The sequence below is a fragment of the Methylorubrum subtropicum genome (assembly GCF_038442325.1).
In the GTDB taxonomy this organism is placed as follows: Bacteria; Pseudomonadota; Alphaproteobacteria; order Rhizobiales; family Beijerinckiaceae; genus Methylobacterium; species Methylobacterium subtropicum.
In genome coordinates this window covers 1-113,480 of sequence record NZ_JBBXMW010000016.1, presented here as the reverse complement: position 1 = coordinate 113,480, position 113,480 = coordinate 1, and the positions used below count along the sequence as shown (strand labels likewise).

Genomic DNA, 113,480 nt, shown 5'->3' with positions numbered 1-113,480 from the left:
GCGCCGCGCTCACCGGCGCGGGCCGGAACGGCGTCGTGGCGTGGTTGCCGGTCCAGTGCAGGCCCGGCCGCACCTTCAGAAGCGCGACCTTGCGCAGTTCGGGCGGGAGCGCCCGGCCCCAGGGCAGGCGCGACAGGCCGAGCCGCTCGCCCAGCGGATGCAGGCGCGCCATCCGCCACGCGCGGCGCGCCAGGAGCCCCGCCCGGCCGACCTCGCGCAGCTCGGGGTAGAACACCCGCAGCCGCGGGCCGCCGACATACTCGACCGGCGCGGTGCGCGAGCCGAGACGGCGGCCTCGCGCGTAGACGCGGTCGAAATGCGGGCAGACGGGGAGGAAGGGCAGGCCGGCCGCGTAATGCGCCCGGTGGACCGGCCCGCGGCTGTACATATCGAGCATCAAGGTCTCGACGCCCTCGCTCCCCGTGGCATCGAGGAAGGCGCAGAACCGGGACAGCCGCAGGGTCTCGCAGAACGGGTAGACCAGGAGTTCGTCGGCATCGACGAACAGGCACCAGCTTCCCACCGTCAGGAACGCCAGGAGCGCGTTGATCCAGGCCATGCCGCAGCCGGCCTCGCGGAAGCTGTCGCCGGTGGCGAAGACGTGGCAATCGGGCTGGGCGAGGAGCCAGTCGCGGCTGCCGTCGGTGGAGCCGTTGTCGACGACGAAGAAGCGGTCGATCCCGAGGCCGCGGTGATGGTCGAACACGTGCGGCAGCCGGATCGCCTCGTTGCGCACGACCATCAGGGCGGAGACGGCCGAGCGGGCCGGCGAGATCGGTTTCCGGTCGAGGCGCGTGAGCGGCATGGCACTCCTCCGGGCGGCGCTAAGTTACTGTTTTGACGCGCATTCTTTCGACGAACCGGTGTCCACTTCGTCGGAATGCGCTCTAGAATTCGAGGAAGCGGCGGGCGCGGGCGAAGAGCCGGCGCCCGTTCATCGCCGCGCCCGCGAGGCCGGCGGCGAGCAGGCTGCCGAGGGCGTAGAGCGGCAGGCTCGGGAAGGCGGGCTCCCGCGGCGTTTCGGGGTGCGCCACCACCTCGACGTCGGTGCGCTGCGCGCCGCCGCTGGCGGTCTGTCCCTTCATCCGCGTGAGCGCATCGGCCAAGGCGGTGCGGTCGCTGGCGGCCTCCTGCTGCAGGCGCTCCAGCACCATCGTGGCCCGCTGCCGCTCGGTCAGGGTGGCGCGGATCGCCCGGATCTGGCCCTGGAGCGCGGCCTCGCGCCGGCTCCAGTTCTCGGCCTCGGCCGACGCGCTTCGGACGATGCGGTTCGATTCCGCCGCGATCTGCTCGGTGATGGCGCGCTGCTCGGGCGACATCACCACGGTGCGGCCCAGCGCATTGCTGAGGCTCTGCTTGAGCGCCTGGATCGTGGTGGAGGCCAGCACCTCCGGGGCGCCGTCGAGGCCGTTCGCGGCCTGCAGCGCGGCGAGCGTGCCGGCCCGCGTCGTCAGCTCGATGGCGCGCGCACGAGCGAGCGCCGCCTCCTGGCTCAGCGTGACGAGCTGCGCGTCGAGCGAGATCTGGTCGCCGCGGTCCACAAGGCCGGAGCGGGCCATGTAGTCCTCGACCGCCTGCGCGCTCGCCTGCTGCCTCGCGCGGATCAGCCCGACGCGCAGCTCCAGCCACTGGAACAGGGCGTCGGCCGCCCGGCGCTTGCGGTCGACCTGATCGGACAGGTAGGTCGAGACCAGGGTCTGCGCGATCGCCTCGGCCTTGGCCGGGTCGGCGGACCAGAACCCGACCCGCACCGTGTAGGAGCGCCGGTCGCGGGCGACGATGAGGTGGCGCCGCACGGCCTCGCGCAGCTGGCCTTGCGTGGGTGCCCCGGGATCGGGCGCCCAGCCGAGCCGCGCGAGCAGCGGGGGACGCGCGAATTCCGGGTCGTCCGCGATGGCGTGGCGGGCGATGACCGCATCGAGCACCGAGGTCGCCGAGACGAGGTCCATCTCCGATTGCACGGCGTTGTCGTCGAGCGGCTGGCGCAGGCTGAGTGCCGAGTCGGACTGCCCCTCCCGGTCGGTCGGGCGCAGGACGACGCTGCCGGCCGCCTCGTAGCGCCGCGGCAGGAACGGCCACGCGACCGCCGCCACGCACAGGACGAGGAAGAAGCCGGCGAGGAAGCGCCGGACGACGTCGCTCGTCGACGCCTCGCGCCGGGGCAGGTCGCCCGGCAGGAAGCGGACGGTCTGCCCGAACGGCGGCGGGATGCGGCGCGAAGTCAGGTCGTCCACGGGAAGGGCCCTTCGGGTCGGAGGGGAGGCGGCCGGGTCAGGTGCGCGCCAAGTTCACGTGCGCGCCAGGGCGTAGAGGCGGGCGCGCAGGCCCCCCGAGATCAGCCGGAACACCGTGTAGAGCGCGGTGATCACGAGGAACTGGCGGGTGTCGAGGAAGCCGGCGCGCAGGCAGTCGCGCCGGAACCGCAGCTCGTTGAGGGCGTAGCGCAGCCCGCCGCGGCGGCGGCGCTGGTCGAGGCTGGCGCGGATATGCACCAGCACCTTCGGGATCACCCGGAAGCGCGCGCCGTAGAGGGCGAGGCGCACGAACAGGTCGTAATCCTCCAACAGGCCGTACTTGGCCCGGTAGCCGCCGACCGCGCGAAGGGTGTTGGTGCGCACGAAGATGGTCGAGTGCTGGATGACGTTGCGCCAGCGAAGCGCCGCGATCAGCGCCTCATGCGTCACCGGCGCGACCTTGAGACGGACGGGGCCGCCGGCATCGAAGAACTCGTCGTTCCACGAGCAGATGAAGTCGCGGTCGGGCGTCTGCATCGCGCACAGGCATTGCAGCTCGATCCGGTCCGGCAGGCAGAGGTCGTCGCTGTCCATCCGGGCGGTGAAGTCGCCGGTGCAGCGGTCGAGCCCGGCGTTCAGCGCGCAGGCGAGGCCGACATTCTCGGGCAGGCGGATCACGTCGAGCCGGGCGCCGTGCGGGCCGACCGCGTGGCGGGCGATCACCGCCTCCTGTTCGTCGCCGACCGGCCCGTCGAGGACGAGCACCACCTGATCGGGCAGCACGGTCTGCGCCCACAGGCTGGCGAGCGAGGCCTCGAGGTTGGCCGCGGTCTCGCGGGCATAGGTGGACATCAGCACGCTGACGCTGGGGCGCTCGGAGCGGAGGGAGGCCGAGATGGGGGACGACATGGGCGCGCCCTCACTTGGCGCCGCAGCGGCGCAGCACCGCCCGCGGGGTGGCGAGCAGGATTTTCAGATCGAGGCGCAGGCTCCAGCCCTCGATATAGGTGCGGTCGAGGGCGACGCGGCTGTCGTAGCCGAGGTTGCTCCGCCCGCTCACCTGCCACAGGCCGGTCATGCCCGGCACAACGGCGGTGTAGAGGCTGGCGACCGGCCCGTAATGGGTCATCTCCGGGCGCGTCACGGGGCGGGGCCCGACGAGGCTCATCTGCCCGCGCAGTACGTTCACGAGCTGCGGCAGCTCGTCGAGGCTCCACTGGCGCAGGACGGCGCCGACCGGCGTCACGCGGGGGTCGCGGTCGAGCTTCTGGCTGCGGCGCCACTCGTCGTCGTCCTGCGGGTGATACGAGAGGTATTCGGTCAGGCATTCCGCGGCGCCGGGGATCATGGTGCGGAACTTCAGGCAGTCGAAGCTCCGCCCGCCCTGGCCGATGCGGCGATGGCCGTAGAACACGCTGCCGCCGTCGAGCGAGACCAGGGCGGCGACGACGAGGAAGAGCGGGGACAGCAGGAGGAGCAGAAGCGCCGCCCCGCCGACATCGAGCGCCCGCTTCGCGCCTTGCGCGAGCTGATGCGCGGTGGGACGGACCGGCGGCGCGATCAGGCCGGCCGCCGCGGGAGTCCCAAAAGTATTGCCGAGAATGTCTCCCCCGGACACCGGGTCGAGATCGATCTTCGTGCGTGCCGAACCCTCGTCCATCCCAAATCCTCCCGGTTCACGGAGAGGTCAGGGCACGCGACCGCCGATCGAAGGCGGACGCCCGGTCGGACGCCACGAGCAAGATGCCGCCGTCACGTCCGGCGCACATCGTCCCTGCTCGACACTCTGGAGAACAGTCCTGCGCCCGATCGAAGATCGCGCCGGATCGTCTGAAGAGACGCCCTGTATCCCGGTCCCTGACCTACGCCAATGCAGGCAAGCAGGACCGGTCTGGCGGCGATTCACAATCTATGCTGAAGCGGTAACTCTGGTGTGCCGATGGATTCGAGTGATCGCGTCGGCGGCAAACGCGCTCTCCTCCCCCTTGCGGGGAGGACGTAGGAGGTGGGGGTGGTTCAGAAGGCACCGCAGAGATTCCTCCTGAACCACCCCCACCCCGAACCCCTCCCCACCCAGATCGGGCTTGCCCGATCTGGGCAGGTTAGAGAGCAGATCTCGGGCAAGCCCGAGATCTGTGGGGAGGGGACACGCGCTCAGTCCTGCACGCTCAGGCGAACATCCAATCCCCGTGGTGCAGCTGCGCGGGCTGGACGTGGTCGATCGTGGTCAGCGGGGTCGGGCCGCTGCCCCAGGCGTCGAAGGCGACGTCGGTGCCGCCCGCCGCGTTCTGCGTCAGCGACAGGTGACCGTCGGCGAGCGGGTCGCCGCCGGTGTAGCCCGTGACCTTGAGCAGGTTGCGCAGGTCGATGACGTCGGTGCCGGACTGGAAGTCGGTGACGTGGCCGGCCTGCCAGGGCAGTTCGTCGAAGCGGAAGCTGTCGGCCCCCGCGCCGCCGGTCATCGTCGCCGGGCCGTGCTTGGCCACCAGCGCGTCGTCGCCCGCCCCGCCGGACAGGTGCGCCTCGTTCCAGGCCGAGGCCAGGAGGTAGTTGTCGCCCGCGTTCCCCGTGGCGGTCTGCGGGCCGCTGCCGTTGAGCTGAAGGTTCTCGACGTTGTCCGGCAGGGTGTAGTTCGAAAGCGTGGTGCGCACGAGATCGACCCCGCCGCCCGTAGCCTCGCTCACGTGGGTCGCGGCGCTCGTCACAGTGTAGGTGTCGTCGCCGGCCGCCCCCGTCAGCGTGGCGGCCCGGCCTTGATCGCCGAGCGCGTCGTTGCCGGCCCCGCCCCAGGCCGCTCCCGCCGAAGTCGTGACGGTGTGGGTGGGGTCGGCCGTCCAGGGCAGGTCCGCATACGCCGCGGGCGCGGCCGGCTCGGTGACGGGCGCCGCCGTCGTCGGCGCGGTCGCGGGCTGGGTCACCGGCTCGGTCGACGGGGCCGCCGTGACCGGCTGCGCCGTGTCGCTTCCGGAGTCGCTCGGCGGAGGCGTGCCGCCGCCAGGCATCTCGGAATAGGCGCGGATGTAGTCGATCAGCATGTGGTTGGTGCTGCCGTCCGGCTGCCCGGCCCATTGGCCGCCCGCGGCGAGGTTGGCCAGCATGTACATCGGCTGGTGCATGTCGGCGGGCGTGGCCGCCTCGTAGACCTGCTTGCCGTCGAGGTACCACGTGATCGTGTCGGGCTGCCAATCGACGCCGTAGGTGTGCATGCCGCCGCTCGACAGGCCCGGCACCTCGGTGGCCTTGTTCACAAACTGGTGCCCGTTCTGATCCCAGTGCACGGTGGTGACGAGGGAATCCGGCGACGAGCCGACGACCTCCATCACGTCGAGTTCGGGCGGCCACGCGCCGCCGCCCTGCAGCAGCCAGAAGGCCGGCCACATCCCCTGACCGTCGGGGATGTCGGCGCGCATCTCGAAGTAGCCGTAGGTCTGGCTGAACGACTTCTCCGAGTTCACCATCCCGGAGGTGTACTGGTAGCCGTTGACCAGCGCCTGCGTCGCCGCGTCGGCGGGCGCCTCCTTGATGTCGAGCACGCCGTTGGCGACCGTGTAGGTCCCGAGATGGGCGGTCGGGGCATAGTCGGCGTTGATGTACCACTCCGCCTCGCCCTGCGAGGTGTTGGTGCTGCCGTTGGCAGCCCCCCAGGGGTAGCCGGTCCCCCATTTGGCGGTGTCGAGCGTCTGACCGTTGAACTCGTCCGAGAAGGTCAGCGAGGCGGTGCCGGCGAGGTTGTTGGGGTCGATAGCCATGAATCTCCTCATGCGGCCTCGTTCCCGGCGGGACGCCGAGGCCGGATCGTTCGTGTGGGGAAGGTCTTTCGGGGTGCCGGACGCGAGAAGCGCGAGGGGCCGGAGGTCGGCCGCGTCCGATCGGGCGCATCGGGTCGGATGCACGCCGGGGCGGAAGCCCGAAAGGATCAGGAGGGAAGCCGCGCGATCCGGGGCGGACCGGCGGGACGGGTATCGCGATCTAGATAAGCCGCATGGGCACCTCCTTCGGTGGTGGCAGGGGGCCGCGCACGCGGGCGGCGTCCTCCGACGAGGGCGCGGCACCGGGCGCGGAAGGGGGGACGGTCACTTCTCCCGGAAGGCCCGGGCGACCTGATCGGCGAACGGCTTGGTGACGTAGGAGAGGACCGTGCGGGGTTGCGTCTGCACGAAGACCTCCACCGGCATGCCGGGTTGGACCTTCACGTCCCCGAGCCGGGCGAGCTGCTCCTCCGGCACCGCGACGCGGGTGGTGTAGTAGGGCTGCCCGGTCTTCGGGTCGGTGGTGACGTCGGCCGAGATCATCGCCACGCGGCCCTCGATCTCCGGCGTCGTGCGCTGGTTGAGCGCCGAGAACCGCAGGATCGCCCGCTGGCCCGGATGGGTCTGGTCGCGCTCCTGCGGCGGCAGCCGCGCCTCGACGGTGAGGCGGTCCTGCGCCGGCACGATCCGCATCAGCGTCTCGCCCGCCGCGATGACGCCGCCCACGGTGTGGACGGACAGCCCATCGACCACGCCGTCCTGCGGCGCGCGGATCTCGACCCGGTCGAGCCCGTCCTGCGCCGAGACCTTGCGCTCCACGAGTTCCGCGACGCGGTTCCACGTGTCGCTCAGCTCCTGGCCGACCTTGGTGCGCAGATCCTGATCGAGCTGGATCAGCTGCAGCCGCGTCTCGCTGATGCGCCCGCGGGTCTGCGCCACCTCGGAGGTGAGCGCGCCGCGCTCGCCGCGGATGCGCACGAGGTCGCGCTCCAAAGCCGTCACCCGCTGGATCGGGATCAGCTTCTTCTCCCACAGCTCGCGCACGCCCTTGATCTCGCTCTCGATCAGCTCGACCTCGCGGCCCTTGGCCTCGATCTGCTCGGACAGGCCTTTGACCTGCTCCTGCCCTTGCGCGATCCGTTCGGTGAGCTGCGCCTTCTGGCCGTCGAGGGCGGCGCGCCGGATCGCGATCAGCTCCTCCTCCGCCCGCATGACCCGGACGGCCTCCGCCTCGTCCTTTCGGGCCAGGAGTTCGTCCGGGAAGGTGATCTTTTCAGCCCCCGCCTGCTCGGCCTGGAGCCGGGCGCGGCGGGCCAAGGCCTCGTCGAGCGCCTTCGAGACGATGGCGAAGTTCGCCCGCAGCAGGGTCGCGTCGAGGCGCACCAGCACGTCGCCGGCATGGACCGTGCTGCCGTCGCGCACCCGCAGCGCGCCGACGACGCCGCCGGAGGGGTGCTGGACCTTCTTGACCTGCGACTCGACGACGAGGAGCCCGGAGGTGACGACTGCGCCGGAGAACTCGACCCGCGTCGCCCACAGGCCGAGGCCGAAGACGAGCGCGGCGAGCCCCGCCGAGGCGGCCAGGACGTGCGAGCGCAGCCGCCGCGCGGTGGCCGGGCTGAGCCCGTCCGATGCGGGCGAGGAGAAGGGCAAGGGCAAGGGGAACGTGCCGAGACCGATCACGAGGCGGCTCCCACGGCTTGCGGCTGGGGTGCGGGCGGCGTGGGCGGGACCGCTTTGAGGGTGTGGGCGAAGATCGCCTCCTTCGGCCCGACGGTGAGCATGCGTCCCTCGCCCATCACCAGCACGCGATCGACGGCGGCAAGCGCGCTCGGGCGGTGGGCGACGACGACGACGATCCCGCCGCGGCGGCGCACCGCCATCAGGGCGTCGGTGAGCGCCTGCTCGCCCTCGCCGTCGAGGTTCGAGTTCGGCTCGTCCAGCACCACGAGGAACGGGTCGTCGAACAGGGCGCGGGCAAGGGCGATGCGCTGACGCTGCCCGGCCGAGAGGTCGGTGCCGCGCGCGCCGATCCGGGTCTGGTAGCCGGACGGCAGCGCCTGGATCATCGCGTGGACGTTGGCGGCTTGGGCTGCCGCGATGATCGCCTCGGCGCTCGCATCCGTGCGGAAGCGGGCGATGTTGGCCGCGACCGTGCCGGGCAGAAGCTCGGATTCCTGGGGCATGTAGCCGACGTGGCGGCCGAGCTGATCCGGGTCCCAATCACCCAGCGCCGAGCCGTCGAGGCGCACCGCGCCGCGGACCGGCGCCCACAGGCCGACGAGCAGGCGGGCGAGGCTCGACTTGCCCGAGGCGCTGGGGCCGACGATGCCGAGGCCCTGTCCGGCTTCCAGCGTGAAGCGGATGTCGGCCGCCGTCAGCCGCGCCGCGCCGGGCGGGGCGACGCCGGCGTTCTCGACCGTGAGCGCGGACCGCGGCGCCGGCAGCGCCATCCGCGGCGGCGCCTCGGGGTGGGCGAGCAGGGCCGACAGGCGCCGGGCGCTCTGGCGGGCCATGGCAAAGCCCTTCCAGTGGCCGATGGCCCCATCGACCGGGGCGAGCGCCCGGGTGGCCAGGATCGAACTCGCCACGATCACGCCGCCGGTGGCGTCGCCGCGCAGCACGAGGCAGGCGCCGAGGCCGAGGACGAGAGACTGGATCAGCATCCGCAGGACGCGGGAGAGAGCGCCGAGGCCGGCGGTCGTGGCGGCGGCGCGCTCCTGATACAGGCGGTGGGGCCGGTTGGCCCGGTCCCAGACGCGGGTCAGCTCCGGCAGCATCCCCATCGCCCGGACGGCCTCGGCGTTGCGGTTGAGGCAGGCGACGACGTGGAGCCGCACGCTGCCCGCCGCCGCCGCCTCCCGCGTGGCCCCGCGCACCGCGAGTTCGGCCGCGAGCGTCAGCCCGATCATCAGGAAGGCGCCGACGAGCACCGCCGCCCCGATCCAGACATGGAACAGGAAGCACAGAGCCAGATAGACCGGCAGCCACGGCAGGTCGAAGAACACGGCCGGCCCGCCGCCGGTGAGGAAGCCGCGGACCTGATCGAGGTCGCGCACGAGCTGCGCCCCGTCGCTGCCGACGGAGGCCTCAGCCGGCCGCAGCACGGTGGCGCGGACGATGCGCTCGCTCAGCGCCTCGTCCACATGGGTGCCGACGGCGAGCAGCAGCCGGCCGCGGATGAGGTCGAACAGGCCGTGGAAGGCGTAGAGCAGGACGATCAGGACGGTGAGCCCCATCAGCGTCGGCAGGCTGTGGCTCGGCAGAACCCGGTCGTAGACCTCCAGCATGTAGAACGAGCCGCCGAGGGCCAAGAGGTTCAGCACGCCGCTCAACAGGCCGACGACGAGGAGCGCGCCGCGGCAGGGGCGGATCGTCTCGATCAGGGCATGGCCGCGGACGCGGTGGAACCCGTGCCCGACCCGGTCGAAGGCCCTGGCGACGCGATCGGATATCCCGTCGCCCATCGGATATGGCGCCCTGATCTGCATGAGCCCTCGTCTGTCGGGATTGGTATTCCCACTATTACGGCGAGAAATACTGAAGTTTTGCTTGGGGATTAACCAAGATCAGCCCCGTGAACTTCGGTTCGGAACATGGCGAGGCTTGGGCTCGGCCGTGGGCGAGGATCGGGATTTCTCGCCAAAATCCCGGCAAAGGCGGCCAAGCCGGCCGTCGCGGGGGCGATAGCCCGAAGGGCTTACACAGCCTTGGCGATTGCGTCGGTGCGGGCCGGACATCGATCATGCCGCCCCGAAATCGGCAGTGCGCCGACGCCGCCTCGGCCGGCGCGAGGACGGCGCTGCCCGTCCGCGCCGGCGGGAAGACGCCATGGTCGAGACCCCGTTCGGCCCGTCGCCGCTCACCGATTCCACGCTCGCCCGCCTCGCCTGCGAGCACCTGCTGAAGGCGGGGTGCCCGGCCCGCACGCTGCTGCGCGCGTCAGGCCTGCCGCTCTCGGTCATGGAGCGGCCGGAAATCGTCGGCGCGGTGCAGCAGGCGAGCTTCCTCGAACGCGCCGCGCGCGAACTCGACGACGACCTGCTCGGCTTCCACCTCGCCGAGGATCTCGACGGCCGGGTGTTCGGGCCGTTCTTCCATCTCCTGGCCTCCTGCGCCGACCTCGGCGAAGCACTCACGAAGCAGGCGCGCTACCTCACCACCGTGAACCGGGCGCTGCGCTGCCACGTGAGCGAGGGCGCCGCGCCGTTCGTCCTCAGCCTCGCCCTGGAGGGCGTGGACCGGGCGCTGGCCGAACAGGAGATGGCGTTCTGGGTCACCTTCGTGGTGCAGATGGCCCGCACCCTGACGACGCTGAACCTCGCGCCGGCGGGCGTGTCCTTCGCGCAAGGGCCCCCGGTCGGCGGCTTCGCCATGGACGATTACTTCCGCTGCGAACCGGTCTTCGGCGCGCCCGCCGACGGCGTGGCCTTCGAGCGGCACCTGCTCGCCCTGCCGCTGATGCGCAGCGACCCCTACCTCAACGCCTTCCTCACCGAGTTCCACGAGGAGCGGCTGGCGCGCGACGTCTCGGCCGCGCCCGCGCTGACGGCCCGCGTCAGCGACGTGCTCACCTCGCTGCTGGCGCAGGGCCAAGCCCGGCTGATGACGGTGGCGGGTGAGTTCGGCATGAGCGCGCGCACCCTCGGGCGGCGGCTGGCGGAGGAGGGCGTGACCTTCCGGGCGATCCTCGACCGCCTGCGCGCCGACCTCGCGACCCGCTACGTGCGGGACACCTCGATGCCGCTGTCCCAGATCGCGTGGCGGCTCGGCTACAAGGACCCGAGCGCCTTCATCGTCGCCTTCAAGCGCTGGACCGGCAAGACCCCCTCGGCCCTGCGGCGGGAATACCGCCCCTGATCATCGCCGGAGGGGCTACCCCTTGCGGGGGAATTGCGAGCCGCACGAACCCCTTGCCACTCTCACGACCGTCGAAGCGGGGCGGCACTCGGCCGATCCGCCGGAACGACGGCTTCAGGAGGCGGCCCCGATGTGCGGAGTGGTCGGCTACGTGGGCGATCCCGGCCCGGAGGAGGGCCTCGCGCTCCTCACCGGCATGGCCGGGGCGCTCCGCCATCGCGGGCCGGACGACGACGGCGCCGTGGTCCTCGACGGCGCCGGCCTGGGCCACACGCGGCTCTCCATCGTCGATCTCGCGGGCGGGCATCAGCCGATGGCGTCGCAGGACGGACAGGTCGTCCTCAGCTTCAACGGCGAGGTGTTCAACTACGTCGAGCTGCGCCGCGAGCTGGAGGCCAGGGGCCGGCGCTTCCGCACGTCCTCCGACACGGAAGTCCTGCTGCGGCTCTACGAGGAATTCGGCCCGGACTGCGTCGAAAAACTTAACGGCGACTTCGCCTTCGCGATCTGGGACGCGCGCCGCCGCCGGATGATGCTGGCCCGCGACCGGGTCGGCGTCCGGCCGCTGTTCCTGACGCGGCAGAACGGCCTCGTCCTGTTCGCCTCGGAGATCAAGGCGCTGCTCACCGTGCCGGGCGTCGCGGCGGAGATCGATCCGGTCGCCCTCGACCAGACCTTCACGCTGTGGGCGCCGATCCCGCCGCGCACCGCCTTCAAGGGCATCGAGGAGCTGCCGCCCGCGCATTGGCTCATCCTCGAGGACGGGCGGGCCAGCCTTCGCCGATACTGGGACCTCGCCTTCCCCCACCGGGACGAGGTGCGGCCGGTCCGTTCGGAGACCGAAATCCGCGCGGAGGTCCGCGTCCTGCTGGAGGACGCGACCGCGATCCGGATGCGCTCGGACGTGCCGGTCGGCGCCTACCTCTCGGGCGGGCTCGATTCCGCGGCGGTGGCGGCGCTCGCCGCGCGCCGGGCGCCCGCGGGGCTGAACACCTTCTCGGTCACCTTCGACTCGCCCGAGCACGACGAGAGCGCGTTCCAGGCCGTGATGGCGACGAGCCTCGGCACCCGCCACCGCGCGGTCGCCTGCGCGGGCGGCGCGATCGCCGACGCCTTTCCCGCCGTCGTCGCCCATGCCGAGCGGCCGATCCTGCGCACCGCCCCCGCGCCGCTGTTCCTGCTGTCGCGGCTCGTGCGCGAGAGCGGCATGAAGGTGGTGCTGACCGGCGAAGGCGCGGACGAGGTGTTCGCCGGCTACGACCTGTTCAAGGAGGCCAAGCTGCGCCGCTTCTGCGCCCGCCAGCCGGCCTCGCCGCGGCGCCCGCTATTGCTGCGCCGGCTCTACCCCTACCTGCCCGGCCTCCAGCAGCAGACGCCGGAATCGCTCGCCGCCTTCTTCGGCCCAGGGCAAGATTCCCTCGACGACCCGCTCCATTCCCACCGCCCGCGCCTGCGCGGGACGGCCGCCGCCAAGCTGTTCTTCGGGGCCGACCTGCGGGCGAGCCTCGGGGGCTACGACGCGGCCGACGAGATGGCCGCCCGCCTGCCCGACGCCTTCCGCCACTGGCACCCGCTGCATCAGGCGCAGTATCTCGAAACCCGCTTCCTGCTGCCGGGCTACATCCTGTCGAGCCAGGGCGACCGGATGGCGATGGCCCACGGCGTCGAGGGCCGCTTCCCCTTCCTCGACCACCGCCTGATCGAGCTGGCCGCGACGATCCCCCCGGAGATGAAGCTCCGGGGCTTGCGCGAAAAGCACATCCTGCGCGAGGCCGTGCGCGACTGCGTGCCGGCCGTGATCCTGGAGCGGCCCAAGCAGCCCTACCGCGCGCCCGACAGCGCCGCCTTCTTCGCCCCCGGCGCGCCCGACACGGTGGGCGGCCTGATGGAGCCGGAGGCCGTGCGCCGCACCGGCCTGTTCAACCCGGCCGCGGTCGCGCGGCTGACCGACAAGTGCCGCGCGGGCCGGAGCGGCGGCTTCCGGGACAACGCCGCCTTCGTCGGCATCCTCTCGACCCAGCTCTGGCACCGCGCCTTCGTCGAGCGCCGGGCGAGCGCGGCGCCCGCGTCGGCCTGCGCGAGCGCCCACTGACCGTTCCGTTCACCCGCACGATTTCGAGGAGGGGAACCCATGCCGGCCGATATCCAAGATCAGGTCCGCGTCTTCGTCGTCGAGACCTTCCTGTTCGGCGACGCCTCGACCGAACTGCCCGAGCATGGCTCGTTCATCGAGCAGGGCATCATCGACTCGACCGGCATCCTCGAACTCGTGGCCTTCGTGGAGGACACGTTCGGCATCGTGGTCGCGGATGCCGAGATCCTGCCGGCCAACTTCGATTCCATCGCCCGCGTCGCCGACTTCGTCGCCCGCAAGCGGACGACGGCGCAGGCCGCGTGAGGAGGGGGCGATGCGCATCGAGACTTATCTCCACGACAGCGCCCGCCGGCTCGGCGGCAAGGTCGCGCTCGTCACCCCTGAGCGGCGGCTGACCTACACGGAACTCGACGCTCTCTCCGACGCGCTGGCGGCGGCGCTCCAGGCCCGCGGCGTCGCGCGCGACGACCGCGTCGTCGTCCAGATGGCCAACGGCTGGCAGGCGGTGGTGGCGCTGTTCGCCGTGCTGAAGGCCGGCGCGGTGTTCAGCCTCGTCAACCCGACGGTCAAGCCGGACAAGCTCGGTTACATCCTGGACAATTGCGAGGCCCGCGCGCTGGTGATCCAGGGATCGCTCGCCACGGCCGCCGCCGACCGGATCGCCGCCGTCCCGAGCCTCGCCGTGACCATCGCGGAGGGCGAGGCCCCCGGCTTCTCCGAGGCCGTGCCCTTCGCCGCCTGCCTGGCGCCGGCCCGACCCCGCCCGCATGGCGGCATCGATTCCGATCTGGCGATGCTGGTCTACACCTCCGGCTCCACCGGCCGGCCCAAGGGCGTGATGATGACCCACCGCAACGTCGATGCGGCGGCGGGCTCGATCACCGCCTACCTGCGCAGCGCCGAGGACGACGTGGTCCTCTCGGTGCTGCCGCTCGCCTTCGATTACGGCCTGTATCAGGTGCTGATGGCGGTCCGCGTCGGGGCCCGGCTCGTGCTGGAGCCGTCGTTTACCTACCCGCAGGCGATCCTGGCGCGGATGCGGGAGGAGGGGGTGACGGCCCTGCCGCTCGTGCCGACCATGGCCGCCCTGCTGCTGCGGCTGCGCTCGATTGAGCCCGGCAGCGTGCCGACCTTGCGCACCCTCACCAACACCGCCGCCGCGCTGCCCGTGCCGCATATCGAGCGGCTGCGGCAGCTGTTTCCCGGGGCGGCGCTCTACTCGATGTACGGCCTGACCGAGTGCAAGCGCTGCACCTACCTGCCGCCCGGGCATCTCGACGGCCGGGCCGGCTCGGTCGGCATCGCGATTCCGAATACGGAAGCCCGGATCGTCGACGAGGACGGGCAACCCGTCCCGCCGCACGTCGTCGGCGAACTGGTGATCCGCGGCCCCCACGTGATGCAGGGCTACTGGCGCGACGAGGCCGCGACCCGCGCCGCACTCCGCCCCGGCTGGAACCCGTGGGAGCGGGTGCTGCACACCGGCGATCTGTTCTTCTCCGACGTCGACGGGTTCCTCTACTTCGTCGGCCGCAAGGACGACATCATCAAGACCCGCGGCGAGAAGGTCGCCCCGAAGGAGGTCGAGGCCGTCCTGCACGCGCTTCCGGGTGTCGCCGAGGCCGTCGTCGTCGGCCTGTCCGATCCCGTGCTCGGGCAATCGATCCTGGCGCTCGTTGTCGCCTCCGACCCGGGCCTGACCGGGGCGGACGTGCTGCGCCACTGCCGCGCGCATCTCGAAGACTTCATGGTCCCGCACGCGGTCGAGTTCCGCTCCGAACTGCCGAAGACCGACACCGGCAAGATCAGCCGCCGGCTCGCCGCCGAAATACTAGAGCCGATGACCTGATTGCATCAGTTCAGCGACTCTAGATTCTTGTTTGCCGCGCATTCTTTCGACGAACCGGTGTCCACTTCGTCGGAATGCGCTTTGAAGGAGGCCTGAGACCATGCATCCGGCCCTGGCCCTGACCGAACCGCCCCCCTTCACGGCGGACGCGCTCCGGCTCGACGCCGAGGCTGCCGTCGCGCAGATCGGCGACAGCCTGCGCCGACAGGTGCGCGGGCGGTTGCGCAAGCGCGGCGTCGTGCTCGGCCTGTCGGGGGGCGTCGATTCGAGCCTGTGCGCGGCGCTCGCCGCCCACGCCTTCGGGCCGGGCCGGGTGCTCGGCCTGATGATGCCCGAGCACGAATCCGACGACGACAGCCTGACGCTCGCCCGACAGGTCGCCGACACGTTCCGCATCCCCTGGCTGATCGAGGCGATCGGCCCGGCGCTCGACGCCATGGGCTGCTACGCGCGGCGCGACGAAGCCATCCGCAGCGTCGTGCCCGAATACGGCGCGGGCTGGACCTCGAAGGTCGTGATCGCCGATCCGCTGGCGGGTGCCGAATACGGCATCTCGTCCCTCGTGGTGCGCGCGCCGGACGGGGAGACGCGCCGGCTGCGGCTGCGGGCGGAGGCGTATCAGGCGCTGATCGCGGCAACCAACATGAAGCAGCGCACCCGAAAGCTGATCGAGTACACCCATGCCGACCGGATGAACTACGCGGTGATCGGCACGCCGAACCGGCTCGAATACGACCAGGGCTTCTTCGTCCGCAACGGCGACGGGGCCGCCGACGTCAAGCCGATCGCCCACCTCTACAAGACGCAGGTCTACCAGCTCGCCCGCCATCTCGGCGTGCCGGACGCGGTGCTGCAGCGACCGCCGACGACGGACACGTGGTCGCTGCCGCAGACGCAGGAGGAATTCTACTTCGCCCTGCCCTGGCCGACGATGGACCTGTGCCTCGCCGGGCTCGCCGCAGGGGCGCCGCCCCCCGAGATCGCCGCCTGCACCGGGCTCACCGAGGCGCAGGTGGCGCGCGTCGCGCAGGACATCGCGGCCAAGCGCCGGGCCACCGCCCCCCTCCACCTGCCGCCGCTCCTCGTCGGGGATTGAGGCACGCACCGCTAGGGGAGGGCCCGTGATGGAACCGGAGAGCCTAGAGTCGGAGCGGGAGCGCGAGCGGACCCGCGCCCGCCGCCTGGAAAAACTGCGCTTCTGGCGCACGGCCTGCGCCGACGGGATGCCGGTGGCGACGCGCCACAACGACGAATCCGAGGCGCCGCCGCTGTTCTTCTTCCACGGCGACTGGGACAACGGCGGCCTCTACATGGCCCGGCTCGCCGCCGAGCTGCCCTGCCCGGTGATCGGGCTCGCCCCCCATCTCGACCCGGTGCCGCCGACGGTATGCGCCATGGCGCAGGACCGGCTGCCCGCGATCCTGGCCGCGCAGCCGGAGGGCCCCTACCGGATCGGCGGCTTCTGCAACGGCGCGCTCGTCGCCTACGAGGCCGCGCGCCTGCTGCTCGCGCAGGGCCGGGCGGTCGAGGTCGTGCTGCTCGTGGCCCCGCCCTCCCTCAATGCGCTGCGGCGCTATCGCGGCCTCCTCGCTTGGGCCGAACGCTGGCTCGGGGCGGGACCGGAGGCGCCGCCCGCACGGCGGCACCGCCTCGTCGTCCTCATGGGGCAGTTGATCAAGCTGTGGCGCCTGAGCGGCTACGCGCTCACCGACATCGAGACCGTCATGGCCCGCAAGCGGCGGCTGCGCGCCTCGGCCCGCGCCCGCCTCGATCCGCGGCAGGTGGGCAAGCAGAACGAGATCGCCGCGGAGGCCGCGATCCTCCATCGCCGCCGGGCGCTGCTCGCAGCCTACGAGGCGGCGGTCTACCCCTACGCGCCCGCGCCGATCCCGGCCCGCCTCGTCGTGTTCGGGACCGGCCTAAACGCGGCGGGCCGCCCGGCCCCCGGCTACGACGCCGCCTACGACGGGCGCGCCTGGGCCGAGCTGTGCCCGCAGGCCGTCTGCGTCCCGGTCGCGGGCGACCACTACACCTGCATCGCCGACCACGTGTCCGATCTCACCCGCGCCATGAGCCTCGCGCTGTGCGCCGGACCGGACCCGGCACGCCGCGGCGCGTGGCACGGGCCGGTGCTGGCGCCCGTGCCGGAACGGGCGCGGTTCTCGGGCTGAGGGCCGAGCGCCGCCACCATGCGAGGGCCGACACGGCCGACATCCGGGGAAGGTTTGCGAAGGTGAGGGGAGCGAAACGATGATCGGCACCGTCGCCGACGAGGCCTATGGGCGCGTGATCCGCCTGCTGCGGGCGGGCGGCCCGCCCTTCGCCGAGGCGCCCCTGAAGCCCGCCGCCGCGCCCGCCCGCGCCGGGCCGGACGACGCGAGGCCGCCGGAGCGCCTCACCGTCGTGCCGAGCACGGCCTCGGCGCCGGAATGGGACGCCTTCGCGCAAGGCTGCGACGCCTCGTTCTGGAGCAGCTGGGGCGGCGCGTGGATGTGGCAGCTCAAGCTGCATGCCGTCTTCCGGCTGCGGCGCTTCGATCTGATCCTGACGATGCCGACGGGGGAGCGCCGCAAGATCGGCCAATGCGCCGTCGGCGTCGGGCGGCGCCTGCGCGTGGTCTCGGACGGGCTCGTCTTGCGCCCGGAACACGCCGACCTCTGGCCCGCCGCGATGGAGGCCCTGCTGCGGCATCTCGGCCCCGGCCGCACCGTCTACGGATCGTTCTGGAGCCTGGAGCCACCGCGCCACGCGGCGATCACGGCGCTGCCGGATATCCGGGTCGTCGCCGTGCGGCGCCTCGTCGTCGAGGCGGTCGATCTGCGGCCGGCCGAGCCCTGGCCCGACTTCCTGCGCCGGATCAGCCGCAACGTCGTGCGCAACGCCAAGAGCTTCGGTCAGGCCCATGCCGGGCGGCGGTTCATCGAGCGGCACGGGGCGCGCTGCCTCACGCTGCTGCCGGCGATGATCGGGCTGCGGGCCCGGATGTACGACCGCAAGCAGGTCGGCTTCAGCCGGACGCGGGCGGTGGTCAACTACGCGCTGCGCGGCCTGCTGCTGCGGCCCTACGTGGCGATGCGGGTGTCGGTGGTGGGGCGCCGTCCCCTCGCCGCCGCCGGCACGGTCGCGTTCGGACCCTCCGTCGCCTTCCTCGACGGCGCCTCGGCCTCGCACCCGGCGGGCGCCGGATGGGACGTCCTGCTCCGCGTCATGGAGGATTCCCACCGCGCCGGCCGCGCCCGCTTCCTCCTCGGCTACACCGACGTGCCGGAGGATTACGCCGGGCCGGCCTGGGAGAGCCCGGTCCGCTACCGCCGGGACTGCCGGGCGCGCGGCATCGAGACCAGCCTGTTCGCCTTCGACTACGCCGTCGCGGGCGGCGGCGACCGCACCCTTCCCCCGATCCTGTTCGAGCGCACCGACCCCTGCTGGACGGGCGAGGCGCGGACCTGACGCGGCGGCCGACGGAGACAGCGACGATGGAACACCTTCATCCCGGGCAAGCCGTCGCCGCGGCCCCGCCCGCTTCCGACACCCCGCCGGCCCGCGGCGAGACACCCCTCTTCGTCGCACGAAAGATCTGCCCGGTCTGCGACTCGGAGCGTCTCGCGACCCTCTACGCGTCGACCTACGACAGCCCCGCGATCCGGGGGCATGTCGAGAGCCATTACCGGCGCCAGGGCCGGGTCGATCACGCCCTGCTGCGGGGCGTCGCGTTCACGATCCTCGAATGCCGGGACTGCGCGCTGATCTTCCAGAAGATGGTCCCGACGCCCGCGATGATGCACCATCTCTACGACCGCTTCATCGATCCGGAGAAGCTCAAAGCCTACGAGCGGTCCCGCCTGACGCTCGACAACCACCACGACGTCGCCGCCCGGCTCGGCCGGCTGCTGCTGCGCATCGGCAAGGAGCCGCGGGACGCGACCCTGCTCGATTTCGGCTTCGGCTACGGCCGCTGGGCGCGGGTCGCGGTGGGGATGGGCATGGACGTGTTCGCCACCGAGATCTCGCCCGAAAAGATCGCCTTCGCCCGCTCCATCGGCGTCACCATCCTCGACGAGGCCGAGCTGGCGCGGCGGCGCTTCGACATCGTCCACACCGAACAGGTGTTCGAGCACCTGACCGAGCCGGCGGCGGTGTTCGCGATGCTGGCGCGCTGCCTCGCCCCCGGCGGCGTGTTGAAGCTGGCGATGCCGCGCCAGGGCCGCATCCGGCAGCTCATCGCCCGCCACGGCTTCATCGATTGGTCGCCCTACGAGCGGGATTTCCGGTGCGGGGCGTTCAACGACTACAACGCGATGTTGCCGCTCGAACACCTGAACGCGTTCTGCCGACGCTCGGTCGAGCTGCTGGCGGATCGCCACGGCCTCGTCGTCGAGACCGGAAGCTACGGCGGCAGCGCCGTCCTCCTCGACGCGGCGGACCGGAACCGCCTCCTCGCCTCCGCCCGGCACTCCGCCCGGCGCCTCCTCAAGGATGTCTACGTCCGGTTCGGGCCGGGGCGCGCCGACACCGGCTGCTACGTGCTCACCCGCAAGCCCTGATCGGCTTTCGATCCGACCGTCCGCGGCGACGGCCGAACCTGACTTGCGCAACCGAAAGTAGATATTCGCGAGCGCGAACACCTATTCTTTCGAGTTATGCATAAAATCCGCCAGATTGATCTGAATCAAATTCCGACAAGAAAAATAACATCAACTGCGCATATTGACACATGAGGCAATCGATACCGTCCAATCCATCATTTGATACTGGGTCATACGATCGATCACTCGAATGATCGCTCCGGCCTAGCCCAATACGCAGTTTAGAACTTGAACAACGTCCGTATCCGACCTCGTACCGCCTGCCGACAAGAAGTCTCCCCTCGACGATTGCAGCACAGGAGGCGAACGTCATGAGCGACAAACCCAGGGCGCCCGCGCCGGCGCGGCGCGGGATCGGGCCGCGGCGACGCGAGCGGGATCCGATCCGCCGGGACGGATGCGGCGTGCTGCTGGCCACGCGCAACGCGATCCTGCGCGAAGGACTGCGCAGCATGATCGCGCAATGCGGCTTCCGCGTCTTCGAGTGTCCGGTCACCGAGCGCGGGCTCACCCTCGACGAGGCGAGCGTGCGGCGATGCCGGATCTTCGTCATCGACGGTTCGGAGGATAGCGATTTCGGCCGCACCCGGGCGTTCGTGGCGCAGATCCGCGAGCGGAACCCGCGCGGGCACATCGTCATCCTGATCCCGCCGCATCCGGCCCATGCCCCCGATCCCGCCCTCGTCGCCGAGGCGAGCGCGATCGTGACCACCGATGTCACCGGCCTCGTGCTCGGCAACCTGCTGCAGCTCGTGTCCGAGAACTACGTGATCCGCTCCGCCGCCATTGCCGTCGCGCCCGATCCGGGCCAAATGCCGATCAACCAAACGCCGATCAACCAAGCGCCGGTCATGCAGGCGCCGATCATCCAGGCGGCGCTCCCGCCGGTCCTGCCGCCGGTCGAGGGGCGGGCGGTCGCGGGCCTGTCGAGCCGCGAGAGCGAGATCCTGCTCCACGTGATCCGCGGCTCCTCGAACAAGGTCATCGCCCGCGCGCTCGGGATCGCCGAGGCCACCGTCAAGATCCACGTCAAGGGCATCTTCCGGAAGATCGGCGTCGCCAACCGGACGCAGGCGGCCTTCCACGTGTTCAACCAGAGCCGGCCCGGCGGCGAGGCGGCGGGCCGGCCGGACGCCGTGAACCACGGCGCCCCGCCCACGAACTGCTTCCCGACCGGGCTGGACATCATCGTGCCGCGCAGCGTGATGCGGTGACGGCACCCAGCGCATGTTCGACTTCGCGCCGTGCCGCGCGCGACTGGACTTGATTCGGGCCGGAGAGTTTTCGACCCGATGCGGCCTGCAACAAATTGATACATGTAAAAATTCGAGCGTCCCGCGCCGTGCCGGGACTTGAATTGAACCGACCGGACACGGAATTCGCGGGGCAAATCCCGAAAAGCTCCACACGACGGCATTGCGCAGGCCAAGAATGGAATTATGATTTCACGATGTCGTGATTTGACGAGCAGGCATTCATTCCGTGCCGGACATCGCGAGGATTGAACGATTCGGCGGGAGGGCCCTGGCGGGCCGCGACCCGCGCCATCGCCGGGGCGACGGGCGGTGACGACGGCCGGGGATCGGGCCGGCGCGGGCCACGGCGAGGCGCCGACGGCGGACGATCTCCGGCGGACACTGGACGAGGCCGGCATCGGCCTCTGGTCGCTCGACATCCCGACCGGCGCGATCACCGTCTCCCCGCGCTGCGCGGCCCTGTTCGGCGCGTCGGTCGAGGGGCTGACCACCTTCGCGCAGGCCCAGGCGCGGGTGCACCCGCAGGACCGGGAGGCGCACGCCGCGGCCATCGCGCGGGCGCTGAGCGAGGGCGGTCGCTACGCGGTCGATGTCCGCGTCCGGCACCCGGACGGGGAGGTCCGCTGGCTGCGCTCGCGCGGGCAGGTGCAGCGCGATGCGGGCGGACGGCCCGCCCGCCACCGCGGCGTCGTCCTCGGCATCGACGCCGAGCGGCGGGTCGAGGCCGACCTGCGCGCCCGCGAGGCGCATCTGCGATCGATCCTCGACACCGTGCCGGACGCCATGGTCGTCATCGACGGGGCCGGCACCGTCCACGCGTTCGGCACGGCGGCCGAGCGCCTGTTCGGCTACCCCGCGGCGCAGGTCATCGGGCGCAACGTCCGCCTGCTGATGCCGGAGCCGATGCGGGCCGAGCACGACGCCCATCTTGCGCGCTACCGCCGGACCGGGGAGCGCCGGATCATCGGCAGCCACCGCGTCGTGGCCGGACGCCGACAGGACGGCACCACCTTCCCGGTGGAGCTGAGCATCGGCGAGATGCGCTCGGGCGACCAGGTGTTCTTCACCGGCTTCATCCGCGACCTGAGCGAGCGCGAGCGGACGCTGGCGCGGCTGCAGGAACTCCAGGCCGAACTGGTCCACGTCTCGCGGCTCAGCGCCATGGGGGCGATGGCCGCGACCCTGGCGCACGAACTGAACCAGCCGCTCGGCGCCATCACCAATTACGCCCGAGGCTGCCGCCGCCTGCTGGCCGAACCGGGCCCGGCCGAGGCCTTGCCCGGCACCGTGGCGCGGGCGCTGGAGGCCCTCGACCGGACCGCCGAGCAGGCATTGCGGGCCGGCGAGATCATCCGGCGCCTGCGCGCCTTCGTGACCCGCGGCGAAACGGAGAAGCGCATCGAGCCGGTCGCCCAACTGATCGAGGATGCGGGCGCGCTGGCGCTCGTCGGCGCGGGCGAGCCCGAGATCGTGACCCGCCTCCGGCTCGATCCGCTGGCCCGATACGTCCTGGCCGACCGGGTGCAGGTGCAGCAGGTGCTGGTCAACCTGATGCGCAACGCCCGCGAGGCGATGCGGCAAAGCCCGCGGCGCGAACTCGCCGTCGCGGTGCGGCGGATGCCGCCGGGCATGGTCGAGATCGCGGTCTCGGATACGGGGCCCGGCCTCCCGCCCGCCTTGGCCGAGCGGCTGTTCCAGCCCTTCGTCACGACGAAGCCGGACGGGATGGGGATCGGGCTCTCGATCTGCAGGACGATCGTCGAGGCCCATGGCGGCCGGATGAGCGGCGAGCGCAACGCGGCGGGCGGGGCCACCTTCCGGCTGACCCTCCAGGCCGCGCCCGCGGGGGAGGGGCCATGAGAGCTGAACTCAAGGCCGCCTTCGTGACGGCCGACCTCGTGCACGTGGTCGACGACGACCCGGCAATGCGGGACTCGCTCGCCTTCCTCATCGGCCTCGGCGGCTTCGAGACGCGGCTCTACGCGAGCGGCGCCGATCTGCTGGCGCGGCTGCCGAAGCCGGCCATGGGCTGCGTGCTCGCCGACCTCCGCATGCCCGGCATCGACGGCCTGGAACTGCTGCGCCGCCTGCGCGCGGCCGGCCAGACCCTCGCCGTCGTGATGATGACCGGCCACGGCGAAGTGCCGCTGGCGGTCGAGGCGATGAAGCTCGGCGCCCGCGACTTCATCGAGAAGCCGTTCGAGGACGCCGCGCTCCTGCACACCCTGCGCGCGGCTCTGGAGCATCGTCCCGAAAGGTGGTTTCCGGCTTTCGGGAAAAAGACGATGCGGCACAAGAGCCTAGACGGTCGTCCTGGATCCGAGATCCAGGACGACCGTCTAGAGCGCGGCGGGGCCGACCTGCGCGACCCGGCCCTGCGGGACTTCCTGCGCCGGGTCGGCACGCTGAGCGAGCGCGAACGGCAGGTGCTCGATCACCTGATCGCGGGCGCCACCAGCAAGACGATCGGCCGCGCCCTCGCGATCAGCCCGCGCACCGTCGAGATCTACCGCGCCAAGCTCATGGCCAAGACCCGCGCCGGCAGCCTTCAGGAACTCGTGCGCTGGGCCGTGCTCGTCGGGCTCGTATGAGGCGACTTGAGCCAGATCAAACCGGGCCGCACGGCCCTCGGCCAGGATGCCGAGCGCGCGCGGGCCCGGTTACGTAACCTCCCTTAAGGACACCCGCTTACGCAACCGACCGGATTTCGCCGACGACGAAGCCCGGTCACGTTCGCACCCACGGTCACGCCCTGTCGGCCAAACCCGGAGCGAACGCATGGCCTCGTCGTCGCTGTCGCGGCTCGCGACGCCGGAACGGATCGGACCGGTGCCGGGCCCGTCCGAGCCCCCGCCGTTCGCCGGCTGCCCGGACCTGATCGGGACGCACTTCTCCTACCTGCGCGAGGAGGAGATCTACGGCGAGGCCGAGGAGGCGGAGTTCGTCTACACGGTGCTCGACGGGGCGGTGCGCACCCACCGCATCCTCAGCGACGGGCGGCGGCAGATCACCGGCTTCCACCTGCCCGGCGAGATGCTCGGGTTCGAGCCCCAGGACCGGCATCGCCACACCGCCGAGGCGCTCACCGACACGCGGATGCTGATCTTTCGGCGGCGGCAGATCGAGCGCGCGGCGGCGGGCGACGCCGCCCTGGCCTGCCGGCTCTGGAGCCTCGCCGCCCGCCGCCTGCACGACGCGCAGGACCACATGCTCCTGCTCGGCCGCGGCTCGGCGCTGGAGCGCCTCGTCGCCTTCCTGCTCGACCTCGACGCGCGGATGGGATCGACCGGGACCTTCGTCCTGCCGATGTCGCGGCGCGACATCGCCGACTATCTCGGGCTCACCATCGAGACGGTCTCCCGCCTCGTCACCCAGCTCGAGGACGACGGCGCGCTGATGCGGGCCGGCGGACGGCAGATCAGCCTCCATCGGGCGCGGCTCGACCGCCTGATCGCCTTCTGATGCGCGAACGACCGGAGGGACGACCGATGTCAGGTGCTCGGGACGAGATCGCGCAGGCGACGGGCCGTTTCATGGGGCTCGACCTCGCGTTCCCCGCCGACGTCCTCGCGCCCCGCGCCGAGACCGAGCTTCTGGGCCGCACGGCGGTGGCGCTCCTGCGCGAGCGCCCCGGCCGCCCGCGGGTCGTGGATATGTGCTGCGGCTGCGGAAACCTCGCCTGCGCCGTCGCGACGGCGATCGAATCCGCCGCGGTCTGGGCCTGCGACCTGACGCCGGCTTGCGTGACGGCCGCACGCCGCAACGTCGATCGCCTCGGGCTCTCGGATCGGGTGGAGGTGCGCCGGGGCGACCTCTTCGCCCCCCTCCCGGTCGAGGAATTCGGCGCGAGCCTCGATCTCGTGCTGTGCAATCCCCCCTACATCCCGAGCTTCCGCCTCGACGGCGACAAGGCCCACCTCCTCGAAGCCGAGCCGCGCGAGGCGTTCGACGGCGGGCTCTACGGCTTCGCGATCCACCAGCGGGTGATCGCGGCGGCCCTGCTCTACCTCCGGCCCGGCGGCTGGATCGCGCTGGAATTCGGCGAGCGGCAGGAGAAGCAGATCGCGGCCCTGTTCCGCCGCGCGGGCGGCTATCGCGACCTCGACTACCGCCACGACGAGCGCGGCGTGCCCCGCGTCGCCGTCGCGCGGCGGAGCGGTTGATAGCCGGAGCGCGCGGGCTTCCGTCGAACGAGTCTCGGTCCGGCCGGCCGCCGGAGGATGGATCGGCGGACCGCGCACGTCCGATGCGACTCCGAGCGGACCTGTAGAGACGTCGCTGTCGTAAGCCCTTGGGGGTCGGAAGCAGTCCCTCGCAGGGTCGAGCCGATCCGGCTCTGCTCCCGAGCCGTGCCCGACCTCTTCGGGCCGGACCACGCCTCCGGCCGCTCGGTTCGACGTACCGTCTTTCACCGAACCGGTGCCTGCTTCGCCGGAAAGCACGCTATGTGGAGCGCGCGGAAACGTCCGCGCGACCCGAGGCGGCCTATCGTGTTCAGGCATCGATCCCCGTCGATCCGGTCGAGCCTGCAGGCGCGGCTCGTCGCCCTGTGGATCGCACTGCTCGCCTCCGCAGCGGCGACCGCCTACCTGCTGTTCGGCCTCTACACCCAATCGACCGCGGTGCAGATCTCGCAGGCCGAGATCGCCGTGGGGCGGGCCTGCCGCGAGATCATCGACCGCTACACCGTGCTGCTGCGCAAGGGCGACGAGCCCGCGGGCGAGGCGCTGACCGGAGTGGTCTCGGGCGCGCTGGCGCATTGGCCCGGCATCGAGGGCGGGGTCTGGAGCGCAGGTCAAGGCTCGCTCGCCTACGCCTTCCCGAGCTACGAGGGCTCCGGCCCCAAGACCGATCTGCCGCAGGCCGAGCGCGAGATGATCGCTGCGGTCAACGCGGAATCGCGCAGCCTCGGCCGCTCGGTGGTGATCCACCGGGTCAGCCGGACACAGGCGCTCCTCGTGCAGGCCTGCCCGCTGCCCGGCCGCGAACCGGGCCTGACCGGCTGGACGATGACGCGGGCGCACGTCAACGACGGGCCGGCCTATACCCGCTTCCTCGCGGCGCTGGGCTTCCTCGCGGTGGCGGTCGTCGGCGCCGCGGGGTTCCTGGGGCATTTCCTCTATGGCTATTCCCGCCGCATCGCCCGGCTGGAGGCGGCGCTGGCCGCGCCCGAACGCGAGGGCGCCGACCTCGCCCATCTCGACCGCACCGGCGAGCGCGAGTTGGACCGTCTGGTGGACGCGCTCAACGCCGCGGGCGGGCGCCTGCGCGAGGCCCGCGAGCAGGCTCTCGCCGCCGAGCGCTTCGCCGCGCTCGGGCGCCTCAGCGCCGACATCGCCCACGAGATCCGCAACCCCATCGCGGCGATGCGGCTGAAGGCCGAGAACGCGCTCGCCACCGGCGAGCCGGAGCGGGCGGCGACCGCGCTTCGCACCATCCTCGGCCAGATCGGCCGGGTCGAGACGCTGGTGCGCGACCTCCTCCACCTCACCCAGCCGCGCCCGCTCCACCGCGAGCCGACCGACCTGCGTCGCCTCCTCTCCGACAGCGCGCAATGGCACGAGGATGCGGCCCGCGCCCGCGCGGTCCGCATCCGCGTCGCGGCCGACACGCTGCCCGCGGCCGAGCATCCGCACATCGACCGCGCCCAGGTGCAGCGGGCGCTCGACAACCTGCTGCTCAACGCCCTGCGCCACGCGCCGCCGGGCAGCGCGGTGACGCTCGACGCCCGCCGCGTGCTCCGCGAGGGCGCGGCCCGGCTGGAACTGCGCGTCGCCGACGAGGGCCCCGGCGTCGATCCGGCGCTCCGCCCCCACCTGTTCGAGCCCTTCGTCACCGGCCGCTCGGACGGCACCGGGCTGGGGCTCGCCATCGTCAGCAAGATCGCGCAGGCGCATCGCGGGCAGGCCCGGCTGCTCGAAGTAGGCCCCGCCACCACCTTCCTCCTGGATCTGCCATGGCAACCGTCCTGATCGTCGACGACGACGACGCCCTGCGCGAGGGCCTCGCCGAGACCGTGTCCGACCTCGGCCACACCCCCGTCCCGGCCCGCTCCGGCCGCGAGGCGATGGCGCTGCTGGCGGGCTCGGTCGTGGCCGCCGTGTTCCTCGACCTGCGCATGCCGGGCGACCTCGACGGCATCGCGACGCTGGCGCAGATTCGCGCGCTGCCCGATCCGCCCCCCGTCACGGTGCTGACGGCCTTCGCCAGCCCCGCAAACACCATCGAGGCGATGCGGCTCGGCGCGCACGACCACCTGACCAAGCCCATCGGCCGGGCCGACCTCGCCGCCGCGCTCGACGCGATGCTCGTCTCCGTCCGCCACGAGGCGGGCACGGGTGGCGCCCCGGAGACGGCGGGCGGGCTGATCGGCTCCAGCGAGGCGATGCGGCGGGTGCAGAAGGCGATCGGGCTCGTGGCCGACTCCGCCGCCACCATCCTGATCCAGGGCGAGACCGGCACCGGCAAGGAGGAGGTCGCCCGCGCCCTCCACGCCTTTTCCGCGCGCCGGACTCGCCCGTTCGTGCCGGTCAACTGCGCCGCCACGCCCGCCGAGCTTCTGGAGAGCGAGCTGTTCGGCCATGTCCGCGGCGCGCTGAATGGGGCGACGGCGGATCGCGCCGGCGCCTTCCACCTTGCGGAAGGCGGCACGCTGTTCCTCGACGAGATCGGCGACATGTCGCCGGTGATGCAGGCCAAGATCCTGCGGGTGATCCAGGACCGGATGGTGACGCCGGTCGGCGGACGGCCCGGCCGCGTCGACGTCCGGCTGGTCGCCGCCACCCACCGCGACCTCCAGGCGATGGTGGGCGAGGGGGCCTTTCGCGCCGACCTCTATTACCGCCTCAACGTCGTGCCGATCGCGCTGCCCCCGTTGCGCGAGCGGCAGGCCGACATCGTGCCGCTGGCCGAGCACTTCCTGGCGTCTTCCGGCAAGCGCCTCGGCGCCTCGGCGACCGCGCGTCTGCTGGCGCATCGCTGGCCCGGCAACGTGCGCGAGTTGCGCAACGCCGTCGAGCGCGCCGCCGTGATGGGGCGGGGCCGGCTGATCGAGGCCGCCGACCTCGACCTCCCCGCCGCCCCGGCCGAGACCCCGGAGAGCGACGGCGATCTCCCCGGCGCCGTCGCCCGGCTGGAGCGCGCCATGATCGCCGCCGCGTTGCGAGCGGAGGGCGGCAACCGCACGCGGGCGGCGCGCCGCCTCGGCATCCAGCGCCAGCTCCTCTACGCCAAGATCGAGCGCTACGGCCTCGGGGCGCCGGACGCCGATCTGTCGGCGGATGCGACGGCCGATGTCGGGAAAGACGACGATTCCCCCGGCGCGGACGCCGTTTAATCCGGGGCATCGATAAAACATTCGTGTGCGCTGCCGCACGGGCCGGCTCGGCCGGAACCGTGCCCCGCCTCACGCGTCGAGCCGGTCGAAACGGCCCGGCTCGCGGGCCCGATGAGGCGCGTCCTTGCCGTGAATCTTGCCATGAACGGAACCGACGGCGCGAAGGGTGCCCACGCCCCCTTCGTCTTCGCCCATATCGGCGACCTGCATCTGGAAGAGCCGCACGACCCCAACGCCGCCGACCTGCGCACTTGTCTAAGGGAAGTCGCCGACCTGCACGCGAGCGGCCTCATCGACTTCGCCTACCTGCCGGGCGACCTCGCCGAGAACGGCCGGGCGGCCCAGTACGACATCCTGGAGCAGGTGCTCGCCGCGCATCCGAACCTGCCGGTGCGGCTGATCGCGGGCGACCACGACCGCCAGCACGGCACGATGCGCGACTTCGACCGGTTCTTCGCCACGGTGGCGGGCAGCCGACGCGGCGGCGGGCACGCGGCACGGCACAGCCGCCTGCCGCGCCCGGTGAACGTCGAGAAGATCGCGCAATACTACTACGCCGAGACGATCAGAGGCGTGCGCTGCCTGTTCCTCGACATGGTCAGCGCCGGCTACGGCCAGGAAGGCTTCGGGCTCGATTTCCGGCTCGGCCCCGACCAGCGCGACTGGCTCACCCGCAAGCTCGCCAAGGCGGTCCGGAAGGGCCGGCCGGTGGCGGTGTTCACCCACACCTACCCGGCCGACCTCAGCGACCCGGCGGAGCGGTCCGAACTCGCCGGCCTGATCCGCGGCTCTGGCGTGCGCCTCGTCGAGATGGGCCACACCCATTACAACGAGCTGGCGCATGACGGGCGCACCCTCTACGCCGCCGCCCGCTCGGTCGGGCAGAACGAGGACGGCTCGGTCGGCTACGCGGTCGCGGCCATCGACGGCGAGGTCGTGAGCTGGCGCTTCAAGCCCCTCGACCGCGCTCTGCCCTTCGTCATGATCACGAGCCCGGCCGACCGGCGGCTGGCCGCCGCGCCGCTGCCGGACGGCAAGGTCGCGGTCCGCGCCCTCGTGCTGTCGAACGCGCCGCAAAGTGCGTGGCGCTGCCACGTGCGGATCGACGGCGGCCCGCCGCTGCCGATGGAGCCGGACGGCCCGCGCACGGTCACGGCCCGGATCGACTGGCCCGCGGGCGCGCGCCGCCTCTCCGTCACGGTGACGGACGGCACAAAGAATCCGCGCAAGAACGGCGCGCCCCACACCGACACCGACATCATCGAGCCGGTCGGCCGGACCTTCGTGCCGGCGCCCGTGTCGGAGCGCCCCGGCAGCGACGCCTGCCGCCTGCCGCTCTGGCCGGAAAAGGGCCTGCGCGGCGACCAACTCGGGCCCAACCGCGTCGGCCGGCACTGGTAGACCGCCCTCCCATCCCACCAAGGACGAAGACACAAGAAAATGGGCGCGCTCACCCTCACACCCAATCTCGCGACCTGGGGCATCGCCGCACTCGCGACGCTCGGCGTCATCCTGCGGCCGTTCGCTTGGCCCGAGGCGATCTGGGCCGTGCTCGGCGCGCTCGCCCTCGTGGCGCTCGGCCTGCTCGCCCCCGGCACCGCGTGGGAGGGCGTGCTCAAGGGAACGGACGTCTACCTGTTTCTGGTGGGCATGATGCTGCTCTCCGAGATCGCCCGGAAGGAAGGCCTGTTCGATTGGCTCGCCTCGCACGCCGTGCGTGCGGCCAAGGGCTCGGCGACCCGGCTGTTCCTGCTGATCTACGTCGTCGGCACGGTGGTGACGGTGTTCCTCTCGAACGACGCCTGCGCCGTGGTGCTGACGCCCGCCGTCTTCGCCGCCACCAAGGCGGCCGGGGTGAAGCAGCCGCTGCCCTACCTGTTCATCTGCGCCTTCATCGCCAATGCGGCGAGCTTCGTGCTGCCGATCTCGAACCCGGCCAACCTCGTCGTCTTCGCCGAGCACATGCCGCCGCTCGGCCGGTGGCTCGCCGTCTTCACGCTGCCGTCCGTGCTCGCCATCGTGACGACCTACGCGGTGCTGCGCATCACCCAGAACGCCAGCCTGAAGGCCGAGACGGTCGCGACCGATGTCGAGACGCCGACCTTGAGCTTCGGCGGCAAGGTCGCGGGCTTCGGCATCGTCGCCACGGGTGCGGCGCTGATCGCGGCTTCCGCCGCCGGCATCGAACTCGGCCTGCCGACCTTCGTCGCGGGTGTCGCCACCGCGCTCGTCGTCATCCTGATCAACCGCGGCGGCGCGGTCGAGGTGGCGAAGGACGTGTCGTGGAGCGTGCTGCCGCTGGTGGCGGGCCTGTTCGTGCTGGTCGAGGCGCTGGAGAAGACCGGCGTCCTCCAGATGCTCGCCGACCTGCTCAAGCGCACCGCCGCGGGCGATCCGGCGCTGGCCGCCTGGGCCGGCGGCGTTGTCGTCGCGCTCAGTTCCAACCTCGTGAACAACCTGCCCGCGGGCCTCTTGGCGGGGGCGGCGGTGCAGGCCGCCCACGTGCCGGAGAAGGTCGCGGGCGCGATCCTGATCGGCGTCGATCTCGGGCCGAACCTCTCGGTCACCGGGTCGCTCGCCACCATCCTGTGGCTCACCGCGATCCGCCGCGAGGGCCAGGACGTGTCGGCCTTCGCCTTCCTCAAGCTCGGCCTGCTGGTGATGCCGCCGGCCCTGATCCTGGCGCTCGGCGCCCTTCTGCTGATCTGATCGGACAACGCCGTGAACGCCGCCCTGCTCTATCCCTTCATCATCGTCGCCGGGTCGCTCCAGGCGCTCGGCAATTCCATGAACGCGCAGCTGCGCGGGCACCTCGTCAACCCGTTCCTGGCGGCCTCGGTCTCGTTCCTGCCGATCGTCTTCGTCTTCGCGACCCTGTTCCTCGTGATGCCGACGCCGCTCCCGAGCGCGGAGAATCTTTCCGCCATGCCGTGGTACGCGCCGCTCGGCGGCGTCGCCGGGGCGGTCGCGGTGTTCGGCGGCCTCGCCTTCGTGGACAAGGTCGGCGCCGGCCCGTTCAACGGGCTGACGCTGACGGCCAACATCCTGACCTCGCTCGCGCTCGACGCCTTCGGCCTGTTCGGCCTGCAAGGCGGCGGCTTCAAGCTCATGCCCTGGCTCGGCGGTCTGTTGATGGTGGTCGGCGTCACCTTCATCGCCCGCGTCACCCCCGACAAAGGGGGTTCTTCGGGCGACAGCAAGGATTCCGGCCACGGCCTCAACCCGCGCCTGCTCTATCCCTTCATCGTCGTGGCGGGCGCGCTGCAAGCCATCGGCGTGGTGTGGAACGCGCAGCTGCGCGGGGCCCTGATCAATCCGTGGCTCGCGGCGCTCGTCTCGTTCATCCCCGTCGTGTTCGTGTTCGTGCTGGTGTTCCTGCTGCGCCCCAAGCCCCTGCCGCAGCGGGCCGACATCGAGGGCGTGCGCTGGTGGATGCCGCTCGCGGGCCTCACCGGCGCGGTCGCGGTCTTTGCGGGCCTCCTGTTCGTGGACAAGGTGGGGGCCGGCGCCTTCAACGGCCTGCTGATCACGGCCAACCTCCTGACCTCGGTCGCCCTCGACCATTTCGGCTGGCTCGGCATGAAGCAGGTGCGGGCCGGCGCCTCGCGCCTCGGCGGCGCCGCCCTGATGGTCGCCGGCATCGTCCTGATCTCGGTGTTCTGAGGTCCGATGCCGGCCGACCTGTCCTGGCTCCTGCGCAAGGAGGCGCTGATCGGCGCCGCCGTCGTGGTGCTGGCGGCGAGCGGCGGCGCCGCGTGGTATCTCTTGCAGGCCAGCGTGCTCACCATCGCGGTCGCGCCCCGCGACGGCACCGAGCCGGAGCTGATCCGGGCCTATGCCGACGCCCTCGATGCGGCGGGCGAGACCGTGCGCCTGCGCATCCTCTCCTTCGAGGACGTGCGCGAGAGCGCCGCCGCGCTTCAGGACGGCCGCGCCGACCTCGCCGTGGTCCGCCCCGACGTGCTGCTGCCGACGAACGGCCTGACGCTGGCGATCCTGCGCGATCAGGCGATGATCATCGCCTCGCCCGACCACGCACCGATCGAGGCGTTTCCCAAACTCGCCGGCAAGCGCCTCGGCATCGCCGCCCACCGTGACGCGGATTTCGCCCTGCTGAAGAGCCTGCTCGGCTATTACGGCCTGACGCCGGAGATGGATGCGGGCGGCCCGAGCCGGGATCGCACCGTGCATCTCGTCCCCGTCGATCAGGAGGCCGTCGCGGCGGCCTTCCGCGACAAGCGCATCGACGCCTTCGTCAGCATCATCGCGCCCTCCGCCCCCAAGGCCCTGGCGCTGATCGGCGCGGTCCGCTCGGTCGCCCATCACGGACGTGTCGCCTTCGTCGCGGTCGAGGACGACGGCGCGGTGATCGAGCGCTTTCCCCGCCTCCAATCCGTCACGGTGCCGGGCGGCCTGTTCGGCGGCGACCCCAAGCTCCCGGCGGACGACGTGAAGACGGTCGGCGCCTCCTACCGGCTGATGGCCCGCGCCACGCTGAGCCGTGCGGTCGCGGCCGACATCACGCAACAATTCTTCGAGAAGCGCACGGCCGCGGCGGCGAAGACGGATGCGGCAGAGTACATCCAGGCGCCGGCCTACGACACCACCGCGGCGGCGACGAGCGCGCGCATCCCGATCCATCCCGGCGCGATCGACTATTTCGAGCGCGAGCAGCACGGCTTCGTCGAGCGCTACGGCGACACGCTCTATCTGCTGGGCGCCATCGCGGGCGGCCTCGTCTCGGTGCTGGCCTGGATCCGCCAGCGCCTCGCGGCGCTCCGCCGCGAGCGCATCGACGAGATCGTGGACCGCCTGCTCGCCCTGATCGGGCTCGCCCGCGCCGCGCAAAGCGCCCGCGAACTCGACGCGCTGACGACGGAAGTCGACGACCTCGCGACCGACGCCGTCCGCTACGCCCACGCGCGCGACCCCGACCCGCGCACGATGTCGGCGCTGTCGATCGCCCTGGAGACCGCCCGCGCGACGCTCGCCGACGGCCGCCGACGGATCGGTTTACCCCCTTTCGAGCGTTTCTCGACCCAGCCCCCGCCCGAGGCCCCGGCCCTGGGACGCATTCCGCGAGAGGCTCCGCACCGATGAGTACCGAGTTGACGACGCAACTCCCGCCCTGCCTCGACGGCCTGCGCGCCGACCCGTGGAGCGGCCTGCTCCCGGCCCAGATCGCCGGACTCCTGGCGCCCACGGCTCAGGCCGGCTGCGCGACCGCCGACATCCCGGCGCATCTGAGCGCGCCGTTGCAGAACCATTTCGGCCCGGTGGACCGCGACCCGCTGCCCGCCGCCCTCGTCGAGCTGCTGCGGCTGTTCGAGGCGCAGGCCACGGTAGAAGCCAGGATACCGATCAAGACGCGGGTCAAGCCGGGGACCAGGGCGGCCAAGAGAGGGCCGGTCGATCCGGGGCTGCGCGACGCCCTCGTCGATTGCGTGCCGGCCCTGCGGGTCTTCGCCCTGTCGCTGTGCGGCAACCCGGCCCGCGCCGAGGATCTGGTGCAGGAAGCGCTGGTGCGGGCCTGGGCCAACCGGGAGCGCTTCGAGCCCGGCACCAACTTCTCCGCCTGGATTTTCACGATCCTGCGCAACCACTTCTACAGCGAGTGCCGCCGCTTCCGCCGCGAGGTCGAGGACGCGGAGGGCCACCACGCCGCCGCCCTGACCACGCCCGCCGAGCAGGAGCACGCGGTGGTGCTGGGCTCGGTGATGGACCTGATCCACACCCTGCCGGCGCCCCAGCGCCAAGCCCTGCTGCTGGTCGGCGCCGACGGCCTCACCTACGAGGAAGCCGCCGCCCGCCTCGACTGCCAGGTCGGCACGGTGAAGAGCCGGGTAAGCCGCGCCCGCCGCTTCCTGGCCGAGAGCCTGGGGCAACGCGAGGCGGCGGCCGCCGAGGACTGAATGGCCGCGCGATTCCCCCAAAAGAACCCGCCGGGCGACGCCCTGCCGCCGGTCCAGGCGCTGGCGCTGGCCCGCACCCTGCTGACCGACCACGGTTTTCGCGAGGTCGCCCGCAACGAGCGCGGCGACAGCTTCTATCTCGCCCGCGGCGACGATCCGGGGCGCCTGCGCCTCTCCAACCACGCCCGCACCCCGAAGCAGCGGCGCGGCCATCCGGAGGTGCTGGCGAGCCTCGTCGTCCGCCAGCCGCGCACCCCGGCCCAGGTCGCCGCGATGGTCGAGGCGGCGCTCCGCGACGTCGCCGGGGGCCAGCGCCGCCGGGATCAGGCCGCCAGCGGCTCGGGCTCCGACAGGACCGCGAACGCCGCGTCCGGCTCGTCCTGAAGCCGGGCGACCAGGGCCGCCAGTTCGTCGGGCAGGTCGGGATCGGCCTCGAGCCCGAAGGCCCGGTCGAGGGCCGGCATCACGCTGCGCAGGAAGGCCGGCAGCGAGACCGGAGGGCGCGCGTCGGAGGAAGCAGTCGAGGAGGCGGGCATGTCGTCCGAGGCACCGGTCGCGCGATACGGCCACGCTGCGCTGCGGCAGTTGAACGGCGGCTGAAAGCGCGGCCGTTCAGGCACCCCGGGCCGCGTCGCGGGCGAGTTCCTCGGGGATAAGCGTCGCCGCGTCCTGGCGCGCGATGATCGCCGCCAAACCCACCGGGGAATCGTCCCAGGCGTCGATTCCGACGTCTGACGATCGGGTGGTATCGGGTAGCGTCGCATGAGTGTGCCCGAACAGATGGCGGGTTCCGCGCCACAATCCGGGCCAGGCGCGGTGGGCGTAATGCGCCAGGAACAGCCGCCACGACTGCCCGTCCTCCCGCACGGTGATGCGGAGGCTCTCCACCGGCGGATCGGCCCAAGGGAGGCGCAGCACCCGGTTGCTGTCGTGATTGCCCCGCACCAACCGCTTGATGCCGTTAAGTTTTTCGAAAACCGCGGCACAATGCGCCGGATCGGCATGCGCGGCGAAATCCCCGAGATGCCACACCTCGTCGCCCTCGCAGACCACCGCATTCCAGCGCGCGATCAACGCCGCATCATGCGCCTCGACGCTCGGATAACGCCCCCCGCGCTGCCGCAAGATATGCGAATCGCCGAAATGCGTATCGGCAGTGAAAAAAACGGCCATCGACGGCTCCCCCGGCCCGCCGAGGTGGCGCTCTCAAGAGCGCCGGACAAGGCGGCGCGCCGCCGCAACGCGCTCTCAGAACCGCGTCGTCAGGGCGTTCAGCCAGTCGGGCGAGGCCTCGACCAGGGCGGTCTCCAAGGTCTTGTCGAGGCCCGTCAGCACCGACAGCCCGACGAGCACGAGGATCAGCCCGAGCCCCGCCTTCAGCCCCTGTCCGAGCCGAATCAAGCCGCCCCGCGCCCGCAGGATCAGCCCGCGCGACAGCGTGCCGAGCACGAGCAGCGGCAGGCCCGCGCCGATCCCGAACGCCGCCATGGTGGTGGCCACCGAGGCGAGGTCGCGCCCCTGCGCGGCGAGCAGCGAGGCCGCCCCGAGGGTCGGCCCGACGCAGGGGCTCCAGATCGCCCCGAGCAGCAGGCCGAGGCCGAACTGCCCCGGCAGCCCCGCACCCGCCCGCCCGCCGAAGCGGCGGTCGATGGCATCGACCAGGGGGCCCGCGGCTGCGGCGAGCCGCACTTGCGCCGCCGGCACCAGCAGGACGAGCCCGACCGCGACGAGCAGCGCGGCGGCGACGCGCCGGACCACATCACCGTCGAGACCGATGGCGAAGCCCACCGTCGCCACGAACAGGCCGATCGCCGTGAACGACAGCGCCAGCCCCGCCGCCAGCGCCGCCGGCCCGAGCCGATGCTCGGCGGCCGCCGCCCCCAGCACCAGCGGCAGCAACGGCAGCACGCAGGGCGACAGCACCGACAGCAGCCCGGCAAGCCCGGCGAGCCCGAGCGTCGCGATCACCGCCGCACCTCCGCCGCGAACGAGAGCCGCCTTTTCGGCGACGGGTCGGCGACAAGGCCGGGGAGGGGGGAGCGCGCGAGCATGGCCGGCATCCTATCCCGGACGCCGCGCCTTCGACATCCGCATCGGCCAAGCGTGTCCGCGTCGCAGTGCCCTCCCGCCCGAAACCACATCGCCCGCGGGATTCTCATTGACGCCGCGCTCAAGCCAGCCTATCTGAGCGCCCAACGCCGAACACGCGGGTCGTTGACCGCCCCGCCCGACGCACCGGAGCCTAAGGCTCCTCGCGCGACGACGTTCCGGTGGGGGATAGTTTAACGGTAGAACCGCGGACTCTGACTCCGCTAGTCCTGGTTCGAATCCAGGTCCCCCAGCCAATCACCTTCCATGACCGGCCGCCATCGGCGCCGGACTCGCCCGCTTCTTCACCATCCTGTCGGCCGGCGACCGGAGCCTGCCTGCGGTCCTCGTTCGCCCCGATCTGGGCGGCTCGGATCCTTCCGGGCGCGTTCCGAACCCTGGCGCCGGTGCAGATCGCGCCGGTGGTCACGGCCCGCAGGCGGTTCCGGGCCTATCCGCCCGATCGCCGGGGCGCCGATCCTGCGCGAGGGCGCGATCCTGGGGCTGCTCGGCGTCGCGACGCTCGGCTTCTGAACAGCGCGCGCTGTACCCCGTCTTCGACCGCGCCGGCGTGGAAGTCGCGACCGTCGTCGGGAGCAAAGCCGCCGGATGAACACGGCCGCGTGAACGTGCCGTGCGCCCGGAACAAACCCCGCGTCCGGTCGGATCATACCGCAAGGCTTCACCGGGTGCCGCCGCCGTCAGGTGGCGCAGTCGGACTCAATCGTTTCATAGATCGAGCATGACGCCGCGGACAGTTTCGAAAACAGATCCGCGTGTTTGAGCGCTTGTGAATTTGCGGGATCCGGTACGATGCCAGTGTCGCAGCGCCCGCTTCTCACCGGAGATCCTTCCCTCGATGAGCGAATGGCGTCATCGCATCGGCGCTCATCTGTCCGAGTCCCCGGCGGCATGACGCGCGCGCTCCTTCGTGCCGGGGCGCTCGCACTCGTGGCCTGCGGTCTGTCGGGCTGCCAGAGCTACAACCTGTTCGACGCCAAGGGTCCGGTCGGCGCGGCGGAAGCCAACATCCTGATCATCGCCAGCGTGATCATGCTGGCGATCATCGTGCCGACGATGATCGCGACCCTCGTCTTCGCGTGGTGGTACCGCGAGGGCAACACCCGCGCCCGGTACCGGCCGAACTGGGCCTTCTCCGGCCGGATCGAGCTGGTGGTGTGGTCGGTGCCGCTGCTGACCATCATTTTCCTCGGCGGCATCGCCTGGATCGGCGCCCACCGGCTCGATCCCGCGACGCCGCTCGATTCCGAGAAGAAGCCGATCGAGGTTCAGGTCGTCTCGCTCGATTGGAAATGGCTGTTCATCTACCCCGAGCAGGGGGTGGCGAGCGTCAACCGGCTGGTCATGCCGGCGGCGACCCCGGTCCACTTCCGGCTGACCTCGTCGAGCGTGTGGAACTCGTTCTTCGTGCCGCGGCTCGGCAGCATGATCTACACCATGCGCGGCATGACCACCCGGCTCAACCTGATGGCCGACCGGGAGGGCGAGCTCTACGGCCTCTCGACCCATTTCAGCGGCGACGGCTTCGCCGACATGAACTTTCCGGTCCAAGTCGCCTCCGACGAGGGTTTTTCGGAATGGGTCCGGCAGGCGAAGGAATCGAGCCTGCGGCTCGACGCCGCCGCCTACGGCGAACTCGCCAAGCAGAGCATCGGCGACAAGCTGCGCACCTACGGGACGGTCGACCCGAACCTGTTCGACGGGATCGTCGCCCAGACCGTGCCGCCCGGCCCCGGCCCCGCGGCCGCGGGCGGCGTCGAGGGCGTGCGGCCCAAAGGGGGAACCTGAATGCTCGGCAAGCTCACCCTCGACGCGATCCCGCTCAGCCAGCCGATCCCGCTGGTCGCAGCGGGCGTCGTCGGCCTGGTGTTGCTGGGCGTGATCGCCTGGACGGTGATCGCCGGCCACTTCCCCTATCTGTGGCGCGAGTGGATCACGAGCGTCGATCACAAGCGCATCGGCGTGATGTACTGCATCCTCGCCCTGGTGATGCTGATCCGCGGCTTCACCGACGCGATCCTGATGCGCTCGCACATGCTCTTCGCCTACAAGGCGCCGGGCTACCTGCCGCCGGAGCATTACGACCAGATCTTCTCCGCCCACGGCGTGATCATGGTCTTCTTCGGCGCGATGCCGTTCATGATCGGGCTGATGAATTTCGCCGTGCCGCTGCAACTCGGCGTGCGCGACGTCGCCTTCCCGACGCTCAATTCCGTCAGCTTCTGGCTCACCGCCGCGGGGGCGCTGCTCGTCAACGTCAGCCTCGTCGTCGGCGAGTTCGCCCGCACCGGCTGGTGGCCGGCGCCGCCGCTCTCCGAGGCGACCTACTCGCCGGGCGTCGGCGTCGATTACTACATCTGGGCGATCCAGATCTCCGGCGTCGGAACGCTGCTCTCAGGGGTGAACCTCGTCACGACCATCCTGAAGGTGCGGGCGCCCGGCATGGGCTACCTGCGCATGCCGATGTTCTGCTGGACCGCGCTCGCCTCGAACCTGCTCATCGTCGCGGCCTTCCCGATCCTGACGGCGACGCTCGCGATGCTGGCGCTCGACCGCTACCTCGGCTTCCACTTCTTCACCGATTCCCAGGGCGGGAACTCGATGATGTTCATGAACCTGTTCTGGGCCTGGGGGCATCCGGAGGTCTACATCCTGGCGCTGCCCGCCTACGGCGTGTTCTCGGAAGTCATCTCGACGTTTTCTGGCAAGCCGCTCTTCGCCTACCGCTCGATGGTGATGGCGACGATGGCGATCTTCATCCTCTCCTTCATGGTGTGGCTGCACCACTTCTTCACCATGGGGCCGGGCGGCGACGTCAACGGCGTCTTCGCCATCACCTCGATGATCATCGCCGTACCCACGGGGGTGAAAATCTTCGACTGGCTGTTCACGATCTACGGGGGGCGCGTGCGCTTCCACTCGTCCATGCTGTGGTCGCTCGGCTTCATGCTGACCTTCGTGGTCGGCGGCGCCACCGGCGTGCTGCTCGCGATCCCGCCCGCCGACTTCGTGCTGCACAACAGCATGTTTCTGGTGGCCCACTTCCACAACGTGATGGTCAGCGCGGTGCTGTTCGGGGCGTTCGCGGGCTACGCCTACTGGTTTCCCAAGGCGTTCGGCTTCCGGCTCGACGAGTGGTGGGGCAAGGTCGCGTTCTGGTTCGGCATCTCCGGCTTCGTCGTCGTGTTCGGCACGTTCTACGTGCTCGGGCTGCTCGGCATGACGCGGCGGATGCAGCATTACGACGTCGCCGACTGGCGGCCCTGGATCCTGATCGCGGGCTTCGGCGTCGTGCTGATGCTCGTCGGCGTGATCGCCCAGATCGTCCAGCTCGTCGTCTCGATCCGCCGCCGCGACTCCCTGCGGGACGTGACCGGCGACCCGTGGGACGGCCGCTCGCTCGAATGGGCCACCGCCTCGCCGCCGCCGGTCTTCAACTTCGTCGCGATGCCCCAGGTGCACGGCGAGGAGGCCTACTGGACGATCAAGGCCAGCGCCCGCGAGCAGCTGAGCCTGCACGACGAGCCCGATTACGAGCCGATCGAGATGCCGATCAACACCCCCACCGGCGTGATCTGCGCCTTCTTCGCCACGCTGATCGGCTTCGCCATGATCTGGCACATCTGGTGGCTGGCCGGCTTAAGCTTCCTCGGCGCCTTCGCGACCTTCGTGGTGTTCGCGTGGCGCGACAAGTCCGAATACGAGATCCCGGCGGACGAGGTGCAGCGGGTCAACCGGGCGAACCGCGCGACGCGCCTCGAGGCGCTCCATGGCATCGACCGGCGGAAGGCCGCATGAGCGCGACACTCGCACCGGGCCACGACCCCTACCATCTCGGCGGGCGCCGGGACGGCAAGGGTGAATCCGCCGCCACCGGCCGCGGGACCGGGGGGCCGAGCCCGAAGCGCATCGTCGTCGCCTACGGTTTCTGGATCTTCATCCTCAGCGACATCGTCATGTTCGCCGCCTTCTTCGCCGCCTACGCGGTGCTGGTGGGCGGCACCGCCGACGGCCCGAAGCCCCACGAGCTGTTCGACCTCACCGACGTCGCGATCGAGACCGGCCTGCTGCTCGCATCGAGCTTCACCTGCGGCGTGGCCACCCTGGCGCTCGCGGCCCGCCGCATGGCGCTGTTCCAGGCCATGATGGCGGTGACCTTCGGGCTCGGCGCCGGCTTCCTGGCGCTCGAACTGATGGAGTTCGTCGACCTGATCGCGCGGGGTGCCGGCCCCTCGCGCAGCGCCTTCCTGTCCGCGTTCTTCACCCTCGTCGGCTGCCACGGCCTGCATGTCGGCATCGGCCTGCTGTGGCTGCTCACCATGATGGCGCAGGTGCTGGCCAAGGGCTTCCGCGACGACATCCTGCGCCGCACCGCCTGCTTCGCCCTGTTCTGGCACGCCCTCGACATCGTCTGGGTCGGGGTGTTCAGCGTCGTCTACCTGCTCGGAGTGATCGCATGAGCGTCGATCAACCCGCCGAACTTTCGAAGCGGCATAAGGCCGACGTCGCGCCGGGCGAGGCCTACCCCGAGGAGGACATCGCCAAGGGCATCCGCGGCTACCTGATCGGCCTCGGGCTCGCCGTGCTGCTCACCGCCTGCTCGTTCGCGGTGGTGCGGATGAACTTCATCTGGGCGCCCGCCATCCCCGTGGCGGTGATCGTCTTCGCCATCGCCCAGATGGGCGTGCATCTGGTGTTCTTCCTCCACATCACCACGGGGCCGGACAACACCAACAACGTCATGGCCTTGGCATTCGGCGTGCTGATCGTGTTTCTGCTGATCGGCGGCTCGGTGTGGATCATGAGCAACATGAACCACAACATGATGCACAGGCCGGCTGCAGAGCAGTCCCAGCCGCAATCCCACGGGCACCACTGAGGCAAACCCAGGCTGGCCCTCGGATCGTCGCCCACGATAGGGTCGCGCGATGCGCCGCCTGATCGATCCCGCCGTCGTCACCCTGATCCTGTCCCTCGTCGCGGGCAGCCTGTGGCTCGGCACGCACGAGGACGACAGCGATTTCGGCGCCGGCTTCTTCCTCGGACTGATCGCGGGCGGCTCGCTCGCCTTCCTCGCCCTCGGTCGAAGCCGCCGCGGCGAGGGCTGACGCGGTGCGGCGTCGCGGGCCGGAACCCTCCGGCCCGATTCCGGTCTTCCCCGGCAGATCATCGACGGATCATTCGGGAAAGCGATCACATGCGAGTCGGACATTGGGTGGCGGGCACGGCGTGCCTCGTGCTGTCGGCCACCGGGGCGTTGGCGGAGGGCAAGCCCCTGCCGCCGCCGGCCTCTTCGGGTCAGCCGGTGATGGAGCTGACCATCGACAAGCGGGACGGCAAGATCGCCTGCGCCCCGGCGGAGCTGCGCCTGCCCGCCGACACCAACGCGGAACTGCGCGTCGTCAACCGCGCCGACCAGCCGGTGACGCTGACCATCGACGGCCAGTTCGAGAACGGCCTCGTGCAGCACGTCGACGGCGACCAGGGCCATTCGGCGAGCGAGAAGGGCTACACGATCAAGCTGAACGGCAAGGCGACGCTGAAGTTCAGGACCATGGCGGCGGGCGAGCGCTCCTACGGCTGCACCGGCGTCAACAGCCAGAGCGAGCCGTTCGTCGGCAAGTACGTGCTCGTCCCGCCGGCGGGGTAAGGCCCTCTTCCCACCCACCCCCTCATCCTGAGGTGCGCAGCGCCGCGAAGCCTCGAAGGAGGGCTCCAGAACTCCGTGCGAGAACTGGAGCCCTCGATCAAAGCCGCTGCGCGGCACCTCAGGATGAGGGCGGTTGGTGGGAGAGGCGACCGCCTCACACCACCAGAATGTCGGAGGCGTGCAGCGGGGCCTTGTTGTCGAGCACGCCGAGCAGGATCGCGGCCTGCTTGCCCGAGCCGTCCCAGTCGTAGAACAGCTCGCCGGTGGATTGCTTGTAGAGCACCCGGTCGTCGGCATCGACCTTGCCCGTGTCGAGGTTCTTGAACTGCGTGTCGGCGAGCTTGCCCATCGACAGGTTCCAGAACTCGCTGCGGGCGAGCCCGATCGTGTCGTCGGGCTGCGAGAAGTCGGTGATGCGGTCGACGTTGCCGGGGCCGATCCGGGTCGAGAACACGAAGGTGTCGGCGCCCGCGCCGCCGGTCATGATGTCGTTGCCGGCGCCGCCGTCGATGATGTTGTCGTTCTTGTTGCCGATCAGCGTCTGGTTGAACTCGTTGCCGGTGACGAGCTGGCCCGACTTCATCGAGTCGGCGAAGCGGATCAGCTCGATTTCCTGGCCCGCGGCGAGGCGGTAGTTCGCGCTCGCGATCAGGGTGTCGTAGCCGCCGCCCTTGGCCTCGAACACCTGATCGTTGATGTGATCGACGTAGTAGGTGTCGTTGCCGGCAAAGCCGTAGAGCTTGTCGGCGCCGGCACTCCCGTCGAGGACGTTGTTGCCGGCGTTGCCCTCCAGCGTCTGGTCGAAGCTGTTGCCTTCGAGGTTGATCGCCGCCTTCCCCGCCGCGTTGTCGGTGGTGAGCTTCTCGACCTCCTGATAGTAGCCGAGCACGTAGCTCACGCTCGTCACGACGGTGTCGTAGCCGCCCTTGACGCCCTCGTTCACCTTATCGCCCGCGTGGTTGACGTAGTAGGTGTCGTCGCCGCCCCGGCCGTTGAAGATGTCCGCGCCGTTCGTGCCGCGGAAAACGTCGTTGCCCGCCGAGCCGGTATAACCGTCGATCTTGAGGACGCCGTCGGGGTTGCCGACCGCGCCGGTGAAGACCGCGTTGTTGCCGGCGGCGTCGCGCACCACCGCGCCGTTGAGGTTGACCCCGGTGACGGCGATGTCGTTCGCCACCTGGTCGGCCAGCACCTTGTGGCGGAAGACGAGGTGGGTGGCGTCCGAGGCGGCCGCGTCGAACAGGGCCGTGCCGCCGTCGTTGAGGCCGAGGCTGAACTTCGAGGCGCTCGCGACCGTCACGGCCTCCGAGAGCGTCAGCGTCAGCGTCACGGTCTCGCCGACGACCGCGGTGCCGATGCCGTTGGCGGCGTTGGGGGCGGAGGCCGCGATCTCGGTGACGCTCGGGGCGAGGTCCGGCTTGGCCGGCGCCGCCGGGGTGTCGATGACGGAGCCGAACAGGTCCTTGAAGATGTCCCCGACGGTCGGCTTGCTGCCGTCGTGCAGCGTGCCGGTGAAGTTGGCGTAGTCGCTCTCCCAGTAGTTCTGGAACAGCATGCCGTACTTGTTCATCCACGCCAGGGCGGCCTTCACGAAGGCGCCGGAATCGTCGGTCTTGACGCCCCATTCGGAGACCGAGGTCTGCTTGCCGTGCTGGGCCGCGAAGTCCTGCTGCCACTTGAGCCCGTAGCTCATGTTGACCTTGTCGAGGAAGGCCTTGGCGGGGTCGGCGTTGTCCCATTCCTTGTTGTAGTAGAAGTCCATGCCGACGACATCGACATAGGCATCGCCGGGATAGGCCTTCTCCGGGTTCATCTCGCCGCCGGCATTGACGTCCCAGACGAACTTGAACTTGTCCGACACCTCGCGGAACGTATCGACCAGCTCGCGGTAGGCGCCGATGAAGGCGGCCTCGTTGCCCTTGGCGGCCCAGGGCATCCACGAGCCGTTGAACTCCCAGCCGACCCGGACGTAGATGAACCCGTCCTCGCTCGGCTTGCTCTGCGCCAGCGCCTGCGCGGCCTTGAGGAAGTGGTCGTTGTAGTCGCCGGTGGCGACCTGGGCGAGCGAGGTGCCGGTCACGGTCAGCGGCACCGACCACAGCACCGGGCGGTCCATCGGCTTCCACAGGCTGGTCGCCCAGCCGATCGAGTTGTCGAAGTCCTTCCAGCTCCAGTCGTTGAGATAGAACAGGACGTTGTCGACCTCGCGCCCCAGCCATTCCTCGTAGGCCGGGAGGGCGGAGGGGTCGTTGCCGAAGTAAGCACCCAGAGCGGTCATCGTCGCGGTTCCCTGGCCGGCCGCCCCGATGGTTCGAGCGGCGGCATCACATGACCGTGAGGCTGGCTCCCATGTCTTAATTTCGCATTTGCGAGATACGCTCAAGTTGGCGCCACCTTTCCATTCGGAGCCGATGCTATTGGCCGAATGGAAATATGGCTTCCCGGAGCTTAGGAAATTTCGCTCAAATTCGACGCAATCGACCCTGCGAATTTTTACAGACTGGTAGCGGGTTCGGTGCTATCCAAGCCTTCCAACGGGGGCGTTCGGGCGTCTTGAGGGGGGAGCGATGACCGGCACGAGCGAGAGCGCGGCGCGCGGCGTCGGCGCGCGATGACGGCCTTCGTGCTCATCCTGGCGTTGTGCGGGGCAGTGGCGGCGGGGTTCCTCCGCTGGATCTTCGTCGCCCTGGTCGGCGTGGTGCTCGTCCCGGTTTACGTGCTGACGATGGTGGGGCTCGGCGCCCCGGTGCTCCCGTCGCTCGGCCAAGCCCTCCTCGGCTACGTCGTGCTCCAAGTCAGCTTCGCCCTGTCCGGCTGGGGCATCGAGGTCGTGCGCGGCGCGGCCGCGCGCCGCTACGAGGACCGGCCCGACCGCAGGAAGATCTAACGACCTCAGGGCTTCAGGGGGAACGGCGCGGCCCGGCGGCAGACCGGGGAAGCGCCGACAGGGACGAAAGAGATGACGCATCCACGCCTGCGTTTCGCGCGGCCCGCAGCGGGCCTGCCCGCCTCGGCGGGCTGGCCGCTCTTCGGCGGCTGGCTGCCGATGGTCGGCTTCGCCGACCCGCGCTGCCACGCCGACGGCAGCCCGTGGGACGGCGTCAACGATCCGGGCTACGTCACGACGATCCTGGTCGCGGGCTGGCTCAACCGCGCGGTCTCGGTCCGGGTCGGGGGCGTGCGCCGCCGCAGGCTAAAGCCCGACGCCCGCAGCCTCGACCGGGCAGTGAGCGAGATGGACGAGCGCATCCGCGCCGCCCGGCAACGCTCGGAGAGCGGCGAGCGCTGAGCACGGCTCTCTCGAAGAATCATCGGCGGCGCAGCTTTCGCAGGGCAAGCCGCGCGACCGCGCGCCAGCAGGCCGGTTGCAGCGCGTGGCGGAGCACCGCCCCGACATCCCGCCGCGACATCCCTTCGCGCAGGCCGATATAGGCCCGCATCTCGGCGAGCGAGCCGCGATAGGCGGCGTCCGCCCTGACCGCGGCGGGCTCGGACGGCGTGAGGCCGAGGGCGTCGTAGGTGGTGCGCATCGTGTCGAGATCGGCGGCCTTGAGCTTGCGCGAGAGCGAGGTCGAGACCATCCGGTAGCGGTAGCCGGCCCGGCCTGAGACCGCCATGTCGGTCCCGGCCATCAGGCAGCGCAGGCAGATCAGGAAATCCTCGCCGATGCGCACGCTCTCGTCGTAGCGGATGCCGTGACGGGCGAGGAAGGCGCGGGAAAAGATCGGCTTGAGGAAGCCGAGATTCGAGCGCCCGCCCATCATCCGGTTGCGGTTCAGGTACTCGGCGAGCCCGACGCGCAGCTCGGCGTCTTCCGCCAGATCGGGGACGAGGGGCCAGGAGCGCTCGGGCTCGGCATCGGGGAAGCAGGCGACGTTGTCGGCGGCGACCGCGCAGCCGGTGCGTTCGGCGAGCGCGATGAGATGTCGGGCGCGCTCCGGCGCGACGGCGTCGTCGGCGTCGAGGATGGCGATCCACGCGCCGCGGGCGCGCTCGATGGCGAGGTTGCGCGCCGCCGACGGGCCGCCGCCGCGCGCGCGCCGGATCAGGACCACCCGCGGATCGCGGGCGGCGAGCGCGGCGACGCGGGACGCGGTGTCGTCGGTCGAGGCGTCGTCGACGACGACGATCTCGACGCCGACGCCGCGCTGGTCGAGGGCGGAGGCGAGCGCCGCCTCGATCCACGGAGCGGCGTTGTAGGCGGCCATGACGAAGCTGAGATCGGGCGCGTCCGTTCGCGCGGGCGCCATCGGCGCGGTGTCGGTCAGGGCACGCACGCTGTGAGGCTCCTACCGGCCGGCCCGCGCGCCGTACATCAGGGCCGCGGCCTCGGGCTTGGCGATGCGGCGCAGGGTGCGGAAGGGGCCGGGGAAGTGCCAGCGCAGCCAAGTCTTGGCCTGGAGCAGGCGGTCACTGAGCGTCCTTGGCCGCGCGGGCGCCATGCCGAGCCCGGCCCGGCGCGCCACCGAGAAGAAGGCGCGGCTGTAATGCACCCGGAAACCCGCGTTCCACGGCTTGTGGGAGGTGGTGTAGTGGACGATGCTCGGGTTGGCCCGCAGGGCGGCGTATTCCGCCTCCGAGAGCCCAAGGAACCCGGCCGGCACGTCGGCGCAGCGCGGCTGGAAGTTCCAACGCGGCGAGAGGAAGTGGACTTGGCCCCGGAGCGCGAGGTTGAGCGCGTCCTGATCCATCCAGGGCAGGCGGTGGGCCTCCCGCACCAGCACGTCGAGGACGCGGGCCTCGCAATCGAGGGCGCGCCAGCGCTCCATGTCGATCAGCAGCACGCCGGAATTGAAGTAGGGCTCGTCCGGAGCGAAGCCGATGGCGTCGAGATCGAGCCGGAACGGGTCGCGCACCGCGCCGAGGACGGCGCCGTTGAGATCCGCGTTCCAGAGCGGCGTCAGGTCGGCGGAGACGACGGTGTCGGCGTCGAGATAGAGGACGCGCTCGTGCGAGCGGTCGATGAAGCGGTCGAGCAGGATGCGGGTGTAGATGCTGCTGCTGAACTGGCGCGTCACCGGCAGATCGGGCAGCGCCGCCGGGTCCATCTCCCGGAAATGCAGGCGCAGGGCCGGATGGCGGGCGCCGAGCGGGGCGAACACCGAATCGACCTGCGCAGGGGTGAGGCCGCTGCCGACGAGGGTGACGTCGATGGGCTTGCCCGGATTGCTCTCGAGGATCGAGGCCAGGGTGATGCCGGCCTGCCGCAGATAGGCGGCGTCGATGCAGAGCAAGAGGCAGATCGGTCGATCGGTCACGAACGGCTCCGGGGTCGTTTCAGAGCACGATGCGGAAAAGTGGAATCCGGTTTTCCGAAATCATCGTGCGGCAACAGAGAGATAGAGCATGCACCGGAGCGAACTCACGGGGCGAGCGGCCGGGAGAGGCCGAAGGCCGGCTCGGCGCCGCCGCCTCGCCGCGGGAACAGGCCGACGAGGGGCAGCGTGTCGCGCAGGGCTTCGGCGTAGGTGCGGGCCGGGACCCGCCCCTGCAGCGTGAAGACGAGGCCGACGAGGACCTTACGCAGGTACTCGCGCATCAGCGCGGGCCGGCGCCGGGCGTAGCGGGCGAGCACCATGGCCGCGCCGTAATAGTAGCGCGCCGCCGCGCTCCGGTCCGCGGGCGGATGGCCGACGAGGGGACGGTCGACGAAGCCCGTGGCGTTGCCGGCGAGCAGCGCGCGCACGGCGTAGTCCGTGTCCTCGCCGCCGCGGGCGGGGGTGCCGAGGCCCAGCGTCGGATCGAACGCGCCGAGCGTCGCCGCGAGCGAGCCGCGCAGGAACATGCTGTTCGACATGGTCAGGCGGACGATCTGCGCGGCGCTGGCGGGTGCGATGTCGCGCAGGCCGTCGGGCCCGTCCTCGGGCTCGTTGGCGACGCGGCAGAGCAGGAGATCGAGGCCGGGCCGCGCGGCGAAGGCCGCCTCCAGCCGCGCCAGGAAGCCGTCGGCGTAGAAGCAGTCGTCGTCGGGGAAGGCGACCACGTCGTCGGCGCCGAACGGCGTCTCGGCGAGCGCCGCGCCGATGAGCTGGTTGCGGGCCGCCGAGATCGAGGCGCGCCCCGGGATCGCCGTGACGTGGGTCTGCGCCGGCAGGCCCACGCGCTCGGCGGCGAGCGTCTCGGGCGGGCAGTTCTGGAGCAGGAGATGGTGGTGGACGCTCACGCCCGCGGCCCGGCTGCGCTCGACCGAGTCGAGCAGGCGCAGGAGGTCGGCCCGGCGGGGCCCACGCCAATCCGTGGTCGTGAACAGGTGGATCGCCATCTCGGCTCCTCAGGGGCGTATGGTCAGGTCGTGAACAGCATCCGCAGCCCGATGCGGCAGCGCAGGACGATCAGGCCGTAGGCGGTGGCCGAGAGGCCGAGCGCCACCGCGCAGGCGACGCACCACGCCTGGAAGCTCATCTGCGGCTTCAGCCCGGTCAGCAGCGCCAGCGAGGCCAGCAGCGCCAGCGGCACGGCGATCACCAGCCACGTCGTCGTGCGGGTAAAAGCCTGCTCGCGGATGGCGCGGCGGGAATAGACCAGCAGGCCGACGAATTCCGACACGGCGAGGCCGAGGAGGAAGGCGTTCACGTCCCGCTGCCACAGCAGCAGCACCGCGCCGGGGATGACGGCGAGCGCCGAGAGGATCGAGCCGAAGGCGACGAGGCCCGTGTTGCCCGAGGCGTAGGCCTGCGGCGCGGGCAGCAGCATCAGGAACTTCACGCAGATACTGATGCCGGCCAGACACATGAACAGGCGCGAGGGCTGGAAGGCCGGGCCGAACACGAAGGCGAGCACCTGATCGCCGACGAGGCTGAGCGCCAGCCCGTAGGCGAAGGCGATGCAGGACAGGATCCACGCCCAGGTGTCGAACAGCTCGGGGCCGCGCTTGCGCTCGTGGTTCGCGACGAAGAGCGGCAGGAAGATGCTGGTGAGGAACTTCGCCGCCACCGTGCGCGGCAGCGTCGCGGTGCCGTAGGCGACGTTGTAGAGGGCGAGCTGCGCCGGCCCGAGCACGCTGCCGACGAGGAGCCGGTCGCCGAGCGTGCAGGACACCGCGAGGCCGTTGACGAGGAGCGGGCGCCCGAACCGGGCCACCTCCTGCGCGGCGTCCGTGTTCCAGGCCAGCCGGAACGGCGTCGGCGACAGCAGGTGCGAGAGCGCCACCGTGACGAGCGCGGTCGCCAGCATCCCGTGCAGCATGCAGGCGAAGCCGTAGCCCATCCAGGCGGAGACGACGGTGACGAGGGCGCCCATACCTTGCGCGCTCGCCAACACGGTCGCCTCGCGCCAAAACACGTAGTGGCGCATCATCTCCTTGACGCCGAGATTCTCGAAGCCGCGGACCACCACGACGATGCCGAGCAGCGCGTAGACCGTGAAATCGCCGTGCGCCTCGAACAGGCCGGCGATCCAGGGCGAGGCCGCCACCAGCACCAGCCCGATCAGCGCGGCGCGGATCAGGGCGAGGCTCTGGAGCGTGCCCATCATCACGGCGGGCGGGGTGTCCGAGGTCTTGCGCACGGCAAAGACCGGCAGGCCGAAATCGGTCAGCACCTCGACGATGCCGATCACCACCGAGAGCGAGATCGCGAGGCCGAAATCGGTCGGGGAGATGAGATGGGCGAGCGCGATGTTGCGCAGGAACGGCAGCGCGGCCTCGAGCATGTTGGCCACGAAGAGCGGCCCGCTCGATCCGATGCCGCCGCTGCCCAGCTTCCGGCTCAGCCACGCCTTCATGATGCACCGATCCCGAGCGCCCGCAGCGTGTCCGGCGCCATGACGCGGGCGCCCGAGGGCGGCAGCAGGCCGAAGGAGGGGGAGTAGTCCCACATCGCCCAGCCGAAGCCGCGGGCCTCGCAGGCCTCGCGCACGGCTCTGAGCCACGCGAGCCGGGCGTCCGCCGGCGCCTTGGGTTCGTAGACCCCGAACTCGCCGACATAGATCGCGGGCTCGCCTTGCGCCTTCTGCCACGCGGCGAGCCGGTCGAACTGCGCCGCCATCGCCGCCGGGGTGAACGCGCCCGCCGCGATCTGCGCGCGGACATGGCCGCGGGCCTCGTCGTCGCGGGTGGCTTCCGCCGCGGCGCGCTCGGCCTCGTCCTTCGGGATCGGCCAGCCGAGGCCGTCGACCCGGCGGGCGACGTCCCAGCTCCAGGTCGTGGCCTGATGCGTGAACAGCAGCGGCGCGTAGCAATGCACGGTGTAGACGACCGCGCGGTCGTCGTAGGCCTTGTGCGCGACGAGGTCGTCGATGCCGGACCAGCCGCCGCCGTTGGCGACGACGCGCCCGCTCCAGCCGGCCCGCCGGATCGCCGCCAGCGCCTCCTGTTGAAGCGCCCACCACGCCTCGCCCTGCAGGGGCTCCGGCTCGTTGAGGATTTCCAGCACGAGACCGGGCGATTGCGAGGGGCTCAGCGCTTTGGCGAGCGTCGTCCAGCCGGTGACGAAGGCGCGCGCGCCCTCCGGCGTCGTGAGCGGCGCCTTGCCGGCGCCGACGGGGTGGAGATCGAGCACCGTCGTCAGGCCCAAGGCGGCGATCCGCGCGAGCGCGGCGCGCACGGCCTCGAACACCGGCCCGTTCAGCTCGGTGCCGCCCTGCGTCAGCAGAATGCCGGGATCGACCGGCAGGCGGACATGGTCGAAGCCCACGCGCGCGATCCGCTCCAGATCGGACGGGGCGATGTAGCCGGCGAGGTGATCGCGCCCGTAGCCGCGAAAGCTCTGAGCGAACCAGTGCGACAGGTTCACGCCGCGACGTAAGGGGGCCGGCTGCCCAGTCGCCCCCGCGAAGGAGGGCCCGGCCAGCGCGAGGCCGACGGCCCCGCCGATCACGGCCCGGCGATGCGGCCGGAACGGCATCCCGTCCATCGGGGCCGTCACTGCGACAGCTCCGGCACCTCCGTGTGCAGGGCGACCTCCACGGTGTCGCCGGGACGCACGGGCGAATCCTCGCTGGCCGTCTCGCTGCCGCCGCCGTCGAGGCCGGAGCGCACGATGCGGATCGAGGGCTTGGCGCCGCCGCCGCGCACGAGCTGCGAGCGGATCATGCCGGTATAGGTGATCTTCTCGCTGACCGCCTGGAGCTTCGATTGCAGGCCGCCGAGTTCGACATTGGCCTCGTCGAGTTCCTTGAGCAGGTCGGAGCGGGTCTGTTCCTCCAGGCGGACGACCTTGCGGGCGGCGTCGTCGCGCTCGCGGATGGTGTTGGTGAGCTGCACCCCGGTCTGGAGCGACTGGGTCGCCGAGAACAGGAACAGGCGCCGCGCCTCCGACAGGCGGGTCATCGGCAGGTTGCCGCGCTCGGAGAATTCCTTGAGCTTGTTGTAGTCGATGGTATCGGCCTGGGCGTTCTCGTCGTCGCGCACCTGGCGCGAGCGCAGCAGCGCGATCTGGTCGTCGGCGACCGAGACCGTGCGTTGGAGGAAGGCGCGCTCCGCCCCGTAGCGGGTGCGCTCCAGTTCGAGCTGCTGGCGGACGTTCTCGCGGGCGCGGTCGAGCAGTTCCTTCGGCAGCGGCGCCTGGGTCAGCCGCTCCAGCGCCTTGGTGTCGGCGGTCGGGTCGTCGGCGGCGGCCTTGCCCTTGGCGGGCTGTGCGCCGGGCGGCAACGCGGGCGCCTGGGGACCTCCGGGGGCCGCGAGCTGCGCCTTGATGCGCCACACCTTCCCCTGCAGCTTCACGTACTGCATCCACAGGGTCTGGTAGTCGTTGCGCAGGTCGGCCGATTCGAGGAACGGGTTGGTCATGCGGAAGCGCATGATCTCGTAGCCGCCCGCCAGCGACACCGCCTGCCGCACCGTCATGCCGGGCCGGTAGGCCTGCTCGCCGGGCTTCGACACGTCGCCGTTGAGGTAGACCGGGCGGTACTCGGCGATGCTGACCGTGACGGCGTCGGGGCTGATCGCCGTGATGCTCTCCGCGCCCGCGGGGGTGCGCTGCTGGTAGAGCTTCTTCGACATCTCCTCCTTGATCGCGCCTTGAGCCGCCGTGAGGCCGAGGCCGCCGACCGGGACCGGCTTGATCATCGGCAGGGTGACGCGGCCGTCGAGATCGACCACGCTGCGCTGCTTGAGGTCGGGGATGCCGGCCACGGCGACTTCGAGGGTGTCGCCGGGGCGGATGATGTACTCCGCCAGCGCCGGGCCTGCGCCCGTGCCGGTCAGCACGCCGACCAGGGCCATCTGCGTCGTCCACCGAGCCGGTCGCAGCATCATGATCTGCCTCGTCGTTGAATCGGGGGCGGGGGCGCCGCCTGGGCACAGAGCCAGAACCGTGCCGGAGCATGGCTCCGGCAGCGTGGGTCCGCGCGCCGATCTTGGGAGGGGAGGCGCCCGGAGCGGCCGGGCGTCGGGTCAGTAGGCGGTCGAGCTGAACATCATCTCGCGAACCGTCTCGGCGATGATGCGCAGATCGGCGGCGAGGCTGGCGTTGCGGATGTAGTCGAGGTCGAGGTCGATCCGCCGCTCCATGTCGGAGAGCTGCGGTGTGCCGCCGCGGGCACCGCGGACCTGGGCGAGCCCCGACAGGCCCGGCCGGGCGACGAAGCGGTCGGCGTAGCGCGGGATGCGCTCACCATAATAGGCGTCGTGCTCCATGGCGTGCGGGCGGGGCCCGATCAGCGACATATGGCCCTGCAGCACGTTGAAGAGCTGGGGCAGCTCGTCGATGCTGCTGCGGCGGATGAAGCGGCCGACCGGCGTCACGCGGGGATCGGCGCGGGTCGCCTGGACCACGCCCTCGTCGGGGACGACGTGCATCGAGCGGAACTTGTAGATCCAGAACGGCTGACCGTTGAGGCCGCAGCGTTTCTGCCGGAACAGCACCGGACCTTTCGAGGTCGCCCGTACCAGCACGGCCACCACGATCAGCAGCGGCAGCAGCATGATGATCGCCGAGAGGGCGGCGGTGACGTCGAGCGCCCGCTTCTGGCGCGACTCGAGATAGTTACGGCGTGAGCGCGCGCTGTATCCGAGCCCGCGCGGGCGGACGATCGTCGGCATCGCGCGCGAGGCGACTTTGGGCCAACGTGAATTCGGCAGTGCGGTCGATGTCGCAACACCGGCGTGTTCGCGCCGCAGCCACGGGGAAAACCTGGGGCGTGTAGACTCGGCCGCCATTCGTTCTCTCGCTGTGCTGACAATCTCTCCGTATTAAGGCGAACGGGTAACGATCGGTCAACGCTATTTTGCGCCGCAGCGGAGCGCCGCACCCAACCAATGATGAAGATTTAGTCAATTTTTTCAGGCGGAAATGCGGCGGCCCGTGATCTCCCGAGGCGCCGAAAGCGTTCCCGGCGAGAGCGTAAATATTCGGTAAAACATTTGTGACGTTGTCGCTGCGAATTATGCTGCTATCTGAACCCGCATCCGCATCGCCGAAAGGGTCCCGACGGTTGTGAGGAGCCGGCGAAACTCAAGGGTTTAGGCAGTATCGTACCAGCGGCTTGCCAAGATGTTCAGCTCACTGTAACTTGAGTCATGCCTCTGGAACCCTTTCGCGACCTCCTATTATTCTACTTAGCCGTATAGGAGTGCTGATATTTTACGCTTCTGCTGCTCAAAGTTTGTGCGTGCAATCGCTGAGGTGATGCGATTATTTTCGGCAAGCAGCGTTTTGGCACTGCACACGAGGCCCATTTCCTGAGATGCTGCGGTGCGCACGGTGCCCGACCAGGCCCCCTCTGCGACATTGAAAAAGCCGCTCCGGACACGCCCCGTTATCTTGCCTGCAAGGCAGCTGGTCTTCGCTCGATCCGGGCGTTCGTTATCGCAGGAGGCAGAATCGCATGGGGGACGCTCTGCGGTTGGAGGCTCTGCTCCGTAGTATCGAGAACCCGCAGCCGCTCACGAGCGCCGCGCCCGAGGGACCGTCGCCCGTCGCGACCGCGATGAAGGCGGTGCTCAGCCATTGGCCGACCATCGCGCTGACCAGCGTCGCGGCGGTCGCTGTGGCGGTGGCCTACCTCGCGACGGCGACGCCGCAATTCACGTCCTCGGGCCTGATCCTGATCGACCTGAAGAACGGCGCGAGCCTGCGCTCCACCGCGCCGACCGTCTCCGACGCCAACGTCGACTCGGCCAATATCGAGAGCCAGGTCGAACTCCTGAAATCCGAGCGCATCGTCCGCCGGGTCGTGGTGTCACAGAACCTCGTGGACGACCCCGCGCTCCAGCCCGGCCCGCTCGCCCGCACGATCTCGGCGATCACTGGCACGCTGATGTTCTGGAAGAAGCCGACGCCCCCGCCGGAGGGCGCCGACCCGAAGGTGACCGCGGCCTCGCGCGCCCTGCAGAAGCTGACCACGGTCAAGCGCCTCGGCACCACCTACGTCGTCGAGGTCTCGGCCACGATGCCGAGCCCGACCCAGGCCGCGGCGGTCGCCAACGCCTACGCCGACGCCTTCATCCAGGATCAGGCGAACATGCGCGAGGAGCTGTCGCGGCGCATGAGCAACCTGCTCAAGGCCCGCACCGACGAGCTTCAGGCAGAGACCCGGAAGGCCGAGAACGCCGTCGAGCAGTTCAAGTTCTCCGGCTCGCTCGCGGGCGAGAGTTCGGCGCAGGCGCGGGTGACCCTGAAGAACCTCGAGAGCAAGGCGCAGACCTACCGCGTCCTGCACGACAAGTTCCTCGAGCGCTACGCCGAGACGTGGCAGCAGCAGTTCATGACGCTGCCCGACGCCCAGGTCGCGAGCGTCGCCTACCCGCCGCAAGCGAAGAGCGCGCCGAAATCGGCGATCATCCTGGCCGCCTCGCTGTTCGTCGGCATGGCGCTCGGCCTGCTCATCGTCCTGCTGCGCGACCGCCGGATCGTCGGCCTCGGCACGTGAGGCCGGCCCCACTGCACGACACCGATGAAATCGAGATCAACGGAGGCCGTTCCATGTTGACGTCGGTCGATATCCTCGGCGTGCGGGTCCATTCGGGCCCGGTCGGCAACGTCGTCCAGCACATCGACGGGCGCATCCAGTCCCGCGACAGCACCCGCGTCGCGTTCCTGAACGCGCATCTCTCCAATCTCGCCTCGACCAATTCCGAGCTGCGCGGCTGCCTCGACCAGTTCCTCGTGCTCAACGACGGGGTCGGCCTCGACATCGCCCGGCGGGTGCTGCACGGCGAGCCGTTCTCGGAGAACCTCAACGGCACCGACTTCGTCACGAACTACCTCGACCGCACGGTCCACGACCTGCGCATCTATCTCCTCGGGGCGCGTCCCGAGGTGGTGGTCGAGGCCGGCCGCCTCATCGCCCGGCGCTGGCCGCGCCACGCCGTCGTCGGCACCCATCACGGCTTCCTCAAGGAAGCCGACCAGGACGCCTTGAGCGCGACGATCACGGCGGCCCGGCCCGACCTGATCCTCGTCGGCATGGGCAACCCGATCCAGGAGAGCTGGATCGCCGCCCACGTGCCGGGCATCTGCGACAACGCCATGGCGGTCGGCGCGTGGTTCGACTTCCTGACCGGCACGGTGCCGCGCGCCCCGGCCTGGATGCGCCGCGCCCGCCTCGAATGGGTGTTTCGCCTCTGCATCGAGCCGCGGCGGCTGGCCCAGCGCTACCTCGTCGGCAACGCCGTGTTCCTCGCCCGCCTCGGGCTGGCCAAGCTCCGCCCGCGCCAGCTCACCCCCGGCTGATCCTTTTCGCCCGTCCTTCCCGCCACCCGCGCGAGGCGCCATGCAGGCCGCCGGCCTCACTCCGCACCGAGACTGGATCTGGCTGCCCGCCGCCACCGCGGTCGCGATCGTGGCGGCGATCGCGCTGCTCGTGATCGGCCTGAGCGCGACGGACGGCGAGAGCCTGCCGCCGGTGATCATGCTGGCGGCGCTGCCGCTGCCGATCCTGCTGTTCGTCGGCACCCAGACGCTGGTCTGGAACGAGCGCTACGCCTTCTACGCGGCGATCCTCATCATCATCCTGCAATGCGCCACGCTGCGGGTGCGGGAGATCGAGGACAAGTCGATCGACTTCCAGATCCTCCTGAAGCTCGCCTGCGTCGGCTCGATGGTGACCCTCGCGCTCGCCGCCATGGCCCGGCGCTGGCCGCTGCGGGAATCGTCCGAGGCGCTGCTGTGGTTCGGCTTCTTCGTCTACCTGATCGTCACCAGCGCCAACTCGATCCAGCCGGCCCTGTCCTTCGTCGAGACCGTCTCGAACATCGCCGCCTTCCTCTACATCTACAGCCTCGTGCGCTTCCTCGGGGTGCGCAACGTCGCCGGCATCCTCATCACCGCCTGCTTCGTGCTGTGCCTCCTGTCGATCGCGGCCTACTTCCTCAATCCGCAGCTCGGGCGGATGAGCGACTGGGTCAACGGCGCCTTCATCCCGACCTCGCGGCTCACCGGCGTGTTCGGCACCGCCAATTCCGCGGGCGCGGCGGCGGCGATCGGCATCATGCTGACGGTGCTGTTCTCCGGCCTCACGCTGCGGCGACCGCTGTTCTACGTGCTGGTCGCCCCGATGGCGTTCTGCCTGCTGGCCTCCAACAACCGCATGTCGGTCGCCGCGATGATGGCCGGCCTGCTCTACGTCTACGCCATGCGCGGGCGCTTCGGCATCAAGTTCGCCATCGGCCTGCTCGCCGCCGCCATCGGCGTGCTGGTGATGGCGAGCTTCGGCGACACGATCATGAGCGGCCTGTCGCGCTCCGGCTCGGCCGACGAGATCACCAGCGGCACCGGCCGCACCCGGATCTGGGCGGTCGTGATCGAGCTGTGGCTGGAGCAGCCGCTGTTCGGCTACGGCGCGGGCTCGGCCAAGTTCATCCTGCCGTTCCACCCGATGCTGTTCAAGGCGGCGGCGCACGCCCACAATATGTATCTCAGCATCCTGTTCTCGGGCGGCCTCATCGGGCTGTCTATCTTCCTGACGAGCCTCGTCCTGACGCTCCGCCGGGCATGGCGGAATCAGGCGCACGGCACGATCGGGCTGGTGATCTTCTACCTGCTCTACGGGATGACCGAACCGACGATCGGCGGCCTCGTCTCGTTCCTGTCCCTGAGCTTCTACGCGCTGCCCTGCCTCGCCCTGGTGTCGCGGCCCAAAGGTACGCTCGGCTCGGCCGTGCCCGCGGTCGCCCCGTTCCGCTACCTGCCCTACCGCCCTTGAGGCGACGCGCCAGGAGGCCGTAATGAGCCAGACCCGATCCTCCGAGGGGCCCGCCTCGCCCGCCGCCGGGCGCATCCTGGAGCTCGATTTCATCCGCGGCTTCATGCTGATCAGCATGTCGCTCAACCACGGCACCTCGCTCTGCCGCGAGATGGGGCGGCACGCGGCGAGCCCGATCACCATCGCCCAGGTGCTGCCCTCGACCACGACCGAGATCTTCTTCCTGATGAGCGGCTACCTGTTCGGGCATGTCCGCTTGGCCAAGCTCGAATCGGTCGATCGCCGCTTCGTCGGGGACACCCTGCGGCGGGCGTGGCAATTGTACTGCTACAACGCCGTCACGCTCCTGCTCGTCGTCGCGATGCTGGGGCTCGCGGGCCAGACGCTGCTCGGCGCCTCGCGCTTCGACGTGTTCGTGCACGATCCGATCAACGCGGTGCGGGACTTCGTGCTGATGCGCTCGGCGCCGTTCGGCTTCGACGTGCTGCAGCTCTACGCGATCTTCTTCCTCGCCACGCCGCTCTTCGCCGCTCTGATGATGCGCTGGCCCGCGGTGGCGCTGGCGTGGCTCGTCGGCAGCTGGCTCGTCGTCGGCCTCTGGTCCGAGACGGTCGGGCTCGCCCACGACGAGACCATCGGGATCAACGTCTGGGCGTGGCAGATCACCTTCTTCGGCGGGATGATGCTCGGGATCGGGCGCCGCTACGGGGCCATCGCCGCCTTCATCGTCGGCCGGCCCTTCGTCATCCGCGTCGCCACGCTGCTGCTCGCAATCTTCGCCTTCGCGTGGCTCGGGCAGAAATATCCGCACCGCCTCGGCCTCGCCGAGGAGCCGTGGATCGTCCCCGGCGTCGACCGCGCGACGCTCGGGCCGCTCAAGATCCTCTGCTCGCTCTGCGTCGTCGTGGTGATGATCTGGCTGTCCGACCGCTTCCGCGTGGTCGAGACCCGGATCGGGCATGCCGTGATGATGCTCGGGCGCCACTCGCTGACCTGCTTCTGCGCCAGCAATTTCGGCCTCTACGGCGTCGCGCTGGCGTGGCAGGAGACCGGCTCGCACGCGGTGTTCTGGCTGGCCGAGGGGCTGTTCGTCGCCTTCATCTTCGCCTGGGTCGCGCTCGTGAACGCCGTGATGCCCGAGCGCAAGGGGGGATCGGCCAAGCGCCCTGAGCCGGTGAAGCTCGCGCCGGACACGGCCGCCGCCGCCACCGACTGGGCCCTGCCCGGCGCCAGCCCGGTCGGCGGTGTCCGCTGACGCCATGACGCATCGCGCCGCCATACACGTGTGCTCATCCAGCATACAACCGCCGCCATCCGCAGCGAATACTGATCTCGCATCGGTGTGGATCGGCGAAATCATTGATCTGCCGCGCTTGCTGCAGCGCACCAGATCGGCCAAGATTGGCACATATCCTGCACATCCGCTGTGCAATCATCGCATCTTGCCTGCCTAACGGAATCCCAGCATGTTGATGAAAGTCGAGCGTCCGTCGGCGAAAGAGGTCTACAGCAACAAATTCCGCGCAAAGCGGATGGAGATGCTGATGGCGATGGTCGACGAGGTCCTGCAGAAGAAGGATATGTGCCGGATTCTCGATCTCGGCGGGCGGTCCGATTACTGGCTCGGCCTCGAGCATATGTGGCGCAACCGCAAGATCTACGTCACGCTGGTCGATCTGGTGCCGACCCCGGTGTCCGATCCGCGCTTCCTCGTGATCCAGGGCGACGCCTGCGACCTGCCGATGTACGCCGACGGGGAATTCGATATCGTGTTCTCCAACTCCGTCATCGAGCATGTCGGCAGCTGGCAGAACAAGGTCCGCATGGCGAAGGAAGCGCGCCGGCTCGGCACCCGCTACTTCATCCAGACGCCGAACTACTGGTTCCCGGTCGAGCCGCATTTCCGGGCGCTGTTCTTCCACTGGCTGCCGCGGCCGTGGCAGCGCGCCCTGGTGATGCGGCGCGATTTCGCCTTCCACACCCGCACCGACAGCATCGACGAGGCCGACCGCATCCTCAACGACGCGGCCCTGCTCGACCATTTCGAGATGAAGTCGCTGTTTCCCGACGGCAAGATCGTCCGCGAGCGCTTCCTCGGACTGTTCACCAAGTCGCTGATCGCGGTCAGGTAAGGCCGAGGGAACAGACGCGGCATCGCGCGGTTCGCCCTTCCGACCCCGTTCACAGACCCGTGAACGGACGCCCCGGAGCCGATCTCGATGCTGCGCCTCACCCGCCTCCTGCCCTTCGCCCTCGCCGCCGGGCTGCTCCTGAGCGGCGGCGCGCTCGCCCAGGAGGGCAACGCCAACGCCGGCAGCGGGCTCTCGCCGGGGGCGAGCGCCACCGGCAACGACCGCTCGGCGGGCGTCAACAACGGCAATTACCGGCGGCCCGGCAGCTACGGCACCCGCCGCTCACTGCGCCAAGGCTTCGGTCGCGCCCGCCGCTTCGCCCCGCATCGCCGCCGCCACCGCTGACCCCGCGCGGGTGTCGCAGGGGGCAACTTCGCCTCGATCCGCAGCGTTGCCGCGCGACGCAAGCGGGACGAGGCCGTGACGGACAGACCCATCGCCGACTACGCCGTGATCGGCGATACCTGCACCACCGCCCTCATCGCCCGCGACGGCTCCCTCGACTGGCTGTGCTGGCCCCGCCACGACGGGCCGGCCGTCTTCCTGGCGCTGCTCGACCGCGAGCGGGGCGGCGCCTGCCGCCTCGCCCTCGACGGTGTGACCGGCACGGAACGCCGCTACCGCCCCGGCACCAACATCCTCGAGACGGTCTTCGTCACCGAGACCGGCCGTGTGCGGCTCACCGACTTCATGCCGCTCAGCCGTCGCGAGCCGGTGCCAGAGGAGGGGCCGGACGGCTGCGCGCAAGCCCGCGTGGTGCGCCGCCTCGCCTGCGAGGCCGGCACGGTGTCCGGCCGCTGGATCGTGCGACCGACCTTCGACTACGCCCGCGCCGCCACCGCGGCCGAGCCTGAGCCCGAAGGCACGGTGCTGTTTCACGGCGGCGGCGACGCGATGCGGGCCGCCGCGACCGTGCCGCTCGACGTCCGTGAGGGGACGGCGCAGGCCGCGTTCCGGCTGGAGGCCGGGGAGGGGGCCGACCTCGTCCTCGCCCACGGGGCGGAGGGCGATGCGGGGCTCGGCCGGACCGAGGCGTGGCTCGCGGCGACGGAAGACTACTGGCAAGAGTGGTCCGGCCGCTGCACCTATCGCGGGCCCTATCGCGAGACGGTGCTGCGCAGCGCGCTCACCCTCAAGCTCCTGACCCACGCGCCCTCCGGCGGCATCGTCGCCGCCGCGACCATGGGCCTGCCCGAGGCGGTGCCGGGCAACCGCAACTACGATTACCGCTACGTCTGGATGCGGGACGCGAGCTTCACCGTCACGGCCTTCGTCAATCTCGGCTACGACCGCGAGGCCGCCGAGTTCCTGCGCTTCCTGCGCAACGCCGACCCGAGCCGCGGCCGCCATCTCCAGCTGATGTACGCTCTCGAAGGGCCGATGCCCGACGAAGTGATCCTCGACCATCTGCGCGGCTGGCGTGGGACCGAGCCGGTGCGCCTCGGCAACGCGGCGAGCGACCAGCGCCAGTTCGACATCTACGGCGAGTTCCTGGTGGCTCTGCACCACTACCTGGAGGCGGTCGATTTCGACCCGCCGGTGAAGGTCAACGACCATCTGCCCGAGGCGCTGGCCCATCTGACCGGCCACATCATCGACCGCCGCCGCGAGCCCGACCACGGCATCTGGGAGCTGCGCGGCGACATGCGCCAGATCCTCCACACCAAGGCGATGCTCTGGGTCGGGCTCGATTGCGCGGCGCAGATCGCCCGCTCCGATCCCGAGCACCGCCTCGCCTCGCCGGAAACAATCGCCGAATGGGAACGGGCGGCGGAGGAGATCCGCGCCGAGTACCACGCCGAGGGCTGGAACGAGGCGGTCGGCGCCTACACCATGGATTACGGCTCACCCGATCTCGACGCGGCCGTGCTGCGCGCGGTGTTGTTTCGCGCCTTCGACGCGCGCTCGCCCCGCGTCGCCGCGACTCTGGAGCGGATCGAGGCCGCTTTGGGGGCGGGCGACCTGCTCTACCGCTACCGCCTCGACGACGGCCTGGAGGGGCAGGAGGCGACTTTCACGGCCTGCGCCTTCTGGCGCGTCGGCTGCCTCGCGCTGGCCGACCGCGGGGCGGAGGCGACCGCCCTGTTCGAGCGCCTGATCGCCCGCGGCAACGATCTCGGCCTGTTCGCGGAGGAGATCGACGCCGAGACCGGGGAGCAGCGGGGCAACGTCCCGCAGGGCTTCACCCACATGGCGATCATCAACCATGCGGTGCGGCTGGCACAGATGGACGGACACGCGCCCGCGGACGCGTGATCGTAAAAGAAACCGCTTCGCGGGGTCGCGGGGCGGGCCGGCTCCCGCTGGCCCCACGGCTCTGCTAACCTTGCGCCGACCGGCCGAGGCGCCGGGGCCATTTTTGAAAAAACCCCATGCTCCGCCTCCTCCTTCTGGTCCTGTTCCTCGCCGCCCCCGGCCTCGCCGCGGCGCAGCTGGGCAAGGCGCCGAAGGATCTGGTGCGCGCCCGCCTCGTCTCGGAGGCCGCGACGCTCGCCCCCGGCCGCACGGTGACGCTCGGCCTGCACATGGCGATGAAGCCGGGCTGGCACGTCTACTGGCGCAATCCGGGCGATTCCGGCCTACCGCCGGAGATGGCGTGGCGCCTGCCCGAGGGGTTTTCGGTCGGCCCGACGCAATGGCCGGCACCGGAGCGCATCCCGGTCCAGACCCTGATGAACTTCGGGTACGAGGGCGAGGTCACGCTGCTCGTACCGCTGAAGGTGCCGGAGAACCTGCCGGCGAGCGGAAGCGTGCCCCTGTCCGGCACCCTGTCCTACCTCGTCTGCGAGGAAATCTGCATTCCGGGCTCGGCCGAACTCGCCCTCGACCTGCCCGTCGGCAGAGGCACCGAGCCCGATCCGGCGCAGGCCCGCCTGTTCGCGGAGGCCCGCGCGGCTCTGCCAGAGCCGGCGCCGTTCCCGATCCGCGCCACCCGCGAAGGCGAGAATCTTTCGCTGCAACTCGATCGGCCGTCCGGCGCGCCCGCGCTCACGAACGCGGCCTTCTTCCCCTACGCGGAGAGCGCTCTCGACAACGCCGCCGAGCAGATTTTTGCGAGTGGGGAGGGCGGGGTGCAGCGCCTCGTCCTGAAGCCCGGCGACCCAAAGATCGCGCCGGAGGCGCTGGGCGGCGTCCTCACCGTCGACGAGGCCGGCACGCGCAAGGCCTACGCCGTCGGTCCCGAGCCCGAAGCCGCCCCGGCGGCGACCGCCCCTGAGGCTGCGCCGGCGCCCGTTCCAGTCGCGGAATCCGAGACCCTGACGCTGTGGAGCGCCGCCGGCCTCGCCCTGCTCGGCGGGCTGGTGCTCAACCTGATGCCCTGCGTCTTCCCCGTGCTGTCGATCAAGGTGCTGAGCCTCGTGAAGCAGGCCGGCGAGGAACGCGCGCGGGTGCGCCTGCATGGGCTGGCCTACACCGCGGGCGTGCTGGCCAGTTTTTTGGGATTGGCCGGGCTCCTCATCGCGCTCAAGGCGGGGGGCGCCGGGATCGGCTGGGGGTTCCAGTTGCAGTCCCCCGTGGTCGTGGCGCTGCTCGCCTACGGCCTGTTCGCCGTGGGCCTCAGCCTGTCGGGCGTCGTGCATGTCGGCGGGCGGCTCGCCGGCATCGGCGACGGGCTGACCCGGCGCGCCGGCTATCAGGGCTCGTTCTTCACCGGCGTTCTGGCGACGCTGGTCGCCACCCCCTGCACGGCGCCGTTCATGGGCGCGGCGGTGGGCTTCGCGCTGACGCAAGGCGCGGGCGTCGGCCTCCTGATCTTCGCCTGCCTCGGCCTCGGCCTCGCCCTGCCGTTCCTGGCGCTCACCGCATTCCCCGGCGCCTTGAGCCTGCTGCCGCGGCCCGGCGCCTGGATGGAGACGGTGAAGGGCGCGCTCGCCTTCCCGGTCTACGCCACCGCGGCGTGGCTGATCTGGGTGCTGGCCCAGCAGGTCGGGCCGGACGGGCTGCTCGGGGCGCTCGGCGGCCTCGTGCTGGTCGGCTTTGCCGCCTGGGCGTGGGAGCGGGCGCGGGCCGCGCAAAGACTTGGCACCGGGTTCGGTCGCGCCGCAGCGGCACTCGCCCTCGTCGGCGCGCTCGCGCTCGCCGCCGCCCTCCACGGCCAGCGGGCGGGTGCGGTGGGCGTGCGGCTCGCCGGCGGCGAGGAGCCGTTCACGCAAGCGCGCCTCGATGCGCTGCGGGCGGAGGGGCGCACGGTGTTCGTGGACATGACGGCGGCGTGGTGCATCACCTGTCAGGTCAACGAGCGCACGGTGCTCAACCGCGAGGCGGTGCAGGCGGCGTTCCGGGCCGGCTCGGTGGCCTATCTCAAGGGCGACTGGACCAACCAGAACCCGGAGATCACGCGGCTGCTGGAAAGCCACGGCCGCTCCGGCGTGCCGCTCTACCTCGTCTACCGGGGCAAGGGCGAGGCGCGGGTGCTGCCGCAGATCCTGACCGAGGCGGTCGTGCTCGACGCGGTCAAATCCGAGAAGCTCGCCGCCCGCTGATCAGGCCGGCTGCGGGCCGGGATCGGCGGCGATCACCCGGAAGAACACCGCGAGGCCGACGAGGAACACCGCGAGCCCGAGCCACGTGGCATAGGGCTCGAAGCCCGGCCCGACGAGGGCGAGCGCCGCGCTGCGCCCGGCGAGCGTATCGCCGGCTGCCAGCACCACACCGACGAAACTCTCGCCGACGAGGAAGCCCGAGGCCAGGAGCACGCCGCGGCGCCGCGCCCCGTCCACCGCCTTCGCCTCGTCCTTCTCGCCGCGCGGGCGGGCCTGGGCCCGCAGCCGCCGTTCGGCGAGCCAAGCCAGCACGCCGCCGACCGCGATGGTCATCTCCACGGCGAGCGGCAGGTACATACCGATCCCGACCGTCAGCGCCGGAAAGGTCAGCCCGCGCCTGCGCAGCCGCGTCTCGACCGCGACGAGCACGACGCCGAGCCCCGCCCCGATCAGCACCATGGTCCAGGGCAGCGTCCGATGGACGATGCCCTCGGCGATCTGCGAGGTCAGCGCGGCCTGGGGCGCGGGCATCGCATTGGCCGCGTCCATGCCCTCGCGCGGCAGCGCACCGACGAAGCCGTAGGCCTCGTAGAGCAGCGACAGCAGCGGCCCGATCACGGCCGCGCCGACGAGCACGCCCGCGATCAGCGCCACCTGCTGGCACCACGGCGTCGCCCCGACGATGCGGCCGGTCTTGAGATCCTGCAGGTTGTCGTTGGCGATGGAGGCCGTGGTGACGATCACCGAGGCGACGAGGAGCGCGGCGGCGATGACGAAGCGGTCGCCCTCCGGCCCGGCCGAGGTGCCGATCAGCAGCGGCAGCAGCACGGCCGCCGCCATGGTGGTGAGGATGCCGATCCCCGAGATCGGGCTCGACGAGGAGCCGAGCAGGCCCGCGAGATAGCCGCAGGTCGCCGCCATCAGGAAGCCGAACACCACCGCGAACACGGTGAGCGTCGCCACCATCACGGTGTGCAGCGCCCCGAGTTCGGCGGTGCCCGAAAACATCCAGAACAGGGCGGCGAGCGGCACAGCGAGCGCCAGCGCCGCCCCGAACACCCAGGTGATCGGCAGGTCGCGCTCTTCCCGCGGCTGGTCCTCTCCCGGCATTCCCGAGCCGCTGCCGCGGGCGGAGGCCAGCGCCGCGCGGACGCTCGACAGGATGGGCTTGGCCAGCGATCCGACCGTCCAGAGCCCGCCGACCGCGATGATGCCGGCCCCGATCAGGCGCACCTGATCCGACCATACGGCCTGCGCCATCTCGGAGGCGGTCGCGCCCTCGCCCTGGCCGAGATAGGTCAGGAGCGGCACGGCGATGCCCCAGGCGATGACGACGCCGGTCAGCAGCGCGAGGCAGGCGCCGATGCCGACGAGGTAGCCGACGCCGACCAGCGCCAGCGAGAACCCGGTGCCGAGCCGGAACGCCGCGCCACCGAACGCGACGGCGCCGTGCAGCCCCTCGCCGAGCACGCGAAACCCGGTGGTGGCGAGCCCGATGATCCCGGCCGCCGCCGCCGCGGTGAGGAGATCGCGCAGGCCCCTGGCCCCGGCCTCGCCCTGGCCGGTGCGCAGCACTTCCGCCGCAGCGACCCCTTCGGGGTAGGGCAGGTGCTCGCCCGAGACGAGCGCGCGGCGCAGCGGGATCGAGAAGGCGACGCCGAGCAGCCCGCCGATGCCGCAGACCGCGGTCGTCTGCCAGAACGGGAAGCCGTGCCAGTGGCCGATCAGCACGAGGCCCGGCAGGATCAGGATGACGTTGCAAAGCGTGCCCGCGGCCGAGGCCTGGGTCTGGACGATGTTGTTCTCCAGAATCCCCGAGCCGCCGAGCAGCCGCAGGCCGCCCATGGCGATCATCGCCGCGGGGATCGAGGACGAGAACGTCATCCCGGTCTTGAGGCCCATATAGACGTTGGCCGCCATGAACACGACGGTGATGACCGCCCCGAGCAGCAGCCCGCGCAGCGTGATCTCGACAGGCCGCGGGGGCGGGCTGGGCGCGTGCATGGCGAATCCTTGAGGATCGCGCTCCGGTGCGGCGCGCTCCTCGGCGGGAAACTTTGCGGGTCCGGCGGTCTTTCCCTGCCGCGGCAATGGACGCCGCGCGATCCGGAGACGCCGTTCGTGCCGATGCCCCGCCGCCGGATGACCCACTGACATGTGCGGGCACCCCAAAACGATCGAACCCCGCTCCGGCGTGGCCTTCACCCTGAACCGCGGCCAACGGCTCACCGTGATCGACCCGGAGGGCGAGCAGGTCGCCGACCTCGTGGCCTTCGTGCGCGGCGACATCGACGAGGTGATCTCGTCGGGCCGCACCATCGACTACGCCTCGCGCCTGTTCCTCACCACGGGCGACCCGATCTACTCCAACCGCTCCAACGTCCTGCTCGACATCGTCGAGGACACGGTCGGGCGCCACGACTTCCTGCTCACGCCCTGCTCGGCCGACACCTTCCGCATCATCTACGGCGACGAACACCCCCACCGCGGCTGCTTCGGCAACCTCGCGGCGGCACTCGAACCCTACGGCATCGGGCCGGACCGCATCCCGGTCGCCTTCAACGTGTTCATGCATGTCGCCATCGACGGCACCACCGGCGCGATCGCGGTGAAGCCGCCGCTGAGCCGGGCGGGCGACCGCGTGGTGTTCGAGGCGAAGACTGACCTGATCGTCGGGCTCACCGCCTGCTCGGCGCTGCAATCGAACAATTTTGCGTTCAAGCCGATCCATTACGAGATCGCCGACCCGGCGTGAGGGGCCGCCGCCTCACCGCCCCTTCCCACCCACTCCCCTCATCCTGAGGTGCCGCGAAGCGGCCTCGAAGGAGGGCTCCAGGGATCGCGCGACCTCTGGAGCCCTCCTTCGAGGCTTCCGCTTCGCTCCAGCACCTCAGGATGAGGGGATGGGTGGGATGGGCGCTGTGGCGTACCCACCCGAAGCCCTCCCGCGTTTCGCCTCTGTTCCCCAAGCCCCGGCTTGGCTAAACGGCGCGCCATGCTGCGCCTCCGCGAGTATCAGCGCGCCGCCCTCGACGCGCTTCACCGGCACTGGGACGCGGGCGGCGGGCCCGGCCTCGTCGTGCTGCCGACCGGCGCCGGCAAGGCGCTCGTCATCGCCGCCCTCGTGCGCGAGTGGCTGGAGCGGGCGCCGGAGGCCCGCATCTGCGTGCTCGCCCATGTCCGCGAACTCGTGGCGCAGAACCACGCCGAGCTGCTGGCCTACTGGCCCGCGGCGCCCGCCGGCATCTTCTCCGCCGGGCTCGGGCGGCGCGAGAGCGGGGCGCCGGTCACCTTCGCCTCGATCCAGTCGGTGCGCGACCGCGCGGCCCTGTTCGAGGGCACCGACCTCGTCGTCATCGACGAGGCGCATCTGGTGCCGCGCTCGGCCGAGACCGGCTACGGCCGCTTCCTCGCAGGGCTTCGCGCGGCCAACCCGAACCTCAAGGTCGCGGGCTTCACCGCGACGCCCTACCGGCTCGATTCCGGCCGCCTCGACGAGGGCGAGGGCCGGGTGTTCGAGCGCATCGTCCACGACTCCGCCGTCGGCGACCTGATCGGCCAGGGTTTTCTCGCGCCGCTGATCTGCAAGGCCACCGCGCTCACCCTCGACGTGTCGGGTGTGGGCCAGCGCGGCGGCGACTACATCCCCTCGGCGCTGGAGGCTGCGGTCAACCGCGACTGGATCACCCGCGCGGCGGTGGAGGAGATGGCGGCCTACGGACGGGAACGCCGGGCCTGGCTCGCCTTCTGCGCCGGGGTCGATCACGCGAGCGCCGTGCGCGACGCGGTGCGGGGGCAGGGCTTCTCCTGCGAGACCGTCACGGCCGAGATGGGCAAGCGCGAGCGCGACCGGGTCGTGCACGACTTCCGGGCCGGAAAAATCCGCTGCCTTACCTCGGTCGGGGTGCTCTCGACCGGCTTCAACGTGCCGGAGGTCGACCTGATCGCGCTGCTGCGCCCGACGCAATCGGCGGGGCTCTACGTGCAGCAGGTCGGTCGCGCCTTGCGGCGGGCGCCGGGCAAGTCCGACGGGCTCGTGCTCGACTATGCCGGCTTGGTGCGCATGCACGGCCCGGTCGATGCCGTGACCGCGCGCAGCGTCGCGCTCGGGCCGGCGCTCGGCGGCGCGGCGCGGGCCAAACCCTGCCCCGGCTGCGGTGCCCTGATCGCCCTCAACGCCAGCACCTGCGAGGCCTGCTGGGTCGAGCCGGAGGCCGAGGACGCCGAGGCGCCCCATGCGGCAACCGCCGAGGACGCGCTGCCGATCCTGTCGGAGACGGTCAGCGGCTGGCGCATTGTGTCGGCTTGGAGCCTCGCCCGCAGCCCCGGCGGCCACGGGCCCGACCGGCTGGAGGTAGTTCTGCGCTGGCCCGGCGGCGGCTGCCGCGTCGAGATCGGCCTGGAGCAGTCGGGCCACGCCCGCGAGCGCGCGGTGGCGTGGTGGCGCGCCTGCGGCGGGGCCGAGCCGGTGCCGCTCACGGTCGCGGAGGCCCTGGAGCGGCAGGACGAGCTGGAACGCCCCGATTCCGTGCGGATCGAGGCCGCGGGCCGGCTGTCGGAGAGCGTCGAGCTGCGGTTTTCGGACGGGCGGCGGTTTCGCGACGTGCGGCGGTGGGGCGGGTTGGCGGCGTAGGCGTCACGCCCACACCCGTCATTCCGGGGCGCCGAAGGCGAACCCGGAATCCACGACTGGCCGCGACGGTCCGTCTGCAGTCGGGCACCGCGCATCACGGGTGGATTCCGGGTTCCGCTTCGCGGCCCCGGAATGACGGCGTCACGGTTTTGACGGTGAACGCACCGGCCGCTCATCCCCGCAAAAACTCGATCAGCGCCGCGTTCACCTCGTCCGCCGCCTCGTGCTGCACCCAGTGGGTCGCGTCCGGAATCCACTGCACCCGGCCCCGCTCGCAAAGCGCAAGGCTCGCCTCCGCCAGCCCCGGCTGGAGCGCCGGATCGCGCCGGCCCCACAGGATCAGCGTCGGGGCTGCCACCGGCGGCGGGTTCTCCTCCCGCGGCAGGCGCGCCAGTGCCCGGTACCAGTCGAGCATCGCCGTCACCGCGCCGGGGCGGCGCCAGTCCTCGGCGTAACGGTCGAGATCGGCCCCCGAAAAGGTACCGGGCCGGGCGGAGCGGCGCAGCATCTCGCGCAAGCCCCGACAATCGCGGGTGGTGAGCAGGCGCTCGGGGACCAGCGGCAGTTGGAACACGCCGGCATAAGCGCTGCGCAGCATCTGCCCCGGATGGCACCGGAGGTAGGGCCCGAACACCCCCGGATGGAAGCCGTTGAGCACCGCCAGCCGCTCGACGCGGTCAGAATAAAAACTCGCGGTCCAGAAGGCGACGAGGGCGCCCCAATCGTGCCCGACGAGGCGAAACCGCGTGAAACCGCAGGCATCGGCCAGCGCGATCACGTCCGCGGCGAGCCGGTCGAGGTGATACGCCTCGATGCTCCGCGGCCGGTCGCTGAGGCCGTAGCCGCGCTGGTCCGGCACGACGAGGCGCAGGCCGCTCTCCGCCAGCGGGCCGATCTGGCGGCGCCAGCCGCGCCAGGATTCGGGAAAGCCGTGCAGCAGGATCGTCGGCGGCCCGCCCACGGGGCCGACCTCGGCGACGTGGAGGCGCAAGGTTCCGAGCGGGACGTGGCGGTGGCTGGGATCGGGCATGGGCGTCCAGGCAGTGGGCTCCTGCGGCGAACGCCGCAGGGGCGGCGGGGTTCGGGCGGGCGCCGGAGCCGCTATAGAGGGCCTTGAGATCATGAGGCCCCCTTCGATGCCCCTGCTGCGCTACCTGCTCGCGCTCGCCTGCCTGACCGTGGGCCTCGGTTCGGCGCAAGGCCGCACCGTGACCGACGCCGCCGGGCGGCGGGTCGAGGTGCCGGAGCGGATCGAACGGGTGCTCGCCGCCGGGCCGCCCGCCGCGGTGCTGCTCTACACGCTGGCGCCCGAGAAAATGATCGGCTGGCCCCGCAGCCCCCGTCCGGACGAGGGCGCCTTCCTCACGCCCGAGGCGGCGGCGTTGCCCTCCACCGGGCGGCTGACCGGGCGGGGCGGCACCGCGAACGTGGAGGCGGTGCTGGCGTTGAAGCCCGACCTCATCGTCGATGTCGGCAGCACCGGCGCCACCTACGCCTCCCTCGCCGACCGGGTGCAGGCGCAGACCGGCATCCCCTACATCCTCCTCGACGGCAGCTTTTCGAAGATCCCTGAGACCTACCGCACGCTCGGCGCCCTGATCGGCGCGCAGGCCGAAGGCGAGGCGCTCGCCGCGGAATCAGAGAAAATCCTGAAGGCGGTGGCCGAGGCCGTGGCCGCGGCGCCGCCCGAGCAGCGCCCCCGCGTCTATTACGGCCGCGGCCCCCGCGGGCTGGAGACGGGGCTTTCCGGCTCGATCAACACCGAGATCATCGAGGCGGCGGGTGGGCGCAACGTCGCCACCGCGGAGGGGATGGGCGGCCTCGCCGGCATTTCGCCCGAACAGGTGCTCGCCTGGAACCCGGACGTGATCCTGCTGCTCGATCCGGCTTTCGCCGCGAGCCTGCCGACCGATCCGCTCTGGAGCGGGCTCAAGGCGGTGAAGAACGGAAAGGTGTACGCCGCGCCGGTGCTGCCCTTCGGCTGGGTCGATGCCCCGCCGGGCGTCAACCGCCTGATCGGCCTGCGCTGGCTCGCCGGCCTGTTCTTCCCCGACCGGTTCGAGGAGCCGCTGCCGGAGGCCGTGCGCGGCTTCTACCGGCTCTTCTACCATGTCGAGCCGAGCCCGGCGCAGATCGAGGCGCTGCTCGCCGCCACCGCGCCGCTGGCCAAGCCCCGATGAGCGAGGTCGTGGCCGTCGCGCCGGCCCGGCGGCGCCTCGCGGGGTGGAGCCTCGCGGTCCTGCCGGTGCTGGCGCTGCTCCTGCTGGTGCTGGTCTCGCTCGGCACCGGCCGCTATCCGGTGCCGCTGGCCGACGTCTTTTCGTTGTTGCTCTCGAAGGCCCTCGGCTTGACCTCCGCGGTCGATCCCACGGCGCAGACCGTGGTGCTGCAGGTGCGCCTGCCCCGCGTGCTCGGTGCGCTCGTCGTGGGAGCCGGGTTGGCGGCGGCGGGGGCGACCTATCAGGGGCTGTTTCGCAATCCCCTGGTCTCGCCGGACATCCTGGGCGTCTCGGCGGGCGCGAGCCTCGGGGCGGTGCTCGGCATCGTGTTGACGCTGCCGTCCGCCGCGATTCAGGGGCTCGCCTTCGCGGGCGGGCTCGGCGCCGTGGCGATCGTCTACGGCGTCGGGATCGCGGTGCGGCGGCGCGGGGCGTCCGATCCGGTGCTGACGCTCGTGCTGGCGGGTGTCGCCGTCGGCGCGCTGCTGGGCGCGGGCATCGCGCTCCTCAAGGTGCTGGCCGACCCCTACAACCAGCTCCCCGCCATCACCTTCTGGCTCTTGGGCAGCCTCGCTTCGGTCAACCGCGGCGATCTCGGCGCGATCCTGCCGGCCATGCTGATCGGCCTGGTCCCGCTGGTGCTGCTGCGCTGGCGCGTCAACCTGATGAGTCTCGGCGACGAGGAGGCCCGCGCGCTCGGCGTCGAGACGCGGCTGATCCGCCCGGTACTGGTGGCAGCCGCCACCCTCGTCACCGCGGCAGCCGTCTCGGTGACCGGTGTCATCGGCTGGGTCGGGCTGATCGTGCCGCACGTCGCCCGCCTGCTGGTCGGCCCGGATTTCCGCCGCCTGCTGCCGGCCTCGCTGCTGCTCGGCGCCGGCTACCTCACCGCGGTCGATCTCCTGGCCCGCACGGTCGCCACCATCGAAGTGCCACTCGGCATCCTCACGGCGCTCGTCGGTGCGCCGTTCTTCCTGTGGCTGCTCGCCACCGCCAAGCGCGGCTGGGCGTGATGCTCGAACTGCGAGACCTCGCCTTCGGCTACGGCGCCAAGACGGTCGGTTCGGGCATCAGCCTGACGCTCCAGCCCGGCGAGACCCTGTGCCTGCTCGGGCCGAACGGCGGCGGCAAGACCACCCTGTTCAAGACCATGCTCGGGCTGCTGCCGCCGCTCGGGGGCCGCGTTCTCCTGGACGGCGCCGACCTCGCTACTTTACCGCGCCGGGACATCGCCAAAAGAATCGCCTACGTGCCGCAGGCGCATGCGGCGTTCTTCCCGTTCCGGGTGCGGGAGGTGGTGGTGATGGGCCGCGCCAGCCGCCTCTCGGCCTTCGCCAGCCCCGGCCCCGCCGACCACGCGGCGGCGGAGCGGGCGCTCACGCTACTCGGCATCGGGCATCTCTCGGATCGGGTCTACACCGAGATCAGCGGCGGCGAGCGCCAGCTCGCCCTGATCGCCCGCGCGCTCGCCGGGGAGCCGCGCCTCCTCGTCATGGACGAGCCGACCGCGAGCCTCGATTTCGGCAATCAGGCCCGCGTGCTCGGGCAGGTGCGGCGCCTGTCGGAGCACGGCATCGCCGTGGTGCTCTCGACCCACGATCCCGGCCACGCCTTCCTCTGCGCCGACCGGGTGGCGCTGCTCCACGGCGGGCGCCTCGCAGGCCTCGGGGCCCCAGCCGAGACGGTGACGCCGGAGACGCTGCGGCTGCTCTACGGGGTCGAGGTCGCGGTGGTGCCGCTGCCGCAATCGGGGCGCGCGGTGTGCGCGCCGGTGCTGCCGTGAATGGATGATCGCTGAGGGCTACGCGCGCGTCTCCTCCCCCTTGCGGGGAGGAGGTAGGAGGTGGGGGTGGTTCAGGAGGAACCGTCCCGGTGCCTTCTGCCCGACCCCCACCCCTGGCCCCTCCCCGCAAGGGGGAGGGGAATCGCCTCACCACACCGTCGGCTTCGGGTTCCTCTCGTCGAACCCCATCTGGTGCCAGTACGGATAGACCGGGTTCTCCCGGCTCGCCGCGTCGAGGCGGGCGATCTGGTCGGGGGTCAGCGTCCAGCCGACCGCGCCGAGGTTCTGGCGCAGTTGCTCCTCGTTGCGGGCGCCGATGACGATATTGCACACCGTCGGGCGCGTCAGCAGCCACGCCAGCGCCACCTGCGAGACGGTCTTGCCGGTCTCCTCCGCCACCGCGTCCAGCGCATCGACCACGCCGTAGAGGTATTCGTCCGAGACGGTCGGCCCGCCCTCGGCGCCGCCCGCGGCGATGCGGCCGGAGGCGGCCTTCTGCCCGCGCCGGATCTTTCCTGTGAGCCGGCCCCAGCCGAGGGGGCTCCACACCATCAGGCCGACGCCCTGGTCGAGGCCGAGCGGCATCAGCTCCCATTCGTAATGGCGGCCGATCAGCGAGTAGTAGCCCTGATAGACGACGTAGCGGGCGAGCCCGTCGCGCTCGGAGGTGGCCAGCGCCTTCATCAGCTGCCAGCCGGAGAAGTTGGAGGCGCCGATATAGCCGATCTTGCCCGACCGGGTCAGGTCGTCGAGCGCCCGCAGGGTCTCCTCGACGGGGGTGAGCGCGTCGAAGCCGTGCATGAAGTAGACATCGATGTGGTCGGTGCCGAGCCGCTTCAGGCTCGCCTCGCAGGAGCGGATCAGGTGATGGCGCGAGGAGCCGACCTGGTTCGGGCCCTCGCCGGAGCGGAAGGTCGCCTTGGTCGAGATCAGGAGCCGGTCGCGGCGCCCCTTGATCGCCTCGCCCAAAATCTTCTCGGAATCGCCGCTCGAATAGATGTCGGCGGTGTCGAGGAAGTTGACGCCCGCTTCCAGGCAGATGTCGATCAGGCGGCTGGCCTGCGCCACGTCGGTGCTGCCCCAGCGCTCGAAGAAGGCGTCGGTGCCGCCGAAGGTGCCTGTGCCGAGGCTGAGCACGGGCACGGTGAGGCCCGAGCGTCCGAACTGGCGGTGTTCCATGAGATGCCGCTCCGCTTGGGGGTTTGGGGCACGCCGACGCGCCCGTAAGGCCCTCGCGTGCATTGCGGCAACGCGCGGGTGGGGTGTGGGTTCGTGCCCCTGCGCCACATCGCCGCCACGGGGCGTCCCCGCTTCCGCCACCGAAAAAGTCAGATTCCGCGAAGACTTCGTCAACCAAGAGCCACTATCGCGTGGTCAACAGCACCCATCGGAAGACGAGGCCGGGCCCACGCAAAGCGGGCCCCCGCCCACCGCACCGCAACAGCATCGGAACCCGTCCCGTGAGTTTCACCGTCACCGCCGGCGCCGCCCCGCGGGTCTATTCCTGGCAGCACGGCTCGATGCTGAGCGCCCTGGAGCAGAGCCTGTCGCTCGCCACCTCCGGCATGGCGAACGTCCGCATCACCGACGGCGAGGGCCGCGCCTACAGCCCCTCCGCCCTCTATCAGGTACTGTTCGGCCAGCCGGCCACGCCCCGCGAGGCCCAGTCGGTGACCCGCGAAGCCCCGCGCGCCCGCGCCGCCTGATTCTTTTGGGATTCATGCCGCGGAGCGTTGGGGCTCCGCCGCGCCCAGTCCTCCATGCGCCTCGGCGAGGATCGCGTAGGAGCGCAGCCGCGCCGCGTGGTCGTGGATGGCGCTGGCCACGATGATCTCGTCGGCCCCGGTCTCGGCGGCCAACGCGTCGAGCCCGGCCCGGATCGTACCCGCGGTGCCAACGAGCGAGCGCGCCAGCATCCGCGAGGCCTGCCGCTTCTCTGGCAGCGACCAATACGCCTCGATGTCGTCGATGGGCGCGGGCAGCAGGCCGCGAGTGCCGCGCAAGAGGTTGGCGAAAGCCTGCTGCGGCGTGGTGAACAGGCGTCGCGCCTCCGCCTCGCTGTCGGCCGCGACGACGTTGATCGCGACGATCGCGTAAGGTTTTTCCAGTTGCGCCGAGGAGCGGAAGCGGGCGCGGTAGGTCTCCAAAGCCGGCAGCAGCGCGTCCGGCGCGAAATGCGAGGCGAAGGCGTAAGGTAAGCCCAGCATCCCGGCGAGTTCGGCTCCGAACAGGCTCGATCCAAGGATCCACAGCGGCACCCGCGTTCCCGCGCCCGGCACCGCCCGGACCATCTGGCCCGGTTGCGGGTCGCCGAGGAAGGCCTGCACCTCCAGCACGTCCTGCGGGAAGGTGTCGGCGGCGCCGTAATCGCGGCGCAGCGCCCGCAGCGTCGCCCCGTCGGTGCCGGGCGCACGGCCGAGGCCGAGATCGATCCGGTCGGGAAACAGCGTCGCCAGGGTGCCGAACTGCTCGGCGACGGTCAGCGGCGCGTGATTGGGCAGCATGATGCCGCCCGCGCCGACACGGATCGTCTGCGTGCCCGCCGCGACGTGGCCGATCACCAGGGCGGTCGCCGCGCTGGCGATGCCGGTCATGTTGTGGTGCTCGGCGAGCCAGAACCGGCGATAGCCGAGGCGTTCCGCGTGCTGCGCCAGGGCTCGGCTGCGGTCGAGCGCGTCGCGGGCGGTGCCGCCCTCGGGGATCGGGGCGAGGTCGAGGACGGAGAGGGGCGGGAGGGCCATCGCAAAAAACTTTCCGAACGCTTTCACGGCGCCGACATGCGCAACGCTTCGTTCCCCCTCCCACGAGGCGAGATCGTGAGCCGCGACAGAATCCGCAAGGCGGGGGCTTGCGCGAGGCCCCGGACCCGTCCTAGCTTTTGGTCATCGGCGCTTCGCGGCGCCGTCCTGCAAGTAAGGAGGTTGGCCATGAGACATCACGGCAATACCGTCTCCTCAACGCGCACCGCCGACGCGGATCAGGACAAGCCACCCAACGAGAACCGGCAGGGATAGTGGCCGCCCTCGGACGCCGCCGGTCGAGTTCCCCCGCCCGTTCGAGGGTGGGGCCGTAGCTCCCGGCACGCGCGAGGCAGCGTGGCCCCTGCACGAGAAGCCCGTCGGCGCCAGCCGGCGGGCTTTCTCAATTCCGGCGGAGAGTTTTCTCCGTATTCATGATGCGCGGCGCGAGCCTTGCAGTGCGGCTCTCCGAATTCGCCTCGGAGCCCCGCGCCCGGATGACGATCTTTCATTTCGAGCTGTGCCGGAACGGCCAGAGGATCGGCCCGACCGAGACCCGCGACTGTCCCGATTGCGGCATGGCCTTCCGCGCCGCCCGCGACATGATCCGCAACTTGCGCGACGAGGATGCCCTGCCGGACGGGGCGCGGGAGCACACCCTGCGGGTCAGCTACGTCGATCACAGCCTGCTGTTCGACCTGCCGTTCGACATCCGGATCTGAGACGCCGATCCCACCCCATCCCCTCATCCTGAGGTGGCGACGCGAAGCGGCGCCCTCGAAGGAGGGCTCCAGCGAATCGCGCGATCCCTGGAGCCCTCCTTCGAGGCCGCTTCGCGGCACCTCAGGATGAGGGGTTTGGTGGGGGAAGCCGGCTACAAAAAAATCAGACCGCCCGCTCGACCATCATCTTCTTGATCTCGGCGATGGCTTTGGCCGGATTCAGGTTCTTCGGGCAGGTGTTGGCGCAGTTCATGATCGTGTGGCAGCGATAGAGCCGGAACGGGTCGTGCAGGGCGTCGAGGCGCTCGCCGGTGTTCTCGTCGCGCGAGTCGATCAGCCAGCGATAGGCCTGGAGCAGGGCCGCCGGCCCCAAGAACTTGTCGCCGTTCCACCAGTAGCTCGGGCAGGAGGTGGTGCAGCAGGCGCACAGGATGCACTCGTAGAGGCCGTCGAGCCGGGCGCGGTCCTCGGGGGTCTGCTTCCACTCCTTCTCGGGGGAGGGGGTCTCGGTCTGAAGCCAGGGCTCGATCGCGGCGTGCTGGGCGTAGAAGTTGGTCAGGTCCGGCACGAGGTCCTTCAGCACCGGCATGTGCGGCAGCGGGTAGATGCGCACCGCGCCGTCCTTGTCCTTGCGGGTCAGGAAGGGCAGGGCGTTGTCGGGGGTGCGGCACTCGTCGATGCCCATGGTGCAGGCGAGCGCGTTCTGCCCCTCGATGTTCATCGCGCAGGAGCCGCAGATGCCCTCGCGGCAGGAGCGGCGGAAGACCAGCGTCGGATCGACCTTGTTCTTGATCCACAGCAGCGCGTCGAGCACCATCGGCCCGCAATCGTCGCGATCGACCCGGTAGGTGTCGATCCGCGGGTTCTGCCCGTCGTCGGGGTTCCAGCGATAGATGCGGAACACCTGGACGTTCTTGGCGCCCGCGGGGGCAGGCCAGGACTTGCCCTCGGTGACCTGGGAGTTCTTGGGAAGATTGAACTGGGCCATGGCCGGCTTTCGCTTACGGAAACGTCAGGAGAGGGTGCGGTGGCCGACGGTGAGCGCCCGAGGCGGTGGCTTCCGCCGCCGCTCGAACACCACCATGCTGTCGTAGAAGGCGATGGCCTGCGTCGCGTCGGCGAAGCCCGGATCGCGGGAGAACGGGTCGGGATCGAGCACGTAGCGGGCGTTCAAGCGGTCGAGCAGGTGCTTGGCGTATTCCATGAACGCGCCGCGCGCCCGCAGGCCGCCGCCATGTTCGGGCCAGTAGGAGGCGTGGACGTCCTCGACGATGTAGACCCCGTCCGCCGCCATTAGCGGATAGAGCGCCTCGAAGCTGAGGATCTGCTCCGGGCTGACATGGCCCGCATCGTCGATCACCACGTCGATGCCGCCCATCTCGTCAGCGATGCGCCGCAGGAGCGGCACGTCGGCCTGGCTGCCGAGATGGACGGTGATGCCGGGCTCCTCGATCTGCTTGCAGGCCCCGTTGATGTCGAGGCCGTGGATCACGGCGTCCGGCCCGAAATAGCGCCGCCACATCTGCAGCGAGCCGCCCTGGTAGATGCCGAGTTCGAGGACGCGCACCGGCTTGCCGCGGTAGCGCGACAGGTGCCGGTCGTAGACCTCCAGATAGTGGTGCCACTTGGTGGCGAGGCGATCCTCCTGCGCGAAGAAGGCCGCCTCGGCCGGGTTGGTCGCCCGCGCCCGCTCGACCGCGAGATCGACCTGCGCGCCGTAGCGGCCCACGACCTCCTGCCAGGATGCGGGCGGCTGCGCGGGCGCGCCGCTGCACAGCAGACCCGATCCGGCCGGAGGCCCCTTGGGCTTCTTCCGCTTGAACACGCGCGTCGCCTTCTCAGTACACCCGAGCCTTCGGCTCGATGTACTGGATCTCGTTCGACATCGTGTAGGTGTGGACCGGGCGGTAATCGATGTTGACCGCGTGCGCGTTCGGATCGAGCCACGCCAGCGTGTGCTTCATCCACTCCTTGTCGTCGCGCTCGGAGAAATCCTCGCGGGCATGCGCGCCGCGGCTTTCCTTGCGGTTGGCCGCCGAGTCCATGGTGACGACCGCCTGACCGATCAGGTTGTCGAATTCCAGGGTCTCGAGGAGGTCGGTGTTCCACACCAGCGAACGGTCGGAGACCTTCACGTCGGCAATGCCGCGCCAGACGTCGTGGATGAGGTTGTGGCCCTCTTCCAGCACCTCGCCGGTGCGGAAGACCGCGCAGTTGTTCTGCATGGTCCGCTGCATCCGGTCGCGCAGCTCCGAGGTCGGCGTCGCGCCGTCGGCGTAGCGGAAGCGGTCGAGGCGGCCGAGCGCCTTCTCGGCCGAGTCGCGCGGCAGCTCCGGCTGGCGGGCGTTGGGCTCGACGATGTCGGCGCAGCGCAAGCCCGCGGCGCGGCCGAACACCACGAGGTCGATCAGCGAGTTCGAGCCGAGGCGGTTGGCGCCGTGGACGGAGACGCAGGCCGCCTCGCCGAGCGCCATCAGGCCGGGGACCACCGTGTCGGGGTTGCCGTTCTTCAGCGTCAGCACCTCGCCGTGATAGTTCGTCGGGATGCCGCCCATGTTGTAGTGGACGGTGGGCAGGACCGGGATCGGCTCCTTGGTCACGTCCACGCCCGCGAAGATCTTCGCCGATTCCGAGATGCCGGGAAGGCGCTCGTGCAGGATCTTCGGGTCGAGGTGGTCGAGGTGGAGGAAGATGTGGTCGCCGTTCTTGCCGACGCCGCGGCCGTCGCGGATTTCCATGGTCATGGAACGCGAGACCACGTCGCGCGAGGCGAGATCCTTGGCCGAAGGGGCGTAGCGCTCCATGAAGCGCTCGCCCTCCGAGTTTGTGAGATAGCCGCCTTCGCCCCGCGCCCCTTCGGTGATGAGGCAGCCGGCGCCGTAGATGCCGGTGGGGTGGAACTGCACGAACTCCATGTCCTGCAGCGGCAGGCCGGCGCGCAGCACCATGGCGTTGCCGTCGCCGGTGCAGGTGTGGGCCGAGGTGGCCGAGAAGTAGGCGCGCCCGTAGCCGCCGGTGGCCAGGATGGTCTGCTGGGCGCGGAAGCGGTGAATCTCGCCGGTGGCCTGATCGATGGCGATGACGCCGCGGCAGCGCCCGTCCTCGTCCATGATGAGGTCGAGGGCGAAGTACTCGATGAAGAACTGGGTCTTGTTCTTCACCGCCTGCCCGTAGAGCGTGTGGAGCATGGCGTGGCCGGTGCGGTCCGCCGCGGCGCAGGTGCGCTGCGCGGTGCCCTTGCCGTAATCGGTGGTCATGCCGCCGAAGGGCCGCTGGTAGATCTTGCCTTCCTCCGTGCGGGAGAAGGGCACGCCCCAGTGCTCCAACTCGTAGACCGCCGCGGGGGCGTTGCGGACGAGGTACTCGATCGCATCCTGGTCGCCGAGCCAGTCCGACCCCTTCACGGTGTCGTACATATGCCAGCGCCAGTCGTCCGGGCCCATGTTGCCGAGCGAGGCCGAGATGCCACCCTGCGCCGCGACCGTGTGCGAGCGGGTCGGGAACACTTTTGTGATGCAGGCGGTGCGCAGGCCGGCCTGCGAGCAGCCGACGGTGGCGCGCAGACCCGCGCCGCCCGCGCCGACGATCACCACGTCGAAGGTGTGGTCGGTGATGGCATAGGCCGGAGCGCCGCTGCCGTTCGTTCCGTTGGAGGCCATGGGAATCCCTCGAAGCTTCGGGTTGGCGGTCAGGCGAGCCCGCCCAGGCTCACGCGGACGATCGCGTAGAGGCAGGCGGCGGCGACCACGACGGCGTAGAAGGTGTTGGCGACGAGCGCCGCGACCTTGAGGCCGTGGCTGTGCACGTAGTCCTCGATCACGACCTGCATGCCGAGGCGCATGTGCAGGGCCACCGAGACGACGGCGAGGATCAGGATGATCGCGACGAGCGGGTGCGCGACGAGCGCCACCGCCTCGGGATAGGGCCGGCCGGCCATCTTGGCGATGATCACCACGAAGGCGAGCATCAAGAGCGCGTTGGCGGCACCCGTGACGCGCTGGAGCCAGAAATGGTCGGCGCCGTGGCCGGAGGCGCCTAGCCCCTTCACCCGGGCGCGGGGGGTGCGCATGGAGAGCGCGGTGTTCTGGCGGTTGTCGACCTGGGACATGGCGGCGGCTCTCAGCGCAGGACGAGGGCGAGCGCCCAGATGACGAGGGTGAGGACGATCGAACCGATCAGCGTCGCGCGGGCCAGCCCGAGGCGGCGGTCGCGGTCGAAGCCGTAGCCGAAGTCCCAGACGAAGTGGCGGATGCCGCCCAGCATGTGGTGCATCAGCACCCAGGTGTAGCCGAACAGGATCGTGCGCCCGATCCACGAGCCGAAGAACCACGCCACGGTGTCGTAGGCCTTCGGGCCGGAGGCCAAAGCCACGAGCCAGATCGCGACGAGCGCGGTGCCGCCGTAGAGCGCCGTGCCGGTGATGCGGTGGAACACCGACATCGCCATGGTCCAAGTCCAGCGGTAGATCTGGAGATGGGGCGAGAGCGGCTGGGCGACCGTCGGTCTCACGGTTGGGGCCATCGCGGTCAGTTTCCTCGCGTCCGGTGCAGATTCGGAGATTGGATTTTTTCGAATGAAGGGTTAGGGCGCCCCGCTTCGCCGAGCAATGCCCGGTGCTGCGCCGCAGCATGAAGCGAAATGACGAAACGCCGGTTCTGTCTCACGCTCACGCCAACCTCCCGGTCAGACGAAACCAGAGATAGGCCAGGGGGGCCGCGACGATCAGGGCGGCGAGGCCGCTCGCGGCTGTCAGCTTCGTCGCATCCCGCAAGGAGAGGCCGGCGAGATCCATCGTCATGATGATCGGCGGAGCCTGATAGGGCAGGAACAGCGTCGAGTAGCCGACCACCTGCACCATCAGCACGCTAATCAGGTCGAGCCCGCTCGACGCCGAGAACTCGCCGGCGAGCGCGGTGTAGAGCGCGGGCGCGCCGTTCGCCGTGCCGACGAACAGGAAGCCGATCGACAGGCCGACCAGGGTGGCGAAGTCCTTGGCCGGCGCGCCGGGCTCCAGTGGCGCGACGGCGAGCAGCGCATGGCCGATCCTGGCGCCGAGCCCCGTCTCGTTGACGACCGCGGTGAGCCCGAACAGCGCCGCGACGTAGAAGCAGGTCCGCAGCGGGATCTCGGAAAAGCTCGCGGCCGGGACGACGCCGACGCCCGGCAGCAGGCAAATCACGGCCGCGGCCAGCCCGATCCAGGCCGGGGCGATGCCGTGCCAGCCGTCGGTGAGCCAGAGCGCCAGCATGATCGCCAGGATCACCGACAGGCGCCGCTCTTCCCCTGAGAGCGGCGGCAGCGGGGGAAGGGTAGGGCGGGCGCCGTCGAGCCGGTCGGGGAAGAGGAGGACGGTGCAGGCGACGAGGATCGCGCCCTTGACGAGCCCCAGCACCGGCGCGTGCAGGAACAGGTACGGCAGGTAGGCGAGATGCACGCCGTAGAGCGTCTCGGCAGTGCCGGCCATGACGAGGTTCGGCACGTTGGCCGGCAGGATCGCCGCCGACAGCATCGGCGTGGCGATGCCGAACGACAGGATCGCGCCCGTGCGGCCGGGGCGCCCGGCGGTGAGGCCGAAGGCGTCGCACAGCGCGATCAGCACCGGCACCATCACGGCGATGCGCCCGAGATTGGACGGCATCACGAAGGCCAGCGCGAAGGAGAAGGCGACGAGGCCGGCGACGAAACCGGGATAGGAGGCGGGCAGCCGCGCGGCGAGCATCCGGGCGAGGCGATCCCCGAGGCCGGTGCGGTTCATGGCGAGCCCGACCACCATGCCGCTCGTCACCAGCCAGAAAGCAGAGGAGGCAAAGCCCGAGAAGACAGTCTGGGCCGGCGCCAGCTTCAGCAGCATCGCGGCGGCGAAGAACAGCAGCGCGGTGACGACCTCGGCGACGAGCCCGGTCGCCCACAGGCCCATGCACAGCACGAGGAGGGCGCCGGTCGCCGCGACCATGCCGTGTGCCCCCATGAACTGTGCCGCCGCTTGGCTCATGGGCGGTTTCAAACGCGAATTTGAATTGCTCGCAATTCGGCTTTCGTGGTGGGAGGCTTCGCCGATGGCGAAGGCTGGTAGGTGGGGCGCGCTCTCGTGATAGGGAATTGGACGCTGGCTTGCTGTGCCGGCGGCGAACGTGGGGTGTTGGGAATGAAGAGAGACGGCGCCGCGCCTCTCCCTCCCCCCTCTGCGGGGGAGGGTGGCCCCCGAAGGGGGTCGGGAGAGGGGAGCCACGCTTCCGCTTGCCCGCGGTCGATGGTGAAATCTCCGGAACCGTCGCTCCCCTCTCCCGCCTGCTCCGCAGGCCCCCTCCCCCATCCAAGTCGGGCCTGCCCGACTTGGACATTTCCTTGCGGATATCGGGCAAGCCCGACATCCGGAGGGGGGAGGGTTCTTCGCCCATGATGCGCTTCGACCTCGTCGACCTGAACCTGTTCCGCCACGTGGTCGAGGCCGGCTCGATCACGCACGGGGCCGAGCGGGCGAACCTCGCGCTCGCCGCCGCCTCGACCCGCATCCGGGCGATGGAGGATTCGCTCGGCGCCGCCCTGCTGATCCGCGGGCGCCAGGGCGTGAGCCCGACCCAGGCCGGGCGCACCCTGCTGACCCATGCCCGCGAGCTGCTGGCGCAGGTCGAGCGGATGCAGGGCGACCTGTCCGTGTTCGCCGGCGGCGCGGTGGGGCAGATCCGGGTGCTCTCGAACACCAACGCGCTCACCGAATTCCTGCCCGAAGCCCTCTCGGCCTATCTCGCGCTCCACACCGGGGTCAGCGTCGATATCGAGGAGCGCACCTCGGACGAGATCGTCGGCATGGTGGCCGATGGCGCCGCCGATCTCGGCATCGTCGCCGGCACGGTCGATACCGGGCGGCTCCAGACCTTTCCGTTCCGGCACGACCGCTTCGTCGCGGTCGTCGCGCCCGGCCATCCGCTCGCGGCCCGGGAGACCCTCGACTTCGCCGAGGTGCTGGAACACGACCTCGTCGGCCTCGACCGGCCGAGCGCGCTCACCCGCTTCCTCGCCGACAAGGCCGCCCGGATCGGCCGGCCGATGCGGCTGCGGGTGCAGCTGCGCAGCTTCGACGCGGTCTGCCGCCTCGTCGAGTGCGGCGTCGGCCTCGGCATCGTGCCGGAGACGACGGCGCGGCGCGCACGCCGCGTCATGGGCATCGCCATCGTGCCGCTCCGCGACCCTTGGGCCGCCCGCGACCTGATGCTGTGCCTGCGCGACCTCGACGCCCTCCCACCCTTCGCGCAGGAATTCGTGACGCACCTGCGCGCGGCGGGGGCGTGAGCCTCAGCCGCTGGTGTCGGCGAAGCGCGCGTCCATACGGTCGCGGTCGTAATCGAGCAGCCAGTCGCCGAATTGCCGATAGATCGGCAGGAGCGGTTCGCGATCCATCGCGACCACGTCCATGCCGCGGTCGTCGTAGGCGAACAGGACAAGGCGGAGCTCGAAATCGACGATGAAGATGGGACCGAGCCAGCGCGCCTCGGGCGTCACCCCCATTTCTCTCGTGATGCTCCCCCACAGCAAAGCGTCGACGAGTGCCGGATCGTTCTCGAAATCCGCCATTCGCCATTCGACGAATAAGCCAGACCCATCCTCGTCGTCTTCTCGAAGACGTTCCGGTTGAGCGAACCGCGGGGGGAAACCGAGTTCTCTCAAGATTCCTTGCCATCGTGCCTGACGGCGCCTCGGCGGCTCGTCGTCGTGATACGAGACGACAGCTGTCAGCGTACCCGAAGCGGAGAAGACCGCACGTGCGACCGCACGCGCCCGGTCGATCGCTTGCAGGAAGCGCGGCGCCACGGCTTCGACGTCGCCACCGAGATCGAACCGAAGGGCGTTCTCGAAGGCGTAGAAGGTCGGCTGCGGAAATCCGCGAGCATGCCCGAAGGCAGCCTCGATCCTTCGAAGGACGGAGGTTTCAGGCATGAGGCAACCCCACGGACGCCCGACGCGTCATCCGCCGAACAGCGTGTCGAACAGCAGCTTCACGTTCAGCACCACGATCACCCCGGCGATCAGCCACGACAGCGCGCCGAGCCAGCGGGGAATCACGAATGACCCCATCAGCCCGCGGTCGGAGACGAAGCGCACCAGCGGGATCACCGCGAAGGGCAGCTGCATCGACAGCACCACCTGACTCAGCACCAGAAGCTTCGCCGTCCCCTGATCGCCGTAAAGCGCCGTGACGATGACCACCGGGACGATGGCGATGCCGCGCGTCACGAGGCGGCGCGCCCAATCGGGCAGGCGCAGCCGCAAGAATCCTTCCATGACGATCTGACCCGCGAGCGTCGCGGTGACCGTCGAGTTGAGGCCCGACGCCAGCAGGGCGACCGCGAACAGCGTCGAGGCGAGGCCGACGCCGAGCAGCGGCGAGAGCAGTTCGTGCGCCTGCTCGATCTCCTCGACATCGGTGCGCCCGCCCGCATGGAACACGGCGGCTGCCAGGATCAGGATCGCGGCGTTGACGAACAGCGCCAGCATCAGGGCGATGGTGGAATCGGCCACCGCGAAGCGCAGCGCCTCGCGCCGTCCGGGCTCGGTGCGGGGATAGGCGCGCGTCTGCACGATGGCCGAGTGGAGGTAGAGGTTGTGCGGCATCACGGTGGCGCCGATGATGCCGATGGCGATGTAGAGCGCGGCCGGGTTGGTCACGATCTCGCGCGAGGGCACGAAGCCGCCGAGCATCGCCTGCACCGGGGGCGCGGCCAGCACGATCTGGATCGCGAAGCAGACGAAGATGATCGTCAGCAAGCCGATCACGAAGGCTTCCAGCGCGCGAAAACCTTTGCGCAGCAGCAGCAACACCACGAACACGTCGAGCGCGGTGATGATCGCGCCGAGCGTCAGCGGGATGCCGAACAGGAGCTTGAGGGCGATCGCCGTGCCGATCACCTCGGCGAGGTCGCAGGCGATGATCGCCGCCTCGCAGATCAGCCACAGGGCGAAGCCTACGGGCCGCGGATAGCGCTCGCGGCAGGCCTGGGCGAGGTCGAGGCCGGTGGCGATGCCGAGGCGGGCAGCCAGCGCCTGCAGCACGATCGCCATCAGGTTCGAGAGCAGGATGACGGCGAGCAGGGTGTAGCCGAACTGGGCGCCGCCCGCGATGTCGGTGGCCCAGTTGCCGGGGTCCATGTAGCCGACCGAGACCATGTAGCCCGGCCCGAGAAAGGCGAAGAGCCGCCGCAGCCACGAGCCGCCAGCGGCGACCGGCACGCTGCCGTTGAGCGCGCCGAGGCTGAGGCGTGCCGGGGCTTCCGGGGCGGGCGGTGTTACGCGATCCATCACGGTGTCCATGCGCGGCGGCGCCCTGAGAGGCGGTCGGTCGTCTGCCGCTTCCGCACCGGAGGGCGGCCGGACGCGACCGAGAGCGGTCGGCGAACCCGCCCGAAACGGCCGAGCTCGTTTATAGCCCAAGCTATAAAGCTGCGCCGGTGCTTTCATCAAGAGGCCGCGCGCGGGATTCCCGCTTCGCCCCGGCTTGGGTTACAGAAGGCGGACGGTGCGGCCCTCACGCGGCCGCCGAACCGGCCCCGAGCGAGGAGAGCGCCGTCCATCATGCAGGAATCGCCGCGCGAGACCGCAGGCCCCGGCGACGGGGCGCCGCTCGTCGATCCGGAGGTCCATGTCGAAAGCTTCCGTCAAGCGCGCGAGGCTCGGCGGCTGGAACTCGTGGAGGATTACGTCGAGCTGATCGCCGACCTGATCGGCGACGGCGGCGAGGCGCGGCAGGTCGACATCGCCGCCCGCCTCGGCGTCGCCCAGCCGACGGTCGCCAAGATGCTCAAGCGGTTGGCCGAGGAAGGCCTCGTGCAGCAGCGGCCCTATCGCGGCGTGTTCCTCACCGCCGCGGGGCAGGCGCTCGCCGAGCAGTCGCGGGAGCGCCACCGCATCGTCGAGCGCTTCCTCTGCGCGCTCGGCGTCAGCGCCGAGACGGCGCGGCGCGACGCGGAGGGCATCGAGCACCATGTCAGCGCCGAGACGCTGGAGGCATTCCGCCGCTTCGCCGACGCGCGGCTCGGATCGTGAGAGCATCGTCCCGAAAGGTGGGAACCGGCTTTCGGACAAAGACGATGCGGCACAAAGAGAGAAGCCGGATATGGAAGTGAACCAGCAGATCGCGGCGCTCGCCGCCGTCAGCGCCCGGCACGACGCGGCGGTGACCAACCTTGCCGAGAGCGTGGCCGACCTCGGCGCCAAGCAGGTGGCCCACCAGATGGCGGTGGGGTTCCTGGCGAGCGTGCTGCGCTCGATCGATTCCGACCATTACGACGAGCGGCTGGAAGGCTACCTCGCCATGCTGCGCGACGCCCTGTTCCGCGACGATCCCGACGCGGCGCTCGCCAACACCGTCCTGGAGACGCTGGAACGCTCGCTGCGCCCGGCGCAAGGTTCGGACGAAGCGTAGGACGAAGCGTAACCGGCCCGAGCAATCGTGATCGGCCTAGGCCGTCAGGCGGCTGCGGCCTCGCTTGGTTCGGGGGTGGCGCCATGCCACAAGCATCGCATGGCCGAGCGGACGACCCACCCCTATTCCATCGATGTCAGACCGTGCTGGCGGGTGCCGAACCGCTATGTCTGCTCGATCCTCGAAAAGGGGACGCCGCGGCGCCACGGCCCGCAGAGCTACGCCACCTTCGACGAGGCCCGCCGGGCCGCGCAGGAGCGCCTGCGCCAACTCGTGTTCGAGTGGCAGCTGATGGGCGGGCCGGAGGCGCGCTGATCCGCGCCCGGCCTCAGGGCCGCTCGCCGTCGGCGGTCTGGGCGTATTGGACGAGCGCCGCCATCTGCGCGGGCGCGCGAAACACCCGGCCGTCCTCGGTCTGCACGTAGACGTCCGACGCGCCCATGCTGGCAAACGTCATGGCCCGCTCCGCCGCGCGGACGCCGACGGCGTGCGGCTCGGCGGCGGACGATCCGGCCGGGCCGGTCCAGTGTACGGTGTAGCGCATGGTTCAAGGCTCCTCCTGAATTCATCATACGTCAGGGGAAGCGGACGCGCGAGGGTGGGGCGCGAAGGGGATTTTGGCCGAACCGAACGACGCGTCTCCCACCCAAACCCCTCATCCTGAGCTGACGCTCCGCACCTCAGGATGAGGGGGATGGGTGGGATGATCGGAGACGGGTGACCGGCATTTTACTGCCGAGGTTGCACCCCGGCGCTTGATTTCCGGCAGGCCGCATGCACTGCATCAATGGATAACAATCAACCATCCTCGGGGGGAGATGGCCGTGTCGTTCGTGATCTGCTGGATCGCCTGCTTCTGTGTCCTGTGCCTGACGTTCCTCATCCATGAGATCAGGAACGCTCCGTTCGAGGATTGCATCGACGCCGAGGCCCTGCTCGTGGAGATCGACCGGCAGCGGCTGGAACTGTGACCGGCCGCCGTCCGGTCAGTACACGTCGGCCTGGTAGCGGCCCGCCTTCTTGAGGGCGGCGAGATAAGCCACCGCCTCGTCGGGGTTCTTTCCGCCATGTTGGGCGGCGACGTCGATGATCGCACGCTCCACGTCCTTGGCCATGCGCTTGGCATCGCCGCAGACGTAGAAATGGGCGCCGCCCTCCAGCCACTTCCACAGCTCGGCGCCGTTCTCGCGCATCCGGTCCTGCACGTAGGTCTTCTCGGAGCCGTCGCGCGACCATGCGAGCGACAGGCGGGTGAGGACCTTGTCGTCCTTCAGCCCGTTCAGCTCGTCCCGGTAGAAGAAGTCCGAGGCCTGCCGCTGGTGGCCGTAGAACAGCCAGTTGCGGCCCGGCGCCTGCGTGGCGGCGCGCTCGCGCAGGAAGGCGCGGAACGGGGCGATGCCGGTGCCCGGCCCGCACATGATGACGTCCTTGGAGAGATCTTCCGGCAGGGCGAAGCCGTGCGCCTTCTGCAGGTAGATTCGGACCTTCGTCTGCTCCGGCAGGCGCTCGCCGAGATGCGTCGAGGCGACGCCGAGGCGAAGGCGGGAGCGGTGGTTGTAGCGCACCGCATCGACGGTCAGCGACACCTTGCCGACATCCATCTTCGGCGAGGACGAGATCGAGTAGAGCCGCGGCTGCAGCTCGTCGAGGGCTTCGAGGAAGACTTCCGCGTCGGGCCGCGCGCCGGGGAACTTGTGGAGCGCGCCGAGCACGTCGAGATGGGCGGCGTCCCCGTCCGGGTCCTCGCCCGCGGCCAGCGCCTGCGCCTTCTTACGCGCCTCACCCGAGGTGAGGAGCGAGAGGAGCTGGTAGAGGTTGTCGGGTGCCGCGCCCAGCGAATATTCGGTCAGCAGACGGTCGCGCAGGGTCTTGTGCCCGATCTTGCGCTCGGGCCGGGCGCCGAGTTCGGCGATCACCGCATCGACCAGAGCCGGGGCATTGGCCGGAAACAGCCCGAGGCTGTCGCCAACCACGTACTCGATCGGCGTGTCCTTTAGGTCGATCTCGATGTGCCACGTCTCCTTCTCGCCGCCCGGCGCGTTGAGCCGGGTGCGCGACAGGAACGTCGCCTCGACCGGGTTCTCGCGGCAATAGCCCAGCGGCCCGAGTTCCGGCTCTTTCTTGGGCGCATCGCCCGCTTCCGTCTTCGGCGCCGCAGCACCACCCGAAGCGCCGAACTCCTCGTCCAGCCGCTTGAGCATGCGCATCGTCTCCTTGCCGCCGGGCTGGCAAAGGTTCAGGCGCTCCTCGCTCTTGAGGAAGATGGCGTTGGCGTAGTCGGCGCAGTTGTAGCCGCACTGGCCGCAATCCTGCTGGGCCATCGCCGCCATCAGCTTCTGCGGCTCGGACTTGTCCTTGGCGAGTTCCATGCGATCGGGGAGCGGCATCGACGGGTCGTGCCAGGGCGCGTCGTCGTTGTCGGCCAGCTTCGGGCCGGTCGAGGGCGCCTCGCCCGCACCGAGCGCGGTCGCCCCCTCGACGGCCGGGCCGAGGAGCGCCGCGAAGTAGCCCGACAGCCACGAGCGCTGATCGGGGCTGAAGGGCGCGTTTTCCGGGATCAGGACGAGCGGGGGCGTGACGTGCTGGGTCATGGGCAGACCTGAGAAGCGAGACGGACCGTGATTCCCTCCCCCTTGCGGGGAGGGGTAGGGGTGGGGGTCGGGCAGGAGGCACCGGGGCGTTCGATCCTGAACCACCCCCACCTCCGGCTCCTCCCCGCAAGGGGGAGGAGAGACTACGCCGCGGCCTTCAGGACCGGCTGTTCCTGCGCCGCGTCGCGCAGGGCCTCCGGGCCCTTGCGGGCGGTGAAGGACTGGAAGCTCTCGTCCTTGTTCTCGCGCAGCGCGAGGTAGGTCTTGAGCAGGGCCTCGATGCGGGCAGGCGCATCCTCGGCCTTCACGGCCTTCCAGATCTCGGTGCCGATCTTGGGGTTCTCGGCGAAGCCGCCGCCGACGACGATGTCGTAGCCCTCGACCGTGTCGCCTTCCTCGGAAACGACGACCTTGGCGCCGATCAGGCCGATATCGCCGATGTAGTGCTGGGCGCAGCTATGGTGGCAGCCGGTGAGGTGGACGTTCACCGGCACGTCGAGGCCCGGCACCGCCCGCTCCACGTGATCCGCGATGATCATCGCGTGGCCCTTGGTGTCGGAGGCCGCGAACTTGCAGCCGCGGGCGCCGGTGCAGGCCACCAACCCGGAGCGGATGCCCGCGGCCTTCGTGGTGAGGCCGAGGGCTTCCACGCGGGCCTCGACCTCGGCGACCTTGGCGTCTGGCACGCCGGAGAAGATGAAGTTCTGCCAGACCGTCATACGGAACTGGCCGTCGCCGCACTCGGCCGCGATCCTGGCCAGCCCGCGCATCTGATCGGTGGTCATCTTGCCGACCGGGAGCACCACGCCGACCCAGTTCAGGCCGGGCTGGGCCTGTGCGTGCACGCCGACATGGCTGAAGCGGTCGGTCGGGCGGCGGGGCGCGACGTGGGCAGGCTCGACCCGGTCGAGCTTGCGCCCCAGCTTCTCCTCGACGGCGGCGATGTACTTGTCGAAGCCCCATGCATCGAGGACGTACTTCATCCGGGCCTTGTTGCGGTTGGTCCGGTCGCCGTTCTCGATGAAGACCCGGATGATCGCGTCGGCGACCCGGTTGCAATCCTCGGGCTTGAGGACGATGCCGGTGTCGCGGGCGAGATCCCGATGGCCCGAGATGCCGCCGAGCACGAGGCGCATCCAGACGCCCGGCGCGACCGCGGCCCCCTCCAGCACTTCGATCGCCTGGAAGCCGATGTCGTTCGTTTCCTCCAGGGCCGGCGTCACGCCGCCGCCGTCGAAGGACACGTTGAACTTGCGCGGCAGGCCGTAGAGCGAGCGGTCGTTGAGGATCCAGTTGTGCCAAGCCTTGGTGAGGGGCCGCGTATCCAGCAGTTCCTGCGCATCGATCCCGGCAGCCGGCGAGCCGGTGACGTTGCGGATGTTGTCGGCGCCCGCGCCCTGCGCGGTCAGGCCGAGGTCGGTCAGCCCGTCAAGGAAGGGCTGCGCGTGCTCGGGGGCGATCTCGCGCACCTGCAGGCCCGCGCGGGTGGTGACGTGGCTGTAGCCGCCGCCATGGGCGTCCGCGAGGTCGGCGATTCCGGAGAACTGCCAGTGCTGGAGGATGCCGTTGGGCACCCGGATCCGGCACATGTAGGAGACTTGGTTCGGCGCGACCCAAAACATGCCGTGATAGCGCCAGCGGAAATTGTCCTCGGGCTTGGGCTGCTTGCCGGTGGCAGCCTCCGCCTTCAGGCGGTTATGGCCCTCGAACGGGTTTTCCGCGCGCTTCCACTTCTCTTGGTCGCAGAGCTTGCCGCCGTCCTTGATGGTGCGGTCCTGCGCCTTGATGTGGATCGCGTCCGGGCCGGTCGGCTCGGTGACGCCGCCTTTGGGCACCTGTCCGATCGCGAGCCCGCCGGTCATCCGCGCGGCGGCAATGCCCGAGGCGAAGCCTTCGAGATACCGTTGCTGCTCGGCGTTGAAGTCGTCTGCCATCGCTGCCTCACTCACGCTGCGAGGGGTTCGGGGGCCGGGCCGAACATCAGATCGTCCCGGTCGTTCGGTTCGAGCGGCGTGCGGTCGCGGATCAGCGCCTTGCAGCGCGCCTGCTCGGAGATGTCGCCGACGAACACCGCACCCGCGAGGCACCCGTCGGCGATGATCAGCTTGCGGTAGAGGCCCGCCGCGGCGTCGTGCATCACCACCGCCTCGGCGCCCTCGGGGGTATCGACCACGCCCGCCGAGAAGACGGGTAGGCCCGACACCTTCAGGCTCGTGGCAAGCGACGTGCCGGGATAGGAAGCGGGCTCCCCGACGAGGTGTCGCGCCAGCACCTCGGCCTGCTCGTAGGCCGGCTCGACGAGGCCGTAGACGGTGCCGCGATGCTCGGCGCACTCACCTAATGCGAACACCGCCGGATCGGAGGTGGTCATCCGGTCGTCCACGGTGATGCCGCGCCCGCAGGCGAGCCCGCAGGATTGCGCGAGCGCCGTCGAGGCGCGGATGCCGACCGACATCACCACGAGGTCGGCCGGGATCGCGCTGCCGTCCTTGAAGCGCAGGCGCTCGACCCGACCGTCGCCCTCGATGGCGGCGGTGTCGGCGGACAGCATCACCTTCACGCCGCGCGCCTCCATCGCGGCGCGCACGAGGCGGGCGGCGGCGTGATCGAGCTGGCGCTCCATGACTCGGTCCATCACGTGGACGAGCGTGGTGTCGACGCCGAGCCGGGCGAGGCCGACCGCGGCCTCAAGACCCAGCAGACCGCCGCCGATGACGACGGCCTTGGCGTGCTCCACCGCGGCCTTCCGGATCGCGGCCACGTCGGCGAAGTCGCGGAAGGTCAGCACGCCGGGCAGGTCGATGCCCGGCAGCGGCAGGCGGATCGGCAGCGAGCCCACCGCCAGCACCAACCGGTCGTAGGGCAGGACATGCGCCGAGCCGACGACCGCCAGCCGGTTGGCCCGATCGATTTCGGTCACCGGCGCGCCGGTGACGAGGCGGATGCCGTGCTCCTCGTACCAGGGGAGGGGACGGAAGCCGCAGGCGGCCTCGTCCACCTCGCCGCCGAGCAGCGAGGAGAGCAGCACCCGGTTGTAGGCCGCCACCGGCTCGGCGCCGACCACCGTCACGTCGAACCGCCCCGGCGCCCGCTCGGTCAGCCGCTCGAGGAAGCGGAGCGAGGCCATGCCGTTGCCGACGACGACGAGCCTTTCCTTTGAATTTTGGGGTTCTGTCGGCATCGCGATGCTTTGTTCGGAATGTCCTACCCTGGCCCTCATCCTGAGGTGCCGGAGCGAAGCGGAGGCCTCGAAGGAGGCCTCCAGTCTGCTGGCGATCCCTGGAGCCCTCCTTCGAGGCTGCTTCGCAGCACCTCAGGATGAGGGTCAGGGTGGGAGGGGAGCCTTCGTCAGGCCGCCAGCGCCGGCCGGGCGTGGCGTGCGTAAAGGAATTCCAGCACCGCGGCGCGGGCGTGGACGTAGGTGGCGTCCTCCACCAGATCGAGACGGCGGCGCGGGCGGGCCAGCGGCACCGGCAGGATCTCGCCGATGGTGGCCGAGGGGCCGTTCGTCATCATCACGATGCGGTCGGAGAGCAGCACCGCCTCGTCCACGTCGTGGGTGATCATGATGACGGTGTTCCTGAGCCGCGTCTGGATCTCCATGAGCTGGTCCTGGAGATGGGCGCGGGTGAGCGCGTCCAGCGCGCCGAACGGTTCGTCCATCAGCAGAACCGTCGGCTCCATGGCGAGCGCGCGGGCGATGCCGACGCGCTGCTTCATGCCGCCGGAGATCTCCGCCGGGCGCTTGTCGGCGGCGTGCATCATGTTCACGAGCGCGAGGTTGTGCTCGATCCACTCGGCGCGCTCTACCCTAGACTTCTTGCCCTTGAGCACCTTGTCGACGGCGAGCGACACGTTCTCGCGCACCGTCAGCCAGGGCAGGAGCGAGTGGTTCTGGAACACCACCGCGCGGTCGGGGCCGGGCGCGTTCACTTCCTTGCCGTCGAGCAGCACGCCGCCGGTCGAGGCCTTGAGCAGGCCGGCGACGATGTTGAGCACCGTCGACTTGCCGCAGCCCGAGTGCCCGATGATCGAGACGAACTCGCCCTTGGCGATGTCGAGGTTCACGTCGCGGAGCACTTCCGACGTCTTGCCGCCGCGGCGGAACGAGATGCCGACCTGGGAGAGGGAGAGATGAGCCATTGTGATGCTCCTCAGGCTGCGCTGGTGCCGCGGGTGACGAGCACGCCTAAGCCCGCGACCAGACGGTCGAGGACGAAGCCGATGAGCCCGACATAGACGAGGGCGACGATGATCTCGCTGATGTGCGACGAGTTCCACGCGTCCCAGATGAAGAAGCCGATGCCGACGCCGCCGATCAGCATCTCGGCCGCGACGATGGCGAGCCAGGACAGGCCGACGCCGATGCGCAGACCGGTGAAGATGTACGGCGCCGCCGACGGCAGCATGATCTTGTAGAAGAACTCGATCGGGTTCAGCCGGATGACCGCGGCGACGTTGCGGTAATCCTGCGGGATGTTGCGGATGCCGACCGCCGTGTTGATGATGATCGGCCAGATCGAGGTGATGAAGATCACGAAGATCGCACTCGGCTGGCCGTCGCGGAAGGCGGCGAGCGAGAGCGGGAGCCACGCCAGCGGCGGGATCGTGCGCAGCACCTGGAAGATTGGGTCGAGGCCGCGCATCGCCCATTCGGACTGGCCGACCAGCGTGCCGAGCATCACGCCGGCGATGACGGCGAGCGTGAAGCCGAGCGCCACGCGCTGAAGGCTCGCGGCGATATGCCAGAACAGCCCCTTGTCGGTGCCGCCGTTGTCGTAGAACGGATCGACGATGATGTCCCAGGCCTCCGTCACCACCCGCGAGGGCGGCGGCAGGCCGGCGGTGGGGGAGGAGCACAGCACCTCCCACAGGAGCAGGAAGCCCGCCAGCACGACGAGCGGCGGCACGATGCGCGCCGCGATTCCGCGCACGCCCGCCATGGTGATCAGCGGCCCGCGGGCCTTGGTGGCGGCGCTCGCGCGCGCCGCGGTCGAGAGGGTTGCTCCGGTGGCCATCACGCGACCTTCTTGATGCCGAGGCTGGACAGGTAGGCGGCGGGGTTTTCGGGGTCGAAGACCTTGCCGTCGAACATCGTTTCCTTGCCGCGGGAGGTGGAGGTCGGGATGCTCGCCACACCCAGCGCCTTGGCGGCGTCCTTCCACAGATCCTCACGGTTCACCTTGGCGATCAGCGCCTTGGTGTCGGTGGTGGGATCGAACTTGCCCCAGCGGATGTCCTCGGTGAGGAACCAGAGGTCGTGGCTCTGGTAGGGATAGGAGGCATTGTCGTTCCAGAACTTCATAATGAAGGGGCTGTTCTCGACGACCTTGCCGGTGCCGTAATCGAACTTGCCCTTCATGCGATCGACCACGTCGGCGACCGGGACGTTGATCCACTGGCGCTTGGCGACGATGGCCGCGAGTTCGTCCCGGTTTTCGGGCTTCTCGCACCATTGCTGGGCTTCCATCACCGCCATCAGCAAGGCTTTGGCCGCGTTCGGATACTTGTCGACCCAGGCCGCGCGCATGGCGAAGGCCTTTTCCGGGTGGTCCTTCCACAGTTCGCCGGTGGTGATGGCGGTGTAGCCGATGCCCTGATGGATCAGCTGCTCGTTCCACGGCTCGCAGACGCAGAAGCAATCCATCGTGCCGACCTTCATGTTCGCCACCATCTGGGGCGGGGGCACGACGATGGTCTCGATGTCCTTGTCCGGGTCGATGCCGCCGGCCGCGAGCCAGTAGCGGATCCAGAGGTCGTGGGTGCCGCCGGGGAAGGTCATGGCGGCCTTGACCGGCTTGCCCGAGGCCTTCTTGGCCTCCAGCGCCGTCTTGAACGGCTTGGTGTCGAGGCCGATCTTCTGGTCGAGATATTCCTTCGAGATCGAGATGCACTGACCGTTCAGGTTCAGCCGGGCCATGATGTACATCGGCACCGGGACGTTGTTCTGCGTCACCCGGCCGGCCGAGATCAGGTAGGGCATCGGCGTGAGGATGTGGGCGCCGTCGATGCCGTTGCCCTCGGAGCCGAGCACGAGGTTGTCGCGGGTGGTGCCCCAGGAGGCCTGCTTGAGCACCTCGGTGTCCGGCATGCCGTACTTGGCGAACAGGCCCTTCTCCTTGGCCACGAACAGCGGCGCCGCGTCGGTGAGCGCGATGAAGCCGAGCTTGGCCCCCTTCACCTCCGGCCCCGCGCCCTGCGCGAAGGCGCCCCCCGGCAGCGCCGCACGGGCCGCGCCGGCAAGGGCCAGCGCGGCGGCCGCGCCCTTGATGATGCCGCGGCGGGTCGTGTTGCCGTGATCCATGCTCATCCGCTTCCCTGTCCCCCGCGCGTCTTCGGCGCATGAAAAAAGCCGCCGTCCGGGATCGCTGGCGCGATCGAAATCAGCGCGTGCGAGTGGTCCGGATCAGCGGCTCTGCTGACGGTCGGGCGCGTCGTCGTTGACGGGCCGATGCGAGGGGGCTTGCAGGGACCGTGCCAAGCCGGGGTGGGGGCGCCTCGTGCCGCGTGAAACGGCGAGTGAGCACCTTCGGCTACCGCGCCGGGCGCTTCTCCTCCCCCTTGCGGGGAGGAGGTAGGAGGTGGGGGTGGTTCAGGATCGAGCGGGGCGGTGCCTCCTGCCCGACCCCCACCCCTGACCCCTCCCCGCAAGGGGGAGGGGACCCGCGCTCGACCTTTCGATACTGCCTAGTTTGAAGGCAGCGCGTTTGCGCTGCACAAAAAGCAAGCGCCCAAAGCTCCGATGCCCACTGCCTCGCCAGCCTGCTCACGACGGTGAGATGGCTCGCGGCAGCCAGAGCCGCGCTCAGCCGCCCGTCGCCTCATCGAAAAGATCCGGCCGGTAGAGCGCCGCCGCCCGCTCGGCGAGGTCGTCCCCCTCCGCCTGCCCGCACGCCGCCATCTGCGCCGCGAACCACCGCGCATGCGCCGGGTCGGGCCGGTAGACCGCCGCGTCGAGGCGCAGGTAGGCGGGCGCCTGTCGCGTCGTGCCCGCGGTGTCGAGGATCAGGTCGCCGGCCAGCGTCCGGGCCAGCAGCGCGCGGTCGGGGCCGAGGCCGGCCTGTTCGGCCAGCAGCGTCGCGAGCGCCGGGCGGTTGGCCGGGTCGGCGCACCACAGGCCGGCACGGTGGACGGCGCGGACCAGGGCGGGGGCGAAGCCGGCCCCGTGGGCCGGTAGGGCCAGCACCTTCTCCGGGCAGTCGGGGGCGATGTCGCAGCCGAGCGCGGCGATGCGCCCCAAACCGGCGGCGACCGCGATGGCGTTCCAGGGGGCGCCGACGCAGAAGCCGTCGATGAGGCCGCGGCGCAGGGCATCGACCGTATCCGGCGGAGGCACCACGACGAGGCGCACGTGGGCGTCGAGATTGAGCCCGCCGAGGCGCGCGAACAGGCGCAGCTGGTAGGAATGCGACGAGAACGGATGCACCGTCCCGAGCGTCAGCGGCCGGCCTTCCGTGGCGCGGGTGCGCGCCAGGGCGGCGAAGGCCGCGGCCACGTCGGGCAGGGCGTCGCGCTCCGGCGCCATCTCGGCCCACAGCGCGCTGGAGACGGTCAGCGCATTGCCGTTGAGGTTGAGCGCCATCGGCACGCAGAGGTCGGCCTGCGGTCCCGACAGCCCGAGCGCGCTCGCGAGCGCCAGGGCCCCGAGCATGTGGGCCGCGTCGAGATGGCCAAGCGCCAGCCGGTCGCGGAGCGTCGCCCAGGACGGCTCGCGGGACAGCGCGAGGTCGAGCCCCTCGTCGCGGGCAAAGCCCAGGGTCGCGGCGGCGATCACCGGGGCGGCGTCCGCGAGGGGGACGTATCCGAGGGTGAGCCTCATCCGAGCAGGTCCGCGGCGGTGACGATGGCGCGGGCGATGTCGGCGATCTTGCGCTTCTCGTTCATGGCTTGGCGCCGCAGCAGCTTGTAGGCCTCGTCCTCGCTCAAGCTCTTGCGCGCCATCAGGATACCCTTGGCCCGCTCGATCAGCTTGCGGTCGGCCAGTTCCGAGCGCGCCTCCTCCAGCTCGCGCTGGAGCCGGGCGAAGGCGTTGAAGCGCAGGATGGCGATGTCGAGGATCGAACGGATGCGGTCGGCGCGTAGCCCATCGACCACGTAGGCCGAGATGCCGGCATCCACCGCGGCCTGCATCATGGTCTGGTTGGAGCGGTCCACGAACATCGCCACCGGCCGCTCGGCCTGCCGCGACAGGCCGGACATCTGCTCCAACACGTCCCGGCTCGGGCTCTCCAGATGCACCACGATCACGTCCGGCTTGAGCGCGGCGACGCGGGCCTGGAGGCCGGGCCCGTCGGGAATCACCGCAACATGCTCCACCCCGGAGGCGCGCAGGCCCTCTTCCAGGATCGCCGCGCGGGCGGGGCTCGGGTCGATCACGGCGACGGTGAGGCTGGTCTCGGTCATCGAGGCCTGGGTAGCGAGGGGTCCGGTGGGCAGGGAGGCAAGCGATATGCCCGCTCTCCTCGGTATCTGCGCAATTCCGTAACAGATCCGAAATGCGTCGGCCCCGCTTCCGCCGCAAACCGGGCCGAACACTCAAGGGCAGGCGACGTCATCGGGAGGGCTCATGCGCACCGTCGATCCGCTCCGTCAACCGGAGGGAACCGCGACGCATCGCTCGGTGGTGCCGCCCTTCCTGCCGACCCTCGGGCTCGCGCTCGTCGCCGGCCTGCTCTCCCTCGTCTGCCGCGAACCCGCCGAGGCGCCGAAGGCCGCCCCCGAGCGTCCGCCGGTGATGTCGCTCGCGCCGGGCCTCTCGACCTTCGATCCGGGCCGCGCGTTGCTGACCGCCGAACTCGATCCGGTGCCCGCGAGCGAGGCCTTCGCCCGCCTGACGCCGCTGGTGACGGGCAGCATCGAGCCCGCAAGCCGCCCGGCGCGCTTTGCCAACACCAGCCGCGCGGAGCGCCGCAAGGCGCCGCCGAGCCGGATCGCGGTCGGCCATCCCGCCGCCCCGCCGCCGGCGGCGACGCAGACGGCGGCCAAGCCCGTGCCGTCGCCCTTCGCCGAGGTCGAGGCCGAGAACGGCCGCTTCCTGCCCCGCGGCGCGCTGCCCTTCGCCGACACGGCGGACGCCGTGCTCGACACCGCCCGGGGCTTGGGCGAAAGCGTGACGAGCCTCGGCAGCTCGGTCAGCACGATCGTCACAGCCCTGCGCTGATCGCAGCCCGGCCCGTCGGACGGGCCGTTTTTCGCATTTGCTAAGGCCCGGCGCCTTGCGAAGCGCGGCCGTCGCGCCACTTCGCCGGGTCAGTGCACCCGAAGCGAGACCCGCGGCCCGCATCCCCCCGTGCCGTCCGGCTCGAAGGACCGGAGACGGGAGACCTGCATGGCGGGACGGATCGAGGATTACGCCCTGATCGGCGACGGGCGCACGGCGGCGCTCGTCGGGCGCGACGGCAGCATCGACTGGCTGTGCATGCCGCGGTTCGATGCCGCCGCCCTGTTCGCGAGCCTGCTCGGCACGCAGGAGCACGGCTTCTGGAAGCTCGCGCCGACAGCCGAGGACGCCGAGCATTCCTGGCGCTACCGCGGTGGCTCTCTGGTGCTGGAGACGACGCACCGGACCCGCGAGGGCGAGGTGCGGGTGACCGACTTCATGCCGGTCGGCGACGGCAGCCACGTCATCCGCCTCGTCGAGGGCGTGCGCGGGCGCATGGCGATGCGCATGGATCTGGCCGTGCGGTTCGATTACGGCTCGGCGGTGCCGTGGGTGTCGCGCAGCGAACTGGGCGACCTGCGCGCCATCTCCGGCCCGCACAAGGTGGTCCTGCGCACCAACGCGCCGTTGCGGGGCTCGACCCACCAGACCACGGTCTCGGAATTCACCGTCTACAAGGGCGACGCGGTCCGCTTCGTGCTGAGCTACGGCGCCTCGCACGAGGACGACCCGCCGCCGATCGAGCCGCGCCGCTGGCTCGACGACACCAACCGGTTCTGGCGCGACTGGTCGGACCGCTGCACGCTCGAGACGCCCTGGAACGACATCTTCCGGCGCTCGCTGCTGACGCTCAAGGCGCTGATCTACCGCCCGACCGGCGGGATCGTCGCCGCGCCGACCACCTCGCTGCCGGAAGACCTCGGCGGGGTGCGCAACTGGGATTACCGCTTCTGCTGGCTGCGCGATTCGACCTTCACGCTGCTGGCGCTGATGGATTCCGGCTACATCGACGAGGCGCGCGCGTGGCGCGACTGGCTGACCCGCGCGGTCGCGGGCAATCCGGAACAGGCGCACATCCTCTACGGCATCGCCGGGGAGCGGCTGCTGCCGGAGATCGAACTCGACTGGCTGCCCGGCTACGAGGGCTCGAAACCGGTGCGGATCGGCAATGCGGCCATCGCCCAGTTCCAGCTCGACGTCTACGGCGAGCTGTTCGACGCGTTGTATCAGGCCCGCGTCCGCGGCATGTCCGACGATCAGGAAGGCCGCCGCGTCGGTCAGGCGCTCATCAAGCATCTGGAACGGGTCTGGCGCGAGCCCGACGAGGGCATCTGGGAGGTGCGCGGCGGGCGGCGCCACTTCGTCCACTCGAAGGTGATGGCCTGGGTCGCCTTCGACCGGGCGGTGCGCAGCGTCGAGACCTTCCGCAAGGACGACCCGACCGCGGCCGAACTCCCGCTCCATCACTGGCGCACGATCCGCGACGAGATTCACGCCGAGGTGTGCGAGCGCGGCTTCGACACCGAGCTGAACAGCTTCGTCCAGAGCTACGGCAGCAAGGCGATCGACGCGAGCGTGCTGCTGATCGCCCATATGGGCTTTCTGCCGCAGGACGATCCGCGCGTCGTCGGCACGGTGGCTGCGGTCGAGAAGCACCTGATGCGCGACGGCTTCGTGCTGCGCTACGAGACCGAAGGCACCGATGCCGACGGCCTGCCGGGCAACGAGGGCGCCTTCCTGCCCTGCAGTTTCTGGTACGCCGACAACCTGATCGGCCTCGGCCGTTGCGAGGAGGCGCGCGCGCTGATCGAGCGCCTGATCGGCATCTGCAACGACCTCGGACTGGTCTCCGAGGAGTACGACGTGCGCGCCAAACGGCAGGTGGGCAACTTCCCCCAGGCGTTCACGCATGTTGCGCTCGTCAACACGATCCTCAATTACAGCCGCGCGATCGGTCCTGCGAAGGAACGGGGCAGCGGCGCGGACCATTCCGAGTCGAGGACAGGCGAATCCATCGCGGCGCAATAGCGCGTCCCGCGGGCAAGCGGGTGATGGAAGCGAGAGAGACGGTAGACTGATGAGCGGTGCAGATACGAGCCCCAAGGCGGCTCTCGCTGAGGGCGACAAGCTCGCGATCGATACGATCCGGACGCTGGCCATCGACGCGGTGCAGAAGGCGAATTCCGGCCATGCCGGCGCGCCGATGGCGCTGGCGCCTGTGGCCTACACCCTGTGGAACCGGTATCTGCGCTACGATCCGGCCCACCCGCATTGGCCGAACCGTGATCGGTTCGTGCTCTCGGCGGGCCACGCCTCGATGCTGCTCTACGCGCTGCTGCATCTCGCCCGCGTCGCCGAGAAGGACGGCGCGAACGCGCCGGCCGTCTCCCTGGATGATATCAAAAAGTTCCGGCAGCTCGACAGCCGGACGCCGGGGCACCCGGAGTATCACTACACCACCGGCGTCGAGACCACGACCGGTCCCCTCGGGCAGGGCGTGGCGAATTCCGTCGGCATGGCGATCGGCGGGCGCTTCAAGGGCGAGCGCCTGAACCGGCCCGACCTGCCGCTGTTCGACTACAACGTCTACGCCATCTGCTCGGACGGCGACCTGATGGAGGGCGTCAGCCAGGAGGCCGCGTCCATCGCCGGGCACCTGCGCCTGTCGAACCTCTGCTGGATCTACGACAACAACACCATCACGATCGAGGGCCACACCGAGCTGGCTTTCTCGGAAGAAGTCGCGACCCGCTTCCTGGCCTATGGCTGGCAGGTGCTGCGGGTGGCCGACGCCAACGACACCCACGCGATTTCCGCCGCGCTGGAGACCTTCCTCCAGTCGAGCGACCGCCCGACGCTCATCGTCGTCAATTCGATCATCGGCTACGGCGCGCCGAAGAAGCAGAACACGGCGAAAGCCCATTCCGACGCCCTCGGCGAGGACGAGGTGAAGGGCGCCAAGCGCGCCTATGGCTGGCCCGAGGACGCGCAGTTCCTCGTGCCGGACGGCGTCTACGACACGTTTGCCGACGGCATCGGCAAGCGCGGCGCGGCGCTCTATTCGCAATGGGAAGGCTTCTTCGACGCCGCCAAGGCCGCCGACCCGGAGCATGCCGAGGAGCTGTCGGCCTTCCTCGAAGGCCGGCTGCCGAAGGGCTGGGATAAGGATATCCCGGTGTTCGAGCCGGACGCCAAGGGCCTCGCCACCCGCGAATCGTCCGGCAAGGTCTTGAACGCCATCGCCCAGCACGTGCCGTTCCTGCTCGGCGGCTCGGCCGACCTCGCGCCGTCGAACAAGTCGAACCTCACCTTCGAAGGGGCGGGCTCGCTCACCCCGTTCGAGCCGGGCGGGCGCAACATCCATTTCGGCGTGCGCGAGCATGCCATGGGCTCGATCGTCAACGGCCTCGGCCTCGTGGGCCTGCGGGCCTACGGCGCGACCTTCCTGGTCTTCGCCGACTACATGCGCCCGCCGATCCGGCTCGCCGCGCTGATGGAGCTGCCGATCTTCCACATCTTCACGCACGACTCGATCGGGGTCGGCGAGGACGGGCCGACCCACCAGCCGGTGGAGCAGATCCTCTCGCTCCGCTGCATCCCCGGCCTCGTGACCCTGCGCCCGGCCGACGCCAACGAGGTGGCGGAAGCCTACCGCGTCATCTTCTCGCTGAAGGACCAGCCGGCGGTGCTGGCGCTCTCGCGCCAGCCGCTGCCGACCCTCGACCGCACGAAGTACGCGCCCGCCTCCGGCACCGCCAAGGGCGCCTACGTGCTGGCCGATTGCGAGGGCACCCCGGACGTGATCCTGATCGGCACCGGCTCCGAGGTGCAGCTCTGCCTCTCGGCCTACGAGACGCTGAAGGGCGAGGGCGTGAACGCACGAGTCGTCTCGATGCCGTCCTGGGACCTGTTCGAGCGCCAGGACCAGGCCTACCGCGACAGCGTGCTGCCCCCCGACGTGCTCGGCCGCGTCGCGGTGGAGCAGGGCAGCGTGATCGGCTGGGACCGCTACGCCGGCTCCACGGGTTCAATCGTCGGCATGCACACCTTCGGGGCCTCCGCGCCGATCAAGGACCTCTTGGGCAAGTTCGGCTTCACCGCCGAGAAGGTGCTGGAGGCCGCCCGCACGCAGGCGAAGCGGGCGAAGAAGTAGGCCACAGGGTCCCTCGATCGCCGAAAAAGGCGCTCTCCTCCCCCTTGCGGGGAGGAGGGAGGAGGTGGGGGTGGTTCAGGATGGGGTGGGGCGGTGCCTTCTGCGCGACCCCCATCCCTACCCCTCCCCACAAGGGGGAGGGGACCCGCGCTCGACGCGGTAAACGTCAGCTCGCCTTGGTCTTGCGGGCCGTCGCCTTGGCGGCGGGCTTCGCGGCCGTCTTGGATGCCGTCTTCCGCGTCGCCGGCTTCTTCGCCTTGGGTGCGGCGTCCGCCGAATCCGCCGCCTTCGCCGCCGGCTTTCGGGCCGCCGTCTTGCGCGCCGGCTTCTTGCCGCCGCCGGCCGCGCGCTTGGCCTCGATCAGTTCGATCGCCTGCGCGAGCGTCAGGCTCTCGGCGGCCATCGATTTCGGCAGCGTGGCGTTGACCGAGCCGTCGCTGACATAGGGGCCGTACTTGCCGGCCTTGACCACGAGGTCGAGCCCGCCCGGATCCTGGCCGACGACGCGGCCCGGATCGGCCGCGCCCCGGCCGCCGCGCCCGCCGCCCTGCTCCTTGGCGACGATGAGATCGATGGCGCGGTTGGCACCGACCTCCAGCACGTCGTCGTCACGCCCGAGGTTGGCGTAGGTCTTCCCGTGCTGCACGTACGGGCCGTAGCGGCCGATATTGGCCAGGATCGGCTCGCCGGTCTCGGGATGCTTGGCGACCTCCCGCGGCAGCGACAGCAGCTTGAGTGCCACTTCGAGGGTAACGGAGGACGGCGTCATCCCCTTGGCCAGCGAGGAACGCTTGGGCTTCTCCGCCCCCTTCTCGGCCGAGGCCTCGCCGAGCTGCACGAACGGCCCGAACCGGCCGTCGCGCAGGGTCACGGGCAGGCCGGTGGCCGGGTCCTCGCCGAGCACCCGCACGCCGGGCTGGCCGCCCTCCGCGGACGAGCCGTCCCCCTCGCCCTCGACCGCGGAGGCCGAGAGCTGGCGGGTGTACTTGCACTCGGGGTAGTTCGAGCAGCCGATGAAGGCGCCGAACTTGCCGAGCTTGAGCGAGAGCTGGCCCGCGCCGCAGGTCGGGCAGCTGCGCGGGTCCGAGCCGTCGCCCTTGTCCGGGAAGATGTGCGGCCCGAGCAGGCCGTTCAGCGCCTCCAGGACTTCCGCGACGCGCAGTTCCTTGGTGCCGCCGATGGCGGCGGAAAAGTCGCGCCAGAAGTCGCGCAGAACCGCCCGCCAGTCGATCTCGGCGTTCGAGACCCGGTCGAGCTGCTCCTCCAGGCTCGCGGTGAAATCGTACTCGACGTAGCGCTTGAAGAAGCTCTCGAGGAAGCCGGTGACGAGCCGGCCCTTGTCCTCCGGCTGGAGGCGCTTCTTCTCGATCTTGACGTATTCGCGATCCCGCAGGGTCTGGAGCACCGCCGCGTAGGTCGAGGGCCGGCCGATGCCGAGTTCCTCCATCCGCTTGACGAGGCTGGCCTCGGAATAGCGCGGCGGCGGCTCGGTGAAGTGCTGGGTCGAAGCGATGCGCTCGCGCTTCAACGGATCGTTGGCCTTCATCGCGGGCAGGCGCTTGCCGTCCTCGTCCTCCTCGTCGTCCTTGCCCTCCTGATAGAGCGCGAGGAAGCCGTCGAAGGTCACGACCTGACCGGTGGCGCGCAGATCGAGCTTGCGCGGCCCGACCCCCGCGGCGATGTCGACGGTGGTGCGCTCGAACTCGGCCGATTCCATCTGGCTCGCCACCGTGCGCGTCCAGATCAGCTCGTAGAGCTTGGCCTGCTCCGGTTCGAGGAAGCGGGCGACCGACTTCGGCAGACGGCCCATGTCGGTCGGGCGCACGGCCTCGTGGGCCTCCTGCGCGTTCTTGGCCTTCACCGTGTACTTCCGGGGCACGTCCGGCACGTACGCGTCGCCGAACTCGCGCCCGATCACCCGGCGGGCGTCCTGAATCGCCTCCGGCGCCATGTCGACGCCGTCGGTCCTCATGTAGGTGATGATGCCGACGGTCTCGCCGCCGACATCGACGCCCTCGTAGAGCTTCTGGGCGACCCGCATGGTCTGGGCCGGCGCCATCCCGAGCTTGCGCGAGGCCTCCTGCTGGAGGGTGGAGGTCGTGAACGGCGGCTGCGGGTGGCGTTTGGCGGGCTTGGCCTCGACGCTCGCCACGTGGAACGTCGCGAGTTCGAGGTCGCGCTTGAAGGCGGCGGCCTCCTCGCCGTTGCCGATGTCGAGGCGCTGGATGCGCTTGCCGTCGGCGCCCACCAGCCGGGCCTCGAACACGCCGCCCCCCTCGGTCGCGAGCGTGGCGATGAGCGTCCAGTACTCGCGGGGCTTGAACCGCTCGATCTCCATCTCGCGCTCGACGACGAGGCGCAGCGCCACCGACTGCACGCGGCCAGCCGACTTCGCCCCCGGCAGCTTGCGCCACAGCACCGGCGAGAGGTTGAAGCCGACGAGGTAATCGAGGGCGCGGCGCGCCAGATAGGCATCGACCAGCGCCTGATCGATCTCGCGGGGCTTGCGCATCGCCGCATCGACCGACGCCTTGGTGATGGCGTTGAACGTCACCCGCTCCACGGGGATGCCCTTGAGCACCTTCTTGGCGGTCAGCGCCTCGATCACGTGCCAGGAGATCGCCTCGCCCTCACGATCCGGGTCGGTCGCGAGGATGAGCTTCTCCGCGCCCTTCACGGCGCGGGCGATCTCGGCGACGCGCTTGGCGCCGCGATCCTCCACCTCCCAGATCATCGCGAAGTCGGCCTCCGGATCGACCGAGCCGTCCTTCGCCGGGAGGTCGCGGATATGGCCGAACGAGGCCAGGACCTCGTAGTCGCTCCCCAGGTACTTGTTGATCGTCTTGGCCTTGGCCGGCGACTCGACGACGACGACTTTCATGAACCTCTGCCTCTCGCCAGAGCCTCACCGCGGGGACGGTTTTGGGGATCAAGCGCCGACCGGACATCCGTCGACGGCCGGGGCTCGCGCCGCGCAGAAGTGGGTGAGCGGGCCTGCGTTGTCAAATCGGCACGATCCCGCGGGGCGGGGGCGCAAGCATCGTCAAGGCCGGCACGCCCAGCCTTTCCCACCCAACCCCCTCATCCTGAGGTGCGACGCGCAGCGGAGCCTCGAAGGAGGGCTCCAGGGATCGCAGAGGCTTCTGGAGCCCTCCTTCGAGGCCGCTGACGCGGCACCTCAGGATGAGAGCGTTGGATGGGACGAGGCGACCGGACGGTCTCAAATCCCCGCGTACCACTCGTAGCCCCGGTCCTCCCAATACCCGCCGCCGCCCTCGCCGACGCCCGCGAGCGTATCCCGCACCTCGATCCGCTGGATGTACTTCGCCTGCTTGTAGCCGAGCTGGCGCTCGACCCTGAGGCGCAGCGGCGCACCGTTCGAGACCGGCAGCGCCTTGCCGTTGAGATCGTAGGCCAGGATCGTCTGCGGGTGGTAGGCGTCGGTGAGGTCGATGCTCTCGTAGTAGCGGATCGGCGTGCCCTTCGAGGTGTCGGAATCGGGCGCGTCGGCGTCCGGCGCCTCGGCCCCGGCGGCCTTCGAGTCGCTCGCTTGGTTCTCCTCGCCCTCCGCGCGGGCGGTCATGTCCGGGTTGGCGGTCTCGGTGTCGCCGCTCATGGCGAATTCCATCGTGTCGGCGCAGTGGAACACGATGTAGCGAGCCTCCGGCTTCAGCCCGGCGCGCTTCAGCACCTCGGCGAGCGGCACGCCGGTCCACTTGCCGATGGCGCTCCAGCCCTCGACGCAATCGTGGCGCGTGGTTTGGGTGCGGGCGGGCAGCGCCCGCAGGTCGGCGAGCGAGAGGGCCTGCGGGTTCTCCACGAGGCCGTCGATGCGCAAGCGCCAATCCGAAAAGTTCCTGGCGGCCAGCGCCTTGTAGTCGCGGTCCTGCGGATCGATCGTCCCGTTCGGCTTGAACCAGGGGGAGATCTCCGAATCCGGAAACTCCTTGGCCAGCGAGGCCGGGGTCAGCAGCAGGCGCTGGACGTAGAGGTTGGCGTCCTCGCCGAGCTTGAGCGTCTGGCGGCCCCGCGGCGTCACGGCGAAGCGGTCGCAGCCGCCGAGCGCCGAGACGCCGAGCAGACCCGCGGCGGCGGTGAGGAAGCCGCGGCGATGGGTGAGGGGACGAGCGAGGCGGCGCATCATCGGATCTCTTCCGGGCCGGCGGGCAGCTTGCGGCGCTCGATGACGTACCAGCCGGTCAGCATGCTGCGCATGTTGTTCCAGAGACCGGAGGCGAGCACCAGCAGGACGTGGACGATCACGAATAGCACCAGCAGGTTCGTGACGATGAAGTGGACGGTCCGGGCCGATTGGCGCCCGCCGAACAGGTCCGGCAGCGGCACCACGGCGTTGACGCCGGGCGACATCGACAGGCCGGTGAGCAGCATCAGGGGCAGCAGGATCAGCACGACGACGAGATAGGTGAGCTTCTGCAGCACGTTATAGCGCTTGGCCTCGTCGCCCTGCGCGAAGTGCAGCGTCAGGTGCTCGCGGATCGAGGCGCCGAGACCCCGCATCTGGTCGCCCTCGGGGATCAGGCGACGGCGCAGCTGGCCGGTGCCGATGCCGTAGATCAGGTAGATCAGCCCGTTGATCACGAAGGCCCAGGCGAACAGGAAGTGCCACCGCCGCCCCGTGGCGAGGTCCTGATGCGCCGGCAGGGTCGCCCAGGACGGGAAGGCGCGGCCCGTGGCCTCGCCGTTGAGGTTCGACAGCCCGAGCCAGCCGGTGGTGTCGAAGGACTTGCCGGCCACGTAGGTGACGCCGCGCGCCGTGCCGTCGTCGCGCTGGTCGTCGGTGATCGCGACGAACGGCCGGTCGAAGGTCGAGGCCGAGCCCCAGTAGAGCGCCGGATGGGCGTTGAAGATCTGCAGGCCGCTCATCAGCAGGATGGCGAGGCAGACCACGTTGATCCAGTGCGCGAGCCGGATCACCAGCGGATGGCGAAACATCCAGCGGCGGCGTACGGTCTCGACGACGTCGCCCTTTCCTAGGGCGCTCTTGCCCAACGCGGTTCCTGCGGCCACGGCGGCGTTCCTCGTCCCGGTCACACGACAACGCCCGCCCGGTCGAACCGGACGGGCGCTCTCAAACTACCCCGGCGCGGGGCGCCGGGCGAGAAGACTACATGCCGCCCTGGCCGCTCATGCCACCCTGGGACTCCATCCCGGAGTTCATGCGCTTCGACCGCATCATCTTCTTGCTCTTCATGGGCTTCTTCATCTTCTTGGAGCTACGCTTCATCGGGCGCTGCTCCTGACCCATGTCGTCACCCATCTGGCCCTGCTGCATCTGGCCACCCATCGCCGGGTCCATCCCGGCGCCGGGCTGCATGCCCTGCGCGAAGGCTCCCGACGACAGGCCGAGACCCAGCGAGAGGGCGCCGGCCGTGAGGAGAAGTCGAGCGTTCATGGCATTCCTTTCGGTTCGGCGAGCGGGGCGGTTCGGCGCGTCACCGCATCCGAGCCGCCGTGCCCGCGGACAGGCTGCCAACGGCTCGGCATCCGGATCGTTCAAATTTTTCTCGTTCACGGGCTCGCGAGGATCAGGAAATTCTCTTGGCCGCGACAGGGATGGAGGATTCTTTTCGCACGTGCGGGTTGCGCCTCCGCGCGTTCCATTCCTCGACGGTCGTCATTCCGGGACTCGCGAAGCGAGAACCCGGAACCCACGACAGGGCACGACGCCATACAGAGCCGCGCATCACGGGTGGATTCCGGGTCCCGCTACGTGGCCCCGGAATAACCGGGGGCAGGCACCGCCCCGCCAGCTCGCCTTGCCGCCGCCGTCGCCCCCCCCTATAGCCACGGCCGACGCCGGAACCGCAGCATGACCGCCGAGATCGCACCCGCCTTCCCGCACCGTCACCTGCTCGGCATCGAGGGCCTGAGCCGGCCGGACATCGAAGCCCTGCTCGCCCGCGCCGACGACGCGGTGGCGCTGTCGCGGCAGGTCGAGAAGAAGCGCACCACCTTGCGCGGTCGCACCCAGATCAACCTGTTCTTCGAGCCCTCGACGCGGACCCAATCCTCGTTCGAACTCGCCGGCAAGCGGCTGGGCGCCGACGTGATGAATATGTCGGTCGCCTCCTCCTCGGTGAAGAAGGGCGAGACCCTGATCGACACCGCCGCGACGCTCAACGCCATGCGCCCCGACATCATCGTCGTGCGCCACCATTCCGCGGGCGCGGTGCATCTGCTGGCCCGCAAGGTCGATTGCGCGGTCGTCAACGCGGGCGACGGCGCCCACGAACACCCGACCCAGGCGCTCCTCGACGCGCTGACGATTCGCCGCAACAAGGGCGGCATCGAGGGGCTCACCGTGGCGATCTGCGGCGACGTCCTGCATTCGCGGGTCGCGCGCTCCAACATCCTCCTGCTCAACGCGCTCGGCGCGCGGGTGCGGGTGATCGGCCCCTCGACGCTGCTGCCGACCGGCGTCGCCCGCTTCGGCGTCGAGGTGTTCACGAACATGCGCGAAGGGTTGAAGGGCTGCGACATCGTCATGATGCTGCGTCTCCAGCGCGAGCGCATGAACGGCTCCTTCGTCCCCTCGGTGAAGGAGTATTTTCGCTATTACGGCCTCGACGGCGACAAGCTGGCGCTCGCCAAGCCCGACGCCCTGGTGATGCATCCGGGCCCGATGAACCGCGGCGTGGAGATCTCGTCCGAGATCGCCGACGGGGCGCAATCGCTCATCCGCGAGCAGGTCGAGATGGGCGTGGCGGTGCGGATGGCCGTGCTCGAAGCGCTGGCCACGCACCTGCCGAACGGCTGATTCTTTTTTTCGGATTTCGACGCGTCGAACCCACACGTCGCGGGACGACCCGCGCCGTCATCGCGAGGCGGAATTGACGCGATCCAGGGCGCGACGCGACCGAAGGGAGCGCAACGGCTTCGTCACGAGCGCTCATCCAACCCATCCCCCTCATCCTGAGGTGCCGCGTCAGCGGCCTCGAAGGAGGGCTCCAGGGATCGCGCGACCTCCGGAGCTTTCCTTCGAGGCCTCCGCTGCGCTTCGGCACCTCAGGATGAGGGTCAGGGGTGGAAAAGGGTCGAGGTAGCCGTCGTCTTCCGAACCTGCGAAGCACTGGATTGCGCCGGTTCCGCCTCGCGCTGACGGCGTGGAACGGCCTTCGCAGTGCCGTCTTCAGGTAATGACATTGCCCCGCGTCACCGTCTGATCGACGACGATGCCCGGCGGGCGGTAGCGGTCGGCGTTGGACACGCCCACCACCATGACCTCGCAGGCCAGGATCAACATCAGGACGTGGCGACGGGCCAGCCGGCGGCGGGGCGTCTCCGGCATCGGCGGGCGGGTCAAGGGTCGGCTCCGGGCTGGTTAACGAACCCTTAACACTCCCGCTCGCGCCGCGCTCCCTCTCTGCGCACTCGACCGCGCCGGATGGTTAATCCGGCGGTGGACAAGCCGCCCGCCCGCGGCCTAAGCCGGCCTCCCGCGCGCCGGAGGCCTTTTGCAATGTGGGACAGCGTCTTCCCTGGCCTGACGCCCGGCCTCCGGTCGAGCGAGGCCGACCTCGCCCGGGCCGAATCCGAACTCGGCTTCGCCCTGCCGGGCAGCTACCGCAGCTTCGCGCGCGAATGCGGCGCCGGGCGGATCGGCGGGCATGTGCGCCTGTTCACCCCCGTGCCGGTGGAGGCCGCCGACCTCGTGGCGCGCGCCCACCTGATCGCCCACGGCATCGCGCTCGCCATCGACGGCCTGAAGGGCGAGGGCGACGAGCCCCACCGCTTCACCGTGGAGGGCGACGCCGATGCCGGCCTGATGGACCGGGCCTGCTTCTTCGGCGAGACCGCGCGCGGCGACTTCCTGTTCTTCGACGTGACGCCGGGTTTCCCGGAATACGACATTTGGGTGCTCAACGCCGATCTGGAGACGGTGCATTTCGGCGGCGCCGACCTGCCCGCGTTCGTGCGCGGCCTCCAGGGACTGGAGGTGCTGCACATCCTCGGCGAGGGCGCCGGCCCGCTACCCGCGACCTTCGAGGGCGACGACGCCGAAACGCTCGAAGCACTGGGGACGACCGAGGCGTGAACCGCGACGAGATCGCCGCCTTCGCCGCGGCCTCCGCCGGGCAGCCGCGCCTGATCGGGCTCGACCTCGGCACCAAGACCATCGGGGTCGCGCTGTCCGATGTCGGGCGCCGGATCGGCTCGCCGCTGGAGACGATCCGCCGGGTCAAGTTCACCCCCGACGCGCAACGCCTCGCCGCGCTCTGCACGCAGCACGGGGTCGGCGGCATCGTGATCGGCCTGCCGCTCAACATGGACGGCACGGAAGGCCCCCGCGCCCAGTCGAGCCGGAGTTTTGCGCGCAACCTGAAGCCGATCCTGCCGCTGCCGGTGCTGTTCTTCGACGAGCGGCTCTCCACCGCCGCCGTCACCCGCACGCTCTTGGAGGCCGACGCCTCGCGGGCGCGAAGGGGCGAACTCGTGGACAAGCTCGCCGCCGCCTACATCCTGCAAGCCTGCCTCGACGTGATGGGCGGGCTGAGGCCGAGCGTCGGGTTCGACGACGCTTTCGATTAGGGACCGACGCGACCTTGAGCGAGGCTCAGCGACGGCTTGTCCTTACCCCGCATCACCGCCGTCGCGGCGAGCCCAAGCCCGATGAGCGACACCACCGCGGCCAGCACCGGCAACTCGCGATAGCCGGCCCCCAGCGTCAGCGCCGTGCCGCCGAGCCAAGCGCCGGTGGCGTTGCCGAGGTTGAACGCGCCCTGGTTCAGGGTCGAGGCGAGGTTCGGGGCGTCGCTCGCCGCCTCCACCACCCAGACCTGAAGCGGCGAGACCAGCGCGAAGGCGAGCGCGCTCCACACCACCAGCACGGCGAGCGCCGGCACCGTGTGGGGCGCGACGAGGGCCAGCACCAGCAGCACCCCGACGATTCCGGCAAAGCTGCCGAGCACGGTGCCCATCAGGCTGCGGTCGGCGAGCCAGCCGCCCGCGAGGTTGCCGATTGTGAGCCCGACGCCGGCGGCGAACAGCGCTCCCGTGACGCCGCCCGGCGTCAGCCCGGTCACGCCGGTGAGGAAGGGGGCGATGTAGGTGAACACGGTGAAGAAGCTCACCGAGGACAGCGTCGAGACCAGCATCGGTCGCAGAACCGGCCAGCGCCCCAGCGCCCGGAATTCTTTCGCCAGACCGCCGCGGGTGCCGGGCATCCCGCCGGGGAGTGCGAAGGCGATGGCCCCGCCCGCCGCGAGCCCGATGCCGACCACCGCCCAGAACGTCGCGCGCCAGCCGAGCGCCTGTCCGAGCGCGGTCCCGAGCGGCACGCCGAGCACGTTGGCGAGCGTGAGGCCTGCGAACATCAGCGCCACGGCCTGGGTGCGCTTCTCCTTGGGCACGAGATCGCGGGCCACGATGGCGCCGATGCCGAAGAAGGCGCCGTGGGCAAAGGCGGTCGCGACGCGCGCCGCCATCAGCGGCCAATAGGCCGGCGCCAGGGCGCAGGCGAGGTTGCCCAGTGTGAACACCGCCATGAGGGCGAGCAAAGCCGCCTTGCGCGGCAGCGGCGCGGTCGCCATCGCGACGATCGGCGCGCCGATCACCACGCCGAGCGCGTAGCCCGAAACGAGATGGCCCGCCTGCGGGATCGTGACGCCGAAGTCCTGGGCCACCTCGGGCAAGAGCCCCATGATGACGAACTCGGTGGTGCCGATGCCGAACGAGGCGACGGCGAGCGCGAGGATGGGAAGCGGGAGCATGGGGCTCCTTCGGGCATGGGGGAGGGCGCGATGCTGCGCTGCGGCAAGACCGTAGATGGCCGTTTCCGCCGGCCCGTGGACCGGGAGGGGGCGGGAGGCTGGCCTGCGCGACGGGCAGGGCTGCGGCTTCCCGCACGAGCGCCGATGCCGTAAATCCGCGGCGAGTCACCCCCAAAGATACCTGCGGACGCCATGATACGCCTCGACAAGATCGGCAAGCAGAACGGCCGGCAGCTCGTTTTCATCGAGGCTTCCGCTGCGCTGCAGAAGGGCGAGAAGGCCGGGCTCGTCGGACCGAACGGAGCGGGCAAGACCACCCTGTTCCGGATGATGACCGGCGAGGAGCCGCCGGACGAGGGCCAGGTCTCGACCGATCGCGGCATCACCATCGGCTATTTCAGCCAGGATGTCGGCGAGATGGCCGGCCGCACGGTGGTGGCCGAGACCATGGCCGGAGCCGGGCCGGTCAGCGAGATCGCGGCCGAACTCAAGGAGATCGAGGCCGGGCTCGCCGATCCCGACCGCGCCGACGAGATGGAGGCGCTGATCGAGCGCTACGGCGAGGTGCAGGGCCGGTTCGAGGAACTCGACGGCTACGCGCTGGAGGGCCGCGCCTACGAGGTGCTGGCGGGCCTCGGCTTTTCTCAGGAGATGATGGACGGCGATGTCGGCAAGCTGTCCGGCGGCTGGAAGATGCGCGTGGCGCTCGCCCGCATCCTGCTGATGCGCCCCGACGTGATGCTGCTCGACGAGCCGTCGAACCATCTCGATCTCGAGAGCCTGATCTGGCTCGAGGACTTCCTGAAGAACTACGACGGCGCGCTGATGATGACCTCGCACGACCGCGAGTTCATGAACCGCATCGTCACCAAGATCGTCGAGATCGACGGCGGCAGCCTCACGACCTATTCCGGCGATTACGGCTTCTACGAGCAGCAGCGCGCCATGGCCGACACCCAGGCCCAGGCGCAGTTCGAGCGCCAGCAGGCGATGCTGGCCAAGGAGATCAAGTTCATCGAGCGCTTCAAGGCCCGCGCCTCGCACGCGGCTCAAGTCCAAAGTCGGGTGAAAAAACTCGACAAGATCGAGCGGGTCGAGCCCCCGAAGCGCCGCCAGTCCGTGGCGTTCGAGTTCCAGCCGGCACCCCGCTCGGGCGACGACGTCGCCATGCTCAAGGGCATCCACAAGAGGTACGGCAGCCGCATCGTCTACGAGGGGCTCGACTTCTCGATCCGCCGGCGTGAGCGCTGGTGCATCATGGGCGTCAACGGCGCCGGCAAGTCGACGCTCCTGAAGCTCATCACCGGCAGCACCCCGCCGGATGCCGGCACGGTGACGGTCGGCGGCAGCGTCAAGCTCGGCTACTTCGCCCAGCACGCCATGGACCTGCTCGACGGCGACGCCACCGTGTTCGGCGATCTGGAGGCGAGCTTCCCGCAGGCGGGGCAGGGCTCGCTGCGGGCGCTGGCCGGCTGCTTCGGCTTCTCCGGCGACGATGTGGAGAAGCCCTGCCGGGTGCTCTCGGGGGGCGAGAAGGCCCGCCTCGTGATGGCCAAGATGCTGTTCGACCCGCCGAATTTCCTCGTGCTCGACGAGCCGACCAACCACCTCGACATCGGCACCAAGGAGATGCTGATCGAGGCGCTGGCGCAGTTCGAGGGGACGATGCTGTTCGTCTCCCACGACCGCCACTTCCTCGCCGCGCTCTCCAACCGCGTGCTGGAGCTGACCGCCGACGGCGTGCACCAGTACGGCGGCGGGTACACCGAGTACGTCGCGCGCACCGGGCAGGAAGCGCCGGGCCTGCGGGGGTAGGGCGGCCTTCCAAATCGCATTCGGCGCAGAATTGCGCGCCTCTCCTCCCCCTTGTGGCAGGGCTATCGCATATGACTTTTCGGCGCGTCGATCCGCGTTGAAGGCCATGCGTTGACGCCTCCTTATAGACAGGAGGTGATCGATGCTGGAAGTGCAGGGTTTGTTTTCGGCGGTGCCGGACC

The 113,480-nt window shown here is 70.4% G+C and carries 100 protein-coding genes, 1 tRNA gene and 1 pseudogene (1 of these 102 running past the window's edge); 57 read left to right on the top strand and 45 right to left on the bottom strand.

The features are described 5' to 3' along the window. The 7 genes from AAHG03_RS20315 to AAHG03_RS20285 all read right to left on the bottom strand — a co-directional run. A protein-coding gene (locus AAHG03_RS20315) for a glycosyltransferase family 2 protein (protein ID WP_342152784.1) crosses the window boundary here: on the bottom strand, window positions 1-805 show its 5' portion. 284 nt of this gene lie to the left of the window's left edge; only the first 805 of its 1,089 coding nucleotides appear in the window; the start codon lies at window positions 803-805; its stop codon lies beyond the left edge, outside the window. Window positions 806-887: 82 nt separating this feature from the next. Beyond that, complete coding sequence (locus AAHG03_RS20310) at window positions 888-2,234, bottom strand: GumC family protein (protein ID WP_342152782.1); 1,347 nt, start codon at window positions 2,232-2,234, stop codon at window positions 888-890. Between the two features lie 54 nt (window positions 2,235-2,288). Continuing rightward, complete coding sequence (locus tag AAHG03_RS20305) at window positions 2,289-3,143, bottom strand: glycosyltransferase (RefSeq protein WP_342152780.1); 855 nt, start codon at window positions 3,141-3,143, stop codon at window positions 2,289-2,291. Window positions 3,144-3,153: 10 nt separating this feature from the next. Continuing rightward, window positions 3,154-3,894, bottom strand: a complete 741-nt coding sequence (locus tag AAHG03_RS20300) for a sugar transferase (protein ID WP_342152779.1) — start codon at window positions 3,892-3,894, stop codon at window positions 3,154-3,156. A gap of 508 nt (window positions 3,895-4,402) precedes the next feature. After that, complete coding sequence (locus tag AAHG03_RS20295; protein WP_342152777.1) at window positions 4,403-5,983, bottom strand: family 16 glycosylhydrolase; 1,581 nt, start codon at window positions 5,981-5,983, stop codon at window positions 4,403-4,405. 324 nt (window positions 5,984-6,307) lie between these two features. After that, a complete protein-coding gene (locus tag AAHG03_RS20290) occupies window positions 6,308-7,666 on the bottom strand; it encodes an HlyD family type I secretion periplasmic adaptor subunit (protein WP_342152775.1) in 1,359 nt (452 codons plus the stop codon). Continuing rightward, window positions 7,663-9,450 carry a type I secretion system permease/ATPase gene (locus AAHG03_RS20285; RefSeq protein WP_342152773.1) on the bottom strand — a complete coding sequence of 596 codons (1,788 nt, stop codon included), beginning with the start codon at window positions 9,448-9,450 and terminating at the stop codon, window positions 7,663-7,665. Before AAHG03_RS20285 ends, AAHG03_RS20290 begins: the two co-directional genes overlap by 4 nt. Window positions 9,451-9,814: 364 nt before the next feature. Here AAHG03_RS20285 and AAHG03_RS20280 point away from each other — a divergent pair, with 364 nt between their 5' ends. From AAHG03_RS20280 to AAHG03_RS20180, 21 genes and pseudogenes are all read left to right on the top strand, one after another. Continuing rightward, window positions 9,815-10,843: an AraC family transcriptional regulator gene (locus AAHG03_RS20280; RefSeq protein ID WP_342152771.1), complete on the top strand. Its 1,029-nt coding sequence runs from the start codon at window positions 9,815-9,817 to the stop codon at window positions 10,841-10,843. Between the two features lie 130 nt (window positions 10,844-10,973). Beyond that, a complete protein-coding gene (asnB, locus tag AAHG03_RS20275; RefSeq protein ID WP_342152769.1) occupies window positions 10,974-12,935 on the top strand; it encodes an asparagine synthase (glutamine-hydrolyzing) in 1,962 nt (653 codons plus the stop codon). Between the two features lie 39 nt (window positions 12,936-12,974). After that, complete coding sequence (locus tag AAHG03_RS20270) at window positions 12,975-13,241, top strand: acyl carrier protein (protein WP_342152767.1); 267 nt, start codon at window positions 12,975-12,977, stop codon at window positions 13,239-13,241. Between the two features lie 10 nt (window positions 13,242-13,251). After that, a complete protein-coding gene (locus tag AAHG03_RS20265) occupies window positions 13,252-14,787 on the top strand; it encodes a class I adenylate-forming enzyme family protein (RefSeq protein WP_342152765.1) in 1,536 nt (511 codons plus the stop codon). A 100-nt stretch (window positions 14,788-14,887) separates the two neighbouring features. Next, a complete protein-coding gene (gene nadE / locus AAHG03_RS20260) occupies window positions 14,888-15,883 on the top strand; it encodes an NAD(+) synthase (RefSeq protein WP_342152764.1) in 996 nt (331 codons plus the stop codon). Window positions 15,884-15,911: 28 nt separating this feature from the next. After that, entirely contained in the window at window positions 15,912-16,958 is a 1,047-nt protein-coding gene (locus AAHG03_RS20255; protein WP_342152763.1) for a thioesterase domain-containing protein, read from the top strand. A 79-nt stretch (window positions 16,959-17,037) separates the two neighbouring features. Next, window positions 17,038-18,237 carry a hypothetical protein gene (locus AAHG03_RS20250; protein ID WP_342152762.1) on the top strand — a complete coding sequence of 400 codons (1,200 nt, stop codon included), beginning with the start codon at window positions 17,038-17,040 and terminating at the stop codon, window positions 18,235-18,237. Between the two features lie 26 nt (window positions 18,238-18,263). Beyond that, window positions 18,264-19,331: a class I SAM-dependent methyltransferase gene (locus AAHG03_RS20245; protein ID WP_342152761.1), complete on the top strand. Its 1,068-nt coding sequence runs from the start codon at window positions 18,264-18,266 to the stop codon at window positions 19,329-19,331. Window positions 19,332-19,684: 353 nt separating this feature from the next. Continuing rightward, window positions 19,685-20,587, top strand: a complete 903-nt coding sequence (locus tag AAHG03_RS20240; RefSeq protein ID WP_342152760.1) for a helix-turn-helix transcriptional regulator — start codon at window positions 19,685-19,687, stop codon at window positions 20,585-20,587. A gap of 351 nt (window positions 20,588-20,938) precedes the next feature. Then, on the top strand, window positions 20,939-22,489 hold the full coding sequence (locus AAHG03_RS20235; RefSeq protein WP_342152758.1) for a PAS domain S-box protein: 1,551 nt from the start codon (window positions 20,939-20,941) through the stop codon (window positions 22,487-22,489). A gap of 23 nt (window positions 22,490-22,512) precedes the next feature. Beyond that, the gene (locus AAHG03_RS20230) at window positions 22,513-23,220 is read left to right on the top strand and encodes a response regulator (RefSeq protein WP_342152804.1); all 708 of its coding nucleotides are present in this window, start codon (window positions 22,513-22,515) and stop codon (window positions 23,218-23,220) included. Window positions 23,221-23,407: 187 nt separating this feature from the next. Continuing rightward, complete coding sequence (locus tag AAHG03_RS20225; RefSeq protein WP_342152757.1) at window positions 23,408-24,091, top strand: helix-turn-helix domain-containing protein; 684 nt, start codon at window positions 23,408-23,410, stop codon at window positions 24,089-24,091. A gap of 26 nt (window positions 24,092-24,117) precedes the next feature. Beyond that, a complete protein-coding gene (locus AAHG03_RS20220) occupies window positions 24,118-24,792 on the top strand; it encodes a N5-glutamine methyltransferase family protein (protein WP_342152755.1) in 675 nt (224 codons plus the stop codon). Between the two features lie 327 nt (window positions 24,793-25,119). Then, complete coding sequence (locus tag AAHG03_RS20215; protein WP_342152754.1) at window positions 25,120-26,601, top strand: sensor histidine kinase; 1,482 nt, start codon at window positions 25,120-25,122, stop codon at window positions 26,599-26,601. Further along, window positions 26,586-27,965 (top strand): sigma-54-dependent transcriptional regulator, encoded by a 1,380-nt coding sequence (locus AAHG03_RS20210; RefSeq protein WP_342152752.1) that lies wholly within the window; start codon window positions 26,586-26,588, stop codon window positions 27,963-27,965. Before AAHG03_RS20215 ends, AAHG03_RS20210 begins: the two co-directional genes overlap by 16 nt. A 141-nt stretch (window positions 27,966-28,106) precedes the next feature. Then, the gene (locus tag AAHG03_RS20205) at window positions 28,107-29,366 is read left to right on the top strand and encodes a metallophosphoesterase family protein (RefSeq protein WP_342152751.1); all 1,260 of its coding nucleotides are present in this window, start codon (window positions 28,107-28,109) and stop codon (window positions 29,364-29,366) included. Between the two features lie 36 nt (window positions 29,367-29,402). Beyond that, window positions 29,403-30,674, top strand: a pseudogene (locus AAHG03_RS20200) (arsenic transporter); the annotation flags it as partial. A 12-nt stretch (window positions 30,675-30,686) separates the two neighbouring features. Continuing rightward, window positions 30,687-31,628 carry a DMT family transporter gene (locus tag AAHG03_RS20195; RefSeq protein WP_342152750.1) on the top strand — a complete coding sequence of 314 codons (942 nt, stop codon included), beginning with the start codon at window positions 30,687-30,689 and terminating at the stop codon, window positions 31,626-31,628. Window positions 31,629-31,634: 6 nt separating this feature from the next. Beyond that, window positions 31,635-33,065, top strand: coding sequence for a TAXI family TRAP transporter solute-binding subunit (locus AAHG03_RS20190; protein ID WP_342152748.1), 1,431 nt, complete (start codon window positions 31,635-31,637; stop codon window positions 33,063-33,065). Next, window positions 33,062-33,877, top strand: coding sequence for a sigma-70 family RNA polymerase sigma factor (locus AAHG03_RS20185; protein ID WP_342152746.1), 816 nt, complete (start codon window positions 33,062-33,064; stop codon window positions 33,875-33,877). Before AAHG03_RS20190 ends, AAHG03_RS20185 begins: the two co-directional genes overlap by 4 nt. Further along, window positions 33,878-34,261 carry a hypothetical protein gene (locus AAHG03_RS20180; protein WP_342152744.1) on the top strand — a complete coding sequence of 128 codons (384 nt, stop codon included), beginning with the start codon at window positions 33,878-33,880 and terminating at the stop codon, window positions 34,259-34,261. On the opposite strand, the gene AAHG03_RS20175 is transcribed toward AAHG03_RS20180, so the two are convergent. The 3 genes from AAHG03_RS20175 to AAHG03_RS20165 all read right to left on the bottom strand — a co-directional run bounded on the left by AAHG03_RS20175 (window position 34,201) and on the right by AAHG03_RS20165 (window position 35,845). Then, window positions 34,201-34,413, bottom strand: a complete 213-nt coding sequence (locus AAHG03_RS20175; RefSeq protein WP_342152742.1) for a hypothetical protein — start codon at window positions 34,411-34,413, stop codon at window positions 34,201-34,203. The two genes, AAHG03_RS20180 and AAHG03_RS20175, sit on opposite strands and share 61 nt — an antisense overlap. A 76-nt stretch (window positions 34,414-34,489) precedes the next feature. Then, entirely contained in the window at window positions 34,490-35,050 is a 561-nt protein-coding gene (locus tag AAHG03_RS20170) for a metallophosphoesterase (protein ID WP_342152740.1), read from the bottom strand. 75 nt (window positions 35,051-35,125) lie between these two features. Next, window positions 35,126-35,845 (bottom strand): cytochrome c biogenesis protein CcdA, encoded by a 720-nt coding sequence (locus AAHG03_RS20165; RefSeq protein WP_342152738.1) that lies wholly within the window; start codon window positions 35,843-35,845, stop codon window positions 35,126-35,128. A 303-nt stretch (window positions 35,846-36,148) separates the two neighbouring features. Here AAHG03_RS20165 and AAHG03_RS20160 point away from each other — a divergent pair. The 7 genes from AAHG03_RS20160 to AAHG03_RS20130 all read left to right on the top strand — a co-directional run bounded on the left by AAHG03_RS20160 (window position 36,149) and on the right by AAHG03_RS20130 (window position 41,636). Beyond that, window positions 36,149-36,222: transfer RNA gene (locus tag AAHG03_RS20160), tRNA-Gln, on the top strand. Between the two features lie 655 nt (window positions 36,223-36,877). Continuing rightward, window positions 36,878-37,774: a ubiquinol oxidase subunit II gene (cyoA, locus tag AAHG03_RS20155; RefSeq protein WP_342152737.1), complete on the top strand. Its 897-nt coding sequence runs from the start codon at window positions 36,878-36,880 to the stop codon at window positions 37,772-37,774. Next, a complete protein-coding gene (locus tag AAHG03_RS20150) occupies window positions 37,775-39,784 on the top strand; it encodes a cbb3-type cytochrome c oxidase subunit I (protein WP_342152735.1) in 2,010 nt (669 codons plus the stop codon). It abuts the gene before it with no gap. Next, window positions 39,781-40,446, top strand: coding sequence for a cytochrome (ubi)quinol oxidase subunit III (locus tag AAHG03_RS20145; protein ID WP_342152733.1), 666 nt, complete (start codon window positions 39,781-39,783; stop codon window positions 40,444-40,446). The genes AAHG03_RS20150 and AAHG03_RS20145 overlap by 4 nt, the downstream gene beginning before the upstream one ends. After that, window positions 40,443-40,865, top strand: coding sequence for a cytochrome o ubiquinol oxidase subunit IV (gene cyoD / locus AAHG03_RS20140; protein WP_342152732.1), 423 nt, complete (start codon window positions 40,443-40,445; stop codon window positions 40,863-40,865). Before AAHG03_RS20145 ends, cyoD begins: the two co-directional genes overlap by 4 nt. 49 nt (window positions 40,866-40,914) lie before the next feature. Continuing rightward, the gene (locus AAHG03_RS20135) at window positions 40,915-41,094 is read left to right on the top strand and encodes a hypothetical protein (protein WP_342152730.1); all 180 of its coding nucleotides are present in this window, start codon (window positions 40,915-40,917) and stop codon (window positions 41,092-41,094) included. A gap of 89 nt (window positions 41,095-41,183) precedes the next feature. Continuing rightward, entirely contained in the window at window positions 41,184-41,636 is a 453-nt protein-coding gene (locus AAHG03_RS20130; protein WP_342152728.1) for a cupredoxin domain-containing protein, read from the top strand. 154 nt (window positions 41,637-41,790) lie between these two features. Here AAHG03_RS20130 and AAHG03_RS20125 read toward each other — a convergent pair whose 3' ends face one another. Further along, complete coding sequence (locus AAHG03_RS20125) at window positions 41,791-43,914, bottom strand: glycosyl hydrolase (protein WP_342152727.1); 2,124 nt, start codon at window positions 43,912-43,914, stop codon at window positions 41,791-41,793. A 333-nt stretch (window positions 43,915-44,247) separates the two neighbouring features. Between AAHG03_RS20125 and AAHG03_RS20120 the strand changes: the two genes are divergently transcribed. After that, window positions 44,248-44,523, top strand: a complete 276-nt coding sequence (locus tag AAHG03_RS20120; protein ID WP_342152726.1) for a hypothetical protein — start codon at window positions 44,248-44,250, stop codon at window positions 44,521-44,523. Between the two features lie 72 nt (window positions 44,524-44,595). Next, window positions 44,596-44,925 (top strand): hypothetical protein, encoded by a 330-nt coding sequence (locus AAHG03_RS20115; protein WP_342152724.1) that lies wholly within the window; start codon window positions 44,596-44,598, stop codon window positions 44,923-44,925. 19 nt (window positions 44,926-44,944) lie between these two features. On the opposite strand, the gene AAHG03_RS20110 is transcribed toward AAHG03_RS20115, so the two are convergent. The 7 genes from AAHG03_RS20110 to AAHG03_RS20080 form a co-directional block, all read right to left on the bottom strand. Further along, on the bottom strand, window positions 44,945-45,913 hold the full coding sequence (locus tag AAHG03_RS20110; RefSeq protein ID WP_342152722.1) for a glycosyltransferase family 2 protein: 969 nt from the start codon (window positions 45,911-45,913) through the stop codon (window positions 44,945-44,947). A gap of 12 nt (window positions 45,914-45,925) precedes the next feature. Continuing rightward, complete coding sequence (locus tag AAHG03_RS20105; protein WP_342152720.1) at window positions 45,926-46,894, bottom strand: glycosyltransferase family 8 protein; 969 nt, start codon at window positions 46,892-46,894, stop codon at window positions 45,926-45,928. Between the two features lie 104 nt (window positions 46,895-46,998). Then, entirely contained in the window at window positions 46,999-47,898 is a 900-nt protein-coding gene (locus tag AAHG03_RS20100; RefSeq protein WP_342152718.1) for a glycosyltransferase family 2 protein, read from the bottom strand. Between the two features lie 23 nt (window positions 47,899-47,921). Next, the gene (locus AAHG03_RS20095; RefSeq protein WP_342152717.1) at window positions 47,922-49,358 is read right to left on the bottom strand and encodes an oligosaccharide flippase family protein; all 1,437 of its coding nucleotides are present in this window, start codon (window positions 49,356-49,358) and stop codon (window positions 47,922-47,924) included. Continuing rightward, a complete protein-coding gene (locus tag AAHG03_RS20090) occupies window positions 49,355-50,500 on the bottom strand; it encodes a glycoside hydrolase family 5 protein (protein WP_342152715.1) in 1,146 nt (381 codons plus the stop codon). Before AAHG03_RS20090 ends, AAHG03_RS20095 begins: the two co-directional genes overlap by 4 nt. Next, a complete protein-coding gene (locus tag AAHG03_RS20085; protein WP_342152714.1) occupies window positions 50,497-51,831 on the bottom strand; it encodes a polysaccharide biosynthesis/export family protein in 1,335 nt (444 codons plus the stop codon). Before AAHG03_RS20085 ends, AAHG03_RS20090 begins: the two co-directional genes overlap by 4 nt. A gap of 138 nt (window positions 51,832-51,969) precedes the next feature. Further along, on the bottom strand, window positions 51,970-52,617 hold the full coding sequence (locus AAHG03_RS20080; protein ID WP_342152712.1) for an exopolysaccharide biosynthesis polyprenyl glycosylphosphotransferase: 648 nt from the start codon (window positions 52,615-52,617) through the stop codon (window positions 51,970-51,972). Between the two features lie 785 nt (window positions 52,618-53,402). On the opposite strand from AAHG03_RS20080, the gene AAHG03_RS20075 reads away from it, so the two are divergent. From AAHG03_RS20075 to AAHG03_RS20040, 8 genes are all read left to right on the top strand, one after another. Then, the gene (locus AAHG03_RS20075; protein ID WP_342152710.1) at window positions 53,403-54,446 is read left to right on the top strand and encodes a Wzz/FepE/Etk N-terminal domain-containing protein; all 1,044 of its coding nucleotides are present in this window, start codon (window positions 53,403-53,405) and stop codon (window positions 54,444-54,446) included. 53 nt (window positions 54,447-54,499) lie between these two features. Further along, a complete protein-coding gene (locus tag AAHG03_RS20070; RefSeq protein ID WP_342152708.1) occupies window positions 54,500-55,249 on the top strand; it encodes a WecB/TagA/CpsF family glycosyltransferase in 750 nt (249 codons plus the stop codon). A 40-nt stretch (window positions 55,250-55,289) separates the two neighbouring features. Beyond that, on the top strand, window positions 55,290-56,720 hold the full coding sequence (locus AAHG03_RS20065) for an O-antigen ligase family protein (RefSeq protein WP_342152707.1): 1,431 nt from the start codon (window positions 55,290-55,292) through the stop codon (window positions 56,718-56,720). A gap of 22 nt (window positions 56,721-56,742) precedes the next feature. Beyond that, window positions 56,743-57,975, top strand: coding sequence for an OpgC domain-containing protein (opgC, locus tag AAHG03_RS20060; RefSeq protein WP_342152705.1), 1,233 nt, complete (start codon window positions 56,743-56,745; stop codon window positions 57,973-57,975). 211 nt (window positions 57,976-58,186) lie between these two features. Then, the gene (locus tag AAHG03_RS20055) at window positions 58,187-58,852 is read left to right on the top strand and encodes a class I SAM-dependent methyltransferase (protein ID WP_342152703.1); all 666 of its coding nucleotides are present in this window, start codon (window positions 58,187-58,189) and stop codon (window positions 58,850-58,852) included. A gap of 87 nt (window positions 58,853-58,939) precedes the next feature. Then, complete coding sequence (locus tag AAHG03_RS20050; protein WP_342152701.1) at window positions 58,940-59,197, top strand: hypothetical protein; 258 nt, start codon at window positions 58,940-58,942, stop codon at window positions 59,195-59,197. A 75-nt stretch (window positions 59,198-59,272) separates the two neighbouring features. Continuing rightward, complete coding sequence (locus AAHG03_RS20045; RefSeq protein WP_342152700.1) at window positions 59,273-61,108, top strand: glycoside hydrolase family 15 protein; 1,836 nt, start codon at window positions 59,273-59,275, stop codon at window positions 61,106-61,108. 116 nt (window positions 61,109-61,224) lie between these two features. Beyond that, window positions 61,225-63,336 carry a protein-disulfide reductase DsbD family protein gene (locus AAHG03_RS20040; RefSeq protein WP_342152699.1) on the top strand — a complete coding sequence of 704 codons (2,112 nt, stop codon included), beginning with the start codon at window positions 61,225-61,227 and terminating at the stop codon, window positions 63,334-63,336. Here AAHG03_RS20040 and AAHG03_RS20035 read toward each other — a convergent pair whose 3' ends face one another. Next, a complete protein-coding gene (locus tag AAHG03_RS20035) occupies window positions 63,337-65,340 on the bottom strand; it encodes an OPT family oligopeptide transporter (protein ID WP_342152697.1) in 2,004 nt (667 codons plus the stop codon). A 151-nt stretch (window positions 65,341-65,491) separates the two neighbouring features. Here AAHG03_RS20035 and AAHG03_RS20030 point away from each other — a divergent pair, with 151 nt between their 5' ends. Together AAHG03_RS20030 and AAHG03_RS20025 are read left to right on the top strand one after the other, a co-directional pair. Further along, window positions 65,492-66,091 carry an urea carboxylase-associated family protein gene (locus AAHG03_RS20030; protein ID WP_342152696.1) on the top strand — a complete coding sequence of 200 codons (600 nt, stop codon included), beginning with the start codon at window positions 65,492-65,494 and terminating at the stop codon, window positions 66,089-66,091. A gap of 240 nt (window positions 66,092-66,331) precedes the next feature. Further along, on the top strand, window positions 66,332-67,969 hold the full coding sequence (locus tag AAHG03_RS20025; RefSeq protein WP_342152695.1) for a DEAD/DEAH box helicase: 1,638 nt from the start codon (window positions 66,332-66,334) through the stop codon (window positions 67,967-67,969). Window positions 67,970-68,141: 172 nt separating this feature from the next. On the opposite strand, the gene AAHG03_RS20020 is transcribed toward AAHG03_RS20025, so the two are convergent. Then, window positions 68,142-68,999 carry an alpha/beta fold hydrolase gene (locus tag AAHG03_RS20020; RefSeq protein WP_342152693.1) on the bottom strand — a complete coding sequence of 286 codons (858 nt, stop codon included), beginning with the start codon at window positions 68,997-68,999 and terminating at the stop codon, window positions 68,142-68,144. A gap of 106 nt (window positions 69,000-69,105) precedes the next feature. Here AAHG03_RS20020 and AAHG03_RS20015 point away from each other — a divergent pair, with 106 nt between their 5' ends. Genes AAHG03_RS20015 through AAHG03_RS20005 form a run of 3 tightly spaced genes read left to right on the top strand, consistent with a single transcriptional unit; the run spans window position 69,106 to window position 71,971 of the window. Continuing rightward, complete coding sequence (locus AAHG03_RS20015; RefSeq protein ID WP_342152692.1) at window positions 69,106-70,149, top strand: iron ABC transporter substrate-binding protein; 1,044 nt, start codon at window positions 69,106-69,108, stop codon at window positions 70,147-70,149. Then, window positions 70,146-71,201 (top strand): FecCD family ABC transporter permease, encoded by a 1,056-nt coding sequence (locus AAHG03_RS20010; RefSeq protein WP_342152690.1) that lies wholly within the window; start codon window positions 70,146-70,148, stop codon window positions 71,199-71,201. Before AAHG03_RS20015 ends, AAHG03_RS20010 begins: the two co-directional genes overlap by 4 nt. After that, window positions 71,198-71,971, top strand: coding sequence for an ABC transporter ATP-binding protein (locus AAHG03_RS20005; RefSeq protein ID WP_342152803.1), 774 nt, complete (start codon window positions 71,198-71,200; stop codon window positions 71,969-71,971). The genes AAHG03_RS20010 and AAHG03_RS20005 overlap by 4 nt, the downstream gene beginning before the upstream one ends. 147 nt (window positions 71,972-72,118) lie before the next feature. On the opposite strand, the gene AAHG03_RS20000 is transcribed toward AAHG03_RS20005, so the two are convergent. Beyond that, on the bottom strand, window positions 72,119-73,150 hold the full coding sequence (locus AAHG03_RS20000) for an aldo/keto reductase (RefSeq protein ID WP_342152688.1): 1,032 nt from the start codon (window positions 73,148-73,150) through the stop codon (window positions 72,119-72,121). Window positions 73,151-73,431: 281 nt separating this feature from the next. Between AAHG03_RS20000 and AAHG03_RS19995 the strand changes: the two genes are divergently transcribed. Then, window positions 73,432-73,677: a hypothetical protein gene (locus AAHG03_RS19995; protein ID WP_342152686.1), complete on the top strand. Its 246-nt coding sequence runs from the start codon at window positions 73,432-73,434 to the stop codon at window positions 73,675-73,677. A gap of 12 nt (window positions 73,678-73,689) precedes the next feature. Here AAHG03_RS19995 and AAHG03_RS19990 read toward each other — a convergent pair whose 3' ends face one another. Next, entirely contained in the window at window positions 73,690-74,712 is a 1,023-nt protein-coding gene (locus tag AAHG03_RS19990; protein WP_342152684.1) for an LLM class flavin-dependent oxidoreductase, read from the bottom strand. 494 nt (window positions 74,713-75,206) lie between these two features. Here AAHG03_RS19990 and AAHG03_RS19985 point away from each other — a divergent pair, with 494 nt between their 5' ends. Further along, on the top strand, window positions 75,207-75,431 hold the full coding sequence (locus tag AAHG03_RS19985) for a DUF6894 family protein (protein WP_342152682.1): 225 nt from the start codon (window positions 75,207-75,209) through the stop codon (window positions 75,429-75,431). 163 nt (window positions 75,432-75,594) lie between these two features. Here the strand turns inward: AAHG03_RS19985 and AAHG03_RS19980 are convergent, their stop codons facing one another. From AAHG03_RS19980 to AAHG03_RS19955, 6 genes are all read right to left on the bottom strand, one after another. Then, window positions 75,595-76,419, bottom strand: coding sequence for a succinate dehydrogenase iron-sulfur subunit (locus tag AAHG03_RS19980; RefSeq protein ID WP_342152681.1), 825 nt, complete (start codon window positions 76,417-76,419; stop codon window positions 75,595-75,597). A gap of 24 nt (window positions 76,420-76,443) precedes the next feature. Next, a complete protein-coding gene (locus tag AAHG03_RS19975; RefSeq protein WP_342152680.1) occupies window positions 76,444-77,256 on the bottom strand; it encodes an O-methyltransferase in 813 nt (270 codons plus the stop codon). Window positions 77,257-77,269: 13 nt separating this feature from the next. Then, complete coding sequence (gene sdhA / locus AAHG03_RS19970) at window positions 77,270-79,090, bottom strand: succinate dehydrogenase flavoprotein subunit (protein ID WP_342152679.1); 1,821 nt, start codon at window positions 79,088-79,090, stop codon at window positions 77,270-77,272. Between the two features lie 29 nt (window positions 79,091-79,119). Beyond that, entirely contained in the window at window positions 79,120-79,539 is a 420-nt protein-coding gene (gene sdhD / locus AAHG03_RS19965) for a succinate dehydrogenase, hydrophobic membrane anchor protein (protein WP_342152677.1), read from the bottom strand. An 11-nt stretch (window positions 79,540-79,550) separates the two neighbouring features. Beyond that, window positions 79,551-79,952, bottom strand: a complete 402-nt coding sequence (gene sdhC, locus AAHG03_RS19960) for a succinate dehydrogenase, cytochrome b556 subunit (protein WP_342152675.1) — start codon at window positions 79,950-79,952, stop codon at window positions 79,551-79,553. A gap of 145 nt (window positions 79,953-80,097) precedes the next feature. Continuing rightward, a complete protein-coding gene (locus AAHG03_RS19955; RefSeq protein ID WP_342152674.1) occupies window positions 80,098-81,423 on the bottom strand; it encodes an SLC13 family permease in 1,326 nt (441 codons plus the stop codon). 404 nt (window positions 81,424-81,827) lie between these two features. Here AAHG03_RS19955 and AAHG03_RS19950 point away from each other — a divergent pair, with 404 nt between their 5' ends. Beyond that, window positions 81,828-82,721 (top strand): LysR family transcriptional regulator, encoded by an 894-nt coding sequence (locus AAHG03_RS19950; RefSeq protein WP_342152672.1) that lies wholly within the window; start codon window positions 81,828-81,830, stop codon window positions 82,719-82,721. Between the two features lie 3 nt (window positions 82,722-82,724). Here the strand turns inward: AAHG03_RS19950 and AAHG03_RS19945 are convergent, their stop codons facing one another. Beyond that, entirely contained in the window at window positions 82,725-83,366 is a 642-nt protein-coding gene (locus AAHG03_RS19945; RefSeq protein ID WP_342152670.1) for a DUF3885 domain-containing protein, read from the bottom strand. A gap of 27 nt (window positions 83,367-83,393) precedes the next feature. Beyond that, window positions 83,394-84,725 (bottom strand): Nramp family divalent metal transporter, encoded by a 1,332-nt coding sequence (locus tag AAHG03_RS19940; protein ID WP_342152669.1) that lies wholly within the window; start codon window positions 84,723-84,725, stop codon window positions 83,394-83,396. 273 nt (window positions 84,726-84,998) lie between these two features. Between AAHG03_RS19940 and mntR the strand changes: the two genes are divergently transcribed. The 3 genes from mntR (at window position 84,999) to AAHG03_RS19925 (ending at window position 86,163) form a co-directional block, all read left to right on the top strand. Next, the gene (gene mntR / locus AAHG03_RS19935) at window positions 84,999-85,469 is read left to right on the top strand and encodes a manganese-binding transcriptional regulator MntR (RefSeq protein WP_342152667.1); all 471 of its coding nucleotides are present in this window, start codon (window positions 84,999-85,001) and stop codon (window positions 85,467-85,469) included. Window positions 85,470-85,539: 70 nt separating this feature from the next. Next, window positions 85,540-85,848, top strand: a complete 309-nt coding sequence (locus AAHG03_RS19930; RefSeq protein ID WP_342152666.1) for a hypothetical protein — start codon at window positions 85,540-85,542, stop codon at window positions 85,846-85,848. 99 nt (window positions 85,849-85,947) lie between these two features. Continuing rightward, the gene (locus AAHG03_RS19925) at window positions 85,948-86,163 is read left to right on the top strand and encodes a hypothetical protein (RefSeq protein ID WP_342152665.1); all 216 of its coding nucleotides are present in this window, start codon (window positions 85,948-85,950) and stop codon (window positions 86,161-86,163) included. A 13-nt stretch (window positions 86,164-86,176) separates the two neighbouring features. Here the strand turns inward: AAHG03_RS19925 and AAHG03_RS19920 are convergent, their stop codons facing one another. Beyond that, window positions 86,177-86,392: a hypothetical protein gene (locus tag AAHG03_RS19920; RefSeq protein WP_342152664.1), complete on the bottom strand. Its 216-nt coding sequence runs from the start codon at window positions 86,390-86,392 to the stop codon at window positions 86,177-86,179. Between the two features lie 280 nt (window positions 86,393-86,672). Here AAHG03_RS19920 and AAHG03_RS19915 point away from each other — a divergent pair, with 280 nt between their 5' ends. Beyond that, on the top strand, window positions 86,673-86,819 hold the full coding sequence (locus AAHG03_RS19915) for a hypothetical protein (protein WP_342152663.1): 147 nt from the start codon (window positions 86,673-86,675) through the stop codon (window positions 86,817-86,819). Between the two features lie 15 nt (window positions 86,820-86,834). Here AAHG03_RS19915 and AAHG03_RS19910 read toward each other — a convergent pair whose 3' ends face one another. The 8 genes from AAHG03_RS19910 to AAHG03_RS19875 form a co-directional block, all read right to left on the bottom strand. Continuing rightward, window positions 86,835-88,439, bottom strand: a complete 1,605-nt coding sequence (locus AAHG03_RS19910) for a sulfite reductase subunit alpha (RefSeq protein ID WP_342152661.1) — start codon at window positions 88,437-88,439, stop codon at window positions 86,835-86,837. Window positions 88,440-88,582: 143 nt separating this feature from the next. After that, the gene (locus tag AAHG03_RS19905) at window positions 88,583-90,373 is read right to left on the bottom strand and encodes a NirA family protein (protein WP_342152659.1); all 1,791 of its coding nucleotides are present in this window, start codon (window positions 90,371-90,373) and stop codon (window positions 88,583-88,585) included. 11 nt (window positions 90,374-90,384) lie between these two features. Continuing rightward, window positions 90,385-91,620: an NAD(P)/FAD-dependent oxidoreductase gene (locus AAHG03_RS19900; protein WP_342152658.1), complete on the bottom strand. Its 1,236-nt coding sequence runs from the start codon at window positions 91,618-91,620 to the stop codon at window positions 90,385-90,387. Between the two features lie 167 nt (window positions 91,621-91,787). Then, complete coding sequence (locus AAHG03_RS19895) at window positions 91,788-92,582, bottom strand: ABC transporter ATP-binding protein (RefSeq protein WP_342152656.1); 795 nt, start codon at window positions 92,580-92,582, stop codon at window positions 91,788-91,790. Window positions 92,583-92,593: 11 nt separating this feature from the next. After that, window positions 92,594-93,457, bottom strand: a complete 864-nt coding sequence (ntrB, locus tag AAHG03_RS19890; RefSeq protein ID WP_342152654.1) for a nitrate ABC transporter permease — start codon at window positions 93,455-93,457, stop codon at window positions 92,594-92,596. Then, a complete protein-coding gene (locus AAHG03_RS19885; RefSeq protein ID WP_342152653.1) occupies window positions 93,457-94,749 on the bottom strand; it encodes a CmpA/NrtA family ABC transporter substrate-binding protein in 1,293 nt (430 codons plus the stop codon). Before AAHG03_RS19885 ends, ntrB begins: the two co-directional genes overlap by 1 nt. Window positions 94,750-95,244: 495 nt before the next feature. Then, window positions 95,245-96,258 carry a CmpA/NrtA family ABC transporter substrate-binding protein gene (locus AAHG03_RS19880; RefSeq protein ID WP_342152652.1) on the bottom strand — a complete coding sequence of 338 codons (1,014 nt, stop codon included), beginning with the start codon at window positions 96,256-96,258 and terminating at the stop codon, window positions 95,245-95,247. Next, complete coding sequence (locus tag AAHG03_RS19875) at window positions 96,255-96,842, bottom strand: ANTAR domain-containing response regulator (protein ID WP_342152651.1); 588 nt, start codon at window positions 96,840-96,842, stop codon at window positions 96,255-96,257. The genes AAHG03_RS19880 and AAHG03_RS19875 overlap by 4 nt, the downstream gene beginning before the upstream one ends. Window positions 96,843-97,005: 163 nt before the next feature. Here AAHG03_RS19875 and AAHG03_RS19870 point away from each other — a divergent pair, with 163 nt between their 5' ends. The 3 genes from AAHG03_RS19870 (at window position 97,006) to tkt (ending at window position 101,752) form a co-directional block, all read left to right on the top strand. Then, window positions 97,006-97,599, top strand: a complete 594-nt coding sequence (locus tag AAHG03_RS19870; protein ID WP_342152649.1) for a hypothetical protein — start codon at window positions 97,006-97,008, stop codon at window positions 97,597-97,599. Between the two features lie 168 nt (window positions 97,600-97,767). Further along, window positions 97,768-99,627 carry a glycoside hydrolase family 15 protein gene (locus tag AAHG03_RS19865; protein WP_342152648.1) on the top strand — a complete coding sequence of 620 codons (1,860 nt, stop codon included), beginning with the start codon at window positions 97,768-97,770 and terminating at the stop codon, window positions 99,625-99,627. A 49-nt stretch (window positions 99,628-99,676) separates the two neighbouring features. Further along, window positions 99,677-101,752, top strand: coding sequence for a transketolase (gene tkt / locus AAHG03_RS19860; RefSeq protein WP_342152647.1), 2,076 nt, complete (start codon window positions 99,677-99,679; stop codon window positions 101,750-101,752). A 166-nt stretch (window positions 101,753-101,918) separates the two neighbouring features. On the opposite strand, the gene topA is transcribed toward tkt, so the two are convergent. From topA to AAHG03_RS19840, 4 genes are all read right to left on the bottom strand, one after another. Then, window positions 101,919-104,633 carry a type I DNA topoisomerase gene (topA, locus tag AAHG03_RS19855; RefSeq protein ID WP_342152645.1) on the bottom strand — a complete coding sequence of 905 codons (2,715 nt, stop codon included), beginning with the start codon at window positions 104,631-104,633 and terminating at the stop codon, window positions 101,919-101,921. A gap of 339 nt (window positions 104,634-104,972) precedes the next feature. Next, complete coding sequence (locus tag AAHG03_RS19850; protein ID WP_342152644.1) at window positions 104,973-105,896, bottom strand: molybdopterin-dependent oxidoreductase; 924 nt, start codon at window positions 105,894-105,896, stop codon at window positions 104,973-104,975. Then, window positions 105,893-106,705: a cytochrome b/b6 domain-containing protein gene (locus AAHG03_RS19845; protein ID WP_342152801.1), complete on the bottom strand. Its 813-nt coding sequence runs from the start codon at window positions 106,703-106,705 to the stop codon at window positions 105,893-105,895. Before AAHG03_RS19845 ends, AAHG03_RS19850 begins: the two co-directional genes overlap by 4 nt. 172 nt (window positions 106,706-106,877) lie before the next feature. Beyond that, window positions 106,878-107,165, bottom strand: a complete 288-nt coding sequence (locus tag AAHG03_RS19840; protein WP_056245208.1) for a hypothetical protein — start codon at window positions 107,163-107,165, stop codon at window positions 106,878-106,880. 417 nt (window positions 107,166-107,582) lie between these two features. Here AAHG03_RS19840 and AAHG03_RS19835 point away from each other — a divergent pair, with 417 nt between their 5' ends. Then, entirely contained in the window at window positions 107,583-108,530 is a 948-nt protein-coding gene (locus AAHG03_RS19835) for an aspartate carbamoyltransferase catalytic subunit (protein ID WP_342152641.1), read from the top strand. Between the two features lie 372 nt (window positions 108,531-108,902). Here the strand turns inward: AAHG03_RS19835 and AAHG03_RS19830 are convergent, their stop codons facing one another. Further along, the gene (locus AAHG03_RS19830; protein ID WP_342152639.1) at window positions 108,903-109,076 is read right to left on the bottom strand and encodes a hypothetical protein; all 174 of its coding nucleotides are present in this window, start codon (window positions 109,074-109,076) and stop codon (window positions 108,903-108,905) included. Window positions 109,077-109,232: 156 nt separating this feature from the next. Between AAHG03_RS19830 and AAHG03_RS19825 the strand changes: the two genes are divergently transcribed. Beyond that, the gene (locus AAHG03_RS19825) at window positions 109,233-109,808 is read left to right on the top strand and encodes an SMI1/KNR4 family protein (protein WP_342152638.1); all 576 of its coding nucleotides are present in this window, start codon (window positions 109,233-109,235) and stop codon (window positions 109,806-109,808) included. Beyond that, window positions 109,805-110,302, top strand: coding sequence for a Holliday junction resolvase RuvX (ruvX, locus tag AAHG03_RS19820; protein WP_342152635.1), 498 nt, complete (start codon window positions 109,805-109,807; stop codon window positions 110,300-110,302). The genes AAHG03_RS19825 and ruvX overlap by 4 nt, the downstream gene beginning before the upstream one ends. On the opposite strand, the gene AAHG03_RS19815 is transcribed toward ruvX, so the two are convergent. After that, window positions 110,299-111,483: an MFS transporter gene (locus AAHG03_RS19815; RefSeq protein WP_342152634.1), complete on the bottom strand. Its 1,185-nt coding sequence runs from the start codon at window positions 111,481-111,483 to the stop codon at window positions 110,299-110,301. The two genes, ruvX and AAHG03_RS19815, sit on opposite strands and share 4 nt — an antisense overlap. 192 nt (window positions 111,484-111,675) lie before the next feature. Here AAHG03_RS19815 and AAHG03_RS19810 point away from each other — a divergent pair, with 192 nt between their 5' ends. Beyond that, complete coding sequence (locus AAHG03_RS19810; protein ID WP_342152633.1) at window positions 111,676-113,298, top strand: ABC-F family ATP-binding cassette domain-containing protein; 1,623 nt, start codon at window positions 111,676-111,678, stop codon at window positions 113,296-113,298. Window positions 113,299-113,480 lie beyond the last annotated feature (182 nt).

Excerpts from the sequence above, each read along its gene's own strand:
- AAHG03_RS20305 (WP_342152780.1), bottom strand. The coding sequence starts at position 3,143 with ATGTCGTCCCCCATCTCGGCCTCCCTCCGCTCCGAGCGCCCCAGCGTC.
- AAHG03_RS20300 (WP_342152779.1), bottom strand. The coding sequence starts at position 3,894 with ATGGACGAGGGTTCGGCACGCACGAAGATCGATCTCGACCCGGTGTCC.
- AAHG03_RS20295 (WP_342152777.1), bottom strand. The coding sequence starts at position 5,983 with ATGGCTATCGACCCCAACAACCTCGCCGGCACCGCCTCGCTGACCTTC.
- AAHG03_RS20285 (WP_342152773.1), bottom strand. The coding sequence starts at position 9,450 with ATGGGCGACGGGATATCCGATCGCGTCGCCAGGGCCTTCGACCGGGTC.
- AAHG03_RS20280 (WP_342152771.1), top strand. The coding sequence starts at position 9,815 with ATGGTCGAGACCCCGTTCGGCCCGTCGCCGCTCACCGATTCCACGCTC.
- asnB (WP_342152769.1), top strand. The coding sequence starts at position 10,974 with ATGTGCGGAGTGGTCGGCTACGTGGGCGATCCCGGCCCGGAGGAGGGC.
- AAHG03_RS20270 (WP_342152767.1), top strand. The coding sequence starts at position 12,975 with ATGCCGGCCGATATCCAAGATCAGGTCCGCGTCTTCGTCGTCGAGACC.
- AAHG03_RS20265 (WP_342152765.1), top strand. The coding sequence starts at position 13,252 with ATGCGCATCGAGACTTATCTCCACGACAGCGCCCGCCGGCTCGGCGGC.
- nadE (WP_342152764.1), top strand. The coding sequence starts at position 14,888 with ATGCATCCGGCCCTGGCCCTGACCGAACCGCCCCCCTTCACGGCGGAC.
- AAHG03_RS20255 (WP_342152763.1), top strand. The coding sequence starts at position 15,912 with ATGGAACCGGAGAGCCTAGAGTCGGAGCGGGAGCGCGAGCGGACCCGC.
- AAHG03_RS20250 (WP_342152762.1), top strand. The coding sequence starts at position 17,038 with ATGATCGGCACCGTCGCCGACGAGGCCTATGGGCGCGTGATCCGCCTG.
- AAHG03_RS20245 (WP_342152761.1), top strand. The coding sequence starts at position 18,264 with ATGGAACACCTTCATCCCGGGCAAGCCGTCGCCGCGGCCCCGCCCGCT.
- AAHG03_RS20240 (WP_342152760.1), top strand. The coding sequence starts at position 19,685 with ATGAGCGACAAACCCAGGGCGCCCGCGCCGGCGCGGCGCGGGATCGGG.
- AAHG03_RS20225 (WP_342152757.1), top strand. The coding sequence starts at position 23,408 with ATGGCCTCGTCGTCGCTGTCGCGGCTCGCGACGCCGGAACGGATCGGA.
- AAHG03_RS20220 (WP_342152755.1), top strand. The coding sequence starts at position 24,118 with ATGTCAGGTGCTCGGGACGAGATCGCGCAGGCGACGGGCCGTTTCATG.
- AAHG03_RS20210 (WP_342152752.1), top strand. The coding sequence starts at position 26,586 with ATGGCAACCGTCCTGATCGTCGACGACGACGACGCCCTGCGCGAGGGC.
- AAHG03_RS20205 (WP_342152751.1), top strand. The coding sequence starts at position 28,107 with ATGAACGGAACCGACGGCGCGAAGGGTGCCCACGCCCCCTTCGTCTTC.
- AAHG03_RS20190 (WP_342152748.1), top strand. The coding sequence starts at position 31,635 with ATGCCGGCCGACCTGTCCTGGCTCCTGCGCAAGGAGGCGCTGATCGGC.
- AAHG03_RS20185 (WP_342152746.1), top strand. The coding sequence starts at position 33,062 with ATGAGTACCGAGTTGACGACGCAACTCCCGCCCTGCCTCGACGGCCTG.
- AAHG03_RS20180 (WP_342152744.1), top strand. The coding sequence starts at position 33,878 with ATGGCCGCGCGATTCCCCCAAAAGAACCCGCCGGGCGACGCCCTGCCG.
- AAHG03_RS20175 (WP_342152742.1), bottom strand. The coding sequence starts at position 34,413 with ATGCCCGCCTCCTCGACTGCTTCCTCCGACGCGCGCCCTCCGGTCTCG.
- AAHG03_RS20170 (WP_342152740.1), bottom strand. The coding sequence starts at position 35,050 with ATGGCCGTTTTTTTCACTGCCGATACGCATTTCGGCGATTCGCATATC.
- cyoA (WP_342152737.1), top strand. The coding sequence starts at position 36,878 with ATGACGCGCGCGCTCCTTCGTGCCGGGGCGCTCGCACTCGTGGCCTGC.
- AAHG03_RS20150 (WP_342152735.1), top strand. The coding sequence starts at position 37,775 with ATGCTCGGCAAGCTCACCCTCGACGCGATCCCGCTCAGCCAGCCGATC.
- AAHG03_RS20145 (WP_342152733.1), top strand. The coding sequence starts at position 39,781 with ATGAGCGCGACACTCGCACCGGGCCACGACCCCTACCATCTCGGCGGG.
- cyoD (WP_342152732.1), top strand. The coding sequence starts at position 40,443 with ATGAGCGTCGATCAACCCGCCGAACTTTCGAAGCGGCATAAGGCCGAC.
- AAHG03_RS20135 (WP_342152730.1), top strand. The coding sequence starts at position 40,915 with ATGCGCCGCCTGATCGATCCCGCCGTCGTCACCCTGATCCTGTCCCTC.
- AAHG03_RS20130 (WP_342152728.1), top strand. The coding sequence starts at position 41,184 with ATGCGAGTCGGACATTGGGTGGCGGGCACGGCGTGCCTCGTGCTGTCG.
- AAHG03_RS20125 (WP_342152727.1), bottom strand. The coding sequence starts at position 43,914 with ATGACCGCTCTGGGTGCTTACTTCGGCAACGACCCCTCCGCCCTCCCG.
- AAHG03_RS20120 (WP_342152726.1), top strand. The coding sequence starts at position 44,248 with ATGACGGCCTTCGTGCTCATCCTGGCGTTGTGCGGGGCAGTGGCGGCG.
- AAHG03_RS20115 (WP_342152724.1), top strand. The coding sequence starts at position 44,596 with ATGACGCATCCACGCCTGCGTTTCGCGCGGCCCGCAGCGGGCCTGCCC.
- AAHG03_RS20100 (WP_342152718.1), bottom strand. The coding sequence starts at position 47,898 with ATGGCGATCCACCTGTTCACGACCACGGATTGGCGTGGGCCCCGCCGG.
- AAHG03_RS20095 (WP_342152717.1), bottom strand. The coding sequence starts at position 49,358 with ATGAAGGCGTGGCTGAGCCGGAAGCTGGGCAGCGGCGGCATCGGATCG.
- AAHG03_RS20085 (WP_342152714.1), bottom strand. The coding sequence starts at position 51,831 with ATGATGCTGCGACCGGCTCGGTGGACGACGCAGATGGCCCTGGTCGGC.
- AAHG03_RS20080 (WP_342152712.1), bottom strand. The coding sequence starts at position 52,617 with ATGCCGACGATCGTCCGCCCGCGCGGGCTCGGATACAGCGCGCGCTCA.
- AAHG03_RS20075 (WP_342152710.1), top strand. The coding sequence starts at position 53,403 with ATGGGGGACGCTCTGCGGTTGGAGGCTCTGCTCCGTAGTATCGAGAAC.
- AAHG03_RS20070 (WP_342152708.1), top strand. The coding sequence starts at position 54,500 with ATGTTGACGTCGGTCGATATCCTCGGCGTGCGGGTCCATTCGGGCCCG.
- AAHG03_RS20065 (WP_342152707.1), top strand. The coding sequence starts at position 55,290 with ATGCAGGCCGCCGGCCTCACTCCGCACCGAGACTGGATCTGGCTGCCC.
- opgC (WP_342152705.1), top strand. The coding sequence starts at position 56,743 with ATGAGCCAGACCCGATCCTCCGAGGGGCCCGCCTCGCCCGCCGCCGGG.
- AAHG03_RS20055 (WP_342152703.1), top strand. The coding sequence starts at position 58,187 with ATGTTGATGAAAGTCGAGCGTCCGTCGGCGAAAGAGGTCTACAGCAAC.
- AAHG03_RS20050 (WP_342152701.1), top strand. The coding sequence starts at position 58,940 with ATGCTGCGCCTCACCCGCCTCCTGCCCTTCGCCCTCGCCGCCGGGCTG.
- AAHG03_RS20040 (WP_342152699.1), top strand. The coding sequence starts at position 61,225 with ATGCTCCGCCTCCTCCTTCTGGTCCTGTTCCTCGCCGCCCCCGGCCTC.
- AAHG03_RS20035 (WP_342152697.1), bottom strand. The coding sequence starts at position 65,340 with ATGCACGCGCCCAGCCCGCCCCCGCGGCCTGTCGAGATCACGCTGCGC.
- AAHG03_RS20030 (WP_342152696.1), top strand. The coding sequence starts at position 65,492 with ATGTGCGGGCACCCCAAAACGATCGAACCCCGCTCCGGCGTGGCCTTC.
- AAHG03_RS20025 (WP_342152695.1), top strand. The coding sequence starts at position 66,332 with ATGCTGCGCCTCCGCGAGTATCAGCGCGCCGCCCTCGACGCGCTTCAC.
- AAHG03_RS20020 (WP_342152693.1), bottom strand. The coding sequence starts at position 68,999 with ATGCCCGATCCCAGCCACCGCCACGTCCCGCTCGGAACCTTGCGCCTC.
- AAHG03_RS20015 (WP_342152692.1), top strand. The coding sequence starts at position 69,106 with ATGCCCCTGCTGCGCTACCTGCTCGCGCTCGCCTGCCTGACCGTGGGC.
- AAHG03_RS20010 (WP_342152690.1), top strand. The coding sequence starts at position 70,146 with ATGAGCGAGGTCGTGGCCGTCGCGCCGGCCCGGCGGCGCCTCGCGGGG.
- AAHG03_RS20000 (WP_342152688.1), bottom strand. The coding sequence starts at position 73,150 with ATGGAACACCGCCAGTTCGGACGCTCGGGCCTCACCGTGCCCGTGCTC.
- AAHG03_RS19990 (WP_342152684.1), bottom strand. The coding sequence starts at position 74,712 with ATGGCCCTCCCGCCCCTCTCCGTCCTCGACCTCGCCCCGATCCCCGAG.
- AAHG03_RS19985 (WP_342152682.1), top strand. The coding sequence starts at position 75,207 with ATGACGATCTTTCATTTCGAGCTGTGCCGGAACGGCCAGAGGATCGGC.
- AAHG03_RS19980 (WP_342152681.1), bottom strand. The coding sequence starts at position 76,419 with ATGGCCCAGTTCAATCTTCCCAAGAACTCCCAGGTCACCGAGGGCAAG.
- sdhA (WP_342152679.1), bottom strand. The coding sequence starts at position 79,090 with ATGGCCTCCAACGGAACGAACGGCAGCGGCGCTCCGGCCTATGCCATC.
- sdhD (WP_342152677.1), bottom strand. The coding sequence starts at position 79,539 with ATGTCCCAGGTCGACAACCGCCAGAACACCGCGCTCTCCATGCGCACC.
- sdhC (WP_342152675.1), bottom strand. The coding sequence starts at position 79,952 with ATGGCCCCAACCGTGAGACCGACGGTCGCCCAGCCGCTCTCGCCCCAT.
- AAHG03_RS19955 (WP_342152674.1), bottom strand. The coding sequence starts at position 81,423 with ATGAGCCAAGCGGCGGCACAGTTCATGGGGGCACACGGCATGGTCGCG.
- AAHG03_RS19950 (WP_342152672.1), top strand. The coding sequence starts at position 81,828 with ATGATGCGCTTCGACCTCGTCGACCTGAACCTGTTCCGCCACGTGGTC.
- AAHG03_RS19945 (WP_342152670.1), bottom strand. The coding sequence starts at position 83,366 with ATGCCTGAAACCTCCGTCCTTCGAAGGATCGAGGCTGCCTTCGGGCAT.
- AAHG03_RS19940 (WP_342152669.1), bottom strand. The coding sequence starts at position 84,725 with ATGGATCGCGTAACACCGCCCGCCCCGGAAGCCCCGGCACGCCTCAGC.
- mntR (WP_342152667.1), top strand. The coding sequence starts at position 84,999 with ATGCAGGAATCGCCGCGCGAGACCGCAGGCCCCGGCGACGGGGCGCCG.
- AAHG03_RS19930 (WP_342152666.1), top strand. The coding sequence starts at position 85,540 with ATGGAAGTGAACCAGCAGATCGCGGCGCTCGCCGCCGTCAGCGCCCGG.
- AAHG03_RS19925 (WP_342152665.1), top strand. The coding sequence starts at position 85,948 with ATGGCCGAGCGGACGACCCACCCCTATTCCATCGATGTCAGACCGTGC.
- AAHG03_RS19920 (WP_342152664.1), bottom strand. The coding sequence starts at position 86,392 with ATGCGCTACACCGTACACTGGACCGGCCCGGCCGGATCGTCCGCCGCC.
- AAHG03_RS19910 (WP_342152661.1), bottom strand. The coding sequence starts at position 88,439 with ATGACCCAGCACGTCACGCCCCCGCTCGTCCTGATCCCGGAAAACGCG.
- AAHG03_RS19905 (WP_342152659.1), bottom strand. The coding sequence starts at position 90,373 with ATGGCAGACGACTTCAACGCCGAGCAGCAACGGTATCTCGAAGGCTTC.
- AAHG03_RS19900 (WP_342152658.1), bottom strand. The coding sequence starts at position 91,620 with ATGCCGACAGAACCCCAAAATTCAAAGGAAAGGCTCGTCGTCGTCGGC.
- AAHG03_RS19895 (WP_342152656.1), bottom strand. The coding sequence starts at position 92,582 with ATGGCTCATCTCTCCCTCTCCCAGGTCGGCATCTCGTTCCGCCGCGGC.
- ntrB (WP_342152654.1), bottom strand. The coding sequence starts at position 93,457 with ATGGCCACCGGAGCAACCCTCTCGACCGCGGCGCGCGCGAGCGCCGCC.
- AAHG03_RS19885 (WP_342152653.1), bottom strand. The coding sequence starts at position 94,749 with ATGAGCATGGATCACGGCAACACGACCCGCCGCGGCATCATCAAGGGC.
- AAHG03_RS19880 (WP_342152652.1), bottom strand. The coding sequence starts at position 96,258 with ATGAGGCTCACCCTCGGATACGTCCCCCTCGCGGACGCCGCCCCGGTG.
- AAHG03_RS19875 (WP_342152651.1), bottom strand. The coding sequence starts at position 96,842 with ATGACCGAGACCAGCCTCACCGTCGCCGTGATCGACCCGAGCCCCGCC.
- AAHG03_RS19870 (WP_342152649.1), top strand. The coding sequence starts at position 97,006 with ATGCGCACCGTCGATCCGCTCCGTCAACCGGAGGGAACCGCGACGCAT.
- AAHG03_RS19865 (WP_342152648.1), top strand. The coding sequence starts at position 97,768 with ATGGCGGGACGGATCGAGGATTACGCCCTGATCGGCGACGGGCGCACG.
- tkt (WP_342152647.1), top strand. The coding sequence starts at position 99,677 with ATGAGCGGTGCAGATACGAGCCCCAAGGCGGCTCTCGCTGAGGGCGAC.
- topA (WP_342152645.1), bottom strand. The coding sequence starts at position 104,633 with ATGAAAGTCGTCGTCGTCGAGTCGCCGGCCAAGGCCAAGACGATCAAC.
- AAHG03_RS19850 (WP_342152644.1), bottom strand. The coding sequence starts at position 105,896 with ATGATGCGCCGCCTCGCTCGTCCCCTCACCCATCGCCGCGGCTTCCTC.
- AAHG03_RS19845 (WP_342152801.1), bottom strand. The coding sequence starts at position 106,705 with ATGTTTCGCCATCCGCTGGTGATCCGGCTCGCGCACTGGATCAACGTG.
- AAHG03_RS19840 (WP_056245208.1), bottom strand. The coding sequence starts at position 107,165 with ATGAACGCTCGACTTCTCCTCACGGCCGGCGCCCTCTCGCTGGGTCTC.
- AAHG03_RS19835 (WP_342152641.1), top strand. The coding sequence starts at position 107,583 with ATGACCGCCGAGATCGCACCCGCCTTCCCGCACCGTCACCTGCTCGGC.
- AAHG03_RS19825 (WP_342152638.1), top strand. The coding sequence starts at position 109,233 with ATGTGGGACAGCGTCTTCCCTGGCCTGACGCCCGGCCTCCGGTCGAGC.
- AAHG03_RS19815 (WP_342152634.1), bottom strand. The coding sequence starts at position 111,483 with ATGCTCCCGCTTCCCATCCTCGCGCTCGCCGTCGCCTCGTTCGGCATC.
- AAHG03_RS19810 (WP_342152633.1), top strand. The coding sequence starts at position 111,676 with ATGATACGCCTCGACAAGATCGGCAAGCAGAACGGCCGGCAGCTCGTT.